At 53.7% G+C, this 115,343-nt stretch carries 86 protein-coding genes, 3 tRNA genes and 2 pseudogenes (2 of these 91 cut by a window edge); 22 read left to right on the forward strand and 69 right to left on the reverse strand.

From position 1 onward, the window contains the following. From H8527_RS00255 to H8527_RS00265, 3 genes are all read left to right on the forward strand, one after another. A protein-coding gene (locus tag H8527_RS00255; RefSeq protein ID WP_187544623.1) for a threonine/serine exporter ThrE family protein crosses the window boundary here: on the forward strand, positions 1-805 show its 3' portion. The gene continues 554 nt to the left of window position 1, outside the view; only the last 805 of its 1,359 coding nucleotides appear in the window; its start codon lies off the left edge, out of view; the stop codon is at positions 803-805. 161 nt (positions 806-966) lie between these two features. Further along, positions 967-1,980 carry a phosphate acetyltransferase gene (gene pta / locus H8527_RS00260; RefSeq protein ID WP_187544625.1) on the forward strand — a complete coding sequence of 338 codons (1,014 nt, stop codon included), beginning with the start codon at positions 967-969 and terminating at the stop codon, positions 1,978-1,980. 19 nt (positions 1,981-1,999) lie between these two features. Further along, positions 2,000-3,193, forward strand: a complete 1,194-nt coding sequence (locus H8527_RS00265) for an acetate/propionate family kinase (protein ID WP_187544626.1) — start codon at positions 2,000-2,002, stop codon at positions 3,191-3,193. Between the two features lie 105 nt (positions 3,194-3,298). Here H8527_RS00265 and H8527_RS00270 read toward each other — a convergent pair whose 3' ends face one another. Beyond that, on the reverse strand, positions 3,299-5,539 hold the full coding sequence (locus H8527_RS00270; RefSeq protein ID WP_370539208.1) for a GH92 family glycosyl hydrolase: 2,241 nt from the start codon (positions 5,537-5,539) through the stop codon (positions 3,299-3,301). Positions 5,540-6,187: 648 nt separating this feature from the next. Here H8527_RS00270 and H8527_RS00275 point away from each other — a divergent pair. Continuing rightward, a complete protein-coding gene (locus tag H8527_RS00275; protein ID WP_187544630.1) occupies positions 6,188-8,434 on the forward strand; it encodes a TonB-dependent siderophore receptor in 2,247 nt (748 codons plus the stop codon). 4 nt (positions 8,435-8,438) lie between these two features. Further along, on the forward strand, positions 8,439-9,413 hold the full coding sequence (locus H8527_RS00280) for a DUF4249 domain-containing protein (protein ID WP_187544631.1): 975 nt from the start codon (positions 8,439-8,441) through the stop codon (positions 9,411-9,413). A 166-nt stretch (positions 9,414-9,579) separates the two neighbouring features. Here H8527_RS00280 and nudC read toward each other — a convergent pair whose 3' ends face one another. The 10 genes from nudC to H8527_RS00330 all read right to left on the reverse strand — a co-directional run bounded on the left by nudC (position 9,580) and on the right by H8527_RS00330 (position 22,416). Beyond that, positions 9,580-10,380, reverse strand: coding sequence for an NAD(+) diphosphatase (nudC, locus tag H8527_RS00285; RefSeq protein ID WP_187544633.1), 801 nt, complete (start codon positions 10,378-10,380; stop codon positions 9,580-9,582). Between the two features lie 102 nt (positions 10,381-10,482). Further along, the gene (locus H8527_RS00290) at positions 10,483-12,228 is read right to left on the reverse strand and encodes a phospho-sugar mutase (RefSeq protein WP_187544635.1); all 1,746 of its coding nucleotides are present in this window, start codon (positions 12,226-12,228) and stop codon (positions 10,483-10,485) included. A gap of 155 nt (positions 12,229-12,383) precedes the next feature. Continuing rightward, the gene (locus H8527_RS00295) at positions 12,384-14,132 is read right to left on the reverse strand and encodes a phospho-sugar mutase (RefSeq protein ID WP_187544637.1); all 1,749 of its coding nucleotides are present in this window, start codon (positions 14,130-14,132) and stop codon (positions 12,384-12,386) included. Between the two features lie 460 nt (positions 14,133-14,592). Next, on the reverse strand, positions 14,593-16,236 hold the full coding sequence (locus H8527_RS00300; RefSeq protein WP_187544639.1) for a Gfo/Idh/MocA family protein: 1,644 nt from the start codon (positions 16,234-16,236) through the stop codon (positions 14,593-14,595). A gap of 57 nt (positions 16,237-16,293) precedes the next feature. Next, the gene (locus H8527_RS00305) at positions 16,294-17,166 is read right to left on the reverse strand and encodes a hypothetical protein (protein WP_187544641.1); all 873 of its coding nucleotides are present in this window, start codon (positions 17,164-17,166) and stop codon (positions 16,294-16,296) included. A gap of 23 nt (positions 17,167-17,189) precedes the next feature. Further along, on the reverse strand, positions 17,190-18,209 hold the full coding sequence (locus tag H8527_RS00310) for a branched-chain amino acid aminotransferase (RefSeq protein WP_187544643.1): 1,020 nt from the start codon (positions 18,207-18,209) through the stop codon (positions 17,190-17,192). 127 nt (positions 18,210-18,336) lie between these two features. Then, the gene (locus H8527_RS00315) at positions 18,337-19,257 is read right to left on the reverse strand and encodes a ribonuclease Z (protein WP_187544645.1); all 921 of its coding nucleotides are present in this window, start codon (positions 19,255-19,257) and stop codon (positions 18,337-18,339) included. A 51-nt stretch (positions 19,258-19,308) separates the two neighbouring features. Next, the gene (locus H8527_RS00320; protein WP_187544646.1) at positions 19,309-19,755 is read right to left on the reverse strand and encodes a lipocalin-like domain-containing protein; all 447 of its coding nucleotides are present in this window, start codon (positions 19,753-19,755) and stop codon (positions 19,309-19,311) included. A gap of 6 nt (positions 19,756-19,761) precedes the next feature. Next, positions 19,762-21,345 carry a capsule assembly Wzi family protein gene (locus H8527_RS00325; protein ID WP_187544648.1) on the reverse strand — a complete coding sequence of 528 codons (1,584 nt, stop codon included), beginning with the start codon at positions 21,343-21,345 and terminating at the stop codon, positions 19,762-19,764. Between the two features lie 36 nt (positions 21,346-21,381). Further along, positions 21,382-22,416, reverse strand: coding sequence for a diacylglycerol kinase family protein (locus tag H8527_RS00330; protein WP_187544650.1), 1,035 nt, complete (start codon positions 22,414-22,416; stop codon positions 21,382-21,384). A gap of 253 nt (positions 22,417-22,669) precedes the next feature. Between H8527_RS00330 and H8527_RS00335 the strand changes: the two genes are divergently transcribed. Further along, entirely contained in the window at positions 22,670-23,857 is a 1,188-nt protein-coding gene (locus H8527_RS00335; protein WP_187544652.1) for an aminotransferase class I/II-fold pyridoxal phosphate-dependent enzyme, read from the forward strand. A gap of 503 nt (positions 23,858-24,360) precedes the next feature. Here H8527_RS00335 and H8527_RS00340 read toward each other — a convergent pair. Beyond that, on the reverse strand, positions 24,361-27,720 hold the full coding sequence (locus tag H8527_RS00340; protein ID WP_222935065.1) for an exodeoxyribonuclease V subunit beta: 3,360 nt from the start codon (positions 27,718-27,720) through the stop codon (positions 24,361-24,363). A 33-nt stretch (positions 27,721-27,753) separates the two neighbouring features. After that, positions 27,754-28,254: a hypothetical protein gene (locus H8527_RS00345; protein WP_187544656.1), complete on the reverse strand. Its 501-nt coding sequence runs from the start codon at positions 28,252-28,254 to the stop codon at positions 27,754-27,756. A gap of 290 nt (positions 28,255-28,544) precedes the next feature. Here H8527_RS00345 and rpsA point away from each other — a divergent pair, with 290 nt between their 5' ends. Further along, the gene (gene rpsA, locus H8527_RS00350; protein WP_187544658.1) at positions 28,545-30,329 is read left to right on the forward strand and encodes a 30S ribosomal protein S1; all 1,785 of its coding nucleotides are present in this window, start codon (positions 28,545-28,547) and stop codon (positions 30,327-30,329) included. A gap of 609 nt (positions 30,330-30,938) precedes the next feature. Here the strand turns inward: rpsA and H8527_RS00355 are convergent. After that, positions 30,939-31,658, reverse strand: coding sequence for an OmpA family protein (locus H8527_RS00355; RefSeq protein WP_187544660.1), 720 nt, complete (start codon positions 31,656-31,658; stop codon positions 30,939-30,941). Positions 31,659-31,831: 173 nt separating this feature from the next. Here H8527_RS00355 and H8527_RS00360 point away from each other — a divergent pair, with 173 nt between their 5' ends. From H8527_RS00360 to H8527_RS00370, 3 genes are all read left to right on the forward strand, one after another. Further along, positions 31,832-32,815, forward strand: coding sequence for a hypothetical protein (locus H8527_RS00360; RefSeq protein WP_187544662.1), 984 nt, complete (start codon positions 31,832-31,834; stop codon positions 32,813-32,815). A gap of 81 nt (positions 32,816-32,896) precedes the next feature. Then, on the forward strand, positions 32,897-33,358 hold the full coding sequence (locus H8527_RS00365; RefSeq protein ID WP_187544663.1) for a MaoC family dehydratase: 462 nt from the start codon (positions 32,897-32,899) through the stop codon (positions 33,356-33,358). Then, a complete protein-coding gene (locus H8527_RS00370) occupies positions 33,359-33,964 on the forward strand; it encodes a YigZ family protein (protein WP_187544665.1) in 606 nt (201 codons plus the stop codon). A gap of 31 nt (positions 33,965-33,995) precedes the next feature. Here the strand turns inward: H8527_RS00370 and H8527_RS00375 are convergent, their stop codons facing one another. Together H8527_RS00375 and H8527_RS00380 are read right to left on the reverse strand one after the other, a co-directional pair. After that, complete coding sequence (locus H8527_RS00375) at positions 33,996-35,273, reverse strand: replication-associated recombination protein A (protein WP_187544667.1); 1,278 nt, start codon at positions 35,271-35,273, stop codon at positions 33,996-33,998. 728 nt (positions 35,274-36,001) lie between these two features. Further along, positions 36,002-36,991 carry a Gfo/Idh/MocA family protein gene (locus tag H8527_RS00380; protein ID WP_187544669.1) on the reverse strand — a complete coding sequence of 330 codons (990 nt, stop codon included), beginning with the start codon at positions 36,989-36,991 and terminating at the stop codon, positions 36,002-36,004. A 112-nt stretch (positions 36,992-37,103) separates the two neighbouring features. Here H8527_RS00380 and H8527_RS00385 point away from each other — a divergent pair, with 112 nt between their 5' ends. From H8527_RS00385 to H8527_RS00400, 4 genes are all read left to right on the forward strand, one after another. Next, positions 37,104-37,721, forward strand: a complete 618-nt coding sequence (locus H8527_RS00385) for a hypothetical protein (RefSeq protein WP_187544671.1) — start codon at positions 37,104-37,106, stop codon at positions 37,719-37,721. Continuing rightward, a complete protein-coding gene (locus H8527_RS00390) occupies positions 37,718-39,355 on the forward strand; it encodes a M6 family metalloprotease domain-containing protein (RefSeq protein WP_187544672.1) in 1,638 nt (545 codons plus the stop codon). Before H8527_RS00385 ends, H8527_RS00390 begins: the two co-directional genes overlap by 4 nt. A gap of 52 nt (positions 39,356-39,407) precedes the next feature. Further along, the gene (locus tag H8527_RS00395; RefSeq protein ID WP_187544674.1) at positions 39,408-40,034 is read left to right on the forward strand and encodes a lipocalin-like domain-containing protein; all 627 of its coding nucleotides are present in this window, start codon (positions 39,408-39,410) and stop codon (positions 40,032-40,034) included. Positions 40,035-40,167: 133 nt separating this feature from the next. After that, positions 40,168-40,240, forward strand: a tRNA-Met gene (locus tag H8527_RS00400). A gap of 240 nt (positions 40,241-40,480) precedes the next feature. On the opposite strand, the gene H8527_RS00405 is transcribed toward H8527_RS00400, so the two are convergent. The 10 genes from H8527_RS00405 to recR all read right to left on the reverse strand — a co-directional run bounded on the left by H8527_RS00405 (position 40,481) and on the right by recR (position 55,885). Then, positions 40,481-42,493, reverse strand: coding sequence for an alpha-amylase family glycosyl hydrolase (locus H8527_RS00405; RefSeq protein ID WP_187544676.1), 2,013 nt, complete (start codon positions 42,491-42,493; stop codon positions 40,481-40,483). 82 nt (positions 42,494-42,575) lie between these two features. Further along, positions 42,576-43,622 carry a DUF5115 domain-containing protein gene (locus tag H8527_RS00410; RefSeq protein ID WP_187544677.1) on the reverse strand — a complete coding sequence of 349 codons (1,047 nt, stop codon included), beginning with the start codon at positions 43,620-43,622 and terminating at the stop codon, positions 42,576-42,578. 93 nt (positions 43,623-43,715) lie between these two features. Continuing rightward, positions 43,716-44,978 carry a SusF/SusE family outer membrane protein gene (locus tag H8527_RS00415; RefSeq protein ID WP_187544679.1) on the reverse strand — a complete coding sequence of 421 codons (1,263 nt, stop codon included), beginning with the start codon at positions 44,976-44,978 and terminating at the stop codon, positions 43,716-43,718. 19 nt (positions 44,979-44,997) lie between these two features. Then, complete coding sequence (locus tag H8527_RS00420; protein WP_187544681.1) at positions 44,998-46,605, reverse strand: RagB/SusD family nutrient uptake outer membrane protein; 1,608 nt, start codon at positions 46,603-46,605, stop codon at positions 44,998-45,000. Between the two features lie 19 nt (positions 46,606-46,624). Next, positions 46,625-49,708: a TonB-dependent receptor gene (locus H8527_RS00425; RefSeq protein WP_187544683.1), complete on the reverse strand. Its 3,084-nt coding sequence runs from the start codon at positions 49,706-49,708 to the stop codon at positions 46,625-46,627. 41 nt (positions 49,709-49,749) lie between these two features. Beyond that, complete coding sequence (locus tag H8527_RS00430; protein WP_187544684.1) at positions 49,750-51,936, reverse strand: glycoside hydrolase family 97 protein; 2,187 nt, start codon at positions 51,934-51,936, stop codon at positions 49,750-49,752. A gap of 1,069 nt (positions 51,937-53,005) precedes the next feature. Further along, a complete protein-coding gene (locus H8527_RS00435; protein WP_187544686.1) occupies positions 53,006-54,193 on the reverse strand; it encodes a HAMP domain-containing sensor histidine kinase in 1,188 nt (395 codons plus the stop codon). Next, complete coding sequence (gene yihA / locus H8527_RS00440) at positions 54,177-54,782, reverse strand: ribosome biogenesis GTP-binding protein YihA/YsxC (protein WP_187544688.1); 606 nt, start codon at positions 54,780-54,782, stop codon at positions 54,177-54,179. Before yihA ends, H8527_RS00435 begins: the two co-directional genes overlap by 17 nt. Further along, positions 54,779-55,204, reverse strand: coding sequence for a hypothetical protein (locus tag H8527_RS00445; protein WP_187544689.1), 426 nt, complete (start codon positions 55,202-55,204; stop codon positions 54,779-54,781). Before H8527_RS00445 ends, yihA begins: the two co-directional genes overlap by 4 nt. Before the next feature lie 51 nt (positions 55,205-55,255). Then, positions 55,256-55,885, reverse strand: coding sequence for a recombination mediator RecR (gene recR / locus H8527_RS00450; protein WP_187544691.1), 630 nt, complete (start codon positions 55,883-55,885; stop codon positions 55,256-55,258). A 248-nt stretch (positions 55,886-56,133) separates the two neighbouring features. On the opposite strand from recR, the gene H8527_RS00455 reads away from it, so the two are divergent. From H8527_RS00455 to H8527_RS00470, 4 genes are all read left to right on the forward strand, one after another. Then, positions 56,134-57,315 carry a glycosyltransferase family 2 protein gene (locus H8527_RS00455; RefSeq protein WP_187544693.1) on the forward strand — a complete coding sequence of 394 codons (1,182 nt, stop codon included), beginning with the start codon at positions 56,134-56,136 and terminating at the stop codon, positions 57,313-57,315. 4 nt (positions 57,316-57,319) lie between these two features. After that, positions 57,320-57,826, forward strand: a complete 507-nt coding sequence (locus H8527_RS00460) for a GNAT family N-acetyltransferase (RefSeq protein WP_187544695.1) — start codon at positions 57,320-57,322, stop codon at positions 57,824-57,826. Positions 57,827-57,878: 52 nt separating this feature from the next. Then, positions 57,879-57,955, forward strand: a tRNA-Asp gene (locus tag H8527_RS00465). A 41-nt stretch (positions 57,956-57,996) separates the two neighbouring features. Continuing rightward, positions 57,997-58,070: transfer RNA gene (locus H8527_RS00470), tRNA-Asp, on the forward strand. A 159-nt stretch (positions 58,071-58,229) separates the two neighbouring features. Here the strand turns inward: H8527_RS00470 and H8527_RS09790 are convergent. The 33 genes from H8527_RS09790 to kdsA all read right to left on the reverse strand — a co-directional run bounded on the left by H8527_RS09790 (position 58,230) and on the right by kdsA (position 100,406). Next, positions 58,230-58,358 (reverse strand): hypothetical protein, encoded by a 129-nt coding sequence (locus H8527_RS09790; RefSeq protein ID WP_255498475.1) that lies wholly within the window; start codon positions 58,356-58,358, stop codon positions 58,230-58,232. Between the two features lie 46 nt (positions 58,359-58,404). Continuing rightward, positions 58,405-59,577, reverse strand: a complete 1,173-nt coding sequence (locus tag H8527_RS00475; protein ID WP_187544697.1) for a YjbH domain-containing protein — start codon at positions 59,575-59,577, stop codon at positions 58,405-58,407. Between the two features lie 98 nt (positions 59,578-59,675). Beyond that, entirely contained in the window at positions 59,676-60,404 is a 729-nt protein-coding gene (locus tag H8527_RS00480) for a YjbH domain-containing protein (RefSeq protein WP_187544699.1), read from the reverse strand. A 182-nt stretch (positions 60,405-60,586) separates the two neighbouring features. Next, entirely contained in the window at positions 60,587-60,784 is a 198-nt protein-coding gene (locus tag H8527_RS09670; RefSeq protein ID WP_222935066.1) for a hypothetical protein, read from the reverse strand. Between the two features lie 27 nt (positions 60,785-60,811). After that, positions 60,812-62,713, reverse strand: a complete 1,902-nt coding sequence (gene mutL / locus H8527_RS00485; RefSeq protein ID WP_187544701.1) for a DNA mismatch repair endonuclease MutL — start codon at positions 62,711-62,713, stop codon at positions 60,812-60,814. Between the two features lie 218 nt (positions 62,714-62,931). Further along, positions 62,932-64,650 (reverse strand): OstA-like protein, encoded by a 1,719-nt coding sequence (locus tag H8527_RS00490; RefSeq protein ID WP_255498476.1) that lies wholly within the window; start codon positions 64,648-64,650, stop codon positions 62,932-62,934. 457 nt (positions 64,651-65,107) lie between these two features. After that, positions 65,108-66,484: a peptidylprolyl isomerase gene (locus tag H8527_RS00495; protein WP_187544702.1), complete on the reverse strand. Its 1,377-nt coding sequence runs from the start codon at positions 66,482-66,484 to the stop codon at positions 65,108-65,110. Positions 66,485-66,495: 11 nt separating this feature from the next. After that, on the reverse strand, positions 66,496-67,932 hold the full coding sequence (locus H8527_RS00500) for a peptidylprolyl isomerase (RefSeq protein ID WP_187544704.1): 1,437 nt from the start codon (positions 67,930-67,932) through the stop codon (positions 66,496-66,498). A 118-nt stretch (positions 67,933-68,050) separates the two neighbouring features. After that, positions 68,051-69,532, reverse strand: coding sequence for an IMP dehydrogenase (gene guaB / locus H8527_RS00505; protein WP_187544706.1), 1,482 nt, complete (start codon positions 69,530-69,532; stop codon positions 68,051-68,053). A 337-nt stretch (positions 69,533-69,869) separates the two neighbouring features. Further along, positions 69,870-71,459, reverse strand: coding sequence for a leucine-rich repeat domain-containing protein (locus H8527_RS00510; protein WP_187544707.1), 1,590 nt, complete (start codon positions 71,457-71,459; stop codon positions 69,870-69,872). 127 nt (positions 71,460-71,586) lie between these two features. Then, positions 71,587-72,501, reverse strand: coding sequence for a hypothetical protein (locus H8527_RS00515; RefSeq protein WP_187544709.1), 915 nt, complete (start codon positions 72,499-72,501; stop codon positions 71,587-71,589). 7 nt (positions 72,502-72,508) lie between these two features. Beyond that, on the reverse strand, positions 72,509-73,672 hold the full coding sequence (locus H8527_RS00520; RefSeq protein WP_187544711.1) for a carbohydrate binding domain-containing protein: 1,164 nt from the start codon (positions 73,670-73,672) through the stop codon (positions 72,509-72,511). Positions 73,673-73,687: 15 nt separating this feature from the next. After that, positions 73,688-74,881 carry a DUF4856 domain-containing protein gene (locus tag H8527_RS00525; RefSeq protein WP_187544713.1) on the reverse strand — a complete coding sequence of 398 codons (1,194 nt, stop codon included), beginning with the start codon at positions 74,879-74,881 and terminating at the stop codon, positions 73,688-73,690. A gap of 143 nt (positions 74,882-75,024) precedes the next feature. Next, complete coding sequence (locus tag H8527_RS00530; protein ID WP_187544715.1) at positions 75,025-75,651, reverse strand: hypothetical protein; 627 nt, start codon at positions 75,649-75,651, stop codon at positions 75,025-75,027. Positions 75,652-75,668: 17 nt separating this feature from the next. Beyond that, positions 75,669-76,700 carry a DUF4302 domain-containing protein gene (locus H8527_RS00535; protein WP_187544716.1) on the reverse strand — a complete coding sequence of 344 codons (1,032 nt, stop codon included), beginning with the start codon at positions 76,698-76,700 and terminating at the stop codon, positions 75,669-75,671. Between the two features lie 4 nt (positions 76,701-76,704). Beyond that, a complete protein-coding gene (locus H8527_RS00540) occupies positions 76,705-77,676 on the reverse strand; it encodes a putative zinc-binding metallopeptidase (protein WP_187544718.1) in 972 nt (323 codons plus the stop codon). Positions 77,677-77,717: 41 nt separating this feature from the next. Then, positions 77,718-79,244, reverse strand: a complete 1,527-nt coding sequence (locus tag H8527_RS00545) for a RagB/SusD family nutrient uptake outer membrane protein (protein ID WP_187544719.1) — start codon at positions 79,242-79,244, stop codon at positions 77,718-77,720. 11 nt (positions 79,245-79,255) lie between these two features. Continuing rightward, positions 79,256-82,633, reverse strand: coding sequence for a SusC/RagA family TonB-linked outer membrane protein (locus tag H8527_RS00550; RefSeq protein ID WP_187544721.1), 3,378 nt, complete (start codon positions 82,631-82,633; stop codon positions 79,256-79,258). Between the two features lie 109 nt (positions 82,634-82,742). After that, positions 82,743-84,998, reverse strand: coding sequence for a TonB-dependent receptor domain-containing protein (locus H8527_RS00555; protein ID WP_187544723.1), 2,256 nt, complete (start codon positions 84,996-84,998; stop codon positions 82,743-82,745). A gap of 304 nt (positions 84,999-85,302) precedes the next feature. After that, entirely contained in the window at positions 85,303-86,613 is a 1,311-nt protein-coding gene (locus H8527_RS00560; RefSeq protein WP_187544724.1) for a folylpolyglutamate synthase/dihydrofolate synthase family protein, read from the reverse strand. 2 nt (positions 86,614-86,615) lie between these two features. Further along, on the reverse strand, positions 86,616-87,779 hold the full coding sequence (gene dnaJ / locus H8527_RS00565) for a molecular chaperone DnaJ (RefSeq protein ID WP_187544726.1): 1,164 nt from the start codon (positions 87,777-87,779) through the stop codon (positions 86,616-86,618). Positions 87,780-87,875: 96 nt separating this feature from the next. Further along, on the reverse strand, positions 87,876-88,469 hold the full coding sequence (locus H8527_RS00570) for a nucleotide exchange factor GrpE (protein ID WP_255498477.1): 594 nt from the start codon (positions 88,467-88,469) through the stop codon (positions 87,876-87,878). Between the two features lie 577 nt (positions 88,470-89,046). Beyond that, positions 89,047-90,672: an ABC-F family ATP-binding cassette domain-containing protein gene (locus tag H8527_RS00575; protein ID WP_187544729.1), complete on the reverse strand. Its 1,626-nt coding sequence runs from the start codon at positions 90,670-90,672 to the stop codon at positions 89,047-89,049. Positions 90,673-90,918: 246 nt separating this feature from the next. Then, the gene (locus H8527_RS00580) at positions 90,919-91,812 is read right to left on the reverse strand and encodes a PfkB family carbohydrate kinase (RefSeq protein WP_187544731.1); all 894 of its coding nucleotides are present in this window, start codon (positions 91,810-91,812) and stop codon (positions 90,919-90,921) included. After that, positions 91,809-92,378, reverse strand: coding sequence for a GTP cyclohydrolase I FolE (gene folE, locus H8527_RS00585; RefSeq protein WP_187544733.1), 570 nt, complete (start codon positions 92,376-92,378; stop codon positions 91,809-91,811). Before folE ends, H8527_RS00580 begins: the two co-directional genes overlap by 4 nt. A 144-nt stretch (positions 92,379-92,522) precedes the next feature. After that, positions 92,523-92,993 carry an SPOR domain-containing protein gene (locus H8527_RS00590; protein WP_187544734.1) on the reverse strand — a complete coding sequence of 157 codons (471 nt, stop codon included), beginning with the start codon at positions 92,991-92,993 and terminating at the stop codon, positions 92,523-92,525. A gap of 99 nt (positions 92,994-93,092) precedes the next feature. Then, positions 93,093-93,851, reverse strand: a complete 759-nt coding sequence (gene tpiA / locus H8527_RS00595; protein ID WP_187544736.1) for a triose-phosphate isomerase — start codon at positions 93,849-93,851, stop codon at positions 93,093-93,095. After that, positions 93,848-95,131 (reverse strand): BT_3928 family protein, encoded by a 1,284-nt coding sequence (locus H8527_RS00600; protein ID WP_187544737.1) that lies wholly within the window; start codon positions 95,129-95,131, stop codon positions 93,848-93,850. Before H8527_RS00600 ends, tpiA begins: the two co-directional genes overlap by 4 nt. Next, positions 95,118-95,684, reverse strand: a complete 567-nt coding sequence (locus H8527_RS00605) for a DUF1599 domain-containing protein (protein ID WP_187544739.1) — start codon at positions 95,682-95,684, stop codon at positions 95,118-95,120. The genes H8527_RS00600 and H8527_RS00605 overlap by 14 nt, the downstream gene beginning before the upstream one ends. A gap of 14 nt (positions 95,685-95,698) precedes the next feature. Further along, the gene (gene proS / locus H8527_RS00610; protein WP_187544741.1) at positions 95,699-97,180 is read right to left on the reverse strand and encodes a proline--tRNA ligase; all 1,482 of its coding nucleotides are present in this window, start codon (positions 97,178-97,180) and stop codon (positions 95,699-95,701) included. Positions 97,181-97,325: 145 nt separating this feature from the next. Beyond that, complete coding sequence (locus tag H8527_RS00615) at positions 97,326-98,612, reverse strand: acyltransferase (protein WP_187544742.1); 1,287 nt, start codon at positions 98,610-98,612, stop codon at positions 97,326-97,328. A 30-nt stretch (positions 98,613-98,642) separates the two neighbouring features. Further along, a complete protein-coding gene (locus tag H8527_RS00620) occupies positions 98,643-99,593 on the reverse strand; it encodes an SIS domain-containing protein (RefSeq protein ID WP_187544744.1) in 951 nt (316 codons plus the stop codon). A 60-nt stretch (positions 99,594-99,653) separates the two neighbouring features. After that, positions 99,654-100,406, reverse strand: a complete 753-nt coding sequence (kdsA, locus tag H8527_RS00625) for a 3-deoxy-8-phosphooctulonate synthase (protein ID WP_187544746.1) — start codon at positions 100,404-100,406, stop codon at positions 99,654-99,656. A gap of 286 nt (positions 100,407-100,692) precedes the next feature. On the opposite strand from kdsA, the gene H8527_RS00630 reads away from it, so the two are divergent. From H8527_RS00630 to H8527_RS00640, 3 genes are all read left to right on the forward strand, one after another. Beyond that, complete coding sequence (locus H8527_RS00630) at positions 100,693-103,470, forward strand: SusC/RagA family TonB-linked outer membrane protein (RefSeq protein ID WP_255498478.1); 2,778 nt, start codon at positions 100,693-100,695, stop codon at positions 103,468-103,470. A gap of 11 nt (positions 103,471-103,481) precedes the next feature. Further along, a complete protein-coding gene (locus tag H8527_RS00635; RefSeq protein WP_187544748.1) occupies positions 103,482-105,095 on the forward strand; it encodes a RagB/SusD family nutrient uptake outer membrane protein in 1,614 nt (537 codons plus the stop codon). Positions 105,096-105,756: 661 nt separating this feature from the next. Then, complete coding sequence (locus tag H8527_RS00640) at positions 105,757-106,530, forward strand: PH domain-containing protein (RefSeq protein WP_187544750.1); 774 nt, start codon at positions 105,757-105,759, stop codon at positions 106,528-106,530. Here the strand turns inward: H8527_RS00640 and H8527_RS00645 are convergent. Beyond that, positions 106,527-106,925: pseudogene (locus H8527_RS00645) on the reverse strand (transposase); the annotation flags it as partial. The gene H8527_RS00640 and the pseudogene H8527_RS00645 overlap by 4 nt on opposite strands. A gap of 744 nt (positions 106,926-107,669) precedes the next feature. Here H8527_RS00645 and H8527_RS00650 point away from each other — a divergent pair. Next, entirely contained in the window at positions 107,670-108,431 is a 762-nt protein-coding gene (locus H8527_RS00650; protein ID WP_187544752.1) for a hypothetical protein, read from the forward strand. 69 nt (positions 108,432-108,500) lie between these two features. On the opposite strand, the gene H8527_RS00655 is transcribed toward H8527_RS00650, so the two are convergent. From H8527_RS00655 to sppA, 9 genes and pseudogenes are all read right to left on the reverse strand, one after another. Further along, on the reverse strand, positions 108,501-109,625 hold the full coding sequence (locus H8527_RS00655) for an acyltransferase (RefSeq protein WP_187544753.1): 1,125 nt from the start codon (positions 109,623-109,625) through the stop codon (positions 108,501-108,503). A 257-nt stretch (positions 109,626-109,882) separates the two neighbouring features. Then, positions 109,883-110,164 (reverse strand): annotated as a pseudogene (locus H8527_RS09675) (transposase); the annotation flags it as partial. A gap of 176 nt (positions 110,165-110,340) precedes the next feature. Next, the gene (locus tag H8527_RS00665; RefSeq protein ID WP_124932112.1) at positions 110,341-110,592 is read right to left on the reverse strand and encodes a type B 50S ribosomal protein L31; all 252 of its coding nucleotides are present in this window, start codon (positions 110,590-110,592) and stop codon (positions 110,341-110,343) included. 223 nt (positions 110,593-110,815) lie between these two features. Next, positions 110,816-111,508, reverse strand: coding sequence for an RluA family pseudouridine synthase (locus tag H8527_RS00670; protein ID WP_187544757.1), 693 nt, complete (start codon positions 111,506-111,508; stop codon positions 110,816-110,818). Between the two features lie 87 nt (positions 111,509-111,595). After that, on the reverse strand, positions 111,596-112,342 hold the full coding sequence (gene fabG / locus H8527_RS00675; protein WP_187544759.1) for a 3-oxoacyl-[acyl-carrier-protein] reductase: 747 nt from the start codon (positions 112,340-112,342) through the stop codon (positions 111,596-111,598). A 21-nt stretch (positions 112,343-112,363) separates the two neighbouring features. After that, the gene (locus H8527_RS00680) at positions 112,364-112,966 is read right to left on the reverse strand and encodes a TetR/AcrR family transcriptional regulator (protein WP_187544761.1); all 603 of its coding nucleotides are present in this window, start codon (positions 112,964-112,966) and stop codon (positions 112,364-112,366) included. A gap of 179 nt (positions 112,967-113,145) precedes the next feature. Then, positions 113,146-113,958, reverse strand: coding sequence for a purine-nucleoside phosphorylase (locus H8527_RS00685; protein ID WP_187544763.1), 813 nt, complete (start codon positions 113,956-113,958; stop codon positions 113,146-113,148). Continuing rightward, complete coding sequence (gene lpxK / locus H8527_RS00690) at positions 113,921-114,943, reverse strand: tetraacyldisaccharide 4'-kinase (protein ID WP_187544765.1); 1,023 nt, start codon at positions 114,941-114,943, stop codon at positions 113,921-113,923. The genes H8527_RS00685 and lpxK overlap by 38 nt, the downstream gene beginning before the upstream one ends. After that, positions 114,940-115,343 carry the 3' portion of a signal peptide peptidase SppA gene (gene sppA, locus H8527_RS00695; protein ID WP_187544766.1) on the reverse strand. It continues 1,381 nt past the right edge of the window, so only the last 404 of its 1,785 coding nucleotides appear in the window; its start codon lies off the right edge, out of view; its stop codon occupies positions 114,940-114,942. Before sppA ends, lpxK begins: the two co-directional genes overlap by 4 nt.

Consider the following 115,343-nt stretch of genomic DNA (forward strand, 5'->3'; position numbering starts at 1 on the left):
CGCCTTTCTGGCCACCCTGACGGTGTGGGGAATGATGCACCTGCTGCCGGAAGGATTTACCGACCACCCTTACCACCCCTTCCTCTCGTGCGCTCTCTTCCTCGTGCCCGGTGTGGCGCTCATCAACTTCCTCGACGACATGCTCGACAACTATTTGCTCATGGGGGTGGCGCGCTTCTCCAACGCCATGGTGCAGATTGCTTCGATGAGTTTCGGCATTGTGCTGGCCGTGAGTGTGTGCGGCGTCACCAACTTCTTGACCACACTGAGCATGGCGCCCGAAATCAGCTATTGGGAGGCCGCCATCGCCACCGGGATTTCGGCCATGGGCTTCGGCATGATTTTCAATGTGCCTCGGCGTTCGCTTCCGGCGGTTGCCCTGCTGGGCGTGTTGGCCATGTTCACACGCAACTTCATCGGATTCGAACTGGGACAGGGCTTGGTACTGGGATCGCTGGCCGGTGCTTCGCTCGTTTCCCTCATCGCGGTGCGCTTGGTGCAGCCCACGCGCAGCCCCAACCACGTGCTGAGCATTCCGAGCGTCATCCCGATGGTGCCGGGCATCTTGATGTATCGCGGCATTTTTGGTTTTGTGCGCATGGGCAACGAGGTAGAAGGTTTCCTGCGCTCCTTCGACTTTATGGTCAACGCCGCCCTCATCGTGCTGTGCATCTCCATCGGTGTGGCCATCCCCAACATCTTTGCCCGCCGCTGGATAGCCTCCACCCGCCGTGCCCACCTGAGCCGCCTCATCGAGGAACGCCGCAGCCGCGGCAAGTTTGTCGACCTTTCGGATTTCGACTGACGGAGGCATAAACCCCTTGTAAATATATCGCAAACCTCTCATTGCGTCAAAAAGTAGCGCGCAAACGATACGTGACAACGTTTTTTTTCGTAATTTCGCAGTGGAAGCCTCAATCGGGCTTCCAGCATCGTTTCTTATTCTCAACTCCCTAAAATAGATTTATGGCATTGATTGAACAACTCGTTGCAAAAGCAAAATCCAACAAGCAACGCATCGTTCTCCCCGAAGGCACGGAAGAACGCACTCTGAAAGCTGCCGACCGTGTCCTCGCCGAGGGCATTGCCGACCTCATCCTCTTGGGCGACCCCGAAGAAATCAAGGAGCTCGCCGCACAACACAACCTCCAACACATCGCCAAGGCCACCCTCATCGACCCACGCAACCACGCCAAGAAAGAAGAGTATGCCCAACTGCTGGCGCAGCTCCGCGCCAAGAAGGGCGTCACCATTGAGAGCGCACGCAGCATCGTGGAAAATCCCCTCTACCTGGGCAGTCTCATCATCAAGAGCGGCGATGCCGACGGACAGTTGGCCGGTGCGCGCAACACCACGGGCGATGTGCTCCGCCCCGCCCTGCAAATCATCAAGACTCAGCCCGGCATCACTTGTGTGAGCGGAGCCATGATTCTCATCACCCAAGCCCACGAATATGGGTCTGACGGTGTGGTGGTGATGGGCGATGTCGCCGTGACCCCCGTGCCCGATGCCAACCAACTGGCACAGATTGCCGTGTGCTCGTCCGACACCGCACGTGCTGTGGCCGGTGTTGAACCTCGCGTGGCCATGCTCTCTTTCTCCACTTATGGCTCGGCCAAACACGAAGATGTAGATAAAGTGGTGGAAGCCTTACACCTCGCCAAAGAGATGCGGCCCGAACTGATGATTGATGGTGAGTTGCAGGCCGATGCAGCGCTCGTGCCGAAGGTGGGCAAACTCAAAGCTCCCACCAGCCCCGTGGCCGGACAGGCCAATGTGCTCGTTGTACCCCGCTTGGAAGTGGGCAATATCGGTTACAAACTCGTGGAGCGCCTCGGCCACGCCGAAGCCATCGGCCCTATCCTCCAAGGCATCGCCCGCCCCGTCAACGACCTTTCGCGCGGCTGCTGCGTAGAGGACATCTACAAGATGATTGCCATCACTGCCGTACAAGCCATTGCGGCCAAAGAACAAAACTAAACTCAACACTATTATCCCAATGAAAATCCTCGTTATCAACTGCGGATCCAGCTCCATAAAATATAAACTCTACGAGATGGACGACAAGAGCGTTCTGGCCTCTGGCGGCATCGAACGCATCGGACAACAAGACGCTTTCTTAAAAGCAACACTCAACGGCGAGAATCAAAAGATTGCCTTCGATTGCCCCACCCACACGGAGGGAATGAAGATGGTGTTCGACACGCTTACTCATTCCGAATACGGCGCCATCAAGAGCCTCGATGAGATTGCTGCCATCGGCCACCGCATTGTGGCGGGCGGTCGCTTCACCGAGAGCTGCCTTGTCGACGACAAAATGATGGAAGAATGGGTGACCTATATGGACTTGGCTCCCGAACACAATCCCGGCCACCTCAAAGGCTACGAGGCAGTGAAACAAATGCTCCCCACGAAGCCCAACGTCTTTGTGTTCGACACCGCTTTCCATCAGACTATGCCCCGCAAGGCCTATATGTATGCCGTTCCCTACAAGTATTACGAAAACAACAACATCCGCCGCTGGGGCGCCCACGGCACGAGCCACCGCTTCGTCTCGAAGCGCGCTTGCGAAGTGCTCGGTGTGAAGCCCGAAGGACAGAAAATCATTGTTTGCCACGTGGGCAACGGTGCATCGGTATCAGCGATTGTCGACGGCAAATGCGTAGACACCTCTATGGGTCTCACTCCGTTGGAAGGATTGATGATGGGCACTCGTTCGGGCGACCTCGATGCCTCCGTAGTACTCAGCATCATGGAAAGCGACAACCTCAGCCCCGCCGAAATGCGCTACCTCCTCAATAAGGAGTCGGGCGTGAAAGGCATTTCGGGCGTAGGCAGCGATATGCGCGACATTGAAAAGGCTGTGGCCGAAGGCAACGACCGCGCCATCCTCGCTCTTGAGATGTACAGCTACCGCATCAAGAAATACATCGGTGCTTATGCCGCAGCCATGGGCGGTCTCGACGCTGTGGTCTTCACTGCCGGTGTGGGCGAACACCAGTGGGACGTACGCTGGGAGGCTTGCGAAAGCCTTGAATTCCTCGGCCTGAAGATGGACTACGAGAAGAACAAGGCCAACTTCGGCGAAGAGGAAATCGTCTCTGCACCCGACAGCCGTGTAAAAGTGCTGGTCGTGCCCACCGACGAAGAACTGCTCATCGCCACCGATACGCTCGAACTCGTGACGCGATAAGCGAAAGCTGAAACACCACCTTACGAAAAGAGGATGCACCACGCGATGGGTGCATCCTCTTTTTGTTTTCCGTGATAACCACGAGAGAGAAGGAAAGGCGCGGCCCTACTTCCCGCCCATGACGAAGACGAGGCGGCCGCCGCGCACGATGTCGGCGTGTGAAATCGTGGGTTTCTTCCAGCGCTTGCCGTTGAGCCAAATCTCCTTGACGTAGAGATTGTCTTTCGACAGGTTGTGCGCTTCGATGACAAAGGTGCGGCCGCCGGGCAGGTGGAGCGTGACGGCAGGAAGTTGCGGCGCACCAAAGACGTACTGTCCGCTCACAGGGTCGACTGGATAGAAGCCCATGGCCGAAAGCATGTACCACGCCGACATTTGCCCGCAATCGTCGTTGCCGCAAAGCCCCTCGGGTGTGGGGTGATACTGCGTGTCGCAAATCTCACGCACCAACTCCTGCGTGCGCTCCGGCCGACCGGCCAGGGCGTAGAGATAGGCCACGTGGTGGGAAGGCTCGTTGCCGTGGGCATACTGTCCGATGAGTCCCGTCACGTCAGGGAGGTTGACATCTTTGAGTTCGACCACAAAGAGACTGTCGAGCTTGTTGAGGAAGCGCTCACGGCCGCCCATCAAGCGGATGAGGCCGGGCACATCGTGCTGCACGTGCCAAGTGTACTGCCAGGCGTTGCCCTCGGTGTAGTCGCCCGTGCCGCTCTCGGCGTGGCCGATGGCATCGGGGTGGAAAGGCGTGCGCCAGCGGCCTTGGCTGTCCTTGGGACGCATAAATCTGGTCGTGGGGTCGAAGAGGTGCTTGAAGTTGTCGGCGCGGGCAGCAAAGAATTTCGCATCGCTCTTCTTGCCCAGTCGGCGGGCAAAGTCGGCCGCAGCATAATCGTCATAACAGAACTCTAAGGTTTGCGAAACACTTTCCAGCGGGATGAGATCGTAGGGGTAGTAGCCGTAGCGGTTGTAGACCTCCCAATTCGATTTGGCAGGATGACTCTCCATGAGGGTCTTGCGCACCATGGCATAAGCCCTCTCGGCATCAAAACCCTTGATACCTTTGGCGTAGGCTTCGGCAATGACGCTCACGGCGTGGTTGCCAATCATCGTCTGCGTTTCTTTGCCCCACAGTGCCCAGATGGGGAGAAAACCTTGGTCCTCACCTTGCGCAATCATCGAGTTGACAAAAGCCCCCACCTTCTCGGGCGTCACCAGCGTGTAGAGCGGATGTGCCGCGCGATAGGTGTCCCAGAGCGAAAGAGTGGAATACATCTCCGTGCCGTCCACCGCCTTGACCTCCTCGCGACGGGTGTTGCGATAGCTGCCGTCGACGTCGGCGATGTTGTTGGGCTGGATGAGGGCGTGGTAGAACGAGGTGTAGAACATCTTCATCTGTTCCTCCGTGCCGGCGATGTCGATGCGGGAGAGATACTGTTCCCACGCCGCTTCGGCCGCTTCGGCCGTCTGATCAAACTGCTGCCAGCCGGGGAGTTCGGCCGCCAGATTGCGCCGAGCGCCCGCCACGCTGTGGGTCGAGAGGGCCACCTTCATCTCCAGCACCCCGGAGTCGGGAAAGTCCACCAGCAGGCGGCTGCCTTTGAATCCGGCGATGGGATTGAGCGAGGTGAAGCGCGTCATCGGTTGCGAAAAACTAATGACAAAATAGACATCCTTGTCCACCCAAACCTCGCTGCGGATGTGTCCCGACAACGTCTGAGCATCGTCCCAGACAAACTCACACTCCTTGACGCGCTTGCGATAGCCCTCCCACGTCCAGGTGGGGCCGTGCTGCAAGTCGATGTAGACCGAGCGACGCGCACCGGGCTGAAACGTGTGTCGATAGTAGGCAACGTGGGGCGTGGCAGTGGCCTCCGTGCGCACCCCGGCATCGAGAAGTTCCACGGCGTAGTAGCCCGGGCGCGCTGTCTCCGTGCCCTTGCGACTGCCGAAGAGGTTCACCTTGTCGTTGCTTTGCGCCACGCCCGCCGTGTCGGCGATTTGGGCATACTGCCGCGAGACGGGCATGATGAGCAGGTCGCCCAGGTCGGTGCACCCCGTGCCGTTGAGGTGAGTCTGTGCGAAACCCCAGAAGCGGGCATCGCTGTGGATGTAGCCCGAGCAATACTTCCAGCCGGCCACGCCCGACGAGGGTCCGGGCTGCACGAGGCCGAAGGGGACAGTGGCGCCGGGAAAGGTGTGTCCCGTGGCGGCTGTGCCGATGAAGGGGTCGACGTGGCGCGTGTGCTTGTGGGCCGCGGCGGTGAGGGCAGCCCCCATCAGGAGCGCGGAGAGAAAGAAAGATTTGAGGATCATAAAAGAAAGAGGATTAGGTGTTTCTGCCCACAAAGATACGACTAAATCGGGATACCTCCAAGGCCGAGACACCATCCACCTGCATTTTTACGCAAGAAAAGCACACGCACAGCAGAACATTTTCATCGGAACTCCGAAACGCTGCGCGTTTTTCTCCACTCTCCGCACAAGAAGTAGTTTGTTTTCCGAGGCTCGCAGCATTCGTCCCTTCCCGATGGGACATTCGTCTCTTCCCGAGGAAACATTCGTTTCTTCGCGAAGGGACGTTTGTCTCTTCCTGAAGGGACGAAAATTACCTGCGACTCGCGCGCCGGTGGAAGGCACTCCGTTGCGCCGACCACTTTGCCCCCCTTTTTAGATAAGTAGGTGTTCAAAATTAAACGTAGCTATCTTCATTGTAGGATGTTCTCTACTTTGATACCCTCTTTGTTTTCCTTTCCCGCCACCTCACCTTTGTTCATCCCTCGTGCAGCCTGCTACACTTCTTCTTCGCAAAGACGACCTGATGAAAAAATGAAACAAATAGGGTATCAATTCATTTCGAGCACCTACTTATAAGCGACACTCCATCGTATAGCACCATTGCCGTCGGCAAAAGCCAGACCACCGTTGCCTATGCCGAGAATAATACGTAACTTTGCAGCGTTTTTTTCATCCAACACCGCTAAACTCCTTCTTCTCATGAAGCCACTTTTCACCCTGAGCCTCCTCACGGCACTCCCACTCTGTGCCCAAGCGCACACGGCGATGCCGGCAGCGGCCGACAGCGTGCAACGCGACACCGTGAAGCTCGAAAGCGCCCTCATCGTGGGCCAGCGCCAGAACAAAGTGCAAACTCCCACCATGGGCTTGACCTATCTGCGGCCGGAGCACATCAAGAGCATTCCCACCCTGATGGGCGATGCCGACATGGTCAAAGCCTTGCAGATGCAGCCCGGCGTTTCGCCCGGTGTCGATGGCTTTGCCGGACTGATGGTGCGCGGCGGCAACAACGACCAGAACCTTTTCCTCATCGACGGCAATCCCATCTACCAGATGAACCACGCCGGCGGACTCTTCTCGGCCTACAACATTGAGGCCATTCGCGATGTGGCCTTCTACAAGGGCGCGTTTCCCGCCCGCTACGGCGGACGCCTCTCCAGCGTGGTGGACATCATCACCAAGCCCGGCGACATGAACCGCTACCACGGCAACTTCTCCATCGGCCTGACCGCGGCCAACCTCAGCGTGGGCGGCCCGATTGTCAAGAACCGCACCTCGTTCAACATCGCCGTGCGCCGCTCTTGGCTCGACCTCCTCACCACCCCCGCCCTCGCCCTCTATAACAAGGACGCGAAGAGCAGCGGTGAGAAAATCACGGCCGCCTACGCCTTCACCGACCTCAATCTCCACCTCAACCACCGCTTCAACCGCCTCGGCACGCTCTCCTTCATCGGCTACTTCGGGGAGGACCGCCTCCACACGGGCGGCGACGACTGGACCGTGGACAATCCCAACCCCGATGCCTACTGGCGGCAGAATTTCGACGCCCACCTCAAGTGGAACAACCTGCTCGGCACACTCAAGTGGAACCTCCCCGTGGCCGACCACCTGCTCCACAGCCTTTCCCTCACCTACACCCGCTACCACTCGGGCTTCGGCGTCACCGCAGAAGAAATCAATGGGCAGAAGGGCCGGCCAAACTACTTCTACGACCGCTCCACCAAGGACATCGTCAACGGCATCGACGACGTGAGCCTCCGCTCGCAGTGGCTCTGGACTCTGCAGCGCGAACTGACCTTCCGCTTCGGGGCCGACTACACTCACCACCGCTTCACCCCCGAGCAAAACCGCGAGACCTCAACCAACGAGAAGATTAAGTTTGTCGACAACAACCGTCGCCTCGATGCCAACGAGACAGCCCTCTACGGCGACGTGGAGTGGAAACCGATGGAGCGCTTCAACTTCAACGCCGGTCTGCGCCTTTCGGATTTCGCCGTGAGCGGCAAGAACTACCTCACCATTGAGCCACGCGCTTCGCTCAACTTCCTCCTCTCCCCCGACCTGAGCGTCAAGGCCGGCTATGCCCGCATGTCGCAGTTTGTCCAGCAGGTGAGCGAGACCTACATCGCCCTGCCCACCGACTACTGGATGCCCGTGACCAGCCGACATGCTCCCCTGACGAGCGACCTCTTCTCCCTCGGGGCTTACTATTCGCTCCACAATCGCTGGAACTTCTCTATCGAAGGCTGGTACAAGAAGATGAACCACCTGCTCGAATACCGCGAAGGCCACGGCCTGCTCGCCCGCAGCATCTCGTGGGTCGACAAGCTCACCGAAGGCAAAGGCACGGCCTACGGCATCGACCTGCAAGTGGAGAAGAACTTCGGACGCCTCGCCGGCTTCGTGGGCTACGGCCTGCTCTGGACCGACCGCACCTTCCCCGAACTCAACCAAGGCCGCACCTTCCCCTCGAAGTACGACAATCGGCACAAGTTCAACATCGCCTTCAGCTACCGCGCCTCCCGCCGCATCGAACTCAACGCTGCCTGGACCGTCATGTCGGGCAACCTCATGACCCTCGCCTACGACAGCTACGACTATGCCGGCGATGGAGAAGGCCCGGACTATCCCTCCTACCGCGAAGACCGACTCCTGCCCCACATCAGCAGCAAGAACAACTTCCGCCTCCCGGCCTACCACCGCCTCGATTTGGGCATCAACTTCCATCGTTTCCACAAGAAGAGCGGACGCCGCAGCATCTGGAACATCAGCATCTACAACGCCTACTCCCACCTCAACCCCATCATGGTGCGCCAGAAGCAGGAGTACGACTACGAAACCTCCGCCGGCACCACCGGTCGCCGCCGTCAGGTGAACAAGGTGCGCTTCCAGAGCATCGCCCTTTTCCCCATCATCCCTTCCATCTCCTACACCCTCAAGTTCTGACCTCATGAAGTTCCTTTCCCGTCTCCTCCCCCTCTTCCTGCTCGTCGGCACACTGGCCGCCTGCACGGAGGAGATCGACCTGGGCAGCCGACGCCCCACCCCCACCGTGGTGCTCAACTGCGTGGCCGGCACCCAAAAGCCCATCGTGGTGCAAGTGGCGCGCACCATCTTCGACAGCCTCTCGGTAGATGCCGACATCCCCGATGCCGAAGTCATCCTCACCGTCAACGGCACGCCCCACTCCACCCTCACCTACGACCCCACGGCCTTCGTCTACCGCTCCACCTACACCCCTCGGCAGGGCGACCGCATCCGCATCGATGCCCGAACACGCCTCGGCAACGTCTGGGCCGAAGAGACCCTCCCCCGCCTCATCCCCATCGACAGAGTGGACATCGACTTTCGACCCAAAGGCTTCTTCAACGAGACGACCCAACTCTACGACACCTACCAGTGCGTCTATCGCATCCACTTCGCCGACCCTGCCCGCGAGCGCAACTTCTACTTCGTCCGCATCATGGATGAAGGCGGCTCCATTGTCCACGGTCTCGACTACTCCAAGGACGAGGTGTTCATCCCCGGTCACGGCGGCCTCAACCTGCTCGACGAAAACAGTTCCATCGGCGGCGAAAGCGGGATGGCTTTCAGCGACGAACTCTTCGATGGAAAAACCTACGACTTGCGCATTGACGAAGAGTTCACCCGCTACTCTTTCCTCGAATACGACCGCAACCGCGGTGGGTTCAAGCCTAAGCAGGACCTCGCCCGCCGCTTCCAGTTGTTCAGCATCTCCGAGGGCTACTACCGCTACCTCAGCAGCCTTTTCAACGAGGACGAAGACTCCTTCAATAATGCCCTCGTCAAGGCCGGGCTGGCCGAACCGTCCATCCGCTTCTCCAACATCCGCGGCGGCACGGGCATCCTCGGCACGATGCAGGTACAGCAGAAGCAGGTTTCCCTCACCCCGCCGACCCCCTAAGCATCGGGACATCCCGCGCTGCACCACATCACTGTTTTGCACAAAAATCCCCTGCACCTTCTTCGCGTTGGTGCAGGGGATTTTTTTCTCGCTTTCGGGTCGGTCTTGACCAAAAAGGACGTCGGTTTTGGAGAAAAGGAACGTCCCTTTTGTTCGCCCCCCTCATCTACCCCTCCTGCCAGGCATCGATCATCCGCCGTGCCAGACTCACCGTGCCGGGGATGGCGGGCAGTGCCGATCGCTTGAACCATCCGCCCTTGCGAAGCTCGGAGGTTTGCAGGCGCATTTCACCTTCCGCATATTGCGCGAAGAAACCCACCATCAGCACTGAGGGGAAGGGCCAGGGCTGGGAGGCAAAATAGCGGAGCCGATGCACGTGCAGTCCTGTCTCTTCGAGGATTTCGCGCCGAGCAGCGTCTTCGAGCGTTTCGCCCGTTTCGACAAATCCCGCCACCAGGCCGTAGTAGTCGCCACGGAAGTTGTGCGACTGCACGAGCAGCACTTCGTCGTCCTCGCGCCGGCCATTGGGCGAGGGGCGCTCGATGAGCACAATCACCGCCGTGGTCGGACTGGGCCACACCTCACGGCCGCAGGCGGTACACACCTTGGAGATGTCGGTGGCCCGCTGCATGGGGGCGCCGCACACGCCGCAGTGGTGGGTGTGGGCGTCCCAGTGAAGGAGTTCTTGCGCCTTGCCCGCCATGCGAAAGTCGGCCGCCGTGAGGAGGTCGAAAGCTTGGCGCAACGGCACGAGGTGCAACGCGGTATCGGGCGGCAGCGGGCCTTCCATCTGCCCCGCGGCGCAAGGGATGCCGTCGAGCACGGGCAGGGGTTGCTGAGTCTGCCCTTCGGCGAGGGGGACGGGCGGAGCGGCAGCCAGAGGCAGAGCGTTGTCGGCAGTCAGAAGCAGGGCGCCGTTGTGGAAGAGGAACCATCGGATCGGGGGCAACGTTGGGGTCGTAAGCATCGTGGGGAAGGGGTTGGGAGCGTTTTCTTTTTTCTACAAAGACTGCACCGCTCCACGCAGGAAGCGGTGCAGTGAGAGGAAAGGCTGAGCGTCGGCGCTCTCTTAGAGGCCGAGACTCTTGCGGATATCTTGGATTTTGGCTTCGGCAGCCGCTCTGGCCGCATCGTGGTCGGCAGCGGTGGCCATCTTGCCCATCACTTCGAGATAGAACTTAATCTTGGGCTCGGTGCCGGAGGGACGGACGCTGATTTTATTGCCGTCGGCGGTGAACCACTGGAGCACGTTGCTCGTGGCGGGGAAGTCGAGCTTCGTCTCGCGACCTTCGGCATCAACGGCCTTGAGCACCTGGTAGTCCTTGGTGAGCACCACCTTTGAACCGGCAATCTCTTGGGGCGGATTGCTGCGGAAGCGCTCCATCATGGCCTTGATTTCGTCGGCACCGCTCTTGCCGGGCTTCACCACGTTGATGGTGTGGTTGAGCGAGAAGCCATATTCAACGTAGATGTCCATCAGCACGTCGTAGAGCGTTTTGCCTTGGTCCTTGGCCCAAGCGCAAATCTCAGCCAACAGCGAGCAGGCCGACACGGCGTCCTTGTCGCGCACAATGTCCTGGCCCATGAAGCCATAGCTTTCCTCACCGCCGCCGATGTAGGTCTCCTTGCCTTCAAGCAGACGGATGACGCGGGCAATCCACTTGAAGCCTGTGTACTCGTCGTACATCTTGACGTGGTTCTTTTCGGCGATGGCCTTGATAAGCTCGGTGGTGACGATGGTTTTGACGATGTATTCGTCGCCCTTCATCTTGCCCAGCGCGATGCGGTTTTTGATGATGTAGTAGAGGAAAATCATGCAGGTCTGGTTGCCATCGACCAGCACCCATTCGCCCTTGCTGTCCTTGCAGGCCATGCCCACACGGTCGGCGTCGGGGTCGGAAGCCATAACGATGTCGGCGTCAATCTTCTTGGCCAGATTGAGGGCGAGGGTGAGGGCTTCGGCGTTCTCGGGGTTGGGCGAAACAACGGTGGGAAAGTTGCCGTCCTTGACCATCTGCTCGGGCACGCAGTTGACGTTCTCAAAGCCCCACTTCTTCAACGAAGCCGGGATGAGCACGCGGCCGGCACCGTGGATGGGAGTGTAGACGATGCTCAGGTCCTTCTGGCGGGCGATGACCCCGGGGTCGATGCTCAGCGCATGGACGCCTTCCAAGTAGAGGTCGTCCACCTCTTGGCCGATGATTTGGATGAGCGCAGGGTTGCCCTCAAACTTCACGTCCTCGATGCGCACCTTGTTCACCTCATCGATGATGCCTTGGTCGTGGGGCGCGAGCACCTGTGCGCCGTCGTCCCAATAAGCCTTGTAGCCGTTGTACTCCTTGGGGTTGTGGCTCGCGGTGATATTGACACCCGACTGACAACCGAAGTGGCGGATGGCAAAGGAAACTTCGGGCGTGGGGCGGAGGTCTTCAAAGAGGTAGACCTTGATGCCGTTGGCCGAGAAGACGTTGGCCACGGTTTCGGCAAAGAGGCGGCTGTTGTTGCGGCAGTCGTGTCCCACGACCACGGAGATGTCCTTGCGGTCGGCAAAGTTCTTGTGGAGATAGTTGGCCAATCCCTGCGTGGCAGCGCCCACGACGTAGACGTTCATGCGGTTGATACCGGGGCCCATGATGCCGCGCAGGCCGCCTGTACCAAACTCGAGGCTGCGATAGAAAGCCTCAACGAGGGGCGTCTTGTCGTCGGCCTCCATCATGGCCTTCACGGCTTGCTTGGTTTCCGAGTCGTAGATGGGGGAGTCCATCCACTGCTGTGCCACTTCAAGGCACTGAGCTACTAATGCTTGGTTTTCCATATTGTAATGTATCGTTACGTGATGAAGATATTGATGTTTGTTCACTGCAAATTTACGTTTTTCTCAGCGAGCAAACAAAGGTTAGCGCGGATATTCTGCGAAATAAGTCCGATTGTTCGAGGATTGTTCGGGAGCAAAGCGCCCCTTGCAGCCGTCTATCCCAGCCCGAGGTCGACCTTGATGGCCTCGACCTTGGCTTTGGTCTGTGCCAGTGCGGCGGGATAGTCCTCGGCATGGGGCATGGGCGCGGCCGCTTCGATGTAGAACTTAATCTTCGGTTCGGTGCCCGAGGGACGTACGCTCACTTTGCTGCCGTCGGCGGTGTACCATTGCAGGACATTGCTCGTTTCGGGCATGTCCAGCGGCTGCGTGCGGCCCTGCGCATCGGTGGCGGTCAGGGTGAGAAAGTCGCGGCTGCACACCACCGGACTGCCGGCTAGCGCCGTGGGGCGCTGCGAGCGATAGTGCTCCATGAGTCGGGCTATCTCCTCTGCCCCACTCTTCCCGGGCTTGATGAGGCTCGTGGCATAGTGATGCACACAGCCATACTCCACATAGATGTCCATCAGCACATCGTAGAGCGTCTTGCCCTGCTCGCGGGCCCAAGCACAAATCTCGGCCAACAAGGCGCAGGCCGAAACGGCATCCTTGTCGCGCACCTCGTCCGTGGCCATAAATCCGTAGCTTTCTTCGCCGCCGCCCAGGAAGTCGCGCCGCCCATAGTTTTGCGCGATGACCCACGCCATCCACTTGTCGCCGGTGTAGGTGTCGTAGAGCTGCACACCATTGCGCTCGGCGATGGTCTTAATCAGGTCGCTCGTCACGATGGTCTTCACGGCATATTCCGTCCCCGTCATTTCCCCACGGTCCTTGCGGTGCTTGATGATGTAGTAGAAGAAAATCAGGCTCGTCTGGTGGCCGTCGATGTAGGTCCACACTCCGCGGTGGTCCTTGCAGGCCATGCCCACGCGGTCGGCATCGGGGTCGGACGCCATCACGAAGTCGGCCCCCTTCTCGTCGGCCAGACGAATGGCCAGGTCAAGGGCTTCGGGATACTCCGGGTTGGGAAATTTCACAGTGGGGAAATTGCCGTCCGCCACCATCTGCTCCGGCACACAATAGACCTCGTCGAAGCCCCACTCCCGCAGACAGCGCGGGATGAGCTTCATCCCTGTCCCGTGCAAAGGGCTGTACACGATTTTCAGATTATGCTGACGGCGCACCACCTCGGGGTCGATGCTCACCTTGCGCACCTCGTCCAGATAGCGGCGGTCCATCTCCTCGCCGATGAGGTGGATGAGCGCCGGGTTGCCCTCAAAGCGGACGTCCTCGATGCACACCCGCGCTGCCGCCTCGACAATGGCCTTGTCGTGGGGCGAGGTCACCTGCGCGCCGTCGTCCCAATAGGCTTTGTAGCCGTTGTATTCCTTCGGGTTGTGGCTGGCGGTGATGTTCACGCCCGACTGGCAGCCCAACTGACGGATGGCAAACGATACCTCCGGCGTGGGGCGCATATCGTCAAACAGATAGACGCGGATGCCGTTGGCCGAAAAGACGTTGGCCGCCGTCTGGGCAAACTCGCGGCTGTGGTTGCGACAGTCGTGACACACCACCACCGAAATCTCCGGCAGGTGGGCAAAACTCTGCAACAAGTAGTCGGCCAGTCCCTGCGTGGCCAGCCCCACCACATAGACGTTCATGCGGTTGGTGCCCACGCCCATCAGTCCGCGCAGCCCACTGGTGCCGAACTCAAGGTTTTGATAGAAAGCATTGACCAGTTCCGTGGGGTCGGCATCGGCCAGCAACGCCGCCACGGCGCGCCGCGTTTCGGCATCGTAAAGGGGCGAGTCCACCCATTGCTGCGCCTTGGCAGCACACGCTTGGATGAGGAGATGATTTTCCATAAGTAATTGTGTTTTTAGTTTGTGCATGGCTAATTTAATACAAATTACTTACAACAGCGCCTTTTTGTGCCTTTTCTTTGTATGATAAGCGAAGAAAAATCCACACTTTAGCCTTCACCACCCCACTTTGCCATCTCTGCCCAACAAAAACAACGTAAACTGCAAGGCGTCCTTTCTTCCCTAAATCGGACGAAAAGTTCACTACGTCAAAGATAATCTATAAACCAAACCTTGGTTTATGTAATTCAAGGTTTGGTTTATGTAATTCAAACCTTGGTTTATATAAACCAAACTTTGGTTTATAGTTTGCGTCTGACTTGCGGAAGTTTTCGACAAGGGAAATTGACTTTCGAAAGGCTGCCGGTAAGTTTGCCACAACAGAACACCCCCGCCGATGGGATGAGCATCAACGGGGGTGTGGGAGAAAAATAGAGGATGAAGACAAGGCTCGGAGGCAGCCTTATCGGGCCATCATCTTAGCATATTTGGCCTTGGCGGCCTTGTATTGCTTTTCGATCAGAGCGGCCTTTTTGGCATCGGCAGCACTGCGCTTGGCGTCGTAGAGTTTCCATAGTTTGCACTTTTCCGTAGCGGCCACTTGGGCAGCAGTGGAAGCCTGGGCAGCGGCCTCAACGGCGGCCTCGTCGGTGGTGTTGTAGGCGTGCTTGTAGCCCTTCTGGTCGTTCCAGTGGCCGCGGGTGAAGTCGGGGAAAGCCACCGAGGCGCTGTTATTGTCCATCGAGAGCGCACCGAGTTCGCCCAGGCAGCACCATTCGGCCAGGTCGTAGACGTCCATGTCGAGGGGGAGGCCGTTTTGCAGACAGTAGACGAGGCGGGCGTCCATCATGAAGTCCATGCCGCCGTGACCCATCTCACGCCCCATTTCGCCATATTTCTTGATGATGGGGTGGAGGTACTTGTTGGTGAGGGTTTTGGCCTCGGCATCGGGCAGGAATCCATGGGATTTGAGGTCGTCGATGGCGGGCGTCACGCCGCTCTGCTTGAGTTGCTTGCTGTCGAGGGCAAACTTCTCTTCGGGATATTTCGTGGCATAGCCTTTCGTGCCGGTGAGCTTGAAGAGGCGGTTGTAGGGCTGGGGGGTCATCACGTTGTGCTGGATTTCGACCACCTTGCCCTCGGCGGTGCGCATGAGCGTGGTGGTCTGGTCGCCGTTGCGGAAGTTGGTGCAGGGGCGTCCGGTCTTCTCTTCCACCCAGGCCTTGCCGTGCACGGACTTAGTGTCCATGGCGGTGAGGACGGTGAAGCGGTCGCCGCGGTGGATGTCGAGACACTGTGCCACGGGGCCGAGGCCGTGGGTGGCGTAGAGGTCGCCGCGGTTTTCCATGTTGTACTTCATGCGCCAACCAAGCTCTTTGGACGTGGCATCCTTGGGGTTGTGCCAGTAGGCGTTCCAGAACTCATCGAGGTTGTGGATGTAAGCGCCTTCGGCACGGAGGATTTCGCCAAACACGCCGTGTTGCGCCATGTTGAGGGCATTGAGTTCGTAGTAGTCGTAGCAGCAGTTCTCCAGAATCATGCAGTGCTTGCGGGTCTTCTCGGAGAGGTCGATGAGTTGCCAGCACTCGTCGAGGTTCATGGCCGAGGGCACTTCGATGGCCGTGTGCTTGCCGTTCTCAAGGGCGCACTTGGCCACGGGGAAATGGTGTTCCCAGTCGGTGGCCACATAGACGAGGTCGATGTCAGGGCGTTGGCAGAGGGCTTTGTAGCCGTCTTCACCCGAATAGACGTCGGCCGGTGCCAAGCCCTTGGCACGCAGGAAGCGCTGGCAGGTGTCGGCGCGTTCGGCTTCGTAGTCGCAGAGGGCAACGATTTGCACCCCGGGAATGTGGGAAAAGCGGTTGACCGCACCGGGGCCGCGCATGCCGAGGCCGACGAAGCCCACGCGCACCGTTTGCAGACGCGGGGCGGTGAGGCCGAGCACGGATTGCTGGCCGGGGGCACGCGTCGGGGTTTGGGTGACGATGGTGCCTTTCTCCCAATGCCAGTTGGCGGGGTCGGAGTACTTCGACAAGGATTGCGCCACCAAAGCGCCGGTGCCGCCGAGGGCGAGCAACGCGGCGAGCAAAATGCTTTTGAAATTCATACGGATAAATGGTATAGAGTTGAAGATTAGAATAAGTTGCGGAAGAGGAGGCCTTGCCTACTTCTCCATGTTGATAGAAGTGTTGCCTATCATTTGTCCATCGCAGAAGAGATGGGCGGAGTAAGCGCCGGGCGCCAGGAAGTCGTCGCCAGCCTGCACCACGAGGCTCACGCGCTGCTCTTCGCCGGTGTATTCGATGACTTTGGAGGCCGAGGCTTCCAGGCTCTTGCCTTGGTAGGAGAAGCGCAAGGAAGTGCCGATGACCGTACCGTTGGGGCTCATCAGGCGGACGTAGATGGTCTTGTTGCCCGTAGCGGCCGTGACGTTTCGGTTGAGGAGGAAGGAGACGGAGAAGCGGACGATGTCCTTCGTCTTCTTAGCCGGTTTGCCATTCTTCTTGAGGGGCTGAAGACTGATGGCCGAAGCGTTGAGTTGGGCGGCAATGGCCACCTTGTCGGAAAGCTGTGCGCGCTCTTGGTCGAGCGAGGAGATGCGGGTGTTGGCATCGGTGAGCTGCGTGCGGGCTTCATCGCGCTCGGTGGTGAGGCGTCCGTTTTCGCGCGTCAGCGAGTCCACCTGAATGATGTAGCTGCGGAGAACGGCACGCACGGATTCGAGTTCCTGCTTCAAGCGGCGTATCTCTGCGGCATCGGTCTTCTTGACGCGACGCAACTCTTCGAGGAGTTGTTGCGTGCGGGCTTGTTCGGCCGAGAGTTTGTGGAGCAGGGAGTCGTCCTTGATGCCCTTTTTGAGTTCATCGTATTGCAGCGCAAATTGGGCATACTGGTTTTCCATCTCTCGGCGGTCCATGTCGGCCAACTGGCGCAGTTCTTCGAGTTCCTTTTCTTGCTGCTTCTCTTTCTCGCTCCGGCAAGAGGAGAAGATCGGCAGGCAGAGGAGCATCAAGGCGGCATAATAACTTTTGTTCATGAGAGTGCAGAGGTTGAGGGCGACTATTCGATGATGGTGGTCCAACCGTGCTTATCTTCTAATATGCCGTATTGGATGTCGCGGAAGGTTTTGTAGAGTTGGGTGGAAACAGGTCCGGGCTTTCCATCCTTGGAGAAGACATAAGAGGTGTTGCGCTCGGGGTCGTCCAGCTTGGCGATGGGGCTGATGACGGCCGCTGTGCCGCAAGCACCGGCTTCCTCGAAGGTGGACAGTTCCTCTTCGGGAATGGGGCGTGCCTCGACTTTGTAGCCCAAATCTTGTGCGATTTGCTGCAAACTGCGGTTGGTGATGGAAGGCAGGATGGAGCTTGACTTAGGCGTGATATAGGTGTTGTTCTTGATGCCGAAGAAGTTGGCCGCACCGCACTCGTCGATGTACTTCTTTTCTTTGGCATCGAGGTAGAATTCACCGGCATAGCCCAACTCGTGCGCCCAACGATTGGCACGCAGTCCGGCGGCATAGTTGCCCCCGACCTTGTAGATGCCGGTGCCCTGCGGTGCCGCGCGGTCGTATTGGCGCGTGATGACATAGTCGTTGGTGGCAAATCCGCCTTTGAAGTAAGGACCTACGGGAGTGACAAAGATGATGAAGAGGTATTCGTTGGCCGGCTTCACGCCCACTTGCGGCCCTGTGCCGATGAGCAGCGGACGGATGTAGAGCGAGGCGCCACTTTCGTAAGGCGGAATGAAGCGTTCGTTGAGCAACACGACGCGACGCACCATCTCCACGAAAATCTCCGTGGGCAGTTCGGGCATCAAGATGCCGCGACACGTGGACTGCATGCGCTCGGCATTGTCTTTGATGCGAAAGACGCGGATTTTCCCATCGGGACAACGGAAAGCCTTCTGTCCTTCGAAAGCCTCCTGTCCATAGTGCAAAGCCGTGGCGGCCATGTGGATGTTGATACTTTCGGAGGAGGACACCTCAATCTCGCCCCACTGGCCGTTGCGGTAGTAGCAGCGCACGTTGTAGTCGGTGGGGAGGTAGCCAAAAGGAAGATTGGACCAGTCAATATTTTTCATTGTGTCGTAGTTTTATAGAGTAAGTGTGGAAATTCGAGTTAGCAAAGTGGTGCAAAGATACAGATTAAATCGGAGACCCGCTGAGGAAAGTTTCTCTTTTTCAGCCGTAGAGCGGCATTTCGGGGTGTCAGAGCGAAATCTTCAAGCCTTCTGCGGCGTTGATGGTGTCGGGGAAGATGGCTTGTGCTTCTTTGAGCAACGCCGATTCGTCTTCGTATCGGGCCGAGAAATGGCCGATGACCAAGCGTTTGGCCTGCGCTGCTTGCGCGATTTGTGCGGCTTGCGCTGCTGTGGAGTGGCCGGTGACTTTGGCGCGCTTGCGTTCGGCATCGGCAAAGGTGGCTTCGTGAAACAGCAAATCCACCTCTTTCAGTTGCTCTGCCAGCCCTGGACGATAGAGGGTGTCGGAGCAGTAGGCATAAGCCCGTGCTTTCTCGGCGTGGGGGAGCACCAATTTTTCATTTTCCCATACGCGTCCGTCGGCATCCACCCAGTCTTCTCCTGCTTTGATGGCATTGATGGCGTGAAAGGGAACGCCCAGAAAGTCGATCATCTCTCGCCGGATGTGCGGACGAGGGGCGTGTTCGCGGAAGAGGTAGCCGCAACACGGCACGCGGTGGCGCAGGGGGATGGTTTCGACTGTGAGGGTGCGGTCCTCATAGACGACGGAAACCACTTTCGGGTCCACTGCATGAAACACCACTTCGTAGGTCATTTCCGCACAAAAGTAGTCCAGCCAAGGGCGCATCAGTTCTTCGAGCTTGTCATAAGGACTATAAAGGTGGAGTTTCGCTGTGCGTCCCAGCAAGTTGAAGGTGCTCAGCAGGCCGGGCAGTCCGAAACAATGGTCGCCATGTAGGTGGGAAATAAAGATGTGGTTCAGACGAGAGAATTTGAGCTTCTGCTTTCGAAACTGCAGCTGCGTTCCTTCGGCACAATCAATCATAAAGAGCTTGTCACGCACATCAAGCACCTGCGAGGTGGGATTGTGGCGCGTTGTGGGCAAAGCACTGCCACAGCCGAGGATGTGAAGGTCAAATTTCTGCATAGCCTTTTTCTACTAAGCACATCTTAAGAAAGCGTCGAAAGAACATCAAATTCAGAAACGCCGGAAGGTGAGCGTATGGTGGTCGTCTTTCAAGATGAGCGTTTGACGATTGAGGGTAAGGATGGTGTAGTCGTTGGGAAGGCGCGGCACGCCCCACGCGGCAAGGTCAATGGGGAAGGACGGACTTATCAGACTGTCGCGCCCTTCGTCGCGCAGCACCAAGTAGCCCTGCGTCACGGAGAGGTGAGTGGGCGTTTGGCGGATGCGCAGGAGTGGCCCATGATTGGGACGCGGTGTGGTGTAGGGAAAGTCGGCAGCGTGGATTTGCAACAAGTCGAGCTGCACGCGCCAATAGACACGCCGAGGGGGCACCTCTACATTGTCTATGCGCATCAACTGCCATTGCCCATCGAGCAAACCATTGCGCGGGTGCTTATTTTCACAAGCGCCCAAGAGGAGCAGCAAACAAATCCAAGGGAGAAAGCGTAGACAGTGCATAATGGGTCAAAATGAAGAGAGAAGTCCTTGTTTCATGATGGAGAGTTGGAGGCCGAAGTTACGCCCCAGCAATGTCCCGCCATCAAAAGCGACGGCAGCGCCAATGCTCCAACCCGCCGTGAGCGAACGTTCGTGGAAGTCGCGCCCTAAGCGGCGTTGCGCCCGATTGGGCAACCCTACGCGCACTTCGGCCAAGAAAGAGTGCTGATGGCGCACCTCGGGCAGCGGCACGGCATAAGTGCCCCAACTCCACAAGTGGGTGTAGAGCAGCCGATAGTTGATGTCGGGCGTGGGCTGCCCTGCCAACCCAAAGTGGTAGGTCCGAAAGCGGTTGTAGGAAAAGTCGAGGGTGCCGTCTCGCTTATAGATGGGCGAAGCAAAGAGGGCATTCCCCATCGACCGCCCATAATTTTGCCAACCTTGGTAGAGGTTGTGATTGTAGTAGTTGTCCACACCGCTCACTTGGTCGGGCACTTGTGGGGTGTGGTCGTGATAGACAGGGCCGCTCTGATGGTCCATGCGCACATATTCCCCCACGAGGGTGGAGACAAAGCGATTGCGCGGCAGATTGAACTCTATCCCCCAAAGTCCGTCATACCAGCCATACTGAAAGAACAACTGACTTTGGTCTTCAAAGTAGTGGTCGTAATAAGCCTTCACGCTCCACGCGCCTGCCGGATGGCGATAGGTCAGCGCTGCCCGCCACGCTCCGAGCGTGTTGCCGGCCGAGTTTTCGTAGCCGGCGCCATCGGTGGGGTCGCTTCCGCCTTTTCCCCAGAAAGCATACCAAAAGTCTTTCGTGCCGACTCGCAAAGAATAGTTGTCTTGGGCTTGACGCCCCACATTATAGATATGGCCGCCAAACTGCGTGGCCATCTCCAAGCCCCCGACAAAGATAAAGGGCGAAAAGTCGGGGTTGCCCAGTCGCAGATAGCCTGACTTCGTGTGGAGCAAAGCGCGCTTCGCATAGTGCTTCTGCGGAAGAAGATAGTCCTCCTGCCAACCGCCGTCGGTCATCATCCCATAGGCCACGTGCAGTTTCAGCGCCGCCCAGTTGCCGTCGCCGGCGATGTTCCACCAGTCGTAGAGTTCCCAGCGCAACATCGGCACGGGGCGGGCATTGTTGCCCAACACCCACGCGCCGGTCGAGAGGGTGGGATGGTTGATTTCCGGTTGCTGCACCTTCTGCCCGAGGGTGAAGCGCGACTTTTGGAAGTCCACTTCGGCATAGGCTTGTTGCAACATCAGCCGCGAGGTGTTGCCATAAGTCAGCGCGCCCTCCAAGCCATAGCCCACATGCCACACACGGTCGCTGTCGGCCTCCACAGGACGATGGAGGAACAAGCGAAGGGCGCCATTTCGCGCATCCATCCCCGCCAGGCCGTTCCGATTGCTCGTCAGCCAAAAAGAAGCGTTTTCGCCACGGCCCACAGTCGCTTGTGCTTCGACATCGAGATGCACTTCGTGGTCCATTTCGTACCACAGCGGCTGGGCGTGAGCATCAAGGAAGAAACCCCACGCGGTGAACAGCAGGAAGAGAAGGGAAAGCCTTCTATGTTTAAGGAGGAGAGGGAGAAAATTATACAACATTTCAAATCATCGTGTTATCGTCGCGCCGGAAAAGCATTAAAGTTTGCGCAACCGCTCCAAGAGGTTGGTGTTCAGACGGCGCAATTCCATGCCTGTCTTCTTCAAGCCTTCCAGCGGGTCCCAGATTTGGAAGGGTTCCAAAAATTGGAGCAAGAGGTTGGGGGCGCTTGCTTCGACTCCTTGGCTTTCGGCATTGACCACCACATTGAAACTGGCCGGTATCAGTTCGACGTCAATCACCGAGGTGGTGTCGAAGGGATCGCCGTCGCAATGCGCCACCCCATCGGCCGTGCGCTCAATGCGCAAGCGGTTGGTGCGGAAGGTCTTCACGTGGGAGTTGCGGTTGATATTGCGGCTGAACAACTGCATCACGATGGTCGGTGTTTCAAACACATTGAACGGCTCCAAGATGGTCACGTCCAGCAGTCCGTCCTTCATCGAGGCGTGAGGGGCGATGTAGGCGTTGTTGCCATATTGAGAGGCATTGGCACAAGCAATCAAGAAAGCGTCATACTGCTCCGTACGTCCCTCATCGTCGCCCACCGTCAGGCGATAGGTCTCGGGCTTATAGTTCAGCCCATCCACCAAGGTTTTCTCCACATAGGTGGCCAAACCGCGCTTTCCGGCTTCGGCAAACTTCATACTGATGAACGCGTCGAAGCCGACACCACAGGTGCAGAAGAAGGGATGGCCGTTGATGCGTCCATAGTCGAGGCAGTGCACCACATGGCGGTTGATGATCTCTATCGCGGCCACAGGGTCGAGAGGGATGTGCAGGTGGCGTGCCAAGCCGTTGCCACTCCCACAAGGGATGATACCTAGAGCCGTCGAGGTGTGCACCAGCGAGCGTGCCACCTCATTGACCGTGCCGTCGCCTCCCACGGCCACCACCACCTCCACCCCATCGGCGGCAGCCTGCTGCGCCAGTTCGGCGGCATGCCCCGCACGCTCGGTGTAGCAAATCTTACAGTCGAAGCGGTCGGCCGAAATGTGCTCACGGATGGCAGCCTCAAAAGCGGCTTTATTGCCCGTGCCCGAAATGGGGTTGATGATAAAAAGGATTTGCTGCATAAAAAATGTGTCGAAAGAGGAGTTTCTACTGCAAATATAACAGAAAGTTCAGAGAGGAAGCGTATGAAGAGGCTACAAATTCGGGGAAACTGCAAAAAAAGCCCCGAAAACTGCACACTTATACCTAAAAATGTGTAACTTTGCGGTCAAATTTCAAGACAGCAACGCGAGACATGGCTCATTTCCTCCCCAAGAGAGGCGGTAGAAGCCACAAAATTTGCCACGCTCGCGATTGTCCTTTTCATTACATTTTATGGATATTCTTCATCAACGTCTATCAACCTACACTCTGCCTGACGAGTTCAGAGCACGAGGATTGTATCCCTATTTTCGCGAAATCGAAGGCAAGCAAGGCACCGAAGTCGAAATGGACGGCCATCACGTCATCATGCTCGGCTCTAATGCCTACACAGGCCTGACCGGCGATGAGCGTGTCATCGAAGCCGGTGTCGAAGCCATGCGCCAGTATGGCTCAGGTTGCGCCGGCAGCCGCTTCCTCAACGGCACGCTCGACCTCCACGTGCAGTTGGAAAAGGAGTTGGCCGCCTTTGTGGGCAAAGAGGAGTCGCTCTGCTTTTCCACCGGATTTACCGTCAACAGCGGTGTCATCCCCGCTCTCCTCGGTCCGCACGACTACATCCTCTGCGACGACCGCGACCACGCCTCCATCGTCGACGGCCGTCGCCTCTCGATGGCCAAACAGTTGCGTTTCAAGCACAACGACATGGATGACTTGGAGAAGAAGCTCCAAAAGTGCGCTCCCGATGCGGTGAAACTCATCGTGGTCGACGGCGTCTTCTCGATGGAGGGCGACTTGTGCAATCTCCCCGCCATCGTTGAGTTGAAGCACAAATACGGCGCCACCATCATGGTCGACGAAGCCCACGGCATCGGTGTCTTCGGGCGCCAAGGCCGCGGCGTGTGCGACCACTTCGGACTGACCCACGAGGTCGACTTGATCATGGGCACATTCTCCAAGAGCTTGGCCGCCATCGGTGGCTTCATTGCGGCCGACCACACCATCATCGACTATCTCCGCCACACCGCCCGTACCTACATCTTCTCGGCTTCCAACACGCCCGCTGCCACGGCATCGGCCCTTAAAGCCCTGCACATCCTTCAAGAAGAACCCGAGCGCCTGGAAGCCCTTTGGGAGGTGACGAACTACGCCTTAAAGCGCTTCCGCGAGGAGGGTTTTGAAATCGGTGACACCGAAAGCCCCATCATCCCTCTCTACGTGCGCGATCAGGAGAAGACGTTTGCCGCAACGGCCATGGCTTTCGAAGCCGGTGTGTTCATCAACCCCGTTGTGCCCCCGGCCTGCCACCCCACCGACACGCTCGTGCGCATTGCCCTTATGGCCACGCACACCCACGAGCAGGTGGACCGCGCAGTAGCCGCCTTGGTCGGTGTGTTCCGCCAACTCGACATCATCAAATAAGGTCCTCACGATAGGGCAACTCCCACTGCCCTACCCCATCACGACACCCCCGGAAAGAGACCGTGTCAAAGCCCCTCCGCTTTGGCACGGTCTCTTTCTCGTGGAGAAAAAGGCACGGCTGCGGTGGGGCAGTTCCCCTTGCTCTCGCGACCTTCGGCAACAACTATGGGTGAGCGTCGGCGCTCGCTTCGGGTGGACTCCGACAGACCTACATAGTAAGATGTGAAGTTTTCTACATGGTGAAAAAGAATTTTCAACGTGTAGAAAGGAGACTTTCAACGTGTAGAAAAAGAACTTTCAACACGTTGAAAACTCCACCATCTGCGGTGAGCGATGAGCACCAACCACTTGTGAGAACGGCCAAGCCACCTCTCGCGAGATCGAGAAGCCCTTCACGCCGGGGCCTCCCGCCCCTCCACAACAAAAGCCGACCTCCCACATGGGGAAGTCGGCCGGCAAGAGTGGTGGAAGTGCGACGGATGTTGAGAGAGGAGAGGAGATCGCTATGCAAGGTCTACCTCTTCAAGTTCACCGCGGTGAACGTACCAAAGATAACCGCGGAGATGGGTGCGTCCCATCCGGCGCAGAAGGTCGGCATACCGGCGCACCTGCTTGTGGTAGGCAGGATGGGAGCGGCCGAACTTGTAGTCGACAATGACGGTTTCCTCGCCGCGCATCATCACACGGTCGGGACGCTGGTGGGCCGGGCGTCCCTGCGCATCACGAAGAAGGATGTTGCACTCCCGATAGAGTCGCCACGAACCGTCGAACCACGACTGCGCCACAGGATGTGTCACGGCGCTGTGCAAGAGGGCAATCAACTGTGGGACCTGGGTGGGGTCGACCATCTTTCCGGTGCGGCGAAAGTCGGCCACCACGCGCTCCACATCGGCCGCCGTCTCGATGTGTTCCATCATGCGGTGGAGCAGACGTCCTTGTTGCAGCGCGCTGTCAGGGCTGGACGCAGACGAGACTTCGGGTGCGGCTTCGGGCATGGCTTCGGCTGCATCGTCGCGCAAAGTTTGGACGAAAGCAGCAGCATTGTTGGATTGCCGGAAGCAGGCCTTGCTGTCGTAGAGGCAGAAGTGGAGCGGTTCGGCGGTGGGGTCGATTTGCAGCGGATTGTGGGGCTCGGCCTTTTCAGATGCAGCGTCAGTCGGTGTGCATTCGCGCAGGGAGGGTTGCCCGATTTCGAGCGTGAGGCAGTCGTCCTCGATGCTCACGGATGGGGAGGGTTGCCCCTCTTCCGTGAGGGGGATGCGCAGGTGGTTGTCCAGATCAAACAGGGCACGGCGCAGGATGTCGCGCATGCTGTCGCCGGGGGACTTGTTGATGGGTGCACAGACGATGAGATTTTGCCGCGCTCTGGTGAAAGCCACGTACATGAGGTTGAGATTTTCGATGCGGCGGCTGCGGTGCTCCTTCCGATAGTCGGGGGCGTAGATGCTCTGTTCGGTCTTCGAAGACACAGAGATGGGTAGGAGGGGCAGGCGGTTGTAAGGCGCAGATGTGGGCTTCATCCAGAGCAGGTCGTCGTTGCGGTTCTTCTCGGTGTGCCAGTGGCAGTAAGGAATGAAGACGGAGTGGAAGGCCAGCCCTTTGGACTTGTGGATGGTGAGAATGCGCACGCCTTTGACCACGGTGGAAGGGATACTCTGCTCGTGGAGTTTCTCGTCCCAATGCTGCAAGAAAGCTTTGAGGTTGGGCACGTTGCTGTCGAGAAACTGGAGGATGGCATCGAGGAAGGCATAGAGGTAGGGCGACTGTCCGGAGTGGCTTTCGCCGTCTTTGTCGAGGGCAAAGAGGACGATGATTTGCTGCACGAGATGATAGAACGGGAGGTCGCGCTGCGGAAAGCGATAGCGCTCGCGCCACTGCTGCAACTGCTCGAACACGTGTTGCTCCAGCCCTTTCGGGGCATGGCGGCGGAGGTAGGCTTCGGCAATACCGTCGCCGTTGAGGGCGATGTAGCGCAGGGCGTGGACGATGGTCTGCACGGCAGGCGAGGCTTCGAGCAAGAAAGCTTCATCGGAAACGATGGGGATGACCTGAAAGGCTTCGCTTTCCTCAAAATGGCGGATGACCTTGTTGATTTCCTCCTTTTTGCGCACCAGAATGGCCATGCGCTCGAAGGGCACACCGGTTTGGTGGAGGCGCAGGATTTGGCTGCCCAGTTCGTCCTCGGGGCAGAAAGTGTCTTCCTCCTCCGGCACCTCGTCGGGCTCCTCGTCCTTTTTGCCCTTTTTGTCTTTCTTAGGTGTTGCACCTTCGATTTTGATGCGCACAAAGCCGCCGGCATTGCGCGGTCGTTGCGCCACCTCGTCTTCGGCATAGAGCGCGCCGATGTCCTGCCCTGCGTCCACTTCATCGGGATGGGTCTCAAAGGTTTGGAGCACTCGGGCCAGTTCGACGAAGAGGCGGTTGTTGCAGTCGACGATGTTGCGGCCGCTGCGGAAGTTGCTGTCGAGCTGCTCAATCTGTGTCGTTTCGCTGTCCCGCAACGCCGCCAGCGCCGTCCAGTCGCCGCCGCGCCAGCGGTAGATGCCTTGCTTCACGTCGCCTACGAGCATGCAACTGTTGCCCTGAGCAATGTTTTCGACAAAAAGGTGACGGAGGTTGGCCCATTGCAGCGAGGAGGTGTCTTGGAACTCATCGATCATGATGTGGCGAAACTGCACACCGGCCCGTTCGAAGACAAACGAGGCTTCAGCGCCCGACACCATCTTGTGGAAGAGAATGGGAGTGTGGGCAAGCATGAAGGCGTTATTTTCGTGGTTGAGCGCGTGCACCTGTTTGTCGATTTCGTCCAGTAGGCGGAGGGTGTTGAGGTGCTGTGTGCTCAGTTCGCAAGAGTTGATAATGGGCAACGCGTCATCGGTGAGCGGCTTGAAAGCATGCAGGCGGTGGCTCACCTCCTCGGCCCAAGCCACGAGGCGGTCTTGCTTCTGGTTGGCCTTGGTAAGGAGGCGGAGCGGGTCGGTGGTGCAGGCGCTGAGGGTGTCGGAGAAGGGGAGTTCTTTGCCTACATTCTTAAAGTTCCACTCGCGCAACTTCTCCATTTTAGTGGCCACATTCTTGCCGTGGGAGATGTTTTCATAGCCTTCGGACTGCCAGATGAAGGCATCGATTTCGGCCGCCGTACGCTTCACCTTGGCCTTGATGGCTTCTTTCTTTTGGTTGAGGGTGTCGCGATAGCTTTTCACCACCTGATTGGTCAGCCCGACGCCCTCCACTTGGCGCAGGCGGTCGCCCTCTAAGAGGTAAGGCTCTTTGAGCAACTCATTGCCCAAGCGTTTGATTTGTCGCGCCACGTTCCAGTTTTTGTCCTCGTCGATTTGCTCCTCGATGTAGCCGGTGATCCATTGCAGCAGGTCGCTGTCGGGGCGGAGGGTTTGCAGGAGCTGATCGACGGCCTTGCTGAGCACGTTTTTGTCGTTGAGGTCCACCTTGAAGCCCGCCGAGAGGCCGAGTTCGTGCGCCAAGTTGGTGAGGAGCGCCTGGAAGAAGGAGTCGATGGTGGTGACGTGGAAGCGGTCGTAGCCGTGGAGGATTTGCACCAACACCCTGCCGGAATAGGTACGGATTTGCTCATCGGTGATGCAGCGGTCCACCCGCGCCCGCACCGCTTGGAAGAAGCCGTCGGACGCATCGGTGGAGTGGGCAATGGCATAGAGCGACTGCAAGATGCGTTCCTTCATTTCGGTGGTCGCCTTTCGCGTGAAGGTGATGGCCAACTGGTGGCGGTGGGGTTGGTCGCCGAGGCGGTAGTCGTTGATGAGGTTGGCAATAAATTCGGCCGCGAGGGTGAAAGTTTTGCCCGCACCGGCCGAGGCTTTATAAATATGGATGGGCTTCGTGTCCATAAGCATAAGCAAGAGAAGGGGAAGGTGGTGTGTTTATTTCCGAGCGGGGAGACGGTAGAGATGTCTGCCGCGTGCCACGAGCATTTTGCCGTCCAGTCGTTCGATGTTCACCGTGTCGGGATGTGTGGCAGGATGGAGGATGAGTCGGGCGTTGTGCACGGCATAGTCCTTGGTGGTGGCTTCCAACTGCGTGAGGTTGAGGGCCGTGCCCACACTGTTGCCATGGTCGGTGAGGGTGAGGGCATAGCGGTGGCCGGGCACGACATCGCCGTAGAAAGTGGCATCGGTGCCGTCGTCGTGGCTGCGCATCAGGTCGAGCGTGTCGCCGCGCTCGGTGACGAGGGCAAAGGTGCTCATCCCAAAGTCGTCGGTCGCCACACCATATATCGTGGTGTCGGGCGCTGCAGCGTGTGAGGGTGTCGGCAGCGTGGAGTCGGGGGCGGCCGCTTCGGCTTCGGTGGGCGTTTCGACCTTTTTACGACAACCGGTCACGAGCAACAACAATAGGAAGAGGAGAGGAAGAATACGTTTCATAAAGCAAGAGGGTTGAGAAATGTGCAGCGAAATTACGTAAAAAATGCCATTCCCGACGGCAATCTGGGCGAAAATCAGGCGTTTAGCCACATTTTGTCAGGAAAAAGCGGGGTGGTCTCAAAAAAAGTGCGTACTTTTGCAGCCGTGGCATTTGGCCTTGTGCCGAAACGCCATGTCCCCGTCTGTCGTAAACGAGGCGCAGCCCTCATTTCTCCAATACGGGACACCGCGATTGCGATGGACGACGGACTCACCTTTTTTATTCATTTTATTAACTCACCTAACATTAAATGGAGAATCTTAAAAACGTTGCTCCCTTGGCCGATTTCGACTGGGACGCATTTGAAAACGGCTCTGCAGCCACCGGCGAAAGCCACGAAAGTCTCGTTGCTGCCTACGACCAAACCCTCAACAACGTGCACGAGCACGAAGTGGCAGAAGGCGTTGTGACCAACATCACCAAGCGCGAAGTGGTGGTACGCATCGGCTCGAAGAGCGACGGTATCATCCCCGTCAGCGAATTTCGCTACAACCCCGACCTCAAAATCGGAGACACCGTTGAGGTTTACATCGAAAACCTCGAAGACAAGAAGGGCCAGCTCGTCCTCTCTCACAAGAAGGCTCGCGCCAGCAAGTCTTGGGAGCGCGTCAACGAAGCCCTCGAAAACAAGGAAATCATCAAAGGTTTCATCAAGTGCCGTACGAAGGGTGGTATGATTGTCGATGTCTTCGGCATCGAAGCCTTCCTACCCGGTTCGCAAATCGACGTGAAGCCCATCCGCGACTATGACGTGTTCGTGGGTAAGACCATGGAATTCCAAGTTGTAAAAATCAACCAGGAATACAAGAACGTTGTGGTCAGCCACAAGGCACTCATCGAAGCTGAACTCGAAGCTCAGAAGCAAGAAATCATCAGCAAGCTCGAAAAGGGTCAGGTGCTCGAAGGTACGGTCAAGAACATCACCAACTATGGTGTATTCATCGACCTCGGCGGCGTAGACGGTCTCGTCCACATCACCGATCTCTCTTGGGGTCGCGTCAGCAATCCCCGCGAAGTGGTACAAGACGACCAGAAGCTCAACGTCGTTATCCTCGACTTCGACGAAGAGAAGAAGCGCATTGCCCTCGGTATTAAGCAACTCACTCCCCATCCTTGGGATGCCCTTGACGAAAACCTCAAGGTGGGCGACAAGGTGAAGGGTAAGGTGGTTGTGATGGCCGACTATGGTGCATTCGTCGAAATCGCTCCCGGTGTTGAAGGCCTCATCCACGTTTCTGAAATGTCTTGGAGCCAACACCTCCGTTCTGCTCAAGACTTCTTGAAGGTGGGCGACGAAGTGGAAGCCGTGATCCTCACGCTCGACCGCGAAGACCGCAAGATGAGCCTCGGCATCAAGCAACTCAAGGCTGATCCCTGGGCCGACATCGAAGAAAAGTATCCCGTAGGTTCGCAACACAGCGCACGCGTTCGCAACTTCACCAACTTCGGTGTATTCGTAGAACTCGAAGAAGGCGTTGACGGCCTCATCCACATCTCCGACCTCTCTTGGACGAAGAAAGTGAAGCACCCCAGCGAGTTCACCCAAATCGGTGCACAAATCGACGTGAAGGTGCTCGACATCGACAAGGAAAATCGTCGCCTCAGCCTCGGCCACAAGCAGCTCGAAGACAATCCTTGGGACGTGTTTGAAACCGTCTTCACAGAAGGTTCTGTCCACGAAGGTACCATCACCGAACTTCACGACAAGGGCGCAGTTGTTGCTCTTCAATATGGCGTGGAAGGTTTCGTGACTCCCAAGCACCTCGTCAAGCAAGACGGCACGAAGGCACAGCAGGGCGAAAAGCTCGAATTCCGCGTGCTCGAATTCAACAAGGACAGCAAGCGCATCCTCCTTTCGCACACTCGCACCTTCGAAGAGGGTCCTGCTCACGAAGCTCGCCCCGAAAAGAAGCGCGCTCCCCGTGCTGCTCGCAAGGAAGAGACCGTAACCATCCAAAACCAAGTGGCATCGACCAGCCTCGGCGACAACGATGCTCTGGCAGCCCTCAAGGCTAAGATGGAAAAGGGCGAATAAAGCCTCACCGCTCCATCAGCATAATTTCCCCCACATCGGCAACGACCGGTGTGGGGGATTTTCGTGTGTGCTCTCACCAAAGAAGTAGTCTTCCCTATTCTTGCTGAACACCGACTTACTGCAATGCACACGAAGCGCCAAAAGAAAACAGCCGCTCTTTTCTTTTCCTCTCCTCTCTCGCGCGCGTTCCCTACAATAGTGTGAGTATTTTGCCTTCACTCCTTCACCCGATGCGATAAGTCACAGAGAGACAAGAGGTTGTGGGTGAAGGGAAGCAGCAACTCTGCCTTCACCTCCTTCACGGCATATCCTTCACCGACAGATTACTGATTTGCAGCCGTTTACGTCTTCGGGTGAAGGCAGTGAAGGCAAAAAACGCGTTCTTTATAGTAGTAGCGCGCGTACGCGCGAGGGAAAATGATAGGAAAGTAGGAATTTTACCTCAGAGATAAATACAACTTCCTCGGAGGTAGAAACAACTATCTCTGAGGAAAATCCGTTCTACTGGTAAAGTCAACCATCCATTTCACAGGGGGGACAATCGACAACAAAAAGCGCCCACCCATGGAAAGGGTGAGCGCAATGAAGGATGGAGCAGGGACAAAAATCTTATTTGCTTTGTGCTTCTGCCTGATTGATGAGCTGTTGAGAAGCCACGAGATAGATTTCTACGCGGCGGTTTTGCGACTTACCGGCGGCTGTGCTGTTGTCGGCCACGGGGTATTCTTCGCCCAAACCCTTCACCTCTTTAATCTGGGCGGTGCGAGCGCCATTCTGCACGAGGTAGTTGAAGACACTGTTGGCACGGTCGAGCGAGAGAGCCTGGTTCTTAGCCACAGATTGTTCGGCCGAAACACCACGCCAAGGAGCGTTGTCGGTGTAGCCCATGATGGCCACGTCCATGTCGGTGTTGGCGGCCAGCACTTGAGTCGCAAACTTGTTGAGCGAAGATTTTGCCGTAGGCGTGAGGGTGGCGTTGCCGGTGGCGAAGAGGATGCCGCTGTCGAAGGTCACTTTGACATACTTCATGCCATTGGGGCCTTCGAGGAGTTCGGCTTTAGCATTTTCCACGGCAGCAGCGGCCTTCTTCGCCTTGTCCATACGATTGCCGATGTAGAGACCGGCACCCGTACCTACGGCAGCGCCCACGGCGGCGCCGATGGCTGTACCTTTTCCGTTCTTACTGAGGAGATAGCCCACAATGGAACCGAGGGCAGCACCGCTACCGCCACCAATAGTTCCTCCTTTGGCTGCATTGCTCCACTCGCCACAGGCAGTGAGCATCAGGGAAGCGCAAAGCGCCACCACGAGAGTTTTGATACCTTTCATGTGATAAGAAATGAATTTGATATTAGTTTTTGAAGTAAATCCGAGTGCAAAAGTAGTCAATTCGCGAAGAGTTGCCAAGAAATTCAGAAAAAACTTTGTATCTTTGCACGCAAAAGGGAAAAGTGTGTAATCCACTCCCTTCCGACTCCGATACATTAAATTTATACACGATTATGAACCAACAACAGTTTGAGAACGGAGAGCAGCAGATGGCTCCCCAGACATCGGGCAGTGATGCTGTCCCATCGCAGCCGTTGCCCCCTAAAAAGGGAAATCAGAAAGTGATTTGGCTGATTGTGCTCATTGCGGTGCTGATCATCGGTGCCGGCACAGCGGGCTATTTTTACTATCAGCGCAACAATGAAACGATGGCCTACAATGTGCTCGCGGACAATGAAAAGGTGGAAGACTACGAAGACTTCCTCCGTCGATTTCCCGACAGCCCACATGCCGACGAGGTGCGCGATCGGTTGGCCAAACTGCGCACGATGTATGATGAGTGGGCGCGACTGGCCAATAGCGCTTACGTGAGCGACTTCGAGCGCTTCAAGAGCAACTATCCCACCAGTTCGCTCGCCAAGCAATGCGATTTGAAAATCGACTCACTCGACTGGCAAGAGGCGCTCAAGACCAACACTCCGGAAGCCATTGCCGCCTATATCGCCCGCCATCCTGACGGCCGCTACCTCTCGGAAGCCTCACAGGCACAAAACAACATCGTCAATACCCAAGTGGATGAGACGGAGCGAGAGAACATCGCCTCTACCCTGTCGATGTTCTACGATGCTTTTGGAGAAAACGACGAAGCCGGCATTACGACCTGCATCACTCCCATCATGAGCCGTTTCCTCTCAAAGACCAACGTCACCAAAGCCGATGTGGTCAATGTAGTGGCTGCCACCTACAACGAACACATTCTCAACTGCACCTTCACGCTCAACAACGACTACGTCTGCACAAAGACCACCAACGAGCAAGGTGAGAAAACCTACAACGTGAAGTTCACCGTCGACCAACGCATCACCCGCGACAACCACGGCAAAACTTTTGGCTCGTACACCGCGACCGCCACTCTCAACGGACAGTTCAAAATCTCGGCACTCACGATGAACGAGGTGTCTCGCCGTGAAAGCGACAGCAACATCAACGAGGACTGACTCACTCCCGAAACGCATTCTTAACTTACAGTGCCCCGCCCTGCAGGCGCACAACACACTTTACATAAAAGACCTACACTTATGCTCGTAATCAGTAACTACGAAGAGTTTGCTTCGCACAAAGGCGAAGTGCTTGGCATTTCCGATTGGCTTGAAGTGCCCCAGGAACGCATCAATCTTTTTGCCGACGCCACGCTCGACCACCAGTGGATTCATGTCGATGCCGAAAAAGCAAAAGAAGGCCCCTTCGGCCAGACCATTGTGCACGGCTACCTCACCCTCTCCCTCCTGCCTTACCTGTGGAGTCAGGTCATTGATGTGCGCAACATCAAGATGATGGTCAACTACGGCATGGACAAGATGAAATTCGGGCAAGCCGTCCTCTCGGGTCAGAGCATACGCCTGAAGGCCGAATTGGCCGACATCGCCAACCTACGCGGGGTGTGCAAGGCCGACATCAAGTTCACCATCGACATCAAGGACCAAAAGAAGCCTGCCCTCACCGGTATGGCCACTTTCCTCTACCACTTCAACCAAGACTAAATGACCGACTCTTTCCTCACACTGCAGACTGCCGGCGAGGCCGTCTACACCGAGAAACGCAGCAAGTTCTACGCTTTTGCCTATCCCGTGGAGTGTGAGGAGGACGTCAAACAACACGTGGCGGCATTGCGGAAGAAATTCTACGATGCTCGCCACGTTTGTTATGCTTATGCCCTTGGACACGATGGCATGCAGACTCGCTGCAATGACGACGGCGAGCCGTCGGGGTCGGCTGGGAAGCCCATCCTCGGGCAAATCCGCTCGGTGGGCTTGACCCGGGTACTGGTGGTCGTGGTGCGCTATTTCGGTGGGGTCAAGTTGGGGACAGGCGGCCTGGCCGTGGCCTACAAAACCGCTGCTGCCGACGCCCTTGCTGCCGCCACTCAGGTGGAGCGGCTCGTGAAGGAACAGCTTGTGGTGGAAGTTCCCTATGCCGATGCTGACACGGCCATGCGCTTTGTGCGGGAAGGCGAAGGAGAAATCACGGCCCGCGACTACACCGCCACTTCCACCCTGCTCACCATCGAAGTGCGCCGCTCCTTGCTTCTCCCGCTCCGTGAGCGTTTGCAGAAAATCCTTTCCCTCCGCTTTGTCGAAGCAAATTGAGAAAGCACAACAACGTCCTCCTCGCAGCAGGTCATCCTTCCTTGTCGAAGCGGTCACCCCACAGTTGTCGGAGATGTTCGGTCGTCCGGCTTTCGGAGGTATTGCTGCCAGGATACCAAAATCGGATGGTGGCACACTCATCGGGCAGATATTGCTGTGAGACGAAGTTGCCGGGAAAGTCGTGCGGATAGCGGTAGCCATCGCCGTAGTTGAGTTCCTTCATCAGTTGGGTGGGAGCGTTGCGCAGATGGAGCGGAACGGGCAGATTGCCCGTTTGCTGTACAAAGTCGAGGGCATCGTTGATGGCGCAATAGGCTGTGTTGGATTTGGGCGACGTGGCGAGATAAACCGTGGCTTCGGCCAAAGGAATGCGCCCCTCCGGCCAACCGATTTTCTGCACGGCATCAAAGGCGGCATTGGCCAAGAGCAGGGCGTTGGGGTTGGCCAGCCCGATGTCCTCGGCCGCACTGATGACCAAGCGGCGGGCGATGAACTTCGGGTCTTCTCCACCGGCAATCATCCGCGCCAACCAGTAGATGGCGGCATCGGGATCGCTGCCGCGGATACTCTTGATGAAGGCCGAAATGATGTCATAGTGCATCTCCCCCTCTTTGTCGTAGGCCATGGGGTTCTGTTGCAGCCGCTCCGTGACGGTCGCGTTGTTGATGATGATTGTGCCCTCGGGCGTGGCGTTGACCAGAAGGTCGAGGATGTTGAGGAGTTTGCGCGCATCGCCGCCGCTGTATCGGAGCAGAGCTTCCGTCTCGTCGAGTTGCACCGTGCGCTCTTTGAGCACGATGTCGTGGTGGAGGGCATGGTCCACCAGCGCGAGAAGTTCGTCCTTCTCCAGCGATTTGAGCACATAGACTTGGCAGCGCGAGAGCAAGGGGCGAATGACCTCAAAGGAGGGGTTTTCGGTGGTGGCACCGATGAGGGTGATGTCGCCCGTCTCCACGGCCGCGAGCAGTGAGTCCTGTTGTGATTTGGAAAAGCGGTGGATTTCGTCGATGAAGAGGATGGGGTTGCCCGAGCCGAAGAAGTTTTGGCTTTTGGCCTGTGCGATGACCTCTCGCACCTCCTTGACGCCACTCGTCACGGCACTGAGGGTGAAAAACGGCGCATCGAGTTGCAGGGCTATGATTTTGGCGAGTGTGGTTTTGCCCACCCCCGGCGGTCCCCACAAGATAAAAGAAGAGATGCGTCCGCCTTCGATCATGTTGCGGAGCACAGCTCCCTTTCCGACCAGGTGTTGCTGTCCGATGTAGTGGTCGAGGGTCGTGGGACGTAGGCGTTCGGCGAGAGGTTTCATAATGCGAGTGGAATATGGGAGAATTGGTTGAAATCGAGAGGCGCTTCTATCGGTGCGGAAGTCTTTGTCCTTCTCTTCTACACGTTGAGGGACATTCAGCAGCACTCCATTTTCTTTTTTCGTGAAAGATATTTGTGTAATTGGAAATACAATCGTAAATTTGCAGCAGACAACCCGGCGGTAATAATCGTTCATGCAATCCCCGTGATGAGAAAGGGGCATGTTTAGGCTGCAGAGCAGCGTTGAGGTTGGAACTCATCAACGGCAAGGAAGTCTTCAATGGCTTCCTTGCTTTTTTTTCTTGTTCAATCGTCCTTTTGTGGTTTGCGCTTGCGAGTCAAGGCTGCTTGTTCTCTTTGCAAAGATAGTCATTTGCCCCGAACGCAGCAATCACTCGGCGCTGTTTTCTTGCCGTCCGGCCTCGATGGGCTGCACTTCGCTCAGCGGTCGAAGTCTGTCCGAGGCTTTTCGACTACTCTGCGGATGCCGGATAGTCGCCGTCGTCTCACGGGCAGAGTTCGTCCCTTCGGGAGGAAACAAACGTCTCTTCGTGAGGAGACATTCGTTCCTTCTCGATGGGACGTTTGTCTCTTCCCGAAGGGACGAAATTTATCTACGACTGGTGCACCACCGGAAAGCACTTCCGCAGAAAAAGGTCGCCGTGGACGGACGTGTCCACGGCGGCCTTTTTCTGGCGGTGCTTTTGTTAATTTAAGCAGGAGTGAAGTTCAGATTTTGCCCAGGATGCGGTCGATGACCCAGTTGGTCGGGGTGGCGCTCACCGAGTTGCAAGCGCAGATGGAGCGGCCGCGCAGGTGGTCGACGATGTCGCGGAGGAGCGGCAGGTGCTTGTGCTTCGGATTGTCGACCAGGAGGGTTTCGTCGCCGTCCTCGGTTTGCAGATGGATGGGGGCGTAGGTGAAGACGGAGAAAGATACCTGCCCACTGTCGCCGATGATGAGGATGCGGTCTTCCTTGGCACTCTCATGCGCCACGAAACACCAAGTCCCGGAGGCCGGCATACCGTCGGCAAAGCGGAAGACGGCGCCCACGGAATCTTCCGTGGGATAGAGGCCGCCGCGGTTGGCCGTGATGCCGTGGGCTTCGACGATGGGGCCGAAGAGAAACTGGAGAAAGTCGATTTGGTGCGGAGCGAGGTCGTAGAAGTAACCGCCGCCGGCAATGTCGGGTTGGAGACGCCAAGGCAGATTTCGGGAGTTGTAGTCTAAGTCGCGCGGCGGTGCAGCAAATCGGATTTGCGCGCTGAGCGGCCGGCCGATGACGCCGGAGCGGACAATCTCTTGCACCCGGCGGAAGTAGGGGAGATAGCGGCGATAGTACGCCACGAAGCAGGGGGTGTGGAGAGCGGCCGCAATGCGGTTGATGCGCAGGCAGTCGTCGTAGTGCGTGGCGAGGGGTTTCTCCACGAGCACGGCCTTTCCGGCGTTGAGCGCCATGAGGGTGAAGGTGACGTGGGTGGAAGGCGGCGTGGCGATGTAGACGATGTCTACGTCCGGGTCGGTCACGAGGTTCTGCGCGTCGGTGTACCAGTGCCCGATGTGGTGGCGCTGTGCAAAGGCACGCGTCTTCTCGGGCGAGCGCCCCATGACGGCCGTCACCCGGGTGTGCGCCAGTTCGGCAAAGGCAGGGAGAAATCTTTTTTCGGTGGCTTCACCGCAGCCGATAAAGCCCCATTTAATGATATTTTCGGCATCCATGCCGCAAAGATACGATATTTTTGTTTAACTTTGCAGCGTTCACAGCCTCTTTCTGGAGGCTTTCTTGTTTAGAAAAGCTTTGGAGAGACTCCGTCCTCCGATTGAGAAGACCATGAAAGAATTTGAATGTGCGCTCCGATTTTTGGAGGGAAATTCTCGCCTTTTTGTGCGACAACTTTGGCGTTCCTACACGGCCTTTGCCGGCGCTGCCGGGGTGTTGGCTTTGGGTTTGGCGCGCCTCTTCTATTATATGTTCATGCCGGGCCTCATGCTCCACGGCGAGGGTTTGCCGTGGCAGGCGCTGGCGGCCGTGCTGCCCATCGACGGCTTCGGTGTGGGGCTGACCCTCATCGGATTGTGCCTCTTCGGGTGGTGTGCTCTCCGCGCCCACCGCAGAACGGTGCGCGCGACGACCGATGCCCTCGCAGCGGCAGTGGGCGAAACCACCTCAGAATCGGCGCCTGAACTGACGCGCAGCAAGCGGGCGGCGCTCCTCACGCTGACTCTGGCCCTCGGGCTGTTGGTGGTGTCCGTGCTGGTGCTTCCGCTTCTGACCTTAGGGCTTTCGCTGGCGGTGAGTGCCCTCTCTGGGATGATGGAGGAGGTGCTCAGCGTCCCGACATGGAGCTGGGCAGCGGTGGTGGTTTTCTCCGCGCTCGGCATGTTGGCCCTGCAAGTTTTCACACTCTATCTGCGCTTGGTGTTCCACGTTCACCATCGGCAGTCATGACTCGTCTCCTTTTTCTGCTATGCTCCTTTTGGATGGTGACCGGCAGTCTGACCGCCACACGCCCCATCCGCACACTGCGCTTGCTGCAAACCGATGGCAGCACGGTGAGTGTGCCGCTCTCCGACCTCTCCTCTTTGTCGGCAGGCAAGGAGGACATCTGCCCGGCCCATTTCTCTCAAAGCCGCCGTGCCTCGCGCGCCATGATGGCGACTTCGCCCGACGGACTGGGAGAGTTCGGCACGCCCTCACGAGGTGTCCTGCCGAGTCTGGGAGCTCCGATCATTCCTATTGTTATGGTGGAGTTCAGCGATGTGGCTTTTCAAGCGTCCACCACCCCCGCCCGCATCGACAGCCTTTTTGATGCCGACGACCACGCCCTCAGTCCACGTGCCAAAGGCAGTGTGCGCGACTACTATCGGGCGCAAAGCTACGGCCGTTTTGCCCCTCACTTCAAAGTGGTGGGGAAAGTGCGCGTTTCGCGTCCTCGCGCTTACTATGGCGCCAACAGCGCAGTGAGCAAGAACATCAACATCAGCGAACTCTATCGGGAGGCCATCGACCTCGCACAGAAAGGTGGTGCCGACTTCTCCGCTTTCGTGGTGGGGGGACGCGTGCCCCTCACGGTGCTGCTCCACGCCGGCCCCGGCGAGCACGATTCCTTCGAAGCGGGCAATGAGGACTACCCGTGGGCGCATTTCTCCGAAAACACGTTGGTGTCCGGCGGTCTGTGCTTCGACAGCTACTTTGTAGGGTGCGAACTGATGCAAAGTTATGAGCGAGACCCCGCCACTAAGCAGCCCCGACGCGATGCTTCGGGGCATCCGATAGTGGCCGGCGCGGAACTGGAAGGTATCGGTGTGTTTTGTCACGAGATGGGGCACGCACTCGGTCTGCCCGACTTTTACAGCACACGAGAAGCCCAACAGACTCCCGACTTCCACGACATCATGGACTATGCCCAGTATGGCAACGATGGCTATTGGCCTTTGGGCTATTCGGCCTACGAGCGCAACTACATGGGCTGGCTTCAGCTGCACGAACTGACGGATGCCGGACCTTGCCGTCTCGCGGCGCTGCACGACACAGTACCGGATGCGCCACAAGCCTATCTCATCCGCAATGCGGCCGACAGCAAAGAGTATTATATCCTCGAAAACCGCCGCCCCTCCACGTGGTTTGCCTCCGTGCTCGGACAGGGGATGCTGGTCTACCACCTCCACTACGATGTCAATGCGTGGTCGGCCAATGTGGTCAATATCAATCCTGCCCACCTGCGTTGCGTCATTGTTCCGGCCGACAATGCCTGGCAGAACCGCAAGACGGGGAACGCTGCCGACTTTCAAGGCGACTTTTTCCCGGGCACGAAAGGTGTCACCGAACTTTCGGAGGCCGGTGCTCCCGCCATGACATGGTATACCGGTGGAGCTGCCCGTCCCATTTACGACATTGCCGAGGAGGGCACGGGAGGCATCACTTTCTCTTTCTTACAACCCCACACCACGGGACTGTCTGCCCACACGATTGCCACGACTGATGATGTCCACGTCTACTCCTTGGATGGACGCCGCGTCAAGTGGGGCAACGCTCCGGCAGGCATTTACCTTCAACATGGGAAGAAAATCATCGTACGATGAAGGTGAAGATTTTCCCTCCACCTCCCCCTCAAAAAAACAGAACTTATTAGACATGCAAAAGAACTTATTATACAGAGGAGTGTTCCTGCTCCTCCTGCTGCTGAGCGCCCCCGCTCTCGGCCACGCTCAGTTGGGCGATTTTTTCACCGCACTGCGAGAGACAGCGCGCGAAGGTTTTTCCCCGGCCAAATTGGGCACAAAGCCTGTTTCTGCTGCCCAGCTCGTGGGCACTTGGGCCTATTCCGAGCCGGTACTGGTCTTTGAGAACACCAATCTGGCCAGTCAGCTCGGTGCAGCTATGGCTTCCGGCGAACTGAAAGAGAAGATGGCCGCCTGCTATGCCAAGGCGGGCATCGTTCCGCAAAAGATGTTGCTCACCTTCAAGCCTGATGGTCGCTATCAAGTGGTCATCCACGACGAAACGCTGGACGGCACCTACAAAGTGAAAGGCGCAACCCTCACACTGAGCGACCCAATGAAAAAGGAGGTGATCCAAGCCAACGTGGCCCGCGATGGGCACGAACTGCAAATTGTGGTCAAAGCCGACCACTTTTTAGGTTTGGTCCAGTCGTTGAGCACAGTCACCACCTCGGCAGGAGCTTCTGCACAATCCCTCATCGGCGTACTTAAAGAGTATGCCGGTCTTCAGATGGGCATCGTCCTACGCAAGCAGCAATAAGCCCAGTTTTGCCACATTGACCACGCATTTACCACACACACGCTTTTTTTTTGCTACTTTCTTGGCGAATTGCTTGTGTATTCCCCAAAGAGTGCGTACCTTTGCATCGCAATCGGGAACAACGATTGAACATCGCGGAGTGGAGCAGTTGGTAGCTCGCCAGGCTCATAACCTGGAGGTCGCCCGTTCGAGTCGGACCTCCGCAACTTAGCAATAAGCGCTTGAAAAAATCAAGCGCTTATTTTTTTTATACCGGGCACGAGTGGTGCCCCTTCGAGCAACGAGTAGCGTATTTTCCACAAAGATGCCCCGAAAGCACGCAAGAAGTAAGCGTATCTTCGGGGCAGGCATTTTAGTGTAAACGCAATCCTTGTCGCTGACAGTTGAGTATATTCTCTTCTATTCGAGACAAAAAGAGTTGTGGAAAAAGAATACAAAGGACGACGTCAGAACATCACTTTGTGGCCGAGGCCGTTGATGTAGAGACGGCCGCGTTGGGGCGAGAAGACGCGGCGGCCGGAAAGGTCGTAGTAGTGCATGGCCCGCGCATCAGTAGAAACCGAGGCGTCCGGACGGAGGGGCGCAATGCCGGTGAGGGTGGAAGTAACGTCCGTCACGGTGTACTTCCCTCCCACCTGCGCGGTGGAAATGACGAAGTAGCGGTCGGAGGAGATTTGGGGGATATCGACCGTCTGCGGAGCGCCCGTGCCGGAGTTCACGACCAGGTTGAAATAGTAGTCCTTAGCAGTGATGTCCACCGTTTGATAGTGCCAGTCGTGGCCGTCGATGTGACGCGTAGCGGTGATGGTCCGGCCCGGCCAATTGCCGTTGAGCTGTGTGCCGCCTTTGCTATCCCAAAGGTAGAAGTTGGTCGTGCTCCAAGCGTTTTCGTTGCGCACATAGATCGTGGCCTTGTAGGGAGCGAAAGGCCGGATGACGTAGTCGCGCTCAACGATGCCCGACACCGCGCCTCCCGCGAGCAGTCCTACGCGAAGGGTGCAGGAAGCATTGATGGCAATTCGGCCGTCTGCCCCCACCTTGGCTGATGCAGCGGTCGGAGTAGAACCATCAAGCGTGTAGACCAACTGCGTGCCCTCAGGAGCAACTGCGGTGGCACGAAGGGAGAAAGCAGCATCGTATTCCCCCGAAGCTGCATCGACCCAGGCAGTGGCAGCAGAGCGAGAGAGGTAGAAAGCATAGCCTTTGCCGGAAAGAACACGGACGAAAGAAGCGTTGGGCACATACTTGTCGGGACGGCTGCCCACAACGCAAACGAGCTGTCCCCGCGTGCCGATGGTGCGCACGGCATAGTGGTCGGCGGCGGAAGCGAAGTTGATGAAGTCGCTCGTGTTGGTGATACCCGCGGCACGGCGCACATCAATCATCGCTTTGAGCGCCTGCTTGTGGTCGAGCCAGTGGCGATAGAACACGCAGGGCGTACCGGGCAGTGCGAGCATGAAGGCATTGGCAGCGAGGGTGTCGCGGCGGATGGGGTCGAGCTGATCGGTGGCGGAGCGATATTGCGTGTCGTGGTTTTCGACAAAGGTCACGGCATAGCGGCGATAGTCGGCGTTGTTGATGAGCGGATGTTGCCCTGCTCCGTTCAGTGCGGCCCAGTTTCCGGTGTTCACCGCATCGCGCACGGAGTAGCGGAAGGGGAAGTCGAAGGCGGCCGATGTGGGCACCCCACCCTGCCGCGTGCGGTCGATCCACGAACGGATGGCGCTGCTGCCGTCCCAGTATTCGCCCACGCTGAAGGTGGGTTGCGCAGCGGTGTTGTATTCGGCAATGAAGGCCGGAGCATAGCCTTTGACCATGTCATAGCGAAAACCGGTATAGCCCAAGTCGGAGAGGAGGAAGCGGAGATAGTCCTTGTAGGTGGCGCGCACATTTTCGCTCTTGTGGTCGATGTCGCGGCAACCCGACCAGTCGTCGCCGGTGTCGGCATTGGGGCTGAGAGAAAGCCCTTGTTTGGTTGCCCAAGCGGCCGTCTGCCCACCGTCATCGTTGGCACAGATGTCGGTTGCCGTCATTTGATAGGTCTTTCCGCCGTAGGTTTCCGCAGGATAATCCACCCACGAGCCGCCCACGCCGAGGTTGTTGCGGTGGTTGATGACAACATCGGCAATGACGCCCGTCCCTTTTGCCTTGAAGGCGGCAATCATGGAGCGCAGTTGTGCTTCCGTGCCGAAGGAACTGTTGTGATCGAAGAGATAGACGGGGGTGTAACCCATATTGTTGTGTCCCGTGTTGCAGTTGCCGCTTTGGGGCACCCAGATGAGGTTGAAGTAGCGCGAGAGTTCGCTACTTTGGCTTTCGAGGCGACTCCAGCGGGAGTCGACAAAGGAGTCCCAGTAGAAGCCTTGTAGCATCACACCCTCATAGGCCGAGGGCCAGCCTTGTGCCGAAAGTCCGAGGGTGGAAAGTAGGGCTAAGAGAAAAGAACAGAGATATTTCATGTTTGAAAAAAGAAGATAAAGCGAGAGAGAAGTCAAAATCCTTCTCTCTCGCCATTGTGTTTCAAAAAAGAGGGTGATGCGTCTACTTCTTGGTCATCGTGCAGTAGATTTTGTCACTCTTGCTGCGCGAGAGATAGAGCTTCACGGCATAGGTGCCGGCGGGCTGCTTGAGGTTGGCGCCCTTGACGGAGAGGTTGTCGAAGCTGCCGCCGAGGTCGATGTCCCACTTGCCGTCGAAGCGGAACTTGAAGGCACCACCATCGAGGGTGACGTCGCCTTCGTAGCAATCGTCGGTCGCGTTGTAGGTGAGGGGCACATCGGTCGCCCAGCTGTTGAAGTCGCCAATCACGCCCACTGTGCTGAGGAGCGTGGCTTTCACGCTTTGCTTGGCCACATCGACCGTGATGTAGTGCAGGCCGTTGGCTGTGGAATAAAGGTTTTTGTCGCCATCGGTGGTCGTCTTGATGCCATCGAATGTGGTGAAGTCAGTAAAGTTGTACTGCGCGGCACTCCAGTCGCGAGCTTGGGTGAACTTGAAGCTACCGTTGAGCATCGAGAAACCAGTGTAGACGCCGTCGAGGTCGGGGCTGTGGAGGGCAGGAGCAGTGCCGGGCGCCCAACCTTGGTGATTGCCGGGCACGTAGATGTATTCCACGTAGGCCTTCTTGGCCAACTGCGCTTTCACCTCGCAAGTACCAGAGTATTGGAAAGCTTGGTCGCCCACAACGGCGTGGGCCACGACAGCGGCATTGAGCGTGCGCACTTCGGAAGCTTTGCCGTAGAGGGTTTCGACAGCGGTTTGGAACTTGTCGAGCGCCACGGCACAGGTGTCGTTGGCTTCGAGCACTTGAGGCGTGCCCACTCCGTCGGGACGCGTGAGGGTGACGGTGTAGGTGGCCTTGGGGGCTTGTGCGGCTTCAAATGCTGCGGTGAACAGCTTTACGGCCTCGGTGCCGGCAGGCAGGTTGTCGAAACTGATGGTCTCCACAGGGGTGAGCGTCATCTTTATGCTTTGCGCCGCTTCGGTGGAGTTTTGCTGGGGTTTCGCCCAGTCCTGGAAGTCGTCTTTGTCGCAAGCCGTCAGCGTGGCAGCGAGGGCCAAGCCGAGAAAGATATGTTTGTACATCATGGTTTTGCTTTGAGAGTTGAGTTTTCCCGCGTGGGCAGACAGCCACAGGAGTCATACCTGCGCTGTCTGCCTCGGGGAGAATAGGAATGAAACTTATTCGGCGTCGATGAAGTTGTATTCGCCGGTCAAGTCGTTGAAGAAGACCTTGTAAGTGCCCTTCGTGATCTTGATGTTGGCGCCGTTTTGTGCAGCCTTGCCATAGGGGAAGGCCACCTTGCCCCAGTTGTTGTCCCAACCGCCTTCGGCACGGAACTTGGCTTCGGTGTCGGACTTGATCGTGATGGTGCAGGTCCAAAGGTGGTTGTTGGCCGCCTTGGTGTTGACCGCCTTCATGGGGATGTCGGTGTTCCAGTCGCCGTCGACACCAATCAAGCCCATCGAGGAGAAGGTCTTGGTGTTGTCGGGCGTAGCCGGACTGATGGTGCAGGTGTGCTTGATGTTGTCGACCACCACGGTGTAGTAGCCTGCGGCCGCTACGGAGATGTTGTCGCCATCGTCACCACCGGCGCGCCATTTGGCTTTGCCGACACCATCGGCCACGTAGGCATATTCCCACTGAATCTTGTTGGCATCGGTGGGGTCGATGTAGTGAGAGAGCACCTTAAACTGGGTGGTCGTGTCGAAGTAGTCGGTGTAGGAGACGGAACCCTTGCCGGTCTTCTTGTCGTAGTCGAAACCTTCGATGGGGAACATCGGCACGTTGCCCACGCCCATCCCCGAAAGGGTGTTGCTCCAAGAGGCATCGCCAAAGGCGCTACCCACAACGTAGGCCAGTTCGATGGCGGCATCGCGCAACTTAATATAATAAGGTACAACGTCGAGCTTGAGGACATTGGAAACGGTGGTCGTGCCGGGTGCAGCCGCAGCGTTCAGTCCGCGCACGGTGGCCACGACACGCACATAAATGGGCGCAGAGGCCGGCACGTTGTCGTTGTCCCACTGGTAGAGTTGCATCAAGGCTTTGGCCACGGAGGCGGCATTGATGGAGGCACGACATTCGTTGTAAGTCTCTTCGAGCTGGACGTAGTCGGCCACGGTGGCACCGGTTTTGTCGGCCTGTGCCTCGGCAAAACTGGTTTTGAATTTGCCGTCCTTAGACACCTGCACCATATAAAGGCCGCCGCCGTTCATCGCAAGAGGCGCGCCCTTGTCGGTGAGTTGGGGTTGTGACCAAGTGATGTCGATGTTCTTGGCATGAGCCAAATCATAGAGCTGCGTGGCGAAAGCCGGTGTGTTGAGGACAATCTCCGAAGGGCGCTCCAGCAGCGTGGGGTTGGAGTCACGGTCGTCTTCGCAAGCCGTGAAAAGGCCGGTGGCAGCGAGGAGCATACCGGCGCAGAAAAATATCTTTTTCATGTTCTGTTCGTTTTGAAGATTAGTAACCGTTGTTCTGTTTGAGACCGCCATGTGCGTTCAGGTCGGTGTCGGGGATGGGGAAGAGGTTGTAATTGGCGCTGATGTTGACACCGGCCTTTGCACCACCCTTCCACTGCCAGTTGTAGTTGTTGTTGCCACCAAACTTTCCGTGACGGATGAGGTCGGTGCGGCGATGGCCTTCGAAGTAGAACTCACGGGCATACTCGTTGAGCAGTTGGTTGAGGTCGAAACCGGGGAGCGTGTTGGCATGGGCGCGAGAGCGGAGAGCGTTGGCCGCTGCGGTGCCTTCGGAAGTGGTGCTTCCTCCATTGAGGCGAGCATCGGCTTCGGCAAAGTTGAGGTAGGCTTCGGCCGAACGCATCAAGAAGAAGTCGGTGTCAGGGAACTGCGAGTGCTTGCCCTTACCGCCGGCGAGGTAGTAGTTGTTGTACTTCATGATACCGTAGCCGTTGTCGAACTTGCTCGCATCGTCGATGCTGAGCGTGTGGCCTTGTCCCCAGAAGAGGGCGCGGTCGTCACCGGCAGCGGCCTGCATACCTGCGGTTGTGGTTTGCGGTGCGTTGTTGGCGGGGAAGAACTTCGCCACGAGGTCGGGCAAAGCACGGATGCCGGCCCAGTTTTCCACCGTTCCGTTGCCGGCCGTAAACTGGCTGTCGCTCATCTTGTCGTTGGTACAGCTGGCCATCAAGAAGAGGGACGTGCCCCACGAGGTGGTGTTGATGCCGTCCTGCATGAGGGCGAGCACGGCTTCGACCGATGCGCCGTTGGTACCGTTGTCGCCCATGAAGAGCTGCTGGTAGGCCGTCCAGTTGTTTTGCGTGGCGGCAGTGTTGAGTTTGAAGGGAGAGTCCATCACCTTCTTGGCATATTCCTTAGCCTTTGCCCACTCTGCCTTGCCTGTGTAGACCTCGGCGTTGAGGTAGAGGCGGGAGAGGAGCAGCCAAGCTGCAGCCTTGTCGGCACGTCCGTAGCCGGCTTCGCCTTCCTTTTCGGGTTTGGCTTCGGCCATGTTAGGCTCGGCTTCGAGGAGTTCCTTTTCAATCCAAGCGTAGATTTCAGCACGACTCTTTTGTTGGCCCTTACCGGGGTTCATGTCGGTGCGCAACACCACGTTGCCCCAACCATCCATCAGGTAGTAGTAATAAAGCGCACGGAGGAAGCGCACTTCGGCCGTCATCTGTGCATCGGTGCCGCCGGCCACTTCGAGATAGTGGTTGCACATGGTCACACCGAAGAAGAGGCGATAGTAAAGACCGCGCAACATGGGATGACTGGCCGACCATGTGTCGTTGGAGAAGGCTGCGACGCCTTCATCGCCCCAAAGGCAGTGGGTTTCGTCGGTCGTCACGGACTGCGAGTTGACCAACTGGCGCACGAAGCCCGATGTACCGCCGTCGATGCCATCGACATCGCTGTCGCCGTTGGCACCACCGTTGCCCGCCATCGCCATCAAGGCATAGCATTTATTAAAGAGGTTCTCGGGAGTCACCTTCATGTTGGTACTCGGGTCGATGGGAGTGACATCGAGGTCGTTCACGCACGAAGACAGACCGAAGCTCAGCGCGAGCGCTGCAGCAGGAACGAGAGATTTGATATATGATTTCATGACTTGAAAGCAATTAGGATTAGAAATTGAGCGTTACGCCGGCCACAATAGAGAAAGGACGTGGGTAAATATTATTGTCGATACCATAGGCCTTTTTATCTGCATTGTACACTTCGGGGTCGATGCCCTTATATTTGGTGAGGGTGAAGACGTTGCTGGCCGTCACGTAGACGCGTCCGTTCACGCCTTCATACTTGCTGTCCTTGAAGAGATTTTCGAAGGAGTAGCCGAGCGTGATGTTCTCGCACTTCAAGAAAGAGGCGTTCTGCACGAAGTAGTCGGAGAGGACATTGTCCCAGCTGCGCCAGCCTTTTTCGACGACGTTGGTGGGGCGGTTGCCAAGGAAGTTGTGGCTCCACACGGTGGCTGTGTTGGAAGCACCGGCTTCGAGGTCGTTGAACACGTAGTTGCCAAGCGAACCGCGGAGGCTGAAACCGAAATCCCAACTCTTGTATTGGAGGCGCGAGGTGAAGCCGCCGGTCCAAGGTGCCATGGGGCTCTTGTAGAAATACTTGTCGTCGGTGGTGATTTTACCATCACCATTGCGATCTACATAGACGCCTTCCATGGGGCGACCGTTCTTGTCGTACACCTGTTGATAAACGTAAAAACTGCTGGCGGGATGGCCCACTGCATGTGCCTGCACATTGTTGCCGACGCCGGAGGAGATGCCGCCGGTGGCTACGTAGTAGCTCTTGTCGCCGATGAGTTCGGTGATTTCATTCTTGTTGTAGGTGGCGTTCAGGCCCAGTTCCCAGAACCAATCCTTCTGCTGCAGCGCCTTCCAGGAGAGCGCCACTTCGACGCCTTGGTTGGCGAGCGAACCGATGTTGCTCGACACTTGGTTGCGGAAGTTGGAACCGGCCTCAACGTAGACGGTGTTGAGCAGGTCGGTGGTCTTGCGATAGTAGTAGTCCACGCTACCCGTGAGGCGCTGGTTGAAGAAGCCGAAGTCGAGACCCACATTATAAGTGGTGGTCGTTTCCCAGGTCAGTTTACGGTTGTAGGCGTTGGGGCGGTCGATGTTGCCCTTACCAATCAAGGGATAATAGGATCCATCCACCTGATTGGTGTTGTAGGACGCAAAGTAGTTGTAGTCACCGATACCTTCTTGCTGACCGGTTTGACCATAACCCAAACGGAGTTTGAGGTCGCTGAGGGTTTCATTGTCTTTGAGGAACGATTCGTTCTTGATTTTCCAACCCAATGCAAAAGAGGGGAAGAGCGCCCAGTGTTTCTCAAAGCGGCTCGATCCGTCGTAGCGGAAAGTGGCGGTGAGGAGGTAGCGGTCGAGGAGGCTGTAGTTGGCACGTCCGAAGAAGGAGACGAGATAGTTTTCGTTTTTTTCGTGCTTTTTTTCAATGTTGGCACGATCGCCGGGTTTAGCAGGTGTCACACCAGCCTTGGGAGCAGGGTTATAGCCGGACTGGTAGAAGCCCGAGCCATCGCGCTTCGTGTCACGATGGAAGTGCTGCCACTCATAACCTGCCATGATGTCAAAGTGGTTGGCCTCGTTGAATTCCTTGAAGTATTGGGCGTAGGCGTTGAAGGAGAGATTGTATTTGTCGATCTTTTCCCAACCCTGCCAACCATAGTAGATGGCTTCGGGGCTGGCTGTGTCGGTCCAAGTGTCTTGTCGGCCGGTCGAATAATCGGCGCCCAAGTTCATGTGGAGGCGGAGGTCTTCAAACCCGTGCACCTTGTAGTCGAGTTCGAGGTTGCCCACTGCCGAGCGCGAGTTGGCGCGGTCGTCCTTGAGGTCGAGGAGTGAAACGGGGTTGCGTGTGGCGCGATTGTTGTGGGTGAGGGGCCAGTTGTTGTCTTCGAGGGCCTTACCGTCCTGCGTCCACTGGTAGTAGCCGCCAAAGTTGTTGTACATGGGGTCGTTGCTCTTGACGGGCTTCGTGGGGTCCATGTAGACCGCAGCGTTGACGGCTTCAGTATTGGCATAGCGCGTCTTGGCCAGCATATACTTGGCACTCATGTTCACCTTGAGGTGATCCTGGAAGAAGGAGGGGTTGAGGTTCAAACTGGCCGTATAGCGCTGGAAGTTGGAGGTTTTCAGAATACCTTGCTGTCCAGTGTAACCCAAACTGAGGCGGTAAGGCATCGTGCCGATACCACCGGCAAGCGTCACGTTGTGGTCGTAGGACATAGCCGTACGATAGATTTGGTCCTGCCAGTCGGTGTTGGCAGTGCCCAAAGCCTTGTAGGCATCGGAGCCTTCGCCATAGTTGGCCTTCACAAACTCGCGGAAGGCATTGCCGTCCATCACGTCGATGGTCTTGTGCTTTTGGCTCATGGTGACGTTGCCGTTGTAGGTCACCTTGGTCTTCATGCCGGCACGGCCCTTCTTGGTGGTGATGATAATGACACCGTTCGAACCGCGGCTGCCATAGATGGCCGTGGCCGAAGCGTCCTTGAGCACAGTGAAACTTTCGATGTCGGCAGGGTTGACCATCGAGAGAGGATTGGAAAGTCCCTTCACGCCGCTGTTGTCCATCGCCAGTCCATCAATGACGATGAGCGGGTCGTTGGAGGCGTTGAGCGACGAACCGCCACGGATGCGGATGCTGGCTCCCGAACCGGGGCTACCGCCGTTGGTCGTGACGTTCACACCGGCAATCTTGCCTTGAATCATGTCTTGTGCATTGACCACAACGCCCTTGTTCTTTTCGTCGGGCTTGATGGCCGTCACCGAACCGGTCATGTCGCTTTTCTTCGCCACGCCATAACCGATGACCACAGCCTCACCGAGGGAGTTGTCAATCTCTTGGAGCACGATGTCCAGCGCACCGCCCTCCCACTTCACCTCTTGGCTTTCATAGCCGATGTAGGAGATGCGGAGGGTGGCTCCGGGCTTAACATTTTTGAGTACGAAACTGCCATCGTCGTTCATGACCATGACACCATTGTTCGTACCTTTCACTTGCACAGATGCACCGATGAGGGGCATGCCTGTGGCATCTTTCACAACGCCTTTGACCACGCTGTTTTGCTGCACGCTCAACACTTCGGTGGGCGCTTGGTGGGCAAAGGCCGCTCCAATGGGGAGCGACATCAGCAGCATCATGAGGCTGACAGACTGGAAACGTTTATACATATCGTTGAGTTATTTTGTTGATTGTTCGTTGGAGGATGGACTTACATGATGGAGATGGCAAAACCGCCGCCTGCACCGGCCACGAGCTTCTTCAGCTCGCTCTTGGAAGTCACCGTCTTGCGCGTGATGACATAGCTTTCGGGATTTTTGTTCCAAGCCGTGCCTTTGGCGTCGGCATAGATGGTGGCGGTGTAGGTCTTCCCGGGGGTGAGGAAGTCGAGCTTCAGGTGGCTCACATGGCCGTTGTCACCGGCGGTGCAGCCGATGAACCACTGGTCGCGGCCTTTGGCTTTGCGTGCCGTCACGACATATTCACCTGGCTCGGCTTCGAGATAGAGACTCTTGTCCCAATCGACGGGCACGTCCTTGATAAACTGGAAGGCGTCCATCTTCGGCTCATAGTGTTCGATGACATCGGCAGCCATCTGCAAGGGACTGTAGAGGGTGACGTAGAGGGCGAGCTGGCGCGCCAAGGTGGAGCGCACGCGGCTGTTGTTGCCGGGGTTCATCTTGGTGAGGTCCATTGAGAAGATGCCGGGCGTGTAGTCCATCGGGCCGCCGATGCAACGTGTGAAGGGGAGGATGGTGGTGTGGTTGGCGGGATTTCCGCCAAAAGCCTCATACTCCGTGCCGCGGGCACTCTCATTGGCAATCCAGTTGGGATAGGTGCGGCAAAGCCCTGTGGGACGTGTGGCCTCGTGGGCGTTGACCATAATCTTGTAGTCGGCCGCCTTGGTGATGCAATAGAAGTAGTGGTTGTTCATCCACTGGCCGTAGTGATGCTCGCCGCGGGGCACAATGTCGCCCACGTAGCCGCTTTTCACGGCGTGGTAGCCGTTGTCGACCATAAACTGATAGGCCGCATCCAAGTGACGCTCGTAGTTACGTACGGAGGATGAAGTTTCGTGGTGCATGATGAGTTGCACGCCGCGCTCCTGAGCATATTGGCGCAGCCCCTTCACATCGAAGTCGGGATAGGGAGTAACAAAGTCGAAGACATAGTCCTTCTGATGGCCGAACCAGTCTTCCCAACCTTCGTTCCAGCCTTCCACCAGCACAGCATCCATACCGTTGGCTGCTGCAAAGTCGATATATTTCTTCACGTTGTCAGTGTTGGCAGCGTGACGACCGTTTGGCTTTGCGCTTTTGTAGTCGGTTTCTCCAAGTTTCACACTCGCAAAGTCGTCGGTGTAGGCCCACGTGCTGCGTCCACTGATCATGTCCCACCACACGCCAACGTACTTGATGGGGCGTATCCACGAAACGTCTTTGAGCTTGCACGGCTCGTTTAGGTTAAGGGTGATGCGACTGGCCAAAATGTCGGTGGCCTTACGCCCCACGATGACCGTGCGCCAAGGGGAGGTGCAGGGCGTCTGCAAGTGTCCTTTGTCGCCCTGTGCGTCGGGGGTGAGGTGGCTCACGAAAGTGTGGCGTGCTTCGTCCCAGGTGAGGTGCATCGTGGGGTAGTCGATGCAGGCGGCTTCGTGGAGGTTGAGGTAGATACCGTCGTCCGTGCGCAACTGTAAGGCCGTTTGCACCGTGGTGGGACCTGCCGGCGTAGAGGAGGAGTTGTCGCTGATGGCGCGGGACATGCGCTCGCGGATGCCGGACAGGCGCGTGGTCTGATATTCGTACTCCTGCGTGTCGTAGTCGCCCGCCAGCCACCAAGCGGTGTGGTCGCCGGTCATGGCAAATTCAGTGAGTTCTTCGGCCACGGTGAAGTAGGTGAACGAGGGTTGGTCGGGAAATTCGTAGCGGAAGCCCAGTCCGTCATCGAAGAGGCGGAAGCGGAGGTTGAGCTTGCGCATGTTGTCATTTTGGTCAAGGCTCACCCACAATTCATTATAATGGTTGCGGATGCTGCTCTCTTCGCCCCAAACGGGTTTCCACGTTTCGTCACCGGTCGTCACTTTGTGGTCGAAGAGGGTGAAGCCCGTAGCCAAGTCGGCTTTGCGCTTTTGTGCCTCAGTGGTCGTCTCGGGCGTGGTCCACTCAAAGTTGGTGGGCTTCTTGCCGGGCTTTTTGAGTTGATAGCCCAGATGGGAGGGCGCGATGAGTGTTTTGCCTTGCAGCGCGAGCGTGTAGGTGGGGCGTCCCTGCTCATCGAGCGAGAAGTTCAACTCCAGTTCGCCGTTGGGCGACTTCACACTTTGTGCCATCCCCACGAGCGCAAAAGCAAACATAGCGGCCGTGGCACAGAACTTGGGAACACAGAGATGGTTTTGCATACTGATTGTATTATTTACAGCGTAAAAGATTTTTGAGCCGGGTCTTTTCTGAGTCCAATGCTCTCCTCCAAGTGGTGAAACGAGAAGTGCTGAAAACCTAAAAATAGACAACTTGACTACGCAAAAGTACACCATTCGGCCTTACAAAGATAGCGATTTATTCAAAATATAAAAAATATCCCTACATTATTTTTATAAATCATTTGTTTTCAAGGGATTACAACTACGTCTTTCCGAGAAAAATATAGATGAGAACAAAGATTTCAACGCATTTTCCCAAAACGAAAAGCTCTTTTTCCTACACTTTTTGAAGTTGAGATGGCAAAACAAAGTCGCAAGTTCCCAAAAGTTAAGGATTTTAAGAGTGTGGAGCGCGTCCGCAGAAAGTGGCTTTTAACACACGCCAAAAGATCTCGGCGTGCTTCTCCAAAGAATATATACAATTCAGCTATGCGCGGTATACGCGCATTTCCATCGCCCAGCTGATGCGACAGGAGGAGGGCGGCGAGAAGGGCGCAGCCCGACGAACCTATGGCAGCCCTCTCAGCGAGCAGAACGTCCCCGACAGGGCGCCCATCGGCCGGACAGCAACTCACGACGACTCGACATCCCGATATTTGCCCCCTCCGGGGACTTCGCAGTTTCGGAGTTAGTCATCATATTTCGCCAAAACGAGGAGTAAAAAATCCGGTCTTACAGCGAGGTTCCTCCACACCGTGGCGGCGCACCGCCTAAGGGAAGAAATCTCACGCAGGCAGAAGAGATTGAAAGACAGAGAGTTGCCATATCCCTCTTCATGGGAGCCTGAAAAATCGGCCACAGAAAAGGCAAAAAACAGCTCGGCACTAACAAAATTTAGTGCCGAGCCGGTGAAAATTACAAAGGAAGTAATTGAAATTAGAAGGGAGGTAGAAAAATTTACGCGTGAGGTGGAGAAATTTACTCGTTAGGTAGCGGTTGCGGAAAGTGACTTACGTGCCACGGAAAGCCGCAAATTCTTTTTTAGCACGCCTCAAAATGTCATCGTATTTCGCCGAGAACTCAAATCCACCTTCCTTGTCGGAAGACTTCAAGTCTGCGCGGCCGGAAGTTCGATGCGGAACGTCGTGCCCTGCCCCGGTTCGGAAGCCTTGACATAGATGCGGCCGTGGTGGTATTCCTCGACGATGCGCTTGGCAAGGGAGAGGCCCAGCCCCCAACCACGCTGTTTGGTGGTGTAGCCCGGGCGGAACACGGTCTTGAAGTCCTTGCGGGCAATGCCCTTTCCGGTGTCGGCAATCTCCACCACTACCCTATCGCCGCTGCGGAAGGGAGTGAGGACGATGCTGCCCGCACCGGACATGGCATCGACGGCATTTTTGCAAATCACCTCAATGACCCACTCGAAAAGAGGGGCACACAAGGGGGCGGAAAGCGCGGTCGGCGCCTCGGTGCAGGTGATAGACACTTGGGCAGAGACGCGCCGCCGCACGTAGCCGATGGCCTTGTCGATGAGGGGAAGGATGGGCAGAAGTTTGAGCTCGGGCGCCGAACCGATTTTGGAGAAACGTTCGGCAATCATCTCAAGGCGCTGCACGTCGGTCTGCATTTCGCGCAAGAGGGGGTCGTCGGGATAGGTCTCTTTGAGCACTTCCGTCCATGCCATGAGGGAAGAGATGGGGGTGCCGAGCTGGTGGGCGGTCTCCTTCGAAAGGCCCACCCACACCTTGTTTTGCTCGGCACGCTTGGAAGAGAGGAGAGCAAAAATGGCGATGGCGATGAAGAGCGACACCACTCCGAGTTGCACGTAGGGGAAGGCGGTGAGGCGGCGCAGCATGACGGACTCTCGATAGTAGATGAGGAGGTAGTCGCCACGGGCAATGCCGGCATCGGCATCGGGGGTGAGCCACATCTTCATCCGGTGGGCATCGTGCTGCATGGCCTGCGCGATGTCGGCCACTCGCGAGAGGGAGTCGGCCTCGGTGCGGGCGTTGATGGGGAGATTGCGGCAGGTGGTGACGCGGCCGTGGCTGTCGAGGACGAGCAGGGGGATGGTGTTGTTGCTGTTGATGACTTTGAGCACGAGGTTGAGGTCGGTGGTTTCGTCGGCCGACATCAACGAGCGCATCGCCTCGGCCCAGACCTCCATTTTGGCCACTTCTTCGGCTTTGAGGTCGTGGATGAGACGATGAGAGATGAGCAGCGAAGTGGCAGCAATGACCACCGCTGTCCCAACAAGGGCAAACTTGACGCGCCGGATGCTATTGGTCCAAATCATGGTTGATTTGCTCAATGTAGTCCAACACTTCGTTGCGCCCCGTCCCCTTTTCCGAACTGGTCACAAAGTGGGGCGGCAACTCGTCCCAATGCGCGCGGAGGGCATTGAGGAAACCGTCAACGTTTTTCTTCAATTCGTTGCGTTTGTTCTTGTCGGCTTTGGTGAAGATGATGCCGAAAGGAATACCTTCTTCACCGAGCCATTCGATGAACTCAAGGTCGATGGTCTGAGGCGGCAGGCGCGAATCGATGAGCACAAAGAGGCAGGTGAGTTGTTGTCGCTCCAAAACATAGTACTCTATGAGGTTACGCAGCTTCTCCATCGCCTTTTTGCCGCGCTTGGCATAGCCGTAGCCGGGGAGGTCGACCAAGAACCACTCGTCGTTGATGAGGAAGTGGTTGATGAGGAGGGTTTTCCCCGGCGTGGAGGAGGTCATGGCCAGCCCTTTGCGCCCGGTGAGCATGTTGATGAGCGAACTCTTTCCGACGTTGCTGCGGCCGATGAAGGCGTATTCAGGGCGTGTGCTGTCAGCCGGGCACTGGTCGGCGCGTCCGGAGGAGATGAAGAAGTCGGCGGTCTTGATGATCATGATTGAGGAGGTTGGGTGGAGTCGGCTCGCGGAAAGACAAGGATGCCGAGTGCGAGGGAGATGAGAAGACAGTATTTCAAGGTGCTCTGTGCGTAGACGGCCAAGCAGTAGAGGGCAGTGTTGTAGTAGAGCAGGAAGGAAAAGATTTCAATCCGCACGAAGGGCACCAAACGAGCGGCGTGGCGGCGCACATCGGGATTGTCGCTGTGCAGACGGCGCTTGATGAAACCAAAGCGGTCGAAACTCACCGCCACGTAACAGCCTGTGAGCGTGAGGACGATGCTCAGCACATTGACAAAATAGAGGGCTTTGGGGTTGCGCCCGAGCAAATCGACGTCGTTGAGGGCGAAGTAAATCAAAGCGGCACCGAGGAAGGCCGACGCGTAGCTGATGTAGAGCAGGCGGAGAGGAATGGGTTTCATAGGTAAAGAGGTGTGAAAGGTGAGGGTACGAATGCGTTTTATTCTCGCGTTTTATTGCCGAAATTCGACCCGGTCCACGAGCGATCGGCCGAGTGTGACTTCGTCGGCATACTCCAAGTCGTCGCCCACACTGACGCCGCGCGCCAGTACGCTCAGCGCCACGGGCTTTTCGGAGGAGGGCAGAGCAGCGAGTTGGCGGGAGATGTAGAAGTTGGTGGTGTCGCCCTCCATCGTGGGGTTGAGGGCGAAAATCACTTCCTTCACCTCGCCGCGCGCCACCCTCTCCACAAGCGAAGCGATGTTGAGGTCGCTCGGCCCGATGCCGTCCATCGGACTGATAACCCCACCCAGCACGTGATAGAGCCCGTGGTACTGCCCGGTGGCTTCGAGCGCCATCACGTTCTGTACATTCTCCACGACGCAGACGGTGGAGCGGTCGCGGCGGGCATCGGTGCAGATGTCGCACTCATCGGTGTCGCTGATGTTGTGGCAGTGCTTGCAAAACATCACTTCGTCGCGCAACCGCACCAAGGCATCGGCCAAAGCATGGGTGGTGGCAGCATCTTTTCGCAGCAGATGGAGCACGAGGCGCAAGGCCGTTTTTCGCCCCACCCCGGGGAGTTTAGCCATTTCTGACACCGCACGTTCGAGATGTTTTGAGGGATATTGGTCGATTTTCATAGGCGCAAATATACGAAATCTTGATGGAAGTATATAATTTTGCACCTGTTTTTTCGTTATAAGTAGGTGTTCAGAATTAATTGATACGAGATTTGTTTCATTTTTTCGTCAGGTCCGTCTTTGAGAAGAAGGAGTGTAGCGAGCTACACGACTGATGAACAAAAGCGAGATGGCTGAAAAGGGCAACAAAGAGAGTATTAAAGTAAAGAACTTCCTACGACTAAAATTTTGAAGACCTACTTAAAGGCATGTTGCTTTCTATTATTATTGTATCTTACAACGTCAGGCACTATCTTCGTCAATGCCTCGACAGCGTTTGGCGCTCTGCAAAGGAAGGTCAAATTGACATAGAGGTGTTTGTGGTCGACAATCATTCGAATGATGGGACGGTGCACTATCTGCGCCGCGTGTTCCGCGACTATGTGTGCGGCCAACATCCGCACGCACGCCTCACGCTCATCGACAATCATTGCAACGTGGGCTTCGGACGCGCCAACAACCAGGCGCTGCGCAAGTGCAAGGGCGACTATGTGCTCTTTCTCAACCCCGACACTCTGCTCGGCGAAAACACACTGGCCGACTGCCTGCACGAAGCAAAGCGGTGCGACCGCCTTGGGGCGATGGGCGTGGAGATGCTGCGCACGAATGGACGATTTGCTTTCGAAAGTCGGCGTGGACTACCCACGCCCTGGACAGCTTTTTGCAAAATGAGCGGTCTGGCAGGGCTCTTTCCCAAAAACCGCTGCGTGGGACGCTACTACATGCGCTACCTCGACCCGGAGGAAGCGGCCGACATTGAGATTGTGAGTGGTGCTTTTATGTTCTGCTCCCACGAGGCACTCCGGCAATGTGGGGGATTTGACGAGACGTTTTTTATGTATGGCGAGGACATCGATCTCTCCTATCGTTTCCTCAAAGCGGGCTTCCGAAATCGCTACGTCCCCACCTCCATCCTCCACTACAAGGGGGAAAGCACCCACAAAAATTCATATCGCTACGTCCACGTGTTCTACCAGGCGATGCTCATCTTCTTTCGCAAGCACTTCCCGGCTTCTTCGATGGCGCTCACCCTCCCGGTGCACGCGGCCATCTATGGGCAGGCCATCTTCACGCTGATTAAGCAGAACCTCATGGCTTTTGCCCACTACCTTTCGCCCAATCGCTACAAGCAGCCCTTCTCCATGCACTATGTCGGAGCAGAACACACTTTCGCCAAAATCACGGAGAAGGCCGAAACGTGGGGCATTCGCGTGACTTGTTCCACCACGGTGCCGGCAGAATGTTCGGCAAAGATTTTGGCTTTCTCGACCGAAGACTTTCGGTATAGCGACATTCTTCGACACTTCAAACTTTCGGACCATCGCGCCCACATCGGCACCTACTTTCCCACGACGGGAACGCTGATTTTGGGAAATGGCATTTATCATTGAAACTATGGTACGACTTCGCGCTCTCGACAACAATGACCTCGACTTGCTTTGCACTTTGGAAAACGACCCGACGCTTTGGCCGTGCTCTGCCACCTCTGCACCCTACTCTCGCTATGCGCTGCAAGAGTTCATCATCCGTGCAGCTACGGCCGACATCTTTGCCCTGCGCCAACTGCGCCTCGTCGTTGAAGTGGACACTACCACACTAGAGGCCGTAGGCCTCGTGGATATCTTTGATTTCGACCCGGCTCATCGCCGCGCAGAAGTAGGCATCGCCCTGCTGCCCGAACATCGCCAAAAAGGATATGCCCACGATGCCCTAATTGCCCTTTGCCGATTTGCCCACGACACGCTTTCACTCCATCAACTTTACGCTTACGTACCAGAAGACAACGTCCCCTCTCATCACCTCTTCGCCGGCTGCGACTTCACGCACACGGCCACCCTCCCGGACTGGTTTCTCTATGCCAATGCCTACAAAAGTGCTTTGCTCTGGCAAAAAAGGCTGTGAAAGTTTGGCCAAAACAAAAAAATCGCTTACTTTTGCACTCGCAAACCAACACGGTGCGTTAGTTCAGTTGGTTAGAATACATGCCTGTCACGCATGGGGTCACGAGTTCGAGTCTCGTACGCACCGCCAAATCCCTCCTCATCGGGGATTTCAAACTTCAGATGAGCCATGGTGCGTTAGTTCAGTTGGTTAGAATACATGCCTGTCACGCATGGGGTCACGAGTTCGAGTCTCGTACGCACCGCTCACCACAGCCACAAGTTTTCAAGGACTTGTGGCTTTTTTGTTTTCTATTTCCTCCCAGATAGACACTGCAGCATTTTTCCCCATTGCCTTACACTCAAAAAAAGAAGGGTATACCCAAATTCTGGGTATACCCTGTTGATTGTTTCAGTGCGTAAGCTTATTTGCCGCAGCCACCGTTGTGAGTAGTGGGAACGCGATAGTCATCATCGTCCTGGCAAGAAACTGCAGAAACAGAGATGGCGCAAAGTACTACTGCACCAAGGAAAAACTTGAGATACTTGTTCATAACTTAAATGATTTTATTAATAAAACATATATGTGGGTTATCGATCTTAGCGTATCACCCCGTTCAGAAAGCGGGTGATGTATTGCTGAAGGTAGGCCGCTTGCCAGTAGTGGGTTGTGAAACTCTTATCAGGGCGTTCTTTGTAGTCTTGCCCCATGTGTTCAAACGCATAGCGGTAGTAGTTGAGCATACTGTACTCCCACGTGAAATACTGTGGGAAACGGATGCGGACTTGCCCGCGGCGCAGTTGTCTACGAGTGGAAAGCGGTAGTGCAAAGTTAAAACCGGCATTCTTTTCGCCATCAGTATAGATGCCATAGACACCTACTGTAAATTCGCCGAAATGACGCACCAAGTCTGCTCTCACCCCTATGTCGCCATAGACAAAACTTCCTGCTGAGAGTTTAGCTTGGAGCGAGGTGGCGGGATGGTAGAAGTTGACATTCGCCATTCCGTGGAATTTGTTTGGCGCTGTGGTTTGCCACTTATTGGGAAGCAGCAACTGCTCTCCGGTGAGGCCGAGACGTACACCAAAGTCCAGTTGGTGATTATAGTGGTAGGCCAATTCTGCATTTACGCCATAGCGATTGTAAAGGAATGAGCCCAACGTAGTCGATAGATACCAACGCTTCTGATTGAGCCACTCTTGTCGCACGGCCAACACCCCGAGTTGGACTCTTCTGTCCGGATTGCTCTTCGTGAGATTATGAGCAAGGGGAATGATGGGTTGCAGGTAGATGCGATTGCCTCGCCAAAGGGTGGTTTCTATTGAAGGGGCTAAGAAGAAGCACACTTCAGCGAGTTTATCCAATTTGTGATTGTCGAACGAGAAGATGGGATGTAAGACCACGTCTATCTTTCCCGTTGTAGAGGTTTTCATCTCCTCGTTTCGTGCAGCAGTTGCAGAACGATGAGTGAGAATTTGTTGTTCCAGTTGTTGCGTGTCATAATCGACTTGCACCGACCAAAGTTCGGAAGTCCGAGTGGCTTGCACCACCACTTGCGGTTTCTGATATTCCTGCACCAAAAGGCGAAAGACCTTGATCTGAGCATCGCAAGCCGACAGCGCCTTAATGGCTTGACCTATACCGCGATAGTTGCCGCGATAGTTGGTATTTTCCAAAGTGGCCGTAAGCGTATCGTGCGAAGCATAAGCAGCGACATTTTCAAAACCGGCTTTTTGCAGGCAACGCTCATATTCATTTTGCGCTTGCCCCATTATAGGAAACAGAACCCATAATCCAACCATCAACAGACGACATTCTGTAACGAAGAATTTCAGAGGAGAAAAACAATTCATGACGTTCAGAATTTGGTTCAGAATTTGATGGTGTGCTGGTAACTAATCCCCAAGGCTACCCCTTTGAATTCTTGCGTATAAGCAAAGACATTGAGGCTTTTCCAAAAGCAGCCTTTAAGACCGATGTTCACACCGTAGGTGTCATATTCGGCAGTAAGATGGAGGTCGTACTTTCTGAAAGGACGATAGTCCACTCCGGCAAATAGGCCATCATACATTTTTCCGGCTTTGAAAGGAGCGGCATATCCCAATGTCAGTGCCCAACCATCGGCCTGCAAAAAGTCCAAATGCTTGGTTACCACCCCATACACGCTGGTGTATGGGCTGTCGCCATAGGCAGAATAGATGTCATTAACCCCTACCACGATGCTCGGCCACCAGCGCTGCTCTCGCTCTGCAAGAGGCCGCACACGAATGCTCGTCGAACGATCTTGTTGGTAATACCCCATACGTTTCGTCACCGAATGTTGAGTTTTCAGCAAGGTCTCGCGGAAAGTCAATTCCACAAAGTCAAAGGGGGTAAAACTGACATAATAGAGTCCGGTATGGAAAGAATAAACACCCCCTGTCACTTCTTTTTGGAGATAACGCACACCACCATCAAAGGTTGCGGCAGGTTTCATCTCGGCAGTCGGGATGTTCATCAGTCCGGTTGTACCGATAAGCTGCTGTGCTTTCGCGACCTGAAAGTTGAGCAAAAATGACAAAAGAATGCCACCCAGCCACCTTCGACGAAATTTGGTCATATACACCTAGGCTATATGGGATTGTAACTCTATTTAGTAGGCTTGAAAAATCGCTCAAAAGAGAAAAATTACAAAACCTAATCGTGGGCAAAGATACAAAGAAAGGATGAACTCTCCAATTTCTTTTCTCAAAAAAGGTCTTCATTTTCTACTTTTTGAAGCTGCGACGCCTCCCATCGCGCCTATTTGTCAAGTTCGCCTTTCAGTTTTGACAGAATTTCGTTTTCTAACATTGGGGTGAGTCTTTCCCCTTCAAATTCTTTGAGTACTTGCAAGAGGATATTCTTAACTTTTTGCTTCGTTCGGGCCTCTCCTGCCCGATAGCCACTCTGATAGCTATTGGCAGGCAGCAGGCTACGATTGAAATTTCCGTCGGACATTATTATATACAACTGAGCGATTAAATACTAAAAACGGCTGGTCAACATATGATGAGGCAACACGCAGACGATGGTCTTTCCATCCGGTGTGAGTGTTGGGCTGGGCAAGGCAAACAATCGGGTGGCCAAATCGCGCATCTCATTTTCGGAGAGTTCCTGCCCCACCGGGATTGCGGCCTTTTTGGCCAAGGCCAACGAGAGCATTTTCCTCACTTCTTCTTTCACGCGAGTGTGATTGGTCAGGGCCTCATCGACAATACTTTGCAGCAATTTTCCAGGGTCGATACCATCCACGCCCGTCGGAACGCCCAAAATGGTGAACGTGCCCCCGCCCAAGTAGGACAAGTCGAAACCGATGTGTGCCAAGTCATCCTCAAAGGATTGCAAAAGCGCCACCTGCGAGGGGGTGAAATCGACCATCTGTGGAAACAACAGTCCTTGTGAGAGTTGTTGTCCATCAGCCGAATGGAGCAGATACTCTTCAAACAAAATGCGGACGTGCGCCCGATGCTGATCAATCAGCAACAAACCCTCTTCAGTGGGCGACATCAGGTAGCGACCACGATATTGCAAGAAGTGACTCGTCCCCACCTGCCACGTCTGCTGTTCTTTCTGCTCCAGATTGTCATAAAGCGAAGTGTTGGGGAGGTCCTGTTGCCGAGGGGGCGTTGGATAGAAATCGTCCAAAGCAGACTGATTGGAAAGAGAAGGGTCATCCGGAGCAGCAGGAAACAGACTCTCCCAGCCTTTCTTCGATACCGATGGCGTGGAAACCGCACGAGCAGTAGCCCCCTGCCCCCCGGCCGAATCCCCTTCGGACATTTCAAAAGGATTGTAGTTCGGGTCGAATGTCACTTCGGGCATCGCAACCTCTCGTCCGGCTTCGAAAGCAGGAATATCGGGGCGGTTTTCGGTGTCAAAGTCTATGGTCGGAATCGCGTTGAACTTGGCCAACGCTTCACGCACAGCAGCTCGCAGGATTTGCCAAATGGCCTGTTCGTCTTCAAACTTGATTTCCGTTTTCGTCGGATGGATATTGACGTCTATTTTTGAGGGGTCGACCACCAGTTGCAAGAAGAACGGCACTTGCTCTCCTTCGGGGATGAGACGGTCGAAAGCCGTCTGGATGGCTTTTGCGAAAAACGGATGGCGCATAAACCGACCGTTGGTGAAGAAAAACTGGTGAGCACCTTTCTTCTTTGAACTTTCGGGCGTACCGACAAAGCCGGCCAACTGCAACACCGAAGTTTCGACTTGTACAGGAATCAGGTGCTTCTCAATGTTACGGCCAAAGATATTGACAATGCGCTGGCGGAAGTTGCCAATGGGCAAATCAAGAATCACCTTGTCGGGCGTAGAGAGGGTGAAAGCGATGTCGGGATGCGCCAAGGCAATACGTTCAAACTCGGCATTGATATTGGACAATTCCGTGTTGTTGCTTTTCAAAAACTTACGCCGGGCAGGAACATTGAAGAAGAGATTGCGCACCAGAAAGTTGGCTCCCACAGGGCAGGCGATGGGTTCTTGCTGCTGAAATTTCGAACCTTCGATTTGCACACACACTCCCAGTTCCTCATCGGCCATTCGTGTGCGGAGTTCCACCTGAGCCACTGCCGCGATTGAGGCCAGCGCCTCTCCACGAAAGCCCATGGTGGAAAGCGCAAACAAATCGGAGGCTTGAGTGATTTTGGAAGTGGCATGACGCTCAAACGACAAGCGAGCATCCGTTTCGCTCATTCCCTTGCCGTTGTCTATCACCTGCACACAAGTTTTCCCGGCATCGGTCACTACCACCTGCACACGAGTGGCTCCGGCATCAATGGAGTTCTCCACCAGTTCCTTGATGAGGGAAGCGGGGCGCTGAATGACTTCGCCGGCAGCAATTTGATTGGCCACTGAGTCGGGAAGAAGGTGAATGATGTCAGACATAAGAAAGAAGGAGATAAGTAGGTGTTCAAAATTAATCGTAACAATTTTAATCGTAGGGTGTTCTCTACTTTGACCCCATCTTTGTTCTCCTTTTCCGCCATCTCGCTTTTGTTCATCAGTCGTGTAGCCCACTACACTCCTTCTTCACAAAGACAAGCTGACGAAAAATTGAAAAAAATAGAGTATCCATTAATTTTGAACACCTACTTAGGAAGGGATTAGGGTTGTTCGGTGTTCTCTTTTTGTGGGGGTGTTGTTGCCTCCGTTTGTTTTTTTGAAACAGGTTTCAGCGTTTGCAAGGGGGCGTTGCGTCGCGGTTGGACTTTCAATTTTTCAGCCGCATTTTTGGGACGCCATTCAAACAAATCGTCCGGCGACTGCGGACGGACATAGTCAAACCAAGCAAAATTGCTCAATTTGGTATGTTCGGGAGGAGCCATCCCGATGGGATAGGTTTTCCCGGTGGGATTGGGAGCTGCCCAAAATCGTTGCATTTTCCGTTGGGCAATATCCACGCGCATTTTGGAGGCTTCGCAATAGTTTTGATACAAGAAAGTTGTGTCCTTCTCCATCGGGTAGTTGATGACGATGGCATTGCCGTCTACACGGGCTTGATAAATCTCCCCTTTGTGGAAATAAGCCTGCATCACATTCCCCGCCACTTGGTTGAACAGCGTGCTGTCGGGGAGTGCCTGCACAATCAGTGCTTGTCGCTCCACATAGACGGAGTCGAGGGTGGAGTCGTTGGCAAAGACATTGATTTCCTCTCCCAAGATTTGGCGGTCATCGCTCCAAGCAATGGGGTCGCGGAAGAGAGTGAGTTTTTTCTGACGCGAGTTGAACACCAGCGAGTCGCACACAGCCTGCACATCGGTGCGATAGGCGCGTACATGGAAATAGCCATGCAACACGCGATAGGCAGAATCCGTTTTGAGATCGTAGGAGAAGAGGCGCAACGTGTCGGCATGGACATAGAGGGTGTCGGCATTGCGCGAAAAGTTCTTTGCCAAAGCATGCTCTGTGGCCATCGCCTCTCCTTTTTTGTCGTCATACCACCCATAGTCACCCAAAAGGATGTTCTTGTTGTTTTGGTCGGTAGAATCGGTAAAAACGACATTTTTGAAAGCCTCCGAGAAACCCGTTTTCTGATTATAGGCGATGCTGTCTCCCACAAGTTTTCGGCCTTTGTTGAAAAGTTGTGGGCGTTGCGAAAGGCGCGCCTGCCCGCTGTCGGTGTTGTAGAATCCGTCCGTGGTGTAGATGTGGCTTCCTCCGCTGAAGAGGTTGGTTTTTCCCGTGGCGTGCGCCCACTTGGTGCGAGTGTTGTAGTGCAGATTTTCTGTGTGGAGTGTGTCTTTCTTCTCATTGACCAGCAGCACGTCTTCATTGAAGTTGGCTTCGCGTGTGGTGGTAAAATAGTCTCCTTGCTGAGAGGTGAGCACCGTTTTTCCATCAATGATTTTCCCTCCCACGTCATAAAATCCACGACCTGCGATACGGTCGTAGTTGAGATGGTCGGTGAGGAGCGTCATCTTGTGGTGGCGCATCGTGACGTTGTGAAAGACTTGTGCAAATTGCGAAGTGCCGTCATAGTAGATGGAGTCGCCCCGCAGAGAGAGTGTGTCTCCTTGCGTAAAGTGGACGTGTCCATAGGCCATAAAAGAGTTGGAAGCCTCATAAAAGACGGCGCTATCGCACTTCAATCGCATCCCGGCATGCGACAAGAAGACATCGCCCACCAGCACCTGACCATCACCCGTCGTCGCGGCATCTTTGAACAGCCGTTGGGCATGATGGATTTGGATAGGCCCATCCTTGCGAACGCCTCCACGCTGTCGAATGGGCAACAGCGTGAGGGCAAAAGACGGAAGAAGGAATAGAGCAAAAAGCCCTACCCCAATCCAGAAAGTGCGATGTTGTGAAGAAGAAAAGTTCAAGTGGATGAAAGAAAGTGAAGTCGGCCAAACGCCGAAGTAAGATAACAACAGAATTAGTTCAGAGGTAGAAAAAACTACCTCAGAGATAAAATGAACTACCTCAGAGATAAAATGATTTTCCTCTGAGATAAGTGCATGCCACTCTGATGGGCAGTTTCTCTTCCGAGGCGGCGACCCTGATGGCTCGCGCGTGCGCGTATTACTACCTTATCCTCTTTGTTTTTTGCCTTCACTGCCTTCACCGAAATTCTCTCTACCTAATTTTCAAGCCATTAGGGTGAATGAAAATCTTGGAAAGCGGTGAAGGTTTCCGGTCATGTGGGTGAAGGCAAGCAGCGAATTTGCCTTCACCCACAATCCCCTCAGAGACAAGAAGATATGGCCACGGTGAAGGATTGAAGGATTTTTTCAAGCACTATATAGTGTATACGCGCGCGCGAAGGGTGCGAAGGAAGGGCTATTTCACCCAACCTTCATACTCGAACTTGTGGTTGCGCCACTCAGGACTGATGCGCACATAAGTGCTTTTGATTTTCTCAGCAAGCCATTTTTGGATGGCCGCATTCTTACGTTTCTGCATCACCACCTTGCGAAGCACCTGAAAGTCTTCGGTCATGTTGGCGTGATGGCCTTCGATGCGGTTTTTGAGTTTGACGATGGCGCAAATCTCCGATCCCGTCTTTTCATCGGTCATACGGAAAGCCTTGCTCACCTCGCCCACTTTGAGATTGTCGACCACTTTGGCCACGTCTTGCGGAAGGTCTTTCATTTGGAAGCGGGAAGTGATGATGGTTTCTTCGTCTTCGGGGTCGAAGCTGTTGAACACCATCAACCCGTGGTTGTTGCGTGTGTCCTTGTCGTCGGACAATTCGCGGGCAGCGTCCTCAAAAGAGAACTTGCCTCCACGGATGTCATCACCGATGGAGTCGAGATGCGCCAAATTGCGGTCGTACTCCTGTTGCGTCACTTCGGGACGGAGGAGAATGTGGCGGACATTCACCTTGTCGTTGCGCTTTTCGATGAGTTGGATGATGTGATAGCCAAAATCGGTCTTCACAATCTTCGACACCTTCTTGGGGTCGTTCAGACTGAAAGCCACGTTGGCAAATTCGGGCACCAACATGTTGCGTCCCATGAAGCCCATCTCGCCGCCATTGCGCGAACTGCCGTCCTGGGAGTACATCTTGGCCAATCGGGCAAAGTCCGTTTCTCCCTCATTCACGCGGCGGGCAAACTCACGCAGGCGGGCTTCGATACGCTCTACTTCTTCGCGCGCAATCTTGGGGCGGGCGGTGATGATTTGCACCTCGACCTGCGTCGGGATGAGCGGCAGACTGTCGGTGGGGAGTTTTGAGAAATATTCGCGCACTTCAGCGGGTGTCACTTTGACGTGCGAGGTGAGTTTGTCGCGCACCCGGTAAGTCAGATTTTTGATGCGCTCCTGCTCTTTGAACATCTCACGGAGTTGAGGCAGCGTTTTGTGGAAATAGTTTTCCAAAGCTTCGCGCGAACCGGCACGCTGGGTGTAGCGGCTAATTTCGTTGTCAGCAGCCCGCTGCAAGTCGGCATCGGGGACGGTGATGGAGTCTATCTCTGCTTGGTGGAGGTAGAGTTTTTGGATGGCAAACTGTTCGGGAATTTTGGCATAAGGGTCGGTGATACTTTGCCCCATCAAGTCGCTTTCCAAACGATAGTTTTCCACTTCAGAGAGCAGAATGGGTTGGTCGCCGACCACCCAAATCACCTCATCGACGATATTTTTGGGTTGGCCTTGGGCAAAAGCCGTTGCTATGGCCGACAGGCAGATGAAAAAGAAAGAAAAACGTTGTAACATCGTTTACGGTGTTATTTGTGATTATTGACGGTCTTCAAGACCTCTTCGTTGACTTTGAAGGAATAGTGCTTTCGGAGCTGGGCCACCCACTCGTCTTCCAACTTCTGCTGATAGTCGGCCACGACTTGGCTTTTCACGTCTTCATAACTCATCGGACGTTTCAGCAGACTACCGGCCACTGCGGTGATGGGGCGCTGGGCAGAAAGCGATTTGACTTGAGCATTCTTATCGCCAAAAACAAAATAGTCGATGGTACTGTTTTCTCCACGCTCCACGAGATAAGGGCCTTTGGCTTCAACTGGGATGGGGTTGCCGTCAAAATTTTGTTTGAGAGAAGCTTGGAGTTCATCTCCAGAAGCGAGTGAGCGTTGCAAGAGTTTTTGGGCTTTCTTGGCGGTGTTCACATCCGTGGCACCGATGATATAGCCCTTGAAGCGAGGTTGCTTCCAAACATATTTCTTTTTGTTGGCCTTGAACGTATGCGCCAAACCGGCGACATCCTTCTCGGCACGATCCCAAACGGTTTGCTTCACCACTTCGTAGAGCAGCAGTCCATCGTGGTACTCTTGTACGAGGTATTTCAAATCAGGATTGGTCACCAGCATCGCTTGAAAAGTGCTGTCCAGCACGGCTTCGCGCGTTCGCCCCGTCGCCATCAGTTTCTCCAGCGTACGGTTGGCCGAAACCTCCTCTATACCCTGCCGTTTGAGCGATGCAAGGATGGTGGGATAGAGGGTTTCATAACTGTCAAGCGGCTTTCGGCTTTTCAACCAGGCAATGTGGTAGCCGGCCGGCGAGAGGAAGGGGCGCGTCATCTGCCCGGGTTGCAAAGCGTAGACTTGGTCCTCAAATTCCTTATAGGTCATTCCTTTTGCAATCGTAGGGAGTTCTCCCCCTTTGAGTGCTGTTCCGGGATCTTGGCTCACCTTCCGTGCCATTTCGGCAAAATCAGCTCCCTGCACCAAGGCTTGGTAGATGCTGTCGGCACGCTGTGCCGCGCGTTGCAGTTCTGCATCTGTCGCCTTTTGAGGGACAGCGAGCAAGATGTGTGACACGGTGAGCAAGTCAGCGCCATCGACTCTTTTCACATAATCATCATACAATCGACGCGCCACCGAGTCGATAAATACTTGGTCAAGCAGGCCGGCATTGAGTTGCAGGTCACGATAAGTGCTGAACTCCTGTCGGAAAGACGCCAGCGTGTCCATACGCAGCGCCTCGGCAGCAGCAACTTTGAGTTTGTAGTTGATAAACATATCCAGGTATTCCTTGATGGTCTTTTTCTCGACCGCTCCTTCAATACCATTGTTTTTGTTGTAGGCGTACTCAAATTCGCCTCGCGTCACGGGCTTTCCGTTGATGGTCAGCAGAATGGGATTGTCCTTCGTTTGAGCCATTCCGCTCAATGCACCCAGCAGTAATAGGACTCCAAAAAGAAAACGCTTCATTGATTTTATTTTTTCTGTTTTAGGAAGATTTATACAACCTTCTTTATAATGCGGTGAAAGGTCTCCGAAGCTGTGGAGGCTTCGAAGACCCTTATTCGTCTTTTATTTCGACATGCACCTATTCACCGCGAGAATAGTTGGGAGCTTCGCTGGTGATGGTAATGTCGTGGGGGTGACTTTCGAGCACACCGGCATTGGTGATGCGCGTGAACTTCGCGTCATGCAGACGTTCGATGGTGGCAGCACCGCAGTAGCCCATACCTGAGCGCAAACCACCCACGAGTTGATAAATCACTTCCTGCACGCTGCCTTTGTAAGGCACACGGCCGGCGATACCTTCGGGCACCAACTTCTTCACGCTCTCCACGCCGCTTTGGAAATAGCGGTCTTTCGAGCCGTTTTCCATCGCTTCGAGCGACCCCATACCGCGATAAGTTTTGAATTTACGACCATTGAACAGCACCGTTTCACCAGGGCTTTCTTCACAGCCGGCCACCAGCGAACCAATCATCACGCTGTAGCCACCGGCCGCGAGCGCTTTCACCACATCGCCCGAATAGCGCAGTCCGCCATCGGCAATGAGTGGGACGCCTGTGCCTTCGAGTGCTTTCGCCACGTCGTAGATGGCAGAAAGTTGAGGCACACCAACACCAGCCACTACGCGAGTGGTACAAATCGAACCAGGTCCGATACCCACTTTCACGGCATCGGCACCGGCTTCCACGAGCAGACGCGCGGCTTCGCCCGTGGCGATATTACCGACCACGATGTCCACTTGGGGAAATTGGGCTTTGGCTTCGCGCAACTTTTCCACTACGCCACGGGAATGTCCGTGCGCCGTGTCGATGACAATGGCATCGGCACCGGCAGCGACCAGTGCAGCAATGCGTTCCATGGTGTCGGCCGTTACGCCTACACCTGCAGCCACGCGCAAACGGCCTTTTTCGTCCTTGCACGCCATCGGTTTGTCGGCAGCTTTCGTAATGTCCTTGTAGGTAATCAAGCCCACAAGACGACCGTTTTTGTCGACAACGGGAAGCTTTTCAATCTTGTTCTTCTGCAAAATCTCACTGGCCGCCACCAAATCGGTTTGCGTATGGGTGGTCACCAAGTTTTCGCTCGTCATCACCTCGTCAATGAGTTTCTTTTGATTTTGCTCAAAGCGCAAATCGCGGTTGGTAACAATGCCTACCAACTTCATTTCGTCGTCCACCACGGGAATGCCTCCGATGTGGTATTCTTTCATCAGCGCAAGCGCATCGCCCACAGTCTTTCCGCGTTTGATGGTGATGGGATCGTAAATCATACCATTTTCGGCACGTTTCACGATGGCCACTTGGCGCGCCTGCTCCTCAATCGACATGTTCTTGTGAATCACGCCAATTCCTCCTTCGCGAGCAATGGCAATGGCCATTTGTGCCTCGGTCACGGTGTCCATGGCTGCTGTCACAAAAGGAATCTGCAGCTCAATGTTTCGAGAAAATTTCGTACTGAGCGACACGGTGCGGGGGAGCACATCAGAATAAGCGGGAATGAGAAGGACGTCGTCGTAAGTGAGACCATCCATAGCAATTTTGTCGGCAATGAAATTGGCTGTCATAAGGCTTGAAGTAATTTAATTGCGTGCAAATTTACTCATTTCCTGGCAAACATGCGTCATCTCACGAGAAGATTTTTTGAAAATAATTGTTACCTTTTTGTTTATAAAATCAACTTCCTTGAGAATTCCTTGTCTTTTCAATATAGGGGTATCGCAACGCCCCTCAATAGTCCCTTTTGAAAAGGTACTTTTTCCGTGTGGTTGCCCTGTAAAAACAGCGACAAAGAGGAGGTGTCAAAAAAGAACACCTCCTCTTTGTCTTAGCAAAATTATTCTTATTGAGTAGTCATTTACGCTGAGCATTTCGTGAACAAACACCCATCACGAAAAGACCAATTTATTTTTCAATACGCTTGATGACGCGGCCGTTGGAAAGTTTAATGATGTTGAGTCCCTTCGTAGGCGCACTGATTCTGATACCACTCGTGCTATAGCGGGCAACTTCTGTGGCCTCGCTCTCCAGCGAAGGAGTTTCAATACCGGTCACCGTATTCGCAAGCACTTCAAAATTGCTGCCCAAAACAGCGTTTCTCTTGCTGATGGCTTCCTTGTATGCCTCTACCACTTCAGTCGGAACATAGATTTTGAGTTTCACGGCTTTGGGGGTAAAGATATGTTTTTTCAATTCGGGTACACCAGTTCCGCCAAAATAAACGGCGGAGAGTTTCTTCGCATTTTGGAAAGCCAAAGCCTCGATTCCGGAAACAGCTCCCTTAAAGTCAACGGTTTCCAATTCGACACAGTTGCTGAATGCAGATTTTCCAATCGACAGACCAGAGGCTAAACTCGTCAGTTGGGTAAGTCCGGAGAAAGCGAAGGCCGATTCACCGATATTGGTGAGTCCTTCGGGAATTTTGATGCTCTTCAGGTTCTTGGCATAAGCAAAAGCATGGTCTTCGATAGCGGCTACACCTTCGGGGAATTCAAACGAAGCTGTAGTACTACCAATAGGGTAGAGTTCGAGTGAAGTTTCATCGCCACTGTAGAGAACACCATTTTTAGCTGTGTAATCCTCATTGCCCTCTGCTACTTTGAAGGCCTTAACGGCAGCATTGAAAAAGGCCTTTTCTTCGATGGACTCCAAGGTTGCGGGGAATTCGGAAAGAGTGCCTAAGGAGGTGCAGTTTTCAAAAGCTTGTTTACCGATTTTGGTCAGTTGTGCAGGAAAAGTCACTGAGGCCAACGAAGAGCAGTCAGCAAAAGCCGATGTGCCAATCTCTGTCACCGATTCGGGGAAAGTAATGGTAGCCAAAGCAGAGTTCTTGGCGAAGAGTTCTTTGGCGATGCTGGTAATAGCAATACCATCGGCAAAAACAACACTTCTCAGGCCTTCGCATCCTTTGAAAGCAGCCGTACCGAGTTCGGCAACGGTGGCAGGAATCGTGAGCGAAGAGAGTTTGCTGCATTGGTTGAAAGCATACTCTTTGACTGCAGTAGTTTGTTGAGGAATGGCACATTCAGCAAGTGCGGTACAACCCGACAAAGCATACTTTTCAATACTCTTCGTTCCGGTGGGTAATTGCAGTTTGGTCAGCTTCGTGAGTCCGCTAAACATATAGGGAGCAACAACGTCGTTTTCTGTGGGTTTGTAATACATCGGAGACATTCCGCGCTTAATAGCAAAGTAGTTGTCACCTCCTGCCACGATGTTGGCTTCAGAGAGGTCGAGTGAAGAGAGTTTACCTTCGGTGGTTGCATTGGCCTCTTGTCCGCCTCCAGCCATCTTTCTCAGGAGCAGGATGTCGGTACCATTGATGGAACCCGAAATTTTCAGTTCGGTAACGTTGTAACGGTCGGCCTCAACGACCTTCTCAGAGAGTTTTCCGGCTTCGGTGGTTACCGTCAATGATTTCTGTGCATAAGCCATACTGCACAAGCAGGACAGCATCACTGCTGCCAGAGTTTTCTTGCATGTAAAAATGTTCATAAAGTCTTTTGTTTATTTGTGATTAGTAAAAAATGTTCTGTATTCGGAGTGAATGGAAACGTTTATCGTTGTGAACTTCACGACTCCTACGAAAATCAGCAAGTGATAATCTGGATTTTTTCACACCCTACTTCTTTTCGTAAGGGATAACGATTTTGAAACCTTTACCACGCAACACGACGTTGTGTTCTCTCACTTCTTCCACCCACAATTTGTGAGTTCCCTCTTTCAAACCGCTGTTGGCAAACTCTTCAGGATAAAGCATGGAGAATGACACATCGACTTGAGTGCCGGCAATGGGATTGACCACAGCAGGTGTTATTTTGAGCACCTTTCTGGAGGAGTAGGGACGTGTTCCATTGCAGAGCCAAACCCCTACGCCGGGACGCCGTACAGCCATCAGTGTGTTCATCTGTTCGTAAAGGCTGTGTGAGGTGGTACCGTAAATCCCGACACGCCCTGCCGCACCTTCACAGCGCACAATGACTTTTAGGGTTTTCTCCTTCTTGTCTTGCGAGATAATCCGTATCGTAGCCTCACCTTCATAGAAGGCTTGGATTTCTAAGATATTGGTTTTGGCATTCCATTTTGCATTGATTACTTTGTCCGGATCTTCAATTTTTAAGTCGACGATGTCGCCACCGCCATTCAGACTCACAAACTTGCTTTCATCACGAGGAAAAAGGCGGATTTCGGACTGGCTGATACTGAGTTCGGGAACGACCACATTGATGGCCACTCGCTTTTTGAAATCGCCCGAAATAATGGTGGCATAAGTGTTTCCCTCCCAAAGTCCGCTGATACGCAGGGTGTCTTTGCTGATGTTGACACCCGCGATTTTGGAATCGGCAACATTGACGGTGTATTTTCCGTTTCCTCCACTGAGAATGATGGTGCGGGTCGAGAGTTTGTTGATGGAAACCTCATTGAGGTCGTCAGCCCCTACGCGGATGTCTTTTAATCCCTGTCCGCTGTCGTCATCGCAAGCCACAAAGGAGATGCTGCTCATCAAGAGCAGTATGAAATAAAATAGTTGTTTCATCATTTTTCTAATCCACATTCAGTTTGTATTCTATATCCCATTTGCGTTCAGGAGTTTCGGTAATCTCAATTTGCAACAGGTGCTGACCTTTGCTTGCAAAAGTGATACTACCTTTAACGGGGGTGACGGGTGTTCCGTCTACCCGATAGGTAATTTGTGCATCGGGGTTGGCCAAATCATGATAGAAGAGGCGCAATGTACGCGGACAAGTTCCGACTTCACGCACGGTATATAAATAAGGAATACGCCCTTCTTCTTCAACCCCCATATTCATCCGCTGGGTTTGCTGTGTGACAGGGTCAGAAGGTTTCGATACTTCAGCATCCTTGACTGAACAGATGGTGAACTTATAGGATTTCCCGGGTTCCAGTCGCTCCACGGTGTAAGACGTTCCTTTTGTGGTAGCGATTAGTTCGCCATTCATTATGATTTGGTAACTTACCTCTTCCTCGGCAATCGCATTCCACGAAAGTTCCATTTCACGTTGTTCCGGTTTGGCCACGAGGTTGGAAGGGGCTTCGAGAGCGACCGATGGTTTTCCTTCTTTGGTTTGCACGAATGAAATGTCATCGATGAGGATGTAGCCATCAACTTCTGTCGACTCGTAATCAGGTTCGATATAGAGTCCTACACCGGCTTTGTTCACTCCGGAAGGGGCAGTAAAGGTGATTGTCTTCTTCTGCCACTGATCCGTAAATGTCTTTGCCTTGTCTTTCTCACGCGTTTCTTTCTTTATAGACTTCGTGCCCTTGTACCAGTCTACCGTGACAATGATATTCGGGTTCTTGGCCTTACCTTTATACCAGTAAGTCAAGCTGTATTCTCCACCTGCTTGAATGTCGATGTGATAAGGGTTAAACTCAGCATCGCGCGAGAAGAAAGATCCTCCATTAGTGTACACTTTTATAGCGAACACGCCACTGTGAGCATCCTTCGTTCTGGAATAAGACAGCGAAGAGTTGAAGTACCAATAAAGCGGCTTTTGATAAGGGTCGAAATAGTCAGGCCCTCTTTCTTCTTCCTCCTCATCACTTTCGCCCGGTGAGGGTGGCGTTACTGCGGCATAGTCTTCAAATCCACCATTGAGAATCAATTCCTTCCCTAATTGTGCTTTGGCCACTAACGGGAGCGACAAGAGGAATAATAAAACGAGATAGATTCTATGTGTCATTCTATGTGATATTTGTTAATTGGAGCGTTTGATATCGTCGAGTGTCAGGCCATAGTGCCGGCCGATGGCTGCTGCCACGTTTCTAAGAGAGCCTTCGGTTGTTTCTGCACCCAGCAGTCGCTGTTTGTCCCAAAGTCCGTTGCCGGCAGTGAGTTGCGCGATGTAGCGCGTCGCTTCCTCATAGGAAAGATGAGGCTTTCCAGAAGCCTGCAAGGTGAATTGCAAACCATAAACCGCACCGCAGCCCTTAGAAAGGAACACCAAGGCATTGTTGATGTCTTCGTCTAAGTTGGCCAAAGTAATCTCACCGACGAGCAAACTCATGGCTCGCACGGCAGCGACTTTCGACAGTTCGGCTCTGATGAACAGTAATTGTTTCTGCACCTCATCGTAGCGAAATTCCGTAAGCGCTTGCCGGCCGAGTGCAAAAGCATTGTAGATTTTGATACGGCTTTCACGAAGTACCGAAAGGCCGCTTGTTTGTATAAAGGGCAACCAGTACTGATAATAGCCATAAGCCAAGTCCCAGTGGTGTTCAAGTTGCGTGTAGTTTCGTCCGGGAAGGAGGCTTGTGCTTTCGTGCTCACGACGGAGTTGTACATCGTTATAAAGACTGTCGTTGAGGTGTACATTGAGGATTTTATCTAAATAAATTCCTCCCCAAACCACGCCATTGAACAACTCTGCTACAACAACCCCTTTCTCATTGGCAAAAGCGATATTAACATCCCCGATATGTGTACCAACATATCCTCCTTGACCGGGCTTTGCTCTTCGATTACGATAGGTTCCGGGGCTGGTCTGTGACAGTCCACTCAGCACACCCGTTGTCGTAAATATGTCTTCCACATCTTTCAGAATGCGTTCTCTATCGGCTTTGTGCAGCGAAGAGGCAGCCACTTCTTCCTTGGGCTTTAATCCAAATTCGCCGTTGGTAAAATAGTCCTGCACCTTTTCCATATTGGCAGGATACATAATCGTCGCGATTTTGAGATAACTGCTGTAAATATAGTCGAGAGGATCACGCAACAGACTGCACTCCAAATAGTCCACACTGCTACTGCCGTTGCGTTTGAACTGATAAGCCGGGTCGGGATACAGCGGTTGTCGATAAGCAGACTCTACCGTTTCGCCCTCCCATTGGTCGCACGAGAAAAATGTCCCGCAAACCAAGAGCAGTGTGATATAAGTTGCAATGTACTTTTTCATATTTCTTATTTGTGGTGGGTTCGTCAAAACCACATTGACAGATTTTGAGATAAGACTTGCACGAAGACCTTTCCAAAACCGATCGTACAGAACCCTATGATCATCTGATGAAATTTCGTTGGGATTTTCACTCCCCCTCTACGCTAAGGCAGAATGATATAACCACAGAACGGAGCTTTGATTTTGTCAATACCTTCTTCGTTCTGATGTTCGTTCACACTGAGTGGTTTTACAATCGTAAATCCATCCTCAGAGATGGCTGAGATGGTGGCTTTTATCGAAGAGCCACGCGGCCCGACTCCATTCACACAAAGGTACATTGGATAGCCGGACTTGGCCGTGAACGTAATGGTTTGTTCTTTACTGTTGGTGAGAAATACGTTGGCCGTTTCCTCATGGATATTGCTCGATATGACACGCAACTGCTTGTCGGGGGTAATGTAGCGAACCGTGTAGCGAGAAGAAATATCGTCCTTGCCTACCAGTTGCCCCAAGATATCAACCTCGTTGAACGAACAGGTGAGCGTAACCTTATATTCTCTCACGTTCTCTGTAATCTCTACTCCCGGGTAAACATAATCGGATACGGGGGCATCGGGATCGCCCAACTGAACAATCTGGTCCTCGTAAGAAACCTTTGGCTTCTCGATACCGGGAAAGGGGAATAACTTCTCATAGTCCTCTTCTACATACTCTTCGCTGCTGCGTGAGCAACTCATCGTAAGCAGAGTCAGCCCCATTAAAACGTAGTTTATTAAGTTGATCTTCATTGTCTGTGGTTCTTTTATCATTCTGTGGGGGCATCCCATATTTCGGCTCTCAGTCCGGTGAACTCTCCTTCAGGGTGCAGATGCTTGCTCACCAATCGAGTGGTGCGTAGCAGGGGATCATAGACTGAAACCAGTTCTGCAACGAAGCGGTCGCCCTCACGTTGAAAATCAAAAAACATGGTTTTGCTGTCGTAACGCAAACCAGCTCTGAACGTAATGCCGTGTTCCGTCCCGGCATATCCGGAACCTAAACCCGTCATTTCCTTGGCAGGGTAGCCTGGAATCGGATTTTTCTTTTGAGTGAAAAGGAAAAGATAGTATTTCTTTTCTTTGATTTCCTTCAGCAAACCCTGATTGGTTTCTACATTTCGCTTGACATAGATATCGCTCTGGAAATAGGTACGTCCGCCTTTACGGATGAGAAGCTGCGGATTAACCATTTGCTCAAAGAAGGTCCGATTGTCGTAGGCCTTCTGTGCAAACTCTGTCGTCTCTTCTGCACTTTTCAACTTGGTGAAGACGATATATTCGCGCGCCGGCTGTAGGTAATTCGCGGTGCGAAACACCAAATCACCGTCTTCATTCTTCCCCATATAAAGGAAGTCGGAAGATCCGGCAAAACGGTCGTTCACAAGATGGTGTATGTAATTATAAGTAGAGAAGCTTAATTGGGTAAAGCTGTTTCTTCCAATAACATATTCACTCTTCGCTGCTTCGGTCACCGTTTGTTCTGTGAAATCGGCACGCATCTCTACTGTATTGTCGGCCGCAAATTTCATTGTGAAGCAATCGCCACCATAACCATAGCGTCCTCTGAATCCGTATTGTGAAATCAGCTCCGATGGATTAGAAAACAACAGCGAATCGGTCTTCGGGAAGTAGAGAACACGCCAACCATAAGGGGCGTTCACCAATTCATCTTTCAAACTGCTGATACTCTCGCTACTGCGTTGTGACGGAGATTTATCGAACACATCATCGTTGGAAGAGCAGGCTGTGAACAATAAGGCTACCAAAAGCAGATAGCATTTCATATATCTGTTATTCATCTTTCTAATGTTGATTTACATAGGCGGCCATTCTGCGAACGCTGATCACCTGCAACTGCTTGAGGTCGATGTGCCAGTTTTTCTGCACATATTCGTCTACGAAGGCTTGTTTTTCCGTAAACTCCTTATAAGCCTGTTCTGCCTCTTTCGCGTAACGTGCATTCACTTCCGGATCAATATCGGTATCAGGAGTCTTTGCCGCTACTGCAGCGTCATACAGTTCTTTCGGCGTACTGGTGAGCGTGGCACTGATGATTTCTGCAAAGTCATCTTCGGCCGAAAGAAATGAAAGCATAGTATAGAAACCCCGCTTATTGGCATAGGCGTCCAATCCGAATTTTTCTTTTGCAGTTTGGGCATAGCCCCATGGAGCAGCTATCGGCTCGGTAGATCCGGTGTAGTGATGCCCGCTGATGGTGAAAAACTTATCTCGATCGTAGGCCATGAGCTGAATCAAACGTTTAGCCAACTGATGATGAACACTGCGCATCAATACAAACACCTTATCGGCATCGCCGGGGTTAAAACTGTTCACATTGTAAAGACACATCTCTGCTGCCGTGAGTTGTGGGTTGTGCAGGCGCTCCACCCCGTTTTCATCAGGATTTCCACCGCCGTAGAGGTATAGTTTGATGGGGAGTCGTCCTTTCAAAAAATCTGCCCCGCCCACTTCTTTCAAGCGGTAGGTTTCCAAGCCCAACTCTTTCACCACTTCGAGTACGGCACGCACATTTTCTATTTTGGGAGGATAGATGAATGAGCCCGTGGCACCGGCATTTTTCTCCCAACGATAGACCACTTCAATGCCGTAAGGCTTAGTGATATTGTCAAGAATCCATTTATCCAGTTGCGTGGTTTCTATTTGCTGTTTGCCATCGTCGATTACGCTTCTGTCACTCAGATTTTCTTCACCACATCCTGTGAGAAGGAGTGTTGTGAAGAGCAAAAGAGCTATCTTTCTTATCTTTACTTTCATTGTTTTAAGTAGATCTTCAAAATTAAACGTAGATGAGCATTTCATCGGAGAGGCTCTTGACGTTCACGCGGATTGGGGGCAAGTCCTCTTTGGATGGCTTCGGTCGGTATCTGAAGCACTTTTCTGGGATCCTCCTTTTCCAAAGGGAAGTAGTAGGAACTCTTCGAAGTACGCTTTACCGCCAAATGAAAACGTCGGATATCAAACCAGCGCAAGCCCTCTTGATAAAATTCCTTCTGCCGGAAGTCTAAGAAGAGCTTCACCATGGCCAACTGTTTCAATGTCAATCCGTAGAACGGAGTATAAACATTATAATTGTCGCTATTGGTAGAAGTATATACGGCACGGTCTACAGAAGGCATAAAGCCAAACTTCCCTTGCGTATATTGTAAAAAGTCGTCAATCGCGTGTTGATAATTTCTCAACATGGCATAAGCCTCCATACGGTTCAAAAGTACTTCATCGACCGTAAAAAGTACATTCGTCACATACACCCCTCGAGGCTTTGTTCCAGTGCTTTCCGCACTTGAAAGTTCGTCGAATTTGGCTAAATAGCGGCCGGTTGTGACCGGAGATGCCGATGAAGTGAAGAGGTAAGTACCGATGAAATTCATCTTGGAGTAATCGCCACCGCCTTCTATTCCTTTTTGTGCAAAAATCTTGTCTACCGTATTGAAGGTAGAACCATACTTTTCATTGGGCGTATTACGTGCCAAGCGCGACTCTGTGGTAGTCAGCAGCAGGTTGGCAGGTTCGGCAGCGGCAGTATATTTGCGGTAAAGATTCTGATGGTTGAACTCCAACTCATCAGCGTATTTGCGCCAAGGACGTAGCTGAGTCTTTGGATCCCCTCCAAGGACGTAGTCGGCATACGCAATCACTTCCTTCCACTCTCCTTTCATCAAGTAGAAACGAGAAGCAAAAGCATAGGCTGCTTTTTTGTTGAAATGAAATTTGGGATGCTTGTAATAGGTGTCCGAAACCAAGGAAATCCCCAACTTCAAATCTTTTTCAATCTTGTCATATACCTCATTCACTGTGCCGCGCTGATAGTCTACCAAAGCATTCTTCTCAGGCTTCGTGATGTAAGGAATTCCCGGGTTTGTTGATTTTCCGCCATAAGGTTCCGCCCAAATGTTGACCAACATGAAGTGTAGATAGGCTCTCAACAGAAAGGCTTCTCCATACAAAGCCTTCACCCGCTCACTCTTAGGATACCGGCTCAACAGTTCCAATGCCTTATTGACCTGCGCAATGCCTTTGTAGCAAGCGTTCCAATAGTTCAAAGGAGTGTCCAAATCTTCTTGATCATAGTCTTCCCAAAAGAACATCGATTCGTTCAACCGCGAATGCACACCATTGACGCGCTCTTCCACATTGTCGGTACGAGGCTCCAAAAAGGGAATATAGCTTGCTTCGGGATAGGCACCTGTCAGCAGTTCTGCAATCTTGGCTTCAGAATTGATATCGACATCCAACTCCGAATCAGGACTTTTATCCAAGAAGTCGTTACAGCCGACGAAGAGCCAGACTGCGGCAAACAATAACAACGATATATTTCTTTTCATATTTCTTCTGGTTAGAAACCGATGTTCAACGTTACGGTGTACTGCTTAGGCGTGGGCAGTGACACACCGCCCGATTTGTAGTATTCCGGATCTTGTCCTTTGAGCTTCTTGTCCGAATAAATCAAGAACGGATTGGTCACGTTCAGGCGGAGGCTCACGCTGTGCAGTTTCACTTGTTTCAAGAATCTCTCAGGCACATTATAAGCCAAAGAGATGTTCTTCATGCGCACAAAACTTCCGTCGGCCACCATCTTCTGCGAGTAGTTGTAGGTGTTGTAGGCACGTTCGATATTCTCTTTACCCACCTTGGCAATTAACTCTTGAGAGGGGAGTACGGGAACATCGGTCTTATACTCATCGCCGGGATTGAGCCAACGATTATAGTAGGACTTGGAGAAAACGTTCAAGTCGCCAAATTCGGGATCGAAGGTGGGGTTCAGACGAATTTTATTGCCCGCCTGCATCGTCACGAAAAACGAAAGTTCCCAATCTTGATATTTCAGTGTATTCGACAAACCACCAATCACTTGCGGCTCTATCGCGCCATGATAGATGAGGTAAGATTTGGTATACTGGGTATCGAGGAAGTCGGCACCGGCAATGTTTGAATACTCTCCTTTGCTGGAAGGATACAACCCGAAGTCGAAAGTGGGAAGTCCGTTGTTGTCCAGTCCTTGGAAATTAAAGGAGAAAAGTGAACCTCTCGGATAGCCGACGATGTTTCCACGACCTCTTCCCGCCACCATGTCAAAGGCATTGGGGGTGTTCAACAGGCGCGTAATCTTTTGGTTCATCGCACTCAACGTCAGACTGGTGCTCCAACTGAAGCCGTCGGTTACGATGTTCTTGGTGTGTATGCCCACTTCTATGCCTCGCGTACGCATATCACCGAAGTTGGCATATTTGTAGTACTGTCCCCCCACACCCGAAGTGCGGACAAGGTCTATCAAATCAAAAGTGTTACGCTGGTACACGTCCAGTGTTGTACTGATGCGGTTGTCGAACAACCCCAACTCCATACCAAGATTCAACTCATACATTTTCTCCCACGTCAAATCTCTGTTCTCTAAGTGCAGGATATTGAGTTTATTTTCTCGGTCGTTGAAATGGTGGCGATTGACAATACCGCTTTTATAGATAGAATTGGCATTGATGGCCTCTTCATTCATTTTAGCAGTAAGACCGTAGCTGGCACGCAGCGCCAAGCGAGAAATCGTTTTGTGCCCTTTCATAAAGTGCTCTTGGTCGATGTTCCATTTACCGCCCACGTTCCAGGTAGGCAACCACAGCGCACGTGCACCTTTACCCGAAGTGTTCGAACCTTCGCAGTTGATTACGGTGTTGAAAACATATCTACCGGCATAACCATAAGTACCGTTGAAAGAGAAAGTGACTCCTCGGTCGTTTCGCTTGTGCAGGTTGAAATAATTGCTGCCTTCGTCAATCAGTTTGTTGAAAATCAAAGGATTTGTATACACTTGATTTCCTCTGTCATATTGGATGCCGTAACCTTGGAAAGGATTGACCGTGCGTACCGCCGAACGTACCTCGGTAAAGACAAAAGCCTTTATATCATGGCGGGCAATACGCTTGTCGAAATCAAAAGCGATACGCGCCAAAACGCTTTTCAACGAGGCTTCTGTTTTGTTGAGAATACCTCCGTGCGTCAATCCCACTTTGGGCAGAAGTTGCGGATTGTCTTTGTCGTGCACCAAATAGATGTTCTGTTGAGCGACAAAGGGATTTTCATTGGCTCTGAAAGCCTGTACGACATTCGAGCCTTCATGCACTTCATGAGTGGTACTGGTATAGGCTTGACGCGTAGACATCAACGCCTTGATGGCCATATCCTCATTCAACCGATAAGTACCTTCGCCCTGAACTTTGAAGTCCAACACATCGATGTTCATCTTGTTGTTGGCATACTCGTTGAAGATGTTGAAGGGGGCCCAGTTGTTGCGGTAGTACTCCAAACTTCCATCTTCATTGTAGGGGCGCAGGGTGCGGCTCGTACCAAGGGCATAAGAGAAGGGGTTGATGTCGAAGTCGCGTTCAAATACGCCCAACGTATTGTTTTTGCGCTGTGGCATCGTTCCAGGTGCCTTCTGCGAACGGATATTCCCTTGTGCCGTAATCGTAGCCGTGAACTTATCGTGAATGTAGAAGGTGTTCTTCACATTAGCCGTAAATCGGTGTACCTTATCGGCAATGGTCCATCCGGCATCGTTGTAAAAGCCCAGCGACGAATAAGTAGCCGTGTTCTTGCCACCTCCCGAAATGGTGATGGCGTGATTGGTGATGGGTTTCAGCGTGAAAAGGTGGTCGAACCAATCCGTATTGGCATACTCACGTTGGCGGAGGAAGTTCATCTTTGCTTCCGGTGTATTGGGCAGGTAGTAATCGCCCGTTGCCGGATTGATGGTGCTCACGTCTCTATATAACTGATAGTAAATACCGCTGCGTCTTCCGTAGAGCGAGTTCGTCACACCGAAGTAGCCCTTGTCGTTCATCTCTTGGTAGAGCGACATGGTTTCCTGCGAATTAAGCAAATCAAAACCACTGTAACGAGGTTTCAAACGTACGGTATTCTCCGTAGAATAGGTAACCCGCAGCGGAGTTTCTCTTTTTCCTGCTTTGGTGGTAATCACAATCACTCCATTCAAAGCGCGTGCGCCATACACCGATGTGGCCGAAGCATCTTTCAATACCTGTATATCTTGTATGTCGGCCGGATTCAGCCCCGATATGGCAGAACTGATGAGGGTTACGGCATCGCCCGAAGCCAATTGATCAAGACTCAAATGTACAAGGTCTTCGTACACCGCCCCGTCAATCACCCACAAGGGTTGGACGTTGCCAATGATGGAAGCCCCGCCGCGGATATTGATGCGCGGAGCCGCTCCGAACGTACCGGATATGTTTTGCACGGACAGACCGGCTACGCGTCCCTCCAACATTCGCGAAACGTCGGCGATACCTTCGAGTTTGATGTCGTCCATCTTCACCGACGTGGCAGCACCGGTGTACACCCGATTACGGATGTTTTGATAGCCCGTCACCACCACTTCTTCTATTTGTCTGCTGTCTATTTTCAGGACAATATCCATCGGGGTGCTGCCGACTTTCACCTTTTGGGTCAGCATACCGATGTAGCTGGTCTGCAAGGTTTGTCCTGCTGTGGCTTTGATGGTGAAGCGTCCGTCTACGTCGGTAATGGCTTTTGCCTTCGTTTCCAACACCTGCACAAAAGCGCCCATGAGTGTTTCACCCTGTTCACTCTTTACCGTTCCTGAAATGGTGCCGGCTGTTTGCGCCGATACAGCGAGGACGGAGGAGAACAACAGCAGGGCAAAGGTGAGTATCTTCTGGATTTTCGTAAGTCTGTACATTACTTTTTTCTATAGATGGGTTCTGAAAATTGCTTTGTTGGTCTTTTAGCCGAAAACCAACAAAACGCAATCCCATGATGGTCTTCTGAAATTTCGGCGGCTTGTTTTCTTACAACTGCAATTGCAATCCGCCATAGATGCCAAAGGGGTGACCTGCCCGAAGTCCTGACGGGTGGCGCGACACCAAATACTTCTTGTTCGTCAGGTTGATGGCATTCAAGGTGAGGGTTATCTTTTTGTTGAAATGCACTTTCAGCGAAGCGTCCAAAATCAGATGAGCAGGAATTTTCTCACGCTCGGCAATCTTTCCTTGTCCGGGAGCGGTGCGCATATCCCCATTGTAGCGTGCGCCGAAATTGGCTTCCACCCGTTTGTGCTCTATACCGATTTGGGCGTTGAAAGCGTGCTTGTAAATGTAAGGAATCTCATCTCCATAGACCACATTGCCCCAAGCCGAACTTTCAAAATTATTTCTCATTTCAGTGTCGGTATAGGTGTAGGAAAGTTGAATCGGGAGTTGGAACTTCCAACGCTTCGGCAGCGGCAGATAGTGGAACATCAATTCCCAACCTTTCACCATGGCTTTACCTACGTTGAACTGGTCGAGTGTACCTTGTCCGCCTTGTGCAGCCAAGTCACTTCCCAACATGTTGGAATAATTATTGTTGAAGGTGATGGCTTCAAACTTCATTTTCTGCGTCGTCCAGCGCAAACCGGCTTCTACATTCACACTGCTCTCCGCCTTTTGGTTGAGGGTAGCACTGGGCGGGGCAAATCCCTTATGAATGCCACCGAATGCAGAGAGAACCGGCAGCACCTTCACGTTAAATCCCATCCCCGGCAGCAAAGCCCGTGCATGATTGGGGGTTTCGATACGCACCTTGCCTGTTCGGCGAGGATCGGCCTTGGTGTAGTTGCGGTTGAGCAGGTCGACATCTTCATAACGCATACCGGCGGTCAGCGTGACCAAGCCCTTTGACCATTTGCCCAACCAATAGCCCGACCAAGCGTGAGCCGTCGTAATGCGGTTGGCATTACTCCCGGGCACTCCTGCTAAAAATAGGCTCATGCGCCCATCTTTCATCGAGTAGGAATCGTCTTGCTGAAAACGGTCTTCGCTATCTGCGTGATAGCGGATGCCCAATTCGGCCGTCAAATAGCCTCCGCCCAGCATCGTGCGGTATTCTCCCTTCGTTTGTATGCCTCGCGAATGGTACACACGATGGTTGGCACGCATTATCAAGGCTTCACCGATGTAGTCTTTCTTGCCGGTGACAATGTCGAAATAGGCTTGATTGGTTTCAGGATCGGCAAGTACAGCTTCGATAGAGCGACGTTCGGCCTTGGTAATACCGGTTCGCACGTCACTCAACTTATACCAATTTCGGAAAAAGTAATTATAATATAAATTGGTGGTAATCTTCCATTTGCTATCCGACTTGATCAGATAGGTCGCTACCCATTGAGTGTGGCGGGTTTTAAGGTTGTCTTTCTGCGCACCGGCATAGCGGAAATAAGGACGCGTAGCAAAGTCGCTCTCGGACAATCCCAAATAGGTTTCGTCGGAGGTTTCGTTGGCAAAGCCAAATTTCAATTCGAGCAAATGATTGATGCCTTCCTCCTTACGGGTTTGTACCGCAAATTTGGCAATCAAATCATTACGTTGGAAACCAGTACGTTCATTGGGTTCGTCTTTACGAAAGCCGTCCGACTGATAACGCAGATACTCCACCAAGAAACCGGTGTATTTGAAGCGGTTGCCGATGCTTGCATAAGATTTGAGGGTGTTGTAACTACCATACGAACCGTTCAGCTTGGCGCTGAATTTTGAAGGTATGGGGGTCGATACCATATTGATGGCACCACCGGTGGTGAATGGGCCATACTGCACCTGACTACTTCCTTTCAACACTTCAATGGCATGCATACGCCCAGCGTTGGGGAAATAGTAGGCGGCGGGGGCGGCATAAGGTGCGGGAGCAGCCAACACCCCGTCTTCCATCAGCGAGATACGTTCGCTTCGCTCAGCTTTCGTTCCTCGCAGACTGATATTCGGGCGCAATCCGAAACCATCTTCTTCATATACGTTCACCCCCGGTACGCTCTTCAGCATACGGTTGATGTCGGTATAGCCGAACTTCTTTATTTCTTCCGGGGAAATATAGTAAGCCGACCCTGTGCGGTTACGGGCTTCAAACTTGCTGCCCAACATTTGATTGGATTGTACAACTACCTCTGTTATTCTATGTACCGAATCGGTCATAGCACTTTTAATCTCCGTCTGTGCGCCTTGCTGCGTCTGAGCACACACACTTATGGGTGTCGCTGCAAGAAGCAGAGGCAATATATTTCTCGTATGATGCATAGCAAAATTATCAGACTTATGCTGCCTCGTCAAATGATTAAAGACCTTTAGCATCTCAACGCTCACTTTTGAGCACGATTCGCTGTCCGGCAGATAAGTCACGTCCTAGTATAGTTATAATGGAGTGCAAAGGTAATCAGAAACTCCCGAAACGACAATACCCACTTTTAGGTATTTTATAGCGTTATCAGAATTCAAAAAATCCTCATTTTGCAAAATAAGAATAGCAAAACTTGCACTCAAATCTAAATACAGGTAGTAAACTACCCAAAAGAAATAAGTAGGTGTTCAAAATTAATTGATACTAAGATAGGTCTCTTCTACTTTTTTCGAGGAAAGCCAAAAAATCAGCCACCACAAACGAGCTGCCTCCGATAAATAGTGCATCTTCAGTCGAAAGTAGCGAACGGGCAGTGAGATAAGCCTCTTCAACAGTGGCATAACTTTCTCCAGACAGCCCATATTGTGCAGCTTTCTTTTGCAGGACATCAGCAGGTAGCGCACGTTCCACACTCGCTTTTGCAAAATAATAGTGTGCTTTTGAGGGAAGGAGTTGCAAAATGTGAGAAACATCCTTATCGGCACACGCGCCAAACACGATGTGCAGATGGTGACAAGAGAGCGCCTCCAACTGGGGTGCGAGATAGTGCCACGCATCGACATTGTGTCCCGTGTCGCACACCACCAACGGCGCAGTGTCGAGCACCTGCCAGCGCCCCATCAGCCCCGTCAGTTCGTTGACTTCGGCAAAACCACGCGCCACCACTTCGGGGGTGATGCATCGGCGGATGTCCTGGGGCAAATGGGCGATTGCAGAGAGAATGGTCGCGGTGTTCTTCACCTGACAAGCTCCGCCCAAAGCACTTTCTATCCGTCCAAAATCGGAGGTCAAGTAGCGCCGGCGGCCATCGGGCAAATCTTCACATTCCATCACCCTACCCTCCTCTTCGGCAAAAATCAAAGGAGCACAAACACTCTCGGCCTTGGCCTCAAATATGGGGTGCGTTTCGGGCAACACCTGCCCCACCACCACAGGCGTTTCTGGTTTGATGATGCCGGCTTTCTCCCCGGCAATCTTTGCCAACGTGTCGCCCAGAAATTGCGTGTGATCCAGCGAAATGTTCGTAATCACCGACAACAGCGGGCGAATGATGTTCGTACAATCCAAGCGCCCACCCAGCCCCACTTCTATCACGGCAATGTCTACCTGCTCTTCGGCAAAATACTGAAAAGCCAAGGCTGTGGTCAGTTCGAAAAAGGAGGGGTGCAGCGGTTCGAAGAAATCGCGCTCTTCGGCCACAAAATCGACCACACGCTGCTCAGATATAGGCGTACCGTTCACCCGAATGCGCTCACGAAAATCGACCAAATGAGGCGAGGTGTACAGCCCCACTCGATAGCCGGCACTCTGCAAAATGGCGGCCAACGTGTGGGAAGTCGACCCTTTGCCGTTCGTACCGCCCACATGGATGGTGGCATAGCGCCGATGCGGGTGGTCGAAATGAGCATCAAACACCTCTGTGGTGGTAAGCCCCTCTTTATACGCCCCTGCCCCGATGTTTTGAAACAGCGGGGCAGAGTTGTAGAGATAGTCAAGTGTCTCTTGATAACTCATTGTCAATTAAAATAAGCGCGGAAGGAATTGAAAATCTTGTCTTTGATGCTCTTCGCGGGACGGAGATTGTCGCTCTCCTTCATGGCTTCAAAGGCAGTCTTTTCGTCTTTGTTCAGCGTTTCGGGGATGTAGACACTCACGTTGATGACAATGTCACCACGGCCGTAGCCATAACCGGGCACGGGAGGAAGTCCCTTGCCGCGCAGACGCATCCGCGTGCCGGGTTGCGTACCGGGCTTGATGGTCACGCGGGCTTTGCCTTCGAGGGTGGGCACTTCGACCGTGTCGCCGAGGGTAGCCTGACTCACGGTGAGCAATAGATTGTAGATGAGATCGTTGTCATCGCGGATGAAGTGTTCGTGTGGAACTTCCTCAATGAGCACCTGGATGTCGCCCGGCACACCATTATGTTTGGCAGCATGCCCCTTTCCGGGCGCATTGACCACCATACCTTCGGCCACACCGGCGGGGATGTTGATTTCCACAATCTCTTCGCCGGAAACAGTGCCTTCGCCGTGACATTTTTTGCATTTGTGGGCGATGACCTTGCCCTCACCATGACACTGCGGACAGGGGGTTTGTTGCTGCACCATGCCGAAGATGCTGCGCGCTTGGCGCACCACGTAGCCGGTGCCGTGACATTGCGAACAAGTTTCGGCCGAATGTCCCGGTTCGCAGCCCGAACCGTGGCAATCACCACATTCCACCTGCTTCTTCACCTTAAACTTCTTCGTCACTCCCGTGCTGATTTCTTCGAGGGTGAGGCGGGTTTTCAGGCGCAGGTCGCCACCTCGGTACTGTTGAGGTTCGGCACCTCTGCCGCCGCCAAAACCGCCGAAGCCGCCGAAGCCTCCGCCCATACTGCCAAAGATGTCGCTGAAGTGAGAGAAGATGTCGTTGATGTCGGTAAATCCACCGCCACCTCCAAAACCTCCGGCGCCATTCAGTCCGGCTTTGCCAAACTGGTCGTAGCGTTGACGCTTTTCGGGGTCGCGGAGCACTTCGTAGGCTTCAGCAGCTTCTTTGAATTTTTCCTCCGCTTCCTTATCGCCGGGATTTTTGTCGGGGTGATATTTCATGGCCACCTTGCGGTAGGCTTTTTTGATGTCGGCATCGCTTGCGCTCTTGTCGACACCCAGTATTTCGTAATAATCGAGATCTGCCATTGTAGAAAATGTTTGAAGATGAGGGATTCGTCAAGGTTGAACTTTCGTTTCAGGGACAGAGCAAGTCCTCAATCGGTACTTGCCCCCCGACCGCTATCACTGCCCTACGGCAACTTTTGCAAAGCGGAGCACCTTGTCGTTGAGCAGATAACCCGTCTGCACACAATCGATGATGTGGTTTTTCTTGCCTTCCTCTTCGACAGGGATGAGGGCGATGGCTTCGTGGAAGTCGGTGTCAAAGACGGCATCGTTCGTGTCCATCTTCTTCAGCCCTTGCTGTTCGAGCACACGCAGGAATTTTTGATGCACCAACTCCAAACCTTCACGCAGCGCGACCACATCTTCGCTTTGCGTCATGTGCTGCTGAGCGCGGTCCATATCGTCCAGAATGGGAAGAAGACTTTCGATTACTTTTTTTCCTCCATTGAGGATGAGGTCGGTCTGCGTGGCAATGCTGTGCTTGCGGAAGTTGGCAAAGTCGGCGGCTTGACGAAGCATTTTATCTTTAAGTTCTGCGATTTCGGCCTCAGCTTGTGCCAATTTGTCGGCATCTGACAGTTCGTCAGGTGCTTCGGCAATCGTTGCCTCTTCGGCCGCAACAGCGCTGTCCGTCTGAGGCTGCGTTTCGGGAGTCGCGGCAGTCACGTCCTGCGCGTCTTGTGGGGAGCTATTGAGTTCTTTTTCTTCCATGATGTTTTGTTTATTGTTTGTCCCTTCCTCTGCAAATTGTATGCCGAGGTACCGGGCGGTGGGTGTCTTCGCGCGCACGCGCTCTCTATACATAGGTGGCATTTTTTTCCTTCACTGCCTTCACCTCCGCCCTTTCTCTCTGAAGAACAAGGCTTTAAGGGTGAAGGCAAATGGGCACACGACCTTCACCTCACGACGAAGTTGGAGGAAAAGCACTATCATCATTCCGTGAAATCTCTTCACGACAAGAGGCTGACAATCAGATTGTCGCACCGAGGGTGAAGGCAGTGAAGGCAAAAAACAGAAGTGAATGTAGTGTAATGCGCGCGAGGGGAAGAGGAGGGAGGGGGAATTTCATCCGCACTCCCTCTCCCTACTCAAAACCTCAGAGGTAGTTTTCACCAGCTCTGAGGTAGATGCGCGCCGCTCCCAGAAAAATGAAAGCGGAAACGAAACGCGAAATGCGAAACACGAAATGTTAAAACCGAGTTAAAGTCGAGGAGGTGTGGCGGTTTTGGCGCGGCAAATGTCTATATACAAATGAGGGCCTTTCCGAGACGATGCTCAAATGGGGGGACTAATCCTGAAGAGCACCATACAAGCTTTCGCGCTGCTCACGGATGCGGTCGTCGTGGATGTAGTCTTCGTAGCTCATGAGTTTGTCGATGGTGCCGTTGGGCGTGAGTTCGATGACACGGTTGGCCACGGTGTTGATAAACTCGTGGTCGTGCGAGGAGAAGAGGATGTTGCCGCGGAAGCCCTTCAAATTATTGTTGAAGGCTTGAATGGACTCCATATCCAAGTGGTTGGTCGGGGTGTCCAAGATGAGACAGTTGGCATTGCGAAGTTGCATACGGGCAATCATGCAGCGCATCTTTTCACCTCCCGAGAGGACATTGACTTTCTTCATGATTTCTTCGTCCTTAAAGAGCATACGTCCCAAGAAGGCCTTAAAGTAGACCTCATTGCCTTCGCCGTATTGCGAGAGCCAGTCGAGCATATTGAGGTCGGTGTCGAAGAATTCAGTGTTGTCGAGCGGCAAATAGGCGGTGGTGATGGTGACACCCCAAGAGAAGGTACCCGATGCAGGCTGTTGGTTGCCGTTGATAATCTCAAAGAGAGCGGTCATGGCACGAGGGTCGTGACTGATGAACACCACCTTCTGCTCCTTCTCTACTTGGAAGCTCACCTTGTCGAAGAGCACCGTCCCATCGTCGGCCACGGCCTTGAGGTCCTGCACTTCGAGAATTTGGTTGCCGGGCTCGCGCTCCATCTGGAAGATGATGCCGGGATAGCGGCGGGTGGAAGGCTTGATTTCCTCCACATTGAGCTTTTCGAGCATCTTCTTGCGCGAAGTGGTTTGGCGGCTTTTGGCCACATTGGCCGAGAAGCGACGGATGAACTCTTCCAGTTCCTTCTTCTTCTCTTCGGCCTTCTGACGCTGGTTCTGTGCCTGACGCAAAGCGAGCTGCGACGACTCATACCAGAAGGAGTAGTTGCCGGAGAACATCGTCACCTTACCGAAGTCGATGTCGACGGTGTGGGTGCAAACCTGGTCGAGGAAGTGGCGGTCGTGGCTCACCACGAGGACGGTGTGTTCAAAGTTGCCCAGATAGTCTTCAAGCCATTCCACAGTTTCGAGGTCAAGGTCGTTGGTCGGTTCGTCAAGGAGAAGGTTGTCGGGTTCACCGAAGAGGGCTTGTGCCAGCATGACACGCACCTTCTGTTTGTTGGAAAGTTCGCCCATGAGTTTGCCGTGGAGGGCATCCTTGATGCCGAGGCCCGAGAGGAGAGTGGCAGCGTCATTTTCGGCCGTGTAGCCGCCGATGGTGGCAAATTTATCCTCGAGTTCAGCCACCTTGATGCCGTCTTCATCGGTGAAGTCTTCTTTGGCATAAAGGGCGTTACGCTCCTGCATCACGCTCCACAGGACGGTGTGGCCTTGCAGCACGGTGTCGAGCACGGTTTGGTCGTCAAACTTGAAGTGGTCCTGGGAGAGCACGGAGAGTCGCTCGCCGGGGCCCAGTTCCACCGTTCCCTTTGTCGGTTCGAGTTCGCCGCTGATGGCTTTGAGGAGCGTGGACTTGCCCGCGCCGTTGGCACCAATCACGCCGTAAATGTTGCCGTTGGTAAACTTCATGTTCACGTCTTGGTAAAGCACGCGCTTACCAAACTGAACAGCGATGTTAGAAAGAGTGATCATTTATTGTCTATGGGTTAAGGGGCTTTCAGAATTCCCCTGCTATTAAAGTTTGTTTTACAGACGTTTTCTCGCCACGGCATCGCCCAAAACCAATTCTTCGTTTGGGCATTGCGCGTTTGGTTGAACGAAAACGGGCTTATAGTCGGCTGCCGGAGTAAAGGAGTTTATCTCCCTCCTCATCCGCAGTTCAGTAAGTATTCAAAAGGGGGCATCCAGCCGGTCTATATCCACTCACTCCACCCCCGCTTATTGTATTTTCATATCCACTTCTCGAAAGTCGATAACTCTACAGATGTCTTGATAAGACTTACTGAACGCACCAAAAGCTTCGAGTTTGAGAGTGGACATGGCGGCGGCAAAGCAGGCGGCTTCGTGATAGCTTGCACCAGAGGCACGCTTGTAGAGATAGCCCGTCATGTAGGTATCACCGCAGCCCGTGGCATCGACGATGCGCAAGGGCGGATAGGCGTGGATTTCGATGAGGCGACCTTCGGCATAGATAGACGAACCCAGGCTGCCCTCGGTGATGATGACCTCGCGCACTCCCCAAGCCGCCAACTTGCGAGCGGCTGCGAGCACATCGGTCTCGCCCGTGAGGACGGCCATCTCGTGATCATTGACTTTGAGGATATCGACGTATTTCAGGCAGTCGCACTTCTCCTCCCAGTCGGTCGTCACGACCGATTCGCCCTCCACACGGCGCAGATAACCCTGGACATCGAGCGAGACAATGCCCTTGGTGGAAAGGTAGCGCACAAAATCGACCGAAAAATCATCGGCCAACAGGCTGCCCAGATGGTAGAAGTCGGCCTTGACGTTGATGATGTCGTCGATACGGAAAGGGTTGGCCTTGGCCAAGACGCGCTGAGTGCGGTGGTCTTGGTTGCTGCCGTAGATGTTTTCGAAATGGACGGTTTTCGCACTGGGCAGGACGCACACGTCAATGCCTTTGGCGCGCATGGCCTCGACGGCCGACATCTCGGAGGGGGCAAGGGCGGTAACGATCTGAAAGTCGGCATTGGGCAGTTGCGCCATGCCATGGGCAAAATAGTAGGCCGTGCCGCCGTTGAGATAGGTTGTGGCGTCCGGGGTCACGATTTTGTCGAGTGTGATGTGCCCGATGCAACACACGCGCTTCATGCGCGGTGGATGAGTTGGAGGAACTCCTCGCGGGTCTTGGCTTGCTCGAAAGCGCCACAGAAAGAGGAGGTGGTGGTGAGGGAATGTTGCTTTTCGACACCCCGCATCTGCATGCACATGTGTTCGCCTTCGACCACCACCATCACACCGAGTGGGTCGAGCGCTTCGCGGATGGCCTCCATCACTTGGAGGGTGAGACGCTCCTGCACTTGCAGACGATGGGAGAAGATGTCGACCACACGGGGAATTTTGGAGAGGCCGCAGATGTGTCCGTTGGGGATATAGGCCACATGGGCTTTGCCGTAGAACGGCAGCATGTGGTGCTCGCAAAGGCTGTAGAACTGGATGTCTTTGACAATGACCATTTGCTTGTAGTCTTCGACAAACTTGGCGCTGTTGAGCACCGCGATGGGGTCCATGTCGTAGCCGCGGGTGAGGGTGAGCATCGCTTTGGCCACACGTTCGGGGGTTTTGAGCAGTCCTTCACGTTGGGGATCTTCACCCAGCAGATGGAGCACCTCTTGATAGTGGAACATGAGCTGTTCCAGGCGTTCTTGTTCTGTCATAAAAGATGGAAGTGAGCAGGCTGTGGGATGGCTCACAAAGGAGATTTGGATAAGGGGAGGGAGGTCGTTCTGTCCAACGAGTGGGGAACAGACGAAGCGAGAGTTTGACGCCATGTCGCGGCAAAACAAGTGCTTTCGCTCCCACTATTCAGCACGCAAAATGGTGGAAGAGACCACGCGAACTTCAGCCGAAATGCGTTTGCGACGAAGTTGGCGCACATAGTCGGCCGCTTCTTCGCGCGACGAGAAATCGCCCACGCGACACACCCAACGAGGCGAAAGGAAAGTGACGTAGGCCGAAAGTTCAGGGAAGTGGCTCTGCACCTTCTGTTTCATCTGCAACGCCTCTTGCTTCGACACGCGATTGTTGGCGCCGGTGTAGACTTGTATGCGGTAGCCCTGAGCTTTATAGCGGGCGCGAGTAGTTCCTCCGGTGTAGGGAAAGCGCACCACCCGCCGCACCACGGTGTGGTGGTGCTGTGTCGTGTCGACCGGTTGGGCGGTGCCCACGCCTTTGCGAGGCGGCAAGGTGTCGTGCGGTGTTTGTGCCAACAAGGGGGTCGTGCAGCAATAGCCCGTCAGAAGGATAAAGGAGAGTAGCTTTGCGCGCATCATATTCAAACGCTAAAATTCAAACGCATCATATCAAAAAGGGGGATGGGCGCAAGGATTTGCACCCATCCTGAATGATTGTTGCGGATTGGACCGAAGAGATTATTTCCAAGCGTCGATGATGGCCTTGAAGTCGGCAGCCTTCAACGAAGCACCACCGATGAGTCCACCATCGATGTCGGCCTTGGCGAAGAGTTCAGGAGCGTTAGAGCCCTTGCAAGAACCACCATAGAGGATGGAGGTATTGTCGGCAGCTTCCTGACCAAACTTCTCGGCTACGCAAGAGCGAATGAAAGCGTGGATTTCTTGTGCTTGCTCGGAAGTGGCCGTCTTGCCCGTGCCGATGGCCCAAATGGGTTCGTAGGCGATGACGATGTTGCTCCACTGTTCGGCAGTGAGATGGAACACGCTGCCTTCAAGTTCGGCCTTGCAAACGGCTTCTTGTTCGTTGGCTTCACGCTGGGCGAGGCTCTCACCGATGCAGAAGATGACCTTCAGGCCGTTAGCCAAAGCGAGATCTACCTTTTCCTTCAACACTTCGGGAGTTTCGTTGTAGTATTCACGACGTTCGCTGTGGCCGAGGATGACGTATTCTGCACCGGTAGACTTCACCATTTCTGCAGAAACTTCGCCCGTATAGGCACCGCTGGCATGGTCGGCACAGTTTTCGGCAGCAAGACCGATAACACTGTGATCGATAACGTCGCTCACCTTGGCGAGGTGAATGAAGGGAGTGCCGATGATGACTTCGCAGTTAGGCTTTTCAGCCGTCAGGATGTTGTTGAGCTCAGTGGCAAGAGCAATACCTTCTTGCAGGTTCTTGTTCATTTTCCAGTTGCCTGCTACAATGTGCTTTCTCATTGTGGTACGTTATTTTTTTGAGATTTATAATGATGATATATTTTGTAAAATCGGCGTCCCATCCAAAGACGGTCCAGCAAGAAAACGACTCCGCAAGGGACGACAAACCAGAGGAAGAGCAGCCCGAAGGAGTGGTTGCGCCGGTGGCGCTGTTCGTCATCAGAAGAGGCGGTGATTTGGGTCAGTTCCTTTTCGTCCGGCATGTCGTTGCGGCCCCATTTGGCAAGGATACGTCCCTTCTTGAGGAGCACCAAACCAGGATTGGAGCGTACGATTTCTTTCAGGAGTTCGCTTGATGCTTTGACGAAAGGATAAGAGGCTCCGGTGCGGTCTATCCAGCCTGTGATTTCGGCATCTGTGCCCGTTGTGGCACAAAGGAAGCGATGATGGTGGTCGTTGGAGAAGTCGTAGATGTCGTTGAGCGCATCCGAGCAACCGGCATCGGCCATAGAGATTTTCGGAAGTGTGGCGATGAACACGTAGCTCGTATCAGCCAATATATCTTCGGAAAGGTCATCACCATTGCGGGAAGTAATGGAAAACTCTTTGATGGAGGGTTCTTTCAACACTTCGGTCTGCGCATCGACATACTTCCACGTGCTGTCGGGCAAATTTTCCAATCCGAAGGTGCGTTTCTCTCCATTCTTTTCGTAGGTGAAAGTCGTGGAAAACTCTCCGCGCATGGCTTCGTTGATGTCGGTGCCCAGCTCAAAACCTGTGAAGTCCATTAAGGGCTGATAGTGCAAAGAATAGACGCTCACGCCCAACATGTACAGCATCGAGTAGAGCGAAAGAATCCACTGGTTGTGCTCAGAGATGATGCGCAGCGAGCGTTTCCGTTGCCAGACGAGAAGAAGGGCACAAGCCAGCAGCACGATATTTTTGGCCAGAGTTTGTCCGTTGGTCAAAATCAGTGCATCGCCAAAGCATCCACAATCGGTGACGGGGTTGTAAAGGTAGATGTAGACCGTCACCAACGTCATGAATACCATAAAGAGGAGCGTCCCGATGCTTGCAAGGCGTTGACGTATCCCCAAAAGGAGGTAGACTCCAAGGCTGAACTCCACAAGCGCCAAGAGGATGGCAGCGACATCCAAATAGAGAGAGCCGGCCATGATGGGAATCCCCCATGCGGCACAATAGGCTTCCAGTTTGTGCTCCATCCCCATCGGGTCAAGCGCTTTGGCAAAGCCGGAAAAGAGAAATGTGGCGGCGAGCAACCACTGCGCCACCCATGTGAGCAGGCGTAAAGTAAGGTTGATAAAACTATTCTTCGACATGATTGTCTTGTTCTATGACTAATTTAATGAGCGCAAAAACGGCATAGTTGAGCATGTCCATATAATTGGCAGCGATGCCTTCGCTCACCAAGGTGGCACCTTCTAAGTCTTCGATTTGCTTGGTGCGGAACACCTTCATCAAAATCAAGTCGGCATAGGAGGAGACGCGCATGGCACGCCAAGCCTCATCGTAGTCGTGGTTCTTTCGCAACATCAGTGCCAAAGCGGCAGCGGCTTGCTCATCGTAGTTTTCGACGATAGTGGCATCGAAGAGGTCGGTCTCGTTCGTTCCGTCCACAACACCGCGCTCCAGCTGGATGAGCCCCATGATGGCGTAGTTGACCAAACCGATGAACTCCGGGATGATACCTTCGCCGACCATCGTCACCCCCGTCATCTGAAGGGTGCGGATACGATTGGCCTTGATGTATAGTTGATCGGTGATGGACTCCGGACGCATAATGCGCCACGCTGTCCCATAGTCGTGCATCTTTTTAAGAAAGAGGTCGCGACACAACGCCAGCACGGCTTTAAATTCTTCCTGCGTGGTCATGGCTCACACTCTGTTTAGTAGCTGCGGGCAATGATGACACGCGCCACAGCGGGTTTGCCACTGACCATATCCACGCCCAAATTGTCTTGCGACACGCCATAAGGCACACAGCGGATGGTGGCTTGGGTGTCGGCCTTAATTTGGGCTTCCGTCTCAGCTGTTCCGTCCCAATCGCAGAGGAAGAAACCGCCTTCCTTCACACGCACCTTGAACTCCTCGTAGTTGGTGCAGGTGTAGGTGCATGCTTCGCGGTGTTTCAGCGCCTTTTGGTAGATATTCTCTTGAATTTCTTCGAGCAGAGCAGACACTTTTTCTTCAATGCCTTCAAAGGCCCAGGTTTCTTTTTCGAGAGTGTCACGGCGCATCACTTCCACAGTACCGTTTTCCAAATCGCGGCCGCCCATCACCAAACGAACGGGCACACCTTTCAGCTCATAGTCTGCAAACTTGAAACCGGGACGCTTGTTGTCGGCATTATCATATTTCACACGAATGCCTTTGGCTTCCAGGCGTTGGGCCAATCCGCCCAAGACTTCGTCAAATTTGTCCACCTCATCACCTTTGAAGATGGGCACGATCACCACCTGAATGGGGGCAACGTGAGGAGGAAGCACCAGTCCATTGTCGTCAGAGTGCGACATGATGAGCGCACCCATCAGGCGAGTGGAGACGCCCCACGAAGATGCCCAAGCATACTCTTCCTTGTTTTCTTTGTTGACAAACTTCACATCAAAAGCCTTACCGAAGTTTTGTCCCAAGAAGTGAGAAGTACCACTTTGCAGAGCCTTACCATCCTGCATCATTGCTTCAATCGTGTAAGTGTCGAGTGCTCCGGCAAAGCGTTCCGTCTCGCTTTTCACACCGCGCACCATCGGAATGGCCAAAATGTCTTTGGCAAAGTCATGATAAACTTCCAACATTTGCTTGGCACGTGCTTCTGCTTGTTCGCGAGTTGCATGAGCGGTATGTCCTTCCTGCCAAAGGAACTCTGAAGTGCGGAGGAACAAACGAGTGCGCATCTCCCAACGCATCACATTGCACCATTGGTTGCAAAGGATGGGGAGGTCGCGCCATGAATGAATCCAGCCACGGAACGTATTCCAAATCGTGGTTTCGGACGTGGGACGAATAATGAGTTCTTCTTCGAGTTTTGCAGCTGGGTCTACCACCACCCCTTCTCCTTCGGGATTGGCTTTGAGGCGATAGTGGGTGACCACAGCACATTCTTTGGCAAAGCCCTCAACGTGGTCAGCTTCTTTGGAAAGATAGCTCTTGGGGATAAGCATAGGGAAGTAAGCATTCTGCACACCGGTAGCCTTAAAACGAGCATCCAGATTTTGCTGAATGCGCTCCCAAATGGCATAGCCATAAGGTTTAATCACCATACAGCCACGCACATCGGCTTGTTCGGCAAGGTCTGCTTTCACCACCAATTCGTTGTACCAGCGAGAGTAATCCACGCTGCGTTTGGTCAAATCTTTGAGTTCTTTTGCCATTCTATTTTCTTATTTTTCTTTTTCTAAATCTAAAGCAGTGGACACACAGCCCACCCTAAAAAACGTCTTTTACAAGTGCAAATTTACGCATTTATATGGACATACGACCTATATCTTGCGGTTTTTCGCGCCATCAGCCGCTTCCCTAATCATCTTCACCGTAAATGGCATCCTTCGTTGTGTCTACCACCCAAAGCACCCATCCCCAAATCATACGTCCCAAACGGCACACTCCGGCACAGACGGCAAGTCCGAACCATTGGAGGCCGCGGAAGGCTAAAATCGTCAAGCGCACAGCAATGCGCAACCAGTCGGCAGGGGTTTCGGTTTTGAAGCGATAGCGCACGCACAACCTCTGCCAGCCCCACACCCAAAGTAGAGGAAGCGCAACGCCCACGATGGCATAAAGCATCCAGAAAGCATCGTCCGTGGCGGTTTGCACCACGGGATGACCACCGACCATCGACCAAGGCAGAGCGTAGACGCCCACTTTTAGGGCACTCACCAGTTTGAAAGCCAGTAGGTGAAAACCAAAAATGTAAATCGAATTATCACCGACATAGACCAAAACACGCTGCACCTGCGCCGGCAGACGATTGAGATAGACAGCAACGTTGCGCAACAGGAAGAAACCCGCTGTGCCCGACAAGGACAAGGCCACCACACTGCCGACATTGGTTGCCCGAGGACTCATCGAGACGGGATAGAAAAGGGTGAGCAAAGTCAAAATCGTTCCGCCCCCCAAAATCCCCACTACGGGGTGAAGATAAGGTTTGGCCGCCGGCACCTCTTCCAGACGTCGCAACAGAAAACCGACCGCCAAGAAGAACACGCCCATCAATTCGCGATAGCCGCCTTGCGCAAGTCCGGTGATGCACAAGCCATCCTGCGTGTGCCATACTCCCAGCAACAGCGCCAATGAGGCAATCACTCCGGCCTGTCGCGTTGGGGTGGCCAGCCACCTCAGTTTGGACAGCAAGAAGAAAAGTATCAAGAAGGCGACACTACTCACCCACAAAGCACGGAAGAACCAAAATGAACCGGCCAAGAATGGGTCGTAGCCCGACATATTGAACACCATGCTCCAGAGGTTTTGCGCCATCTCATGGGCCGTATAGGGATGCGTCACTCCTCCCGCGGCATTTCCATATTGTTCGGAGAGCAATCCCAAAGGAAACAGCAAGTTGTGTATCAACAAAAAGAAGACGCTCCACTTCAGAAAGGGGAGATACAGTCTTCGGGTGCGCCGCAGCAGAAAGTCCGTTTTTTGCTCCACATTGCTCACGCGAAAGAAATAGCCCGACAGTACAAAAAAGACAGGCACATTGATGAGATAAGCAAAGCGGGCCAAGTAGGTCGGAGCTACGGCATGAGCCACCACCACGAGGAAGATGGCCAAAGCTTTGAATATCGAGAAAGTGGTATCACGCATGAATGTAAGCGTAAGAATAAGGAGAAAACTCTAAATCATCGCGCTGAACGAGTCGACAATGCCTATCAAATGATCTTCGGCATCCACCACCAGCACGGAATGGATTTTGTAACGCTGCAAGAGCGTGTCAATTTCCGAAAGTTTTGTTTCGGGAGAGACGGTTTTAGGGTGAGTGGTCATCACTTCCGAAACCGTACGATGCAGAAAACTGTCGCCAAAGCGCTCCATACCTCTACGCACATCGCCATCGGTCACAATACCCGAAATCCGCTCCTCCTCCACGACAATGCAGAGTCCCAGCCGACCACCGGTCATGGTGAGCAAAGCTTCCGTCATCGAGAGGTTGGGCGCCACGATGGGCAAGTTGTCGGTGTGCATCACATCACGCGCCCGAGTGAGCAAGCGACGTCCCAGCGTACCACCGGGATGGAACTGTGCAAAATCCCCTTCCTTAAAGTCACGCGCCACAATCAGTGCACAAGCCAACGCATCGCCCATCGCCAAAGTGGCTGTCGTGCTGCTCGTCGGCGCCAAGCCCATCGGGCACGCCTCGCGCTCCACGGCAATATCGAGATGCACGGTGCTGTATTGCGCCAACAGCGAAGTGGGATTGCCGCTCATACCGATGACTGGGATGTTCTTCGCAATCAAATAGGGGAAAAAGCGAAGCAATTCGTCGGTCTGCCCCGAATTGGAGATGGCCAACACCACATCGTGCGCTTCTATCACCCCCAAATCGCCATGGAAAGCATCGAGCGGATTGATGAAGAAACTCGGTGTGCCGGTCGAAGAGAGGGTGGCGGCTATCTTGGCACCGATGTGCCCACTCTTCCCCACCCCCGTGACGATGAGTTTGCCTTTGCAATGGAGCACCAATTCTACGGCGCGCTCAAAATCAGCTCCTATTTTGGGGACAAGCGCCAAAAGGGCTTGTGCTTCATCGCGAAGACATTGGACGGCAGTTTCGGTGTAGAGGGACATAATCGTGTTAATTGTGGTATCTAAAAAGGAGAAGTAGGAGAGGCAAAGCAAAACAAAGCATCAGAGCAAGGAGGCCATCACTCCTTCCAAATCTTTCAGGAAGAGCATGTTGGGCCCATCCGAGAGGGCTTCGTCCGGGTTGGGATGAGTTTCAAAGAAGTAGCCATCGGCGCCAAAAGCTTTGGCCGCCAAAGCCATGGCCGGCACAAATCGGCGGTCGCCGCCGGTCGTTCCTCCCCCACCTCCGGGTCGCTGCACAGCGTGCGTGCAATCCATAATGACGCGGTCGGCCCACTGCTTCATAATCGGCAGATTGCGGAAATCAACCACCAGATTGTTGTAGCCAAAAGTCGAACCGCGCTCTGTGAGCCAAACTTCTGCCGCCCCGGCCTCGCGACACTTCTCCACGGGATAGCGCATGTCTTCGCCCGAAAGAAATTGTGCTTTCTTGACGTTGACCACTTTTCCCGTCTTCGCTGCGGCCACCAAAAGGTCGGTCTGCCGGCAGAGGAAAGCCGGAATTTGCAGTACGTCCACCACCTGCCCCACGGCTTCGGCTTGGGTGCTCTCGTGGATGTCCGTTGTCAGCGGCAGTTGATAGCGCGACTTGATGTCGGCCAGCATTTGCAGCCCCTTTTCCAATCCCGGGCCACGGAAGGAACTCAGCGAAGTACGATTAGCCTTGTCGAACGAAGCCTTAAAATAAATCTCCACTTGGAGTTTTTCGCGGATTTCCACCAAACGTTGCGCGACAATGTCGAGAAGTTCAGCATTTTCGATGACACAAGGACCGGCAAGAAAGATCGGAGACATGATGATGGAGTATTTGATAGGGAATATAATGCGCTGCAAAAGTACAAAAAATCTCGGGAATAGGAACTTTCTTGACTGAAGAATGCATTTTCTCTTCCATTGTTCTTGCGGCTGTCCTCTTTTTTTTAGATATTTGCAGCATAGTTTTTTCCTTATCCCTTATTTTCCTTATCCCTTAGTGTCCAACAAATTCTCCTTAGAGAGAGAATGAATTGGACTCATAGGGAGAATGAATTGGACCTATGGGGAGAATTTTACGCAACCCGCTCAACCATTTAATCCGGCTATGATGCATACAAGTTCCTTCATTCTCGTCTCCATCTTTGGCCTAAGCGCTCTCCCATCCGGTGCTGCTCCGCTCCCTCTCATCGGAGAGGTTCACTCTGCGCATCAACTTGCGCAACGTCCGCGGCTCCGCAAGCTCCGGACGGACACGCTTCGCACCCTCGCCTCCGACGACAGTCTACTCTCTTGGCGCAAACAACTGTTGGAGCGTATTTCCGACGAACACCTCAACCGTGGAGTGGTGAACAGTGCCATCAGCGCCATTTCGGGACAGATTGCTGGTGTGAATGTGGGCGGTGGCGCAGCAGAACGTTTGGCGATGCTCACAAGCGTCCGCGTGCGCGGCAATAGTTCGATTATGGGTGGCAACAATCCCCTGGTCATCATCGACGGTATTTCCTCCGACCTCGCCACACTCAGTACGATTTACCCCTCCGACATTGAGAAGTTTGAAGTACTGAAAAACGCTTCTGAAACCGCACAATATGGTTCTCGCGGTGCTGCCGGTGTCATCCTCGTGACCACGAAAAAAGGGCGCGATGGCAAATTCCAGATTTCCTACGATGGCAACTGGGGATGGGAGCGCGTCTATCGCAACTTGGAGATGCTTTCTGCACATGAGTATGTGCAAACTGCGCAACAGCTCGGCCGCACTTACATCGATGGGGGGCACAACGTGGACTATACTGCCCTTCCCACACGGACAGGCGGCGTGCAAAACCATCACGTGGCCTTCTCCGGCGGCACGGCCGAATCCAACTACCGCGCATCTGTGGCCTACACCGGACGTGAAACCGTCATCCACCACATCGGCTACAACAACTTCGTGGCCAAACTCGACCTCACTCAGATGGCTTTCGACAATCACCTGACCATCGACTTCGGCATCTTCGGTTCTTCGCAAAACAGTCGCAACATCTCCGACCCGCAAGCCTTGTTCTATGCCGCGGCATCGCAAAATCCCACACTCTCTCCCGCGTGGAACGGCAGCGGATGGACCGTCAATCCCACCGCCAACCAAATTGCGGCGCCACAAGCCCGACTTCGGGTGAAAGACGAAGTGTTCAATCAAAACTTAAACTCGCATCTCTCGCTGAAAGTTCGTTTCTTGCCCGAACTCTCCTTCAAACTTTTCGGATCCTACACGTTTACTTCCACAGAGAATGCACAGTTCTCACCCACTTGGACGGCGGCGCAGGCCATGGCCGCACGCAGAGAGGAGAAGCACAAGGACTGGTTGCTCAACGCTTCCCTCAACTACGACAAGACCCTCGGTGTACACCACTTGACGGCTCAACTTTTGGGAGAATATCAAGAGAATGCCCTCACCGCTTTCGGAACAACGGTGCGCGGCTTCAACTACAACGATGCCGGGTTCAGCAATCTTGCACTCGGTGCGCTCCGCCCTTATGGCGGCACTTTCAGTTATGACGAATCCCCCCGTCTGGCGTCCTTCCTTTTCAATCTGAAGTACCACTTATATCGCAAGTACACCCTCGCCGTCAGCAGCCGCTGGGACGGCAGTTCGCTCGTCGGGAAAAATCACACGTGGGGACTTTTCCCCTCTGTTTCCGGCGAGTGGGACATCAAGGCAGAGCCGTTCTTGCGCGACTACTCTCCATTGTCGCAACTGACGCTCCGTGCCGGCTACGGTCTTTCGGGCAATCTCGGTGGCATCAGTGCCTACACCACCCTGCAACGTCTCGAACCGCTCGGCATTGTCCCCTACAACGGTACACCCACCGTGGCGCTGGGCCTGGCGCGCAACGCCAACCCCGACCTCACTTGGGAGAAGCGCAGCACCTTCAACGTCGGTGTCGCCATGGGCTGGTGGAACAATCGCTTCCTCCTCACCGCAGAGTTTTATCGCGCCCACATCTACGATATGCTCTATCAGTATGACGTGCCCATCCCACCCTTTACGGCCAGCAAACTCTTGGCCAACAACGGCAGTATGCGCAATGAAGGTTTGGAAGTCGGAACAGGACTGACGCCCATCCAGAGTCGCGATTGGGAGTTGAACGTCAATGTCAACCTCACTTGGTCGCGTAGCAAACTTCTGTCGCTCGATGGAGACTATCGCGGTTTTCCCCTGACCGCCCCGAGCATCACCAGTGTGGGCGGGCTCAATGGGGCCGGTTTTCACGGAGGCAACAACAATGTGCTCTATCAAATCGTAGGACAGCCCCTCGGTGTCTTCTACCTGCCCCACTGCACCGGTTTGGTCACCGATGCCGATGGGCATCGCCACTATGGCATTGCCGACTTGGACGACAATGGGCAGATAGACCTCTCCGATGGCGGCGATAGATACGTGGCCGGACAAGCCACACCCAAAATCATGCTCGGGTCGAACCTTTCGCTCCGCTACCGCGATTTCGACCTTTCGGTGCAAATCAACGGGGCGTTTGGTCACAAGATTTTCAATGGGACAGCGCTGTCCTACATGAACATGTCGAGCTTCCCGGCCTATAATGTGATGCGCGAAGCACCTGCTCAAAACATCCAAGACCAGGTGGCCACAGACTATTGGCTCGAGTCGGGCGATTATGTCAATATCGACTATGTCACTCTCGGATGGAACGTGCCGTTGCGCAGTCGCTACGTGCAAGGGTTGCGCTTCTCTCTAAGTGTGAACAACCTCGCCACCCTCACGTCTTACAGCGGTCTGACACCGATGATCAACAGCCACGTGTTCAACTCCACCATGGGCATAGACGACAAGCGCTCCATCCCCGTCTATCGCACTTATTCTGTCGGACTTAGTATTCAATTCTAATCTCTGTCGCCATGAAAAGCCTATCTACTTTACTGCTGCCGGCAATGGTGTTGCTGAGCAGTTGTCTAAATACGGAATCAGAAAGTCAATTGACCGAAGAAAGAGCCTTGAACAATGCCACCAACCTCTACATTACCAGCGTGGCTTCGCTTTATAACAATGTGGGGGGCACACAGGATGGAGAAGGGTTGCAGGGCACTTACCGCGGCGTCTACGACTACAACACCTTTACCACCGACGAGGCCATCATCCCCATCCGTGGCGGCGACTGGTACGATGGAGGGTTTTGGCAAAATCTCTATCTGCACAAGTGGACGGCCGATGATCCGGAACTGCAAACGATGTGGAACTATCTCTTCCGCACCGTGATGCGCTGCAACCATTCTCTCGAGTTGCTCCATCACCACAAGCAGTTGCTCACGCCCTCGCAGCAAATGGCCTACTCCTCCGAGGTACGCGCCCTCCGCGCCCTCTTCTACTATCAGCTCATGGACTTATTTGCCAGCGTGCCTCTCGTCACCAACACCGAAACGGCAGTGGAGCGTGTGCAACCTCGTTCGCGCAGCGAAATCTTTCGCTTCGTGATGGACGAACTTCAGGCGGCATTGCCTCATCTTTCGGCAGCCCACAGCAATCTCTTGGGCAATCACTATGGCCGCCTCACGCGCCCTGTGGCTCAATTCCTGTTGGCACGCTTGGCCCTCAATGCGGAAGTCTATATGGACGACGATTGGACGGACAGCACGCGTCCGAATGGCGCAAGCATCCAGTTCACCGTGGGAGAAAATTCCCTCAATGCCTGGCAAACGGTGGTCGCCTACACCGATTCGCTCGCGGCTTCTGGCTATGCGCTTGAGCCGTCCTATGCCGCCAACTTTGCCGTAGCCAACGAGCACTCACAGGAGAACATCTTCACCATACCGATGGACAAGACCCTCTACGCCAATGTTTTCAAAAATCTCTTTCGCACGCTCCACTACATCCACGGCGGCGCCTTGGCACGAGGGGCGGAAAATGGGAGCAGCGCAACGCGCACCACACTTACCGCCTTTGGTTATGCCACCCCTACACAAGATCCGCGATTCGCGCTCAATTTCTTTGCCGACACCGTGAAAGTAGACGGCAGAACGCTGAAGCAGGCCAATGGTGAAGCCTTGGTGTACCGTCCCGAAGCCATTCGCTTGCAACTCACCGGCTCGGAATATGAAAAAACAGCGGGCGCACGCATGTACAAGTATGAGATTGACCGCACGGCCTACGATGATGGCAAATTGCAAAACAATGATATTGTCCTCTATCGCTATGCCGATGCACTGCTCATGCGGGCAGAAGCGCAGATTCGTCAGGGTTCGAGTGGCGATGCTGCCCTCAATGCCGTGCGCGCTCGGGTGGGATTGCCGGCTCTCTCGGGTGCCACGCTCGAAGATGTACTGAAAGAGCGACTCCTCGAACTGGTTTGGGAAGGCACGCGCCGGCAGGACCTCGTGCGCTTCCATCGTTTCCACCAGCCCTACGAAGAGCGACCGCAATTGGAGAAAGAAGCCAACGCCTACACCACGGTGTTTCCCATCCCGGCGCGCTCCCTCCAGATGAATCGCTTGTTGAAGCAAAATCCAGGGTATTAAGTAGGTGTTCAACTTCCATTAGAAAACCCTCTATTTACATATAGACATCTCGTCGGCAAAATCCGCCACCAGATCCCAACTTTAACATGATTTTAACACCTATCCTCTGAGAGAGTTCCACCTACCTCAGAGGTAGTCTCAACCGGCTCTGAGATAAATTCATCTATCTCTGAACTAAATCCAATCCTCTCTGACACCGCAAAACGCCTCGTTTTCTCCCCTCGCACGCGCGCTACACACTACACAATATCCCTGCATTTTTCCTTCACTGCCTTCACCGTCCTGCGCAAACGCCTCAAAATCAGCACACAACGAAACCAAGTTTTTTTTACCTCCAAGACGAGGACCTATTTCCTTGCGGTGAAGGCAAATTTTCCCTTTGCCTTCACCCACAACACACTGAATGACAAGCATTTCACCCGACCGGTGAAGGATTGAAGGCAAAAAACACGAACTATATGGTATATACGCGCGTGCGCGCGAAGACCTGTATCCCTGTATCGTCTGGCTGATCTATCTGAGAAACGAGGTACAGGAGCAGGACGATGCACATTTCCTCGTACTTTCAAAATAGTTATGAATAAAACGTACTATTAGGTGGTTGATAAAAAAATAGGATTCCACAAGGAAGCCACATAAGAACAATCAAAAAAACAAATTTATGAGCAGTAGTATTTTTTTATCAGCATTTTTGCTTCTTGTGGTTGCAACAGGTTTTATCGTAGTTTTTTTCATAAGAAAGCATCCCGAGAAAATTTCTGGATTCAAATTGGAGGGTTCCGAGAATGATATCATCCAAAAAACAAAGTGGGTCAATTTACTATGTCGAATGATAGTCACTGGCAACAGTTTAACTTTAATCGGTGGAATAGTAGCTGTTTACTTGGAGAATGTTCTGATATTTTCATTATTAGTATCCTTACCTGTTCCTATTGGAATTGTATATGCATATAGTAAAAAAGATAGGCGGAATTATACAAGGAAAAGTAACAATAATAGCCTAATAATCGCTATTATATCTTTTTGCATTATACTTGAATTAGTTGGATTGTTGGCTGTTTCATGTCATGCGACTAGCAATTTAGATGTTGTCACGAATAAAGACGAATTGGTTATTAAAGGATTATATGGTACAAACATATCATATAGAAACATTAAAGAGATTGGACTAAAGAGTAATTTGCCAGATATAAAGTTTCGCTCTAATGGTTTTGCTGTAGGAAATACCAGATTAGGAAACTTCATTACCCTAAATGATTCACATATAATGTTGTTTACTCATTCAGACTCTTGTTTCATACGAATTGTCACGAAAAAAGACGAAATATATTATTTAAGTTGTCAGGAATCTGACGAAACTATTAAGATTTTCAACGAAATAAAAAAGCATTCGCGAAGTTATAAGATGTTTATTGCAACCCGTTGGCGGAATTAAATCAGAGCGTACTTAATCCTTCTTATGGGGTTGTTGTTCATGTAATTGATATATTGTAATGCACTCATCGCACTGATTTGTCCTACTACTCGGGCAAAAAGGCCGCAGGTTTCCTTGGTGTAGTTCCTGATGAGGAGAAACTGATCAGCAAGTTGCGAAAACAATGTTTCAACCCGCTTTCTTGCCTTTACAAAAGGGATGAGAGTGGGCTTTCGGTTCTTTTGGTTGAGCCTGTAGGGGCATTCAAGTCTGATGTCGTCCGTCTCGAAAAGGTCAAGTTGGACTTCCGCGCCAATGTACTCCTTGTCTCCAAAGATACTGCAATCGCGGTAAAGCGGCTTAATATCCTTCAGATAGTTGATGTCGTGTACACTCGCCTTGGAAAGGTCAATCGTACTTTCCTTGGAAGGCACAATAGTCAAAGTTCAGCGCACAAATCAGAGAAACGAGGCACAGGGCCGAGACGGCGTTTTTGGCCTTGAAAAATTAGGAGTTGGCAACCAAACTAGAAAGGCAAAATGGTGCAAAATGCAGGTTCTAGGCTTAAAAATTGACAAAACCCAAGGCATTAAAGGTTAGAAAAAGTTGCTTTTTAGCAACTTTATAACCTATATTTTCGCTAGAACGGAGCGAAAATTAGAGCGATGTTGTAAAATAAAAGATAAAGATTTAAGGTTTTGAGTTGATGAGGCTTTGAGTTGATGAGGTTGTAAGTTTATCAGTTTTTGAGTTCGTGAGTTGATAAGTTCGTGAGTTGATGAGTTTATAAGTTCTTGAGTTTGTGAATTGATGAACTTGTGAATTTGGGGTTGGTGAGCTTGTAAGTGGATGAGTAGATACATTCGGGAGTTGTTGGTTTTTCGTGAGCAGATTAGGCCCGTGAGTTGATTTGTACTACACACCATATACATTTGTACTACACTCCATATACATTAGTACTACACTGCATATACGCTTGTGTGGGCATTTCGGAGATAACAAACATCTCTCAATTTATAGAACCATTAAAAGTCAAGACGATTTCTTTATTATTTTATGCCCACAGCGCGTACAACTTGCCTAGTTTTTTCCTACTTTTGCATTATAGGTCGATGCCATTTTGCGGAAAAGTCCTTCATCGTACAAAAAAACAATAGAATATGGAAACGTGTGTTAAAGAGCTATTAGCACTGCTTGCCCACACCACGCAGGCGGCAGAAATAGAACGCGTGCTGCAACAAACCACAGCCCAACTGTTACACCATTATAAAATACGCGCGCGCGAGGTGGAACTCTATCCCATCGAACTAGAAAGTTATTTCTATCGCGCAGGCGTGTTCGAAGACCCATACGTGCACACCAACGAACTGCAAGCTAACCATTTTGGCGAGCTATATGTGCACCGCCGAGGCAAAGACGCCAGCTCGCCTTATAAGATGGACAATCGCGTTTGCATGGGCATTTCGCTCTCTGTAAACGCAAACTATTATTATTCGGCCCTTATTCGCAGCGCGGTGTTTGCCGATGGCACCATGGTTTTCGGTCCAAACAATGTGCTGATGCACTTCATGCGTGGCGTAAACGCATCGGCCAACCTCCTCGATGCGCACTTCTTCGACACGCATCACGCAGGCACATTCGCGCTTGCGCCCCTCTTTTATTGTGTTGAGGGGCAACAGGTGCTGTTTGAAGTTGATGCCGCTACCGACCCGCGCGACAAGTCGTACTTGATGTACGGTAGCCGAATAGGACTTGGCGATGCCGACCCGCACTACCAACAACTGCCCTTACGCGCCGCCATAGGCAAGCTTTCCACACCCTTCGCCTTCAAAGAGAAAACCCAACTGCTGAACAACTATTTGGCAGAACGCAAACTAAGGGGCGATGCTGCAAAACTACTGGCGAAAGAAATGCGCCAATAGTGTGTATCGGCAGTTGTTTAACAAGGGGGTACTATGCAAAAACAACTGTACGGTGTAACTTCGTTGCGCTCACACAAATCGCTTTTGCAGCCATCGCCTTACGGGTATATCGTAAAATTTAAGGCATACCCAAGCCAAGGCGATGCTGCCAAACACAAGGGCTAGGGCCTGCGGAATGGTTTGCGAAAAGGTAAGGTTGTTGTTCTTTACCCACGCATAATAGGTGTAGATAAAGGGGTAATGAACGATGTAAAGGGGATAAGAAATATCGCCAAGGAAGTTGCATACACGGGTAGAAAGGGCGTCGGTGGTTTGTCCCGATGCGCCCAAACAAACCACGAGCGGGAAAACCAACAGCACACAAAGGGCTTCGTAGATGCCGTTTGCCCAGATATGGTCTGCCCCGCCTATGCGCGGAGCGGCCGTAACAGCAACGATGGCCAAGGCGCACCACCAGAAAGCTCCGCGCACTTGCCATTTACGAAACACGCGCGAAAGCAGCAAACCCGCAGGGAAAGCAAACATCACGCGGAGCAATCCGCCCCAAAAGCCATAGTTGTAGAAGGTCCACCCTGCACCTAGATTGCCATACTCGTTGGTTATGGCGTAGCCAAACACCGCACCACCTGTGGCAAATACCAACATGGCAAGCCAACGCGTAGACAACTTGCGAATGGCCAACACATAGAGTAGGTTGGCTATATACTCGAAAAACAATGACCACGTAGGGCCATTAAGTGGAAAAATCTCGCCAAAACCACGTACCTCTACGCCTCCCCAAGCCGGCACTAGAAACATGTTTAGCAGCATGGCGAAGGCTAGAAGTACGATAGAAACCTCTGATACTTTCCAATATTCGCACCCTTGGGCGTAGAACATCAGTGCACCGAGAAGTGCTCCTACCACCACCATCGGATGCAACCGAATGAGCCTACGCTTGGTAAATGCCCAAACGCCCATTGTTGTGCAGCGGTCGTCGTAGGCATAACCGATAACGAAACCCGACAGCATAAAGAAGAAATCGACGGCCAAATAGCCGTGATTAACAACTTGGTCGAGAAAGTTTGTGGCAAAAGCCTCGCCTATATGGTAACAAATAACGACGAGGGCGGCAACACCGCGCAACCCGTCTAGCAAGTGATAGTGTGGTTTGGTGTCGGCAAAAGCTGCCACTGGGTTGTTGTTTGGGATCATTGGTGAAATTATGCGTTTGGTTTGTATTAGACACAAAGGTAAACAAAAAAGTACAAATAGCAAAACTTCGTTGAAACTATGGGGTAATTGCATTGGTGGCGTTAGGCTAATAGGATAAGTCTGACCAGTCTGACTTGTCCGAAAGCTAGAAACCCCAATTCGGTTTAAGGTCCCCTTCTTTTTACTCAGATTATAGTCCACAACGATTCTTTCGACCTTGTTGTAGGCCGAAGATTTATTCTTTCACTCAAGTAAATTTAGAAAAGTGTGAGCTGTTTCACTTCTGTTTCTCCCTCCATCTCAAACTCCATATTGATAGAGGGTTTTGTATCGTAGAAAGCATAAGCCGCCATTCCTGCCAAAAGATTGACAATAAAGTTTGAGACACTTCTGTGGCGGGTATGAACAATCTGTGCCACGTTCTTAAGCATATCATTTATGGTCTCAATTACACTCGCCTTGGAAAGGTAGTAGGAATGGATGACTCCACTTAAACCACAGATCACGTGAAGTTTATAGCCGAAGTAGTAGCTTCCTTGATTTGAACAGATTTGTAAGATTTCTGTCCGGAGGACACTCCTTTTCAGTCGGTCTGCTGAGCGAGAAATCCGACAGATTGCGACAAATCTTTTCCCATCTCTTTCTAACAAAGCCACCGCATCAAAACGAATGTTTTGATGCGGTGGCTTTGTTATTCTAAATGTGCGCTGAGCGATTACTTGCGGCTCTTGCCGTAGCGGCTCATGAACTTGTCTACGCGACCGGCAGTGTCGACGAGCTTGGACTTACCCGTGTAGAAGGGGTGAGAAGTCGAAGAGATTTCGAGCTTCACCAAGGGATAAGTTTCGCCTTCGAACTCGATGGTTTCAGACGTTTTGCAGGTGGAGCGAGAGAGGAACATATCGCCGTTGGACATGTCTTTGAAGACTACGGGGCGATAGTTTTCGGGATGAAGATCCTTTTTCATGTTGTTGGTGGTTGATTTGTTGTTCGTTTATGAATACTGACGCTTTTGGCCAATGTGCAGCCCGAGCGAACACGGTATGCGCCATTTGGATGAGGCCTCAGCGGTGTGCACGTGCGCGTCACGCACAGCGTTGGTCTAAATCGTGTGCAAAGATACGACATTCTGCATATTCTGCAAAGGGAATGCGCTGTCTTTTTGCGGTTTAAGGCGAAAACAAGGGTTTTCAAACCATTTTTTGCCAAATGGGCAAAGCAGGATAGGGGGCGGTCACGTCAATCTCGACATGCGAAACTGGATGCTCAAAACGAATATGACGCGCATGCAGACAGATGCTGCCATCGGGATTGGAGCGAGGAGCACCATATTTCAAATCTCCCCGAATGGGATAGCCGATGGCCGAAAGTTGACAGCGTATCTGGTGATGGCGCCCGGTGTGCAGGTGCACTTCCAGCAACTGCAAGCGGTCGCCCTGTCGCAGACGAGAGAGCAAGAGGCGAGCGAGCTTGCTGTCCTTCACTTCGCGAAGATGGGCGTAGGCTTTGTTTTGGCGTTCGTTGCGCGTGAGGTAGTGCACCACTTCTGTCGGTTCTGCACCGAGCGGAAAAGCAGGACGCCCCTCCACGGGCAGGAGGGAAGTGATGGCATGGTAGGTCTTCTGCACACGACCGGTGCGAAACAGTTCGTTGAGTCGGGTGAGCGCCTTGGAGGTGCGGGCATAGACCACTACCCCACTCACGGGACGATCCAAGCGATGGACGGTGCCGAGAAAGACTTCGCCGGGCTTGTGATACTTCTCTTTAAGATAGGCTTTGATGGCATCGGCCAGCGTGGCGTCGCCGGTTTTGTCGCCTTGCACAATCTCTCCTGCGGCCTTGTTTACGATGATGAGGTGGTTGTCTTCGTAGAGAACTTCCATAATCAGGAAAATACGAGAAAATAAAAGCGTGCCAACGCGCTGCAAGAAGAAGCACATGGGCACGCTGAAGAGGAAAAGCGCTACGGCTTACATGTTCATACCACCATCGACTTGGATGACCTGACCCGTCACATAGGAAGAGAGGTCGGAGGCGAGGAAGACAGCCACATTGGCCACGTCTTCGGCTTGTCCACCGCGACGGAGGGGAATCTTCTGCATCCAGTCCTTGCGCACGTCTTCGGGGAGCTGGTGGGTCATGGCCGTTTCGATGAAGCCGGGAGCAATACTGTTGGCACGAACGCCACGGCTGCCCATCTCTTGAGCCACACTCTTGGCCAAAGCAATCATACCGGCCTTAGAAGCGGAATAGTTGGCTTGACCGGCATTGCCGTGCACGCCCACCACGCTGGACATGTTGATGATGGAGCCACCACGCTGGCGCATCATGATGGGCAGACAGGCGTGGATGAAGTTGAAGGCCGACTTGAGGTTGACATTGATGACGGCGTCCCATTGGGCTTCGCTCATGCGGAGCATCAGGCCGTCTTTGGTGATACCGGCGTTGTTGACAAGGATGTCGATTTGGCCGAAGTCGGCATGAATCTTCTTCACGATTTCTTCAGTTTCGGCAAAGTCGGCAGCATTGGAGGCATAGGCCAGGCACTTCACGCCTTTGGCTTCAATTTCTTGGCGAGTGGCTTCGCCGTTTTCGTCGATGACGAGGTCGGTGAATGCGATATTTGCACCTTCTTCGGCAAAGCGAAGAGCGAGTGCCTTACCGATGCCGCGGGCAGCACCGGTGACAAGGGCGGTTTTACCAGATAAAAGTCCCATAAATGCTTATGATTATATGTGTTAAGTGTTTGGATTTCCTTTTTTGACGCCGAGAATGCGTTGAATCAAGCGCTCCACGACAGCCACACTGTCTTCCATCGAAAGCCCCTCGCCCAAGCGGTCGAACATGAAGGGGACCTCAATGCCCTTCACGGCATAGTGAATCACATCGGCCGTGAGATTGACGTGCTCAATGTCGAATATGCCCATCTCTTGGCCTTCTCGCAGGATGCTTCGGATGACGCGAATCTCTTCTAAGTCGAACTTGCGGCGCGCGCGCTCCACGAGGTTGATGTCGCGGAAGAACTCCGCACGCAGCGATCCGTTGCGTTTCACCACCTCCGTCACCAATTTCAAGTGACCGTAGACCAAGTTGAGGATTTTGCGCTCCGGCTCGATGGGCATCTGCACAATCTTGTCCATCTCTTCCGAGAGGTGTTCCAGTTCATACTCAATCACCGCAAGAAAGATTTCCTCTTTGTTGCGGAAGTAGGTGTAGAGCGTGCGACGCCCTTTCTGTGAGGCCACGGCGATGTCGTTCATCGTGGTCGCATCGATGCCTTGTTTGGCAAAGAGTTCTCGGGCCACCTCTATGAGTTTGTGTCGGGTTTTGCTGATGGACATAAGTGGAAGTCTCGATAAGAATGGTGCAAAGTTACGCATTTTTTCGCAAAGTGTGCAGTATGAAAACAACTTTTCCTACGCCGGTTCTCGCTGCCCGCGTAGGAAAAGGAGCTTTTGAAGTAGGCGCTCGGAGTGAATTGATAGTATCAAGAGCACTACGGTAGATTTTTAGCACCTACTTAACAACTGCGACAAATCATTTCGCGCATGATGTCGGCCATCAGCGGCTGCACCGCATTGGCGGCCTTTTGCACTTCCTCGTGGCTCACCTCCACGATTTTGCCCTCCACCCCTAAATCAGTGATGATAGAGATGCCAAACACGCGGATGCCGCAATGGCGTGCCACGATGACTTCGGGCACGGTGGACATCCCGACAGCATCACCGCCCAGCACACGATACATCTTGTATTCGGCCGGCGTTTCAAAAGTCGGACCGGATGTGCCCACATAGACGCCTTCCACGTGGGCGATGCCCTTCTCCTTCGCGATGGTGCGTGCAAGGTCGAGCAAGCCGCGGTCGTAGGCTTCGCTCATGTCGGGGAAGCGGGGGCCGGTGGGGAAGTTTTTACCACGGAGGGGATGTTCGGGGAAGAAGTTGATGTGGTCGGTGATGAACATGATGTCACCAATTTTGAAACCTTCGTTCGTCCCCCCGGAGGCGTTGGACACGAAGAGGGTCTGGATGCCGAGTTCGTACATCACCCGGACGGGGAACGTCACCTCCTTCATCGAGTAGCCCTCGTAGTAGTGGAAGCGTCCCTGCATGGCCAGCACTTCCTTTCCGCCGAGCCGTCCGAAAATCAAGCAGCCCGAATGCCCTTCGACCGTCGACACCGGAAAGTTGGGGATGTCGGCATAAGGAAAGGTTTCGATGACCTCGATTTCTTCGGCCAGTCGGCCTAAGCCTGTGCCCAGCACAATGGCGGTGGTGGGGCGCAGCGTGGTGTGTGATTTAATCCAAGCTGCTGTTTCTTGAATCTTTGCTAACATAGTTATATAAGGTGTTTATAAAAGCGTCTTCCTCATCAAAGAGGAAGCGCGGGGTGATGCGAATGGGGTGCAGACGCGAGGCGATGGCTTCGGGCAGATTGAGTTCGGCCAGGCGGACAGCGTCTTTTTGTGTGGTCAGGATGAGGGGATGAGCCTCCGCACGCTCAAGGATGCACCGACGGTCGGCGTCGGTGAAACGATGGTGGTCGGCAAAGTGGAGGTGTTCCACCTCAATGCCTTCTGCGGAAAGGTGCTCCAGCAGCGGTTCGGGATGCGCAATGCCTGTGATGAGCAACGCATCGGAAACTTTGGGCAGCGGGGCATACGCCAAGGTGGTGAAATAGACATCTTGATAGGGCAAAGGCGCTAAGGCTTGCAGCACCCGACTGCGGTCGGCACGCGACAAGTCCGATGGACATTTCGTCACGATGATGATCTGTGCGCGCTGTGCGCCACGCCGACTTTCGCGCAGCCGACCGGCCGGCAGCAGGTAGTCGTTGGCATAGAGGCAGCGATAGTCGGTGAGGAGGATGTTCATCCCCGGGCGGATGTAGCGGTGTTGAAAAGCGTCATCGAGCACGATGGCGTCCAAATCGGGCGCGGCCTCCAAAAGTCGCTCCACTCCCTTACAGCGATTTTCACTCACAGCACACAGCACTTGCGGCGTGTCGAAATGCAAACGCATTTGCAGCGGTTCGTCGCCCACCTCTGAGGCGGTGGAAGTTGTCATCACTCGGCGAAAACCACGTGTGGTGCGGCCATATCCGCGGGAGAGGATGCCCACTTTGCCGATGTGTGCCGTCAGCCGTTCCACAATCCATTCCGTGTGGGGTGTCTTCCCCGTGCCGCCGACAGCGAGGTTGCCCACACCGATGAGGGGCAGCGGAAACTGGCGGGAGGGCAACACACCGCGGTCGAACAGGGTGTTGCGCAGCGCCGTAACCCCGTGGTAGATCCAAGCGAGGGGAAGTAAAAGAGGCGTCATTGGAGGTTGGGAATAAAGAACATACGCGCTTGCAACGTGTTGTGCTGCTTTGCGTTGACCATAAACGAGAGCGGTTCGTAATACTGTCCCAACATGGTGCGCATTTTGCGCTCCATGTAGTCGTCCTGTTCGGTGGCTTTGGAGAACTGCTCAAACCAGCCGGGCTGGGCAGGATAGGTGGTCGCCTCGTAGTCTTTGAGTTTGCCAAGACGTGCCGCATACTTCACGGCATCTTCAAGCGAACCCAGTCGGTCTACCAAGCCGTTCTTCAACGCTTGATTGCCCGTCCACACGCGACCTTGGCCGATACGGTCTACATCGTCCAAGTTCATTTTCTTACCGGCTGCGGTACGCCCATTGGCTACACGCGTGATAAAGAGTTTGTAGCCGCGATTGACAT

Source organism: Alloprevotella sp. Lung230, from assembly GCF_014385435.1.
In the GTDB taxonomy this organism is placed as follows: Bacteria; Bacteroidota; Bacteroidia; order Bacteroidales; family Bacteroidaceae; genus Alloprevotella.

Bases quoted from the DNA above. Each gene is read 5' to 3' on its own strand.
- pta (WP_187544625.1), top strand. From the start codon at position 967: ATGGCATTGATTGAACAACTCGTTGCAAAAGCAAAATCCAACAAGCAA.
- H8527_RS00265 (WP_187544626.1), top strand. From the start codon at position 2,000: ATGAAAATCCTCGTTATCAACTGCGGATCCAGCTCCATAAAATATAAA.
- H8527_RS00275 (WP_187544630.1), top strand. From the start codon at position 6,188: ATGAAGCCACTTTTCACCCTGAGCCTCCTCACGGCACTCCCACTCTGT.
- H8527_RS00280 (WP_187544631.1), top strand. From the start codon at position 8,439: ATGAAGTTCCTTTCCCGTCTCCTCCCCCTCTTCCTGCTCGTCGGCACA.
- nudC (WP_187544633.1), bottom strand. From the start codon at position 10,380: ATGCTTACGACCCCAACGTTGCCCCCGATCCGATGGTTCCTCTTCCAC.
- H8527_RS00290 (WP_187544635.1), bottom strand. From the start codon at position 12,228: ATGGAAAACCAAGCATTAGTAGCTCAGTGCCTTGAAGTGGCACAGCAG.
- H8527_RS00295 (WP_187544637.1), bottom strand. From the start codon at position 14,132: ATGGAAAATCATCTCCTCATCCAAGCGTGTGCTGCCAAGGCGCAGCAA.
- H8527_RS00300 (WP_187544639.1), bottom strand. From the start codon at position 16,236: ATGAATTTCAAAAGCATTTTGCTCGCCGCGTTGCTCGCCCTCGGCGGC.
- H8527_RS00305 (WP_187544641.1), bottom strand. From the start codon at position 17,166: ATGAACAAAAGTTATTATGCCGCCTTGATGCTCCTCTGCCTGCCGATC.
- H8527_RS00310 (WP_187544643.1), bottom strand. From the start codon at position 18,209: ATGAAAAATATTGACTGGTCCAATCTTCCTTTTGGCTACCTCCCCACC.
- H8527_RS00315 (WP_187544645.1), bottom strand. From the start codon at position 19,257: ATGCAGAAATTTGACCTTCACATCCTCGGCTGTGGCAGTGCTTTGCCC.
- H8527_RS00320 (WP_187544646.1), bottom strand. From the start codon at position 19,755: ATGCACTGTCTACGCTTTCTCCCTTGGATTTGTTTGCTGCTCCTCTTG.
- H8527_RS00325 (WP_187544648.1), bottom strand. From the start codon at position 21,345: ATGTTGTATAATTTTCTCCCTCTCCTCCTTAAACATAGAAGGCTTTCC.
- H8527_RS00330 (WP_187544650.1), bottom strand. From the start codon at position 22,416: ATGCAGCAAATCCTTTTTATCATCAACCCCATTTCGGGCACGGGCAAT.
- H8527_RS00335 (WP_187544652.1), top strand. From the start codon at position 22,670: ATGGATATTCTTCATCAACGTCTATCAACCTACACTCTGCCTGACGAG.
- H8527_RS00340 (WP_222935065.1), bottom strand. From the start codon at position 27,720: ATGGACACGAAGCCCATCCATATTTATAAAGCCTCGGCCGGTGCGGGC.
- H8527_RS00345 (WP_187544656.1), bottom strand. From the start codon at position 28,254: ATGAAACGTATTCTTCCTCTCCTCTTCCTATTGTTGTTGCTCGTGACC.
- rpsA (WP_187544658.1), top strand. From the start codon at position 28,545: ATGGAGAATCTTAAAAACGTTGCTCCCTTGGCCGATTTCGACTGGGAC.
- H8527_RS00355 (WP_187544660.1), bottom strand. From the start codon at position 31,658: ATGAAAGGTATCAAAACTCTCGTGGTGGCGCTTTGCGCTTCCCTGATG.
- H8527_RS00360 (WP_187544662.1), top strand. From the start codon at position 31,832: ATGAACCAACAACAGTTTGAGAACGGAGAGCAGCAGATGGCTCCCCAG.
- H8527_RS00365 (WP_187544663.1), top strand. From the start codon at position 32,897: ATGCTCGTAATCAGTAACTACGAAGAGTTTGCTTCGCACAAAGGCGAA.
- H8527_RS00370 (WP_187544665.1), top strand. From the start codon at position 33,359: ATGACCGACTCTTTCCTCACACTGCAGACTGCCGGCGAGGCCGTCTAC.
- H8527_RS00375 (WP_187544667.1), bottom strand. From the start codon at position 35,273: ATGAAACCTCTCGCCGAACGCCTACGTCCCACGACCCTCGACCACTAC.
- H8527_RS00380 (WP_187544669.1), bottom strand. From the start codon at position 36,991: ATGGATGCCGAAAATATCATTAAATGGGGCTTTATCGGCTGCGGTGAA.
- H8527_RS00385 (WP_187544671.1), top strand. From the start codon at position 37,104: ATGAAAGAATTTGAATGTGCGCTCCGATTTTTGGAGGGAAATTCTCGC.
- H8527_RS00390 (WP_187544672.1), top strand. From the start codon at position 37,718: ATGACTCGTCTCCTTTTTCTGCTATGCTCCTTTTGGATGGTGACCGGC.
- H8527_RS00395 (WP_187544674.1), top strand. From the start codon at position 39,408: ATGCAAAAGAACTTATTATACAGAGGAGTGTTCCTGCTCCTCCTGCTG.
- H8527_RS00405 (WP_187544676.1), bottom strand. From the start codon at position 42,493: ATGAAATATCTCTGTTCTTTTCTCTTAGCCCTACTTTCCACCCTCGGA.
- H8527_RS00410 (WP_187544677.1), bottom strand. From the start codon at position 43,622: ATGATGTACAAACATATCTTTCTCGGCTTGGCCCTCGCTGCCACGCTG.
- H8527_RS00415 (WP_187544679.1), bottom strand. From the start codon at position 44,978: ATGAAAAAGATATTTTTCTGCGCCGGTATGCTCCTCGCTGCCACCGGC.
- H8527_RS00420 (WP_187544681.1), bottom strand. From the start codon at position 46,605: ATGAAATCATATATCAAATCTCTCGTTCCTGCTGCAGCGCTCGCGCTG.
- H8527_RS00425 (WP_187544683.1), bottom strand. From the start codon at position 49,708: ATGTATAAACGTTTCCAGTCTGTCAGCCTCATGATGCTGCTGATGTCG.
- H8527_RS00430 (WP_187544684.1), bottom strand. From the start codon at position 51,936: ATGCAAAACCATCTCTGTGTTCCCAAGTTCTGTGCCACGGCCGCTATG.
- H8527_RS00435 (WP_187544686.1), bottom strand. From the start codon at position 54,193: ATGATTTGGACCAATAGCATCCGGCGCGTCAAGTTTGCCCTTGTTGGG.
- yihA (WP_187544688.1), bottom strand. From the start codon at position 54,782: ATGATCATCAAGACCGCCGACTTCTTCATCTCCTCCGGACGCGCCGAC.
- H8527_RS00445 (WP_187544689.1), bottom strand. From the start codon at position 55,204: ATGAAACCCATTCCTCTCCGCCTGCTCTACATCAGCTACGCGTCGGCC.
- recR (WP_187544691.1), bottom strand. From the start codon at position 55,885: ATGAAAATCGACCAATATCCCTCAAAACATCTCGAACGTGCGGTGTCA.
- H8527_RS00455 (WP_187544693.1), top strand. From the start codon at position 56,134: ATGTTGCTTTCTATTATTATTGTATCTTACAACGTCAGGCACTATCTT.
- H8527_RS00460 (WP_187544695.1), top strand. From the start codon at position 57,320: ATGGTACGACTTCGCGCTCTCGACAACAATGACCTCGACTTGCTTTGC.
- H8527_RS09790 (WP_255498475.1), bottom strand. From the start codon at position 58,358: ATGAACAAGTATCTCAAGTTTTTCCTTGGTGCAGTAGTACTTTGCGCC.
- H8527_RS00475 (WP_187544697.1), bottom strand. From the start codon at position 59,577: ATGGGGCAAGCGCAAAATGAATATGAGCGTTGCCTGCAAAAAGCCGGT.
- H8527_RS00480 (WP_187544699.1), bottom strand. From the start codon at position 60,404: ATGACCAAATTTCGTCGAAGGTGGCTGGGTGGCATTCTTTTGTCATTT.
- H8527_RS09670 (WP_222935066.1), bottom strand. From the start codon at position 60,784: ATGTCCGACGGAAATTTCAATCGTAGCCTGCTGCCTGCCAATAGCTAT.
- mutL (WP_187544701.1), bottom strand. From the start codon at position 62,713: ATGTCTGACATCATTCACCTTCTTCCCGACTCAGTGGCCAATCAAATT.
- H8527_RS00495 (WP_187544702.1), bottom strand. From the start codon at position 66,484: ATGTTACAACGTTTTTCTTTCTTTTTCATCTGCCTGTCGGCCATAGCA.
- H8527_RS00500 (WP_187544704.1), bottom strand. From the start codon at position 67,932: ATGAAGCGTTTTCTTTTTGGAGTCCTATTACTGCTGGGTGCATTGAGC.
- guaB (WP_187544706.1), bottom strand. From the start codon at position 69,532: ATGACAGCCAATTTCATTGCCGACAAAATTGCTATGGATGGTCTCACT.
- H8527_RS00510 (WP_187544707.1), bottom strand. From the start codon at position 71,459: ATGAACATTTTTACATGCAAGAAAACTCTGGCAGCAGTGATGCTGTCC.
- H8527_RS00515 (WP_187544709.1), bottom strand. From the start codon at position 72,501: ATGAAACAACTATTTTATTTCATACTGCTCTTGATGAGCAGCATCTCC.
- H8527_RS00520 (WP_187544711.1), bottom strand. From the start codon at position 73,672: ATGACACATAGAATCTATCTCGTTTTATTATTCCTCTTGTCGCTCCCG.
- H8527_RS00525 (WP_187544713.1), bottom strand. From the start codon at position 74,881: ATGAAAAAGTACATTGCAACTTATATCACACTGCTCTTGGTTTGCGGG.
- H8527_RS00530 (WP_187544715.1), bottom strand. From the start codon at position 75,651: ATGAAGATCAACTTAATAAACTACGTTTTAATGGGGCTGACTCTGCTT.
- H8527_RS00535 (WP_187544716.1), bottom strand. From the start codon at position 76,700: ATGAATAACAGATATATGAAATGCTATCTGCTTTTGGTAGCCTTATTG.
- H8527_RS00540 (WP_187544718.1), bottom strand. From the start codon at position 77,676: ATGAAAGTAAAGATAAGAAAGATAGCTCTTTTGCTCTTCACAACACTC.
- H8527_RS00545 (WP_187544719.1), bottom strand. From the start codon at position 79,244: ATGAAAAGAAATATATCGTTGTTATTGTTTGCCGCAGTCTGGCTCTTC.
- H8527_RS00550 (WP_187544721.1), bottom strand. From the start codon at position 82,633: ATGTACAGACTTACGAAAATCCAGAAGATACTCACCTTTGCCCTGCTG.
- H8527_RS00555 (WP_187544723.1), bottom strand. From the start codon at position 84,998: ATGCATCATACGAGAAATATATTGCCTCTGCTTCTTGCAGCGACACCC.
- H8527_RS00560 (WP_187544724.1), bottom strand. From the start codon at position 86,613: ATGAGTTATCAAGAGACACTTGACTATCTCTACAACTCTGCCCCGCTG.
- dnaJ (WP_187544726.1), bottom strand. From the start codon at position 87,779: ATGGCAGATCTCGATTATTACGAAATACTGGGTGTCGACAAGAGCGCA.
- H8527_RS00570 (WP_255498477.1), bottom strand. From the start codon at position 88,469: ATGGAAGAAAAAGAACTCAATAGCTCCCCACAAGACGCGCAGGACGTG.
- H8527_RS00575 (WP_187544729.1), bottom strand. From the start codon at position 90,672: ATGATCACTCTTTCTAACATCGCTGTTCAGTTTGGTAAGCGCGTGCTT.
- H8527_RS00580 (WP_187544731.1), bottom strand. From the start codon at position 91,812: ATGAAGCGCGTGTGTTGCATCGGGCACATCACACTCGACAAAATCGTG.
- folE (WP_187544733.1), bottom strand. From the start codon at position 92,378: ATGACAGAACAAGAACGCCTGGAACAGCTCATGTTCCACTATCAAGAG.
- H8527_RS00590 (WP_187544734.1), bottom strand. From the start codon at position 92,993: ATGATGCGCGCAAAGCTACTCTCCTTTATCCTTCTGACGGGCTATTGC.
- tpiA (WP_187544736.1), bottom strand. From the start codon at position 93,851: ATGAGAAAGCACATTGTAGCAGGCAACTGGAAAATGAACAAGAACCTG.
- H8527_RS00600 (WP_187544737.1), bottom strand. From the start codon at position 95,131: ATGTCGAAGAATAGTTTTATCAACCTTACTTTACGCCTGCTCACATGG.
- H8527_RS00605 (WP_187544739.1), bottom strand. From the start codon at position 95,684: ATGACCACGCAGGAAGAATTTAAAGCCGTGCTGGCGTTGTGTCGCGAC.
- proS (WP_187544741.1), bottom strand. From the start codon at position 97,180: ATGGCAAAAGAACTCAAAGATTTGACCAAACGCAGCGTGGATTACTCT.
- H8527_RS00615 (WP_187544742.1), bottom strand. From the start codon at position 98,612: ATGCGTGATACCACTTTCTCGATATTCAAAGCTTTGGCCATCTTCCTC.
- H8527_RS00620 (WP_187544744.1), bottom strand. From the start codon at position 99,593: ATGTCCCTCTACACCGAAACTGCCGTCCAATGTCTTCGCGATGAAGCA.
- kdsA (WP_187544746.1), bottom strand. From the start codon at position 100,406: ATGTCTCCGATCTTTCTTGCCGGTCCTTGTGTCATCGAAAATGCTGAA.
- H8527_RS00630 (WP_255498478.1), top strand. From the start codon at position 100,693: ATGATGCATACAAGTTCCTTCATTCTCGTCTCCATCTTTGGCCTAAGC.
- H8527_RS00635 (WP_187544748.1), top strand. From the start codon at position 103,482: ATGAAAAGCCTATCTACTTTACTGCTGCCGGCAATGGTGTTGCTGAGC.
- H8527_RS00640 (WP_187544750.1), top strand. From the start codon at position 105,757: ATGAGCAGTAGTATTTTTTTATCAGCATTTTTGCTTCTTGTGGTTGCA.
- H8527_RS00650 (WP_187544752.1), top strand. From the start codon at position 107,670: ATGGAAACGTGTGTTAAAGAGCTATTAGCACTGCTTGCCCACACCACG.
- H8527_RS00655 (WP_187544753.1), bottom strand. From the start codon at position 109,625: ATGATCCCAAACAACAACCCAGTGGCAGCTTTTGCCGACACCAAACCA.
- H8527_RS00665 (WP_124932112.1), bottom strand. From the start codon at position 110,592: ATGAAAAAGGATCTTCATCCCGAAAACTATCGCCCCGTAGTCTTCAAA.
- H8527_RS00670 (WP_187544757.1), bottom strand. From the start codon at position 111,508: ATGGAAGTTCTCTACGAAGACAACCACCTCATCATCGTAAACAAGGCC.
- fabG (WP_187544759.1), bottom strand. From the start codon at position 112,342: ATGGGACTTTTATCTGGTAAAACCGCCCTTGTCACCGGTGCTGCCCGC.
- H8527_RS00680 (WP_187544761.1), bottom strand. From the start codon at position 112,966: ATGTCCATCAGCAAAACCCGACACAAACTCATAGAGGTGGCCCGAGAA.
- H8527_RS00685 (WP_187544763.1), bottom strand. From the start codon at position 113,958: ATGTTAGCAAAGATTCAAGAAACAGCAGCTTGGATTAAATCACACACC.
- lpxK (WP_187544765.1), bottom strand. From the start codon at position 114,943: ATGACGCCTCTTTTACTTCCCCTCGCTTGGATCTACCACGGGGTTACG.